Source organism: Myxococcus eversor (assembly GCF_010894455.1).
Taxonomy (GTDB): domain Bacteria; phylum Myxococcota; class Myxococcia; order Myxococcales; family Myxococcaceae; genus Myxococcus; species Myxococcus eversor.
On the sequence record NZ_JAAIXY010000016.1, the window covers coordinates 1 to 115,343 of the forward strand.

Annotated in this window: 86 protein-coding genes and 1 pseudogene (1 of these 87 running past the window's edge); 49 read left to right on the top strand and 38 right to left on the bottom strand. The window is 69.4% G+C overall.

The genetic code is table 11. The features are described 5' to 3' along the window. Both G4D83_RS47280 and G4D83_RS28770 read left to right on the top strand, forming a co-directional pair. A pseudogene (locus G4D83_RS47280) lies at window positions 1-263 on the top strand (phosphopantetheine-binding protein); the annotation flags it as partial. Window positions 264-347: 84 nt separating this feature from the next. Beyond that, entirely contained in the window at window positions 348-13,829 is a 13,482-nt protein-coding gene (locus tag G4D83_RS28770; protein WP_275902399.1) for an amino acid adenylation domain-containing protein, read from the top strand. Window positions 13,830-13,856: 27 nt separating this feature from the next. Here G4D83_RS28770 and G4D83_RS28775 read toward each other — a convergent pair whose 3' ends face one another. The 3 genes from G4D83_RS28775 to G4D83_RS28785 are packed head-to-tail and all read right to left on the bottom strand — an operon-like array spanning window position 13,857 to window position 18,020. Then, window positions 13,857-14,639, bottom strand: coding sequence for an outer membrane lipoprotein-sorting protein (locus tag G4D83_RS28775; protein WP_240356711.1), 783 nt, complete (start codon window positions 14,637-14,639; stop codon window positions 13,857-13,859). Then, on the bottom strand, window positions 14,636-15,949 hold the full coding sequence (locus G4D83_RS28780) for an ABC transporter permease (protein ID WP_163868073.1): 1,314 nt from the start codon (window positions 15,947-15,949) through the stop codon (window positions 14,636-14,638). Before G4D83_RS28780 ends, G4D83_RS28775 begins: the two co-directional genes overlap by 4 nt. Before the next feature lie 4 nt (window positions 15,950-15,953). Then, on the bottom strand, window positions 15,954-18,020 hold the full coding sequence (locus G4D83_RS28785; protein WP_163868074.1) for an FtsX-like permease family protein: 2,067 nt from the start codon (window positions 18,018-18,020) through the stop codon (window positions 15,954-15,956). 184 nt (window positions 18,021-18,204) lie between these two features. Here G4D83_RS28785 and G4D83_RS28790 point away from each other — a divergent pair, with 184 nt between their 5' ends. Beyond that, window positions 18,205-19,692, top strand: a complete 1,488-nt coding sequence (locus tag G4D83_RS28790; RefSeq protein WP_163868075.1) for a class I SAM-dependent methyltransferase — start codon at window positions 18,205-18,207, stop codon at window positions 19,690-19,692. Between the two features lie 19 nt (window positions 19,693-19,711). Here the strand turns inward: G4D83_RS28790 and G4D83_RS28795 are convergent, their stop codons facing one another. The 3 genes from G4D83_RS28795 to G4D83_RS28805 are packed head-to-tail and all read right to left on the bottom strand — an operon-like array spanning window position 19,712 to window position 23,173. Beyond that, the gene (locus G4D83_RS28795) at window positions 19,712-21,184 is read right to left on the bottom strand and encodes a methyltransferase family protein (protein WP_205522733.1); all 1,473 of its coding nucleotides are present in this window, start codon (window positions 21,182-21,184) and stop codon (window positions 19,712-19,714) included. Window positions 21,185-21,194: 10 nt separating this feature from the next. Further along, entirely contained in the window at window positions 21,195-22,223 is a 1,029-nt protein-coding gene (locus tag G4D83_RS28800) for an ABC transporter permease (RefSeq protein WP_163868268.1), read from the bottom strand. Beyond that, entirely contained in the window at window positions 22,223-23,173 is a 951-nt protein-coding gene (locus tag G4D83_RS28805; protein ID WP_163868077.1) for an ABC transporter ATP-binding protein, read from the bottom strand. The genes G4D83_RS28800 and G4D83_RS28805 overlap by 1 nt, the downstream gene beginning before the upstream one ends. Window positions 23,174-23,273: 100 nt before the next feature. Here G4D83_RS28805 and G4D83_RS28810 point away from each other — a divergent pair, with 100 nt between their 5' ends. The 12 genes from G4D83_RS28810 (at window position 23,274) to G4D83_RS28865 (ending at window position 37,708) form a co-directional block, all read left to right on the top strand. Further along, entirely contained in the window at window positions 23,274-24,095 is an 822-nt protein-coding gene (locus G4D83_RS28810) for a lysophospholipid acyltransferase family protein (protein WP_275902397.1), read from the top strand. After that, window positions 24,092-25,036, top strand: a complete 945-nt coding sequence (locus G4D83_RS28815; protein WP_163868079.1) for an SDR family oxidoreductase — start codon at window positions 24,092-24,094, stop codon at window positions 25,034-25,036. Before G4D83_RS28810 ends, G4D83_RS28815 begins: the two co-directional genes overlap by 4 nt. A 75-nt stretch (window positions 25,037-25,111) precedes the next feature. Continuing rightward, window positions 25,112-25,558, top strand: coding sequence for a very short patch repair endonuclease (locus tag G4D83_RS28820; RefSeq protein ID WP_163868080.1), 447 nt, complete (start codon window positions 25,112-25,114; stop codon window positions 25,556-25,558). Between the two features lie 81 nt (window positions 25,559-25,639). Further along, a complete protein-coding gene (locus G4D83_RS28825) occupies window positions 25,640-26,863 on the top strand; it encodes a DNA cytosine methyltransferase (RefSeq protein WP_163868081.1) in 1,224 nt (407 codons plus the stop codon). 180 nt (window positions 26,864-27,043) lie between these two features. Beyond that, a complete protein-coding gene (locus G4D83_RS28830) occupies window positions 27,044-27,934 on the top strand; it encodes a GIY-YIG nuclease family protein (protein WP_163868082.1) in 891 nt (296 codons plus the stop codon). Between the two features lie 212 nt (window positions 27,935-28,146). Then, complete coding sequence (locus G4D83_RS28835) at window positions 28,147-29,406, top strand: endonuclease domain-containing protein (protein WP_205522734.1); 1,260 nt, start codon at window positions 28,147-28,149, stop codon at window positions 29,404-29,406. Next, entirely contained in the window at window positions 29,393-30,397 is a 1,005-nt protein-coding gene (locus G4D83_RS28840; protein ID WP_163868083.1) for a hypothetical protein, read from the top strand. The genes G4D83_RS28835 and G4D83_RS28840 overlap by 14 nt, the downstream gene beginning before the upstream one ends. 21 nt (window positions 30,398-30,418) lie before the next feature. Beyond that, the gene (locus G4D83_RS28845) at window positions 30,419-34,207 is read left to right on the top strand and encodes a helicase HerA-like domain-containing protein (RefSeq protein ID WP_205522735.1); all 3,789 of its coding nucleotides are present in this window, start codon (window positions 30,419-30,421) and stop codon (window positions 34,205-34,207) included. Window positions 34,208-34,252: 45 nt separating this feature from the next. Next, complete coding sequence (locus G4D83_RS28850) at window positions 34,253-35,698, top strand: anthranilate synthase component I family protein (protein WP_163868084.1); 1,446 nt, start codon at window positions 34,253-34,255, stop codon at window positions 35,696-35,698. After that, window positions 35,695-36,264, top strand: a complete 570-nt coding sequence (locus tag G4D83_RS28855) for an anthranilate synthase component II (RefSeq protein ID WP_163868085.1) — start codon at window positions 35,695-35,697, stop codon at window positions 36,262-36,264. Before G4D83_RS28850 ends, G4D83_RS28855 begins: the two co-directional genes overlap by 4 nt. A gap of 21 nt (window positions 36,265-36,285) precedes the next feature. Beyond that, a complete protein-coding gene (locus G4D83_RS28860; protein WP_163868086.1) occupies window positions 36,286-37,110 on the top strand; it encodes an aminotransferase class IV in 825 nt (274 codons plus the stop codon). Window positions 37,111-37,126: 16 nt separating this feature from the next. Beyond that, on the top strand, window positions 37,127-37,708 hold the full coding sequence (locus G4D83_RS28865; protein ID WP_163868087.1) for an RBBP9/YdeN family alpha/beta hydrolase: 582 nt from the start codon (window positions 37,127-37,129) through the stop codon (window positions 37,706-37,708). A gap of 4 nt (window positions 37,709-37,712) precedes the next feature. On the opposite strand, the gene G4D83_RS28870 is transcribed toward G4D83_RS28865, so the two are convergent. Beyond that, window positions 37,713-38,516 (bottom strand): pseudouridine synthase, encoded by an 804-nt coding sequence (locus G4D83_RS28870; protein ID WP_163868088.1) that lies wholly within the window; start codon window positions 38,514-38,516, stop codon window positions 37,713-37,715. Between the two features lie 126 nt (window positions 38,517-38,642). Between G4D83_RS28870 and G4D83_RS28875 the strand changes: the two genes are divergently transcribed. Then, window positions 38,643-39,917: a threonine/serine exporter family protein gene (locus G4D83_RS28875; protein ID WP_163868089.1), complete on the top strand. Its 1,275-nt coding sequence runs from the start codon at window positions 38,643-38,645 to the stop codon at window positions 39,915-39,917. A 12-nt stretch (window positions 39,918-39,929) separates the two neighbouring features. On the opposite strand, the gene G4D83_RS28880 is transcribed toward G4D83_RS28875, so the two are convergent. Next, window positions 39,930-40,346, bottom strand: a complete 417-nt coding sequence (locus G4D83_RS28880) for a DoxX family protein (RefSeq protein WP_163868090.1) — start codon at window positions 40,344-40,346, stop codon at window positions 39,930-39,932. Window positions 40,347-40,466: 120 nt separating this feature from the next. On the opposite strand from G4D83_RS28880, the gene G4D83_RS28885 reads away from it, so the two are divergent. After that, window positions 40,467-41,645: an AI-2E family transporter gene (locus G4D83_RS28885; protein ID WP_163868091.1), complete on the top strand. Its 1,179-nt coding sequence runs from the start codon at window positions 40,467-40,469 to the stop codon at window positions 41,643-41,645. Window positions 41,646-41,725: 80 nt separating this feature from the next. Here G4D83_RS28885 and G4D83_RS28890 read toward each other — a convergent pair whose 3' ends face one another. The 3 genes from G4D83_RS28890 to G4D83_RS28900 all read right to left on the bottom strand — a co-directional run bounded on the left by G4D83_RS28890 (window position 41,726) and on the right by G4D83_RS28900 (window position 46,444). After that, the gene (locus G4D83_RS28890; RefSeq protein WP_163868092.1) at window positions 41,726-43,945 is read right to left on the bottom strand and encodes an Ig-like domain-containing protein; all 2,220 of its coding nucleotides are present in this window, start codon (window positions 43,943-43,945) and stop codon (window positions 41,726-41,728) included. 186 nt (window positions 43,946-44,131) lie between these two features. Then, the gene (locus G4D83_RS28895; RefSeq protein ID WP_163868271.1) at window positions 44,132-45,781 is read right to left on the bottom strand and encodes a lamin tail domain-containing protein; all 1,650 of its coding nucleotides are present in this window, start codon (window positions 45,779-45,781) and stop codon (window positions 44,132-44,134) included. Between the two features lie 192 nt (window positions 45,782-45,973). Then, a complete protein-coding gene (locus G4D83_RS28900; protein ID WP_163868093.1) occupies window positions 45,974-46,444 on the bottom strand; it encodes a YqaA family protein in 471 nt (156 codons plus the stop codon). 247 nt (window positions 46,445-46,691) lie between these two features. Here G4D83_RS28900 and G4D83_RS28905 point away from each other — a divergent pair, with 247 nt between their 5' ends. Then, entirely contained in the window at window positions 46,692-47,843 is a 1,152-nt protein-coding gene (locus tag G4D83_RS28905; RefSeq protein WP_163868094.1) for an oxygen-binding di-iron domain-containing protein, read from the top strand. Window positions 47,844-47,882: 39 nt separating this feature from the next. Next, complete coding sequence (locus tag G4D83_RS28910) at window positions 47,883-48,944, top strand: serine/threonine-protein kinase (RefSeq protein WP_163868095.1); 1,062 nt, start codon at window positions 47,883-47,885, stop codon at window positions 48,942-48,944. On the opposite strand, the gene G4D83_RS28915 is transcribed toward G4D83_RS28910, so the two are convergent. The 3 genes from G4D83_RS28915 to G4D83_RS28925 all read right to left on the bottom strand — a co-directional run bounded on the left by G4D83_RS28915 (window position 48,928) and on the right by G4D83_RS28925 (window position 51,965). Then, a complete protein-coding gene (locus tag G4D83_RS28915) occupies window positions 48,928-49,602 on the bottom strand; it encodes a hypothetical protein (RefSeq protein ID WP_163868096.1) in 675 nt (224 codons plus the stop codon). The genes G4D83_RS28910 and G4D83_RS28915 overlap by 17 nt on opposite strands. Window position 49,603: 1 nt before the next feature. Then, complete coding sequence (locus G4D83_RS28920; protein ID WP_163868097.1) at window positions 49,604-50,311, bottom strand: DUF2339 domain-containing protein; 708 nt, start codon at window positions 50,309-50,311, stop codon at window positions 49,604-49,606. Between the two features lie 289 nt (window positions 50,312-50,600). Further along, window positions 50,601-51,965, bottom strand: coding sequence for an MFS transporter (locus G4D83_RS28925; RefSeq protein ID WP_163868098.1), 1,365 nt, complete (start codon window positions 51,963-51,965; stop codon window positions 50,601-50,603). Window positions 51,966-52,035: 70 nt separating this feature from the next. Between G4D83_RS28925 and G4D83_RS28930 the strand changes: the two genes are divergently transcribed. The 3 genes from G4D83_RS28930 to G4D83_RS28940 all read left to right on the top strand — a co-directional run bounded on the left by G4D83_RS28930 (window position 52,036) and on the right by G4D83_RS28940 (window position 54,426). Beyond that, window positions 52,036-52,980 carry a LysR family transcriptional regulator gene (locus tag G4D83_RS28930; protein ID WP_163868099.1) on the top strand — a complete coding sequence of 315 codons (945 nt, stop codon included), beginning with the start codon at window positions 52,036-52,038 and terminating at the stop codon, window positions 52,978-52,980. 53 nt (window positions 52,981-53,033) lie between these two features. Beyond that, window positions 53,034-53,822, top strand: a complete 789-nt coding sequence (locus G4D83_RS28935; RefSeq protein WP_163868100.1) for an endonuclease/exonuclease/phosphatase family protein — start codon at window positions 53,034-53,036, stop codon at window positions 53,820-53,822. Window positions 53,823-53,922: 100 nt separating this feature from the next. After that, complete coding sequence (locus tag G4D83_RS28940; RefSeq protein WP_163868101.1) at window positions 53,923-54,426, top strand: TfoX/Sxy family protein; 504 nt, start codon at window positions 53,923-53,925, stop codon at window positions 54,424-54,426. Here the strand turns inward: G4D83_RS28940 and G4D83_RS28945 are convergent. Continuing rightward, window positions 54,413-56,056, bottom strand: coding sequence for an AMP-binding protein (locus tag G4D83_RS28945; protein WP_163868102.1), 1,644 nt, complete (start codon window positions 56,054-56,056; stop codon window positions 54,413-54,415). The two genes, G4D83_RS28940 and G4D83_RS28945, sit on opposite strands and share 14 nt — an antisense overlap. A gap of 196 nt (window positions 56,057-56,252) precedes the next feature. Here G4D83_RS28945 and epsC point away from each other — a divergent pair, with 196 nt between their 5' ends. Both epsC and cysK read left to right on the top strand, forming a co-directional pair. Continuing rightward, window positions 56,253-57,098, top strand: a complete 846-nt coding sequence (gene epsC, locus G4D83_RS28950; protein WP_163868103.1) for a serine O-acetyltransferase EpsC — start codon at window positions 56,253-56,255, stop codon at window positions 57,096-57,098. Between the two features lie 46 nt (window positions 57,099-57,144). After that, complete coding sequence (gene cysK, locus G4D83_RS28955; RefSeq protein ID WP_163868104.1) at window positions 57,145-58,068, top strand: cysteine synthase A; 924 nt, start codon at window positions 57,145-57,147, stop codon at window positions 58,066-58,068. Window positions 58,069-58,074: 6 nt separating this feature from the next. On the opposite strand, the gene G4D83_RS28960 is transcribed toward cysK, so the two are convergent. Continuing rightward, the gene (locus tag G4D83_RS28960; RefSeq protein ID WP_163868105.1) at window positions 58,075-59,211 is read right to left on the bottom strand and encodes an aminotransferase class V-fold PLP-dependent enzyme; all 1,137 of its coding nucleotides are present in this window, start codon (window positions 59,209-59,211) and stop codon (window positions 58,075-58,077) included. Window positions 59,212-59,362: 151 nt separating this feature from the next. On the opposite strand from G4D83_RS28960, the gene G4D83_RS28965 reads away from it, so the two are divergent. The 3 genes from G4D83_RS28965 to G4D83_RS28975 all read left to right on the top strand — a co-directional run bounded on the left by G4D83_RS28965 (window position 59,363) and on the right by G4D83_RS28975 (window position 63,365). Continuing rightward, entirely contained in the window at window positions 59,363-60,856 is a 1,494-nt protein-coding gene (locus G4D83_RS28965) for a c-type cytochrome (RefSeq protein ID WP_163868106.1), read from the top strand. 344 nt (window positions 60,857-61,200) lie between these two features. Next, window positions 61,201-62,487: a LamB/YcsF family protein gene (locus G4D83_RS28970; RefSeq protein ID WP_163868107.1), complete on the top strand. Its 1,287-nt coding sequence runs from the start codon at window positions 61,201-61,203 to the stop codon at window positions 62,485-62,487. After that, on the top strand, window positions 62,484-63,365 hold the full coding sequence (locus G4D83_RS28975) for a 5-oxoprolinase subunit C family protein (RefSeq protein ID WP_240356713.1): 882 nt from the start codon (window positions 62,484-62,486) through the stop codon (window positions 63,363-63,365). The genes G4D83_RS28970 and G4D83_RS28975 overlap by 4 nt, the downstream gene beginning before the upstream one ends. A 140-nt stretch (window positions 63,366-63,505) precedes the next feature. Here the strand turns inward: G4D83_RS28975 and G4D83_RS28980 are convergent, their stop codons facing one another. Then, window positions 63,506-64,792, bottom strand: a complete 1,287-nt coding sequence (locus tag G4D83_RS28980) for a sensor histidine kinase (RefSeq protein ID WP_163868108.1) — start codon at window positions 64,790-64,792, stop codon at window positions 63,506-63,508. A 453-nt stretch (window positions 64,793-65,245) separates the two neighbouring features. Here G4D83_RS28980 and G4D83_RS28985 point away from each other — a divergent pair, with 453 nt between their 5' ends. The 4 genes from G4D83_RS28985 to G4D83_RS29000 are packed head-to-tail and all read left to right on the top strand — an operon-like array spanning window position 65,246 to window position 70,023. Next, the gene (locus G4D83_RS28985; RefSeq protein WP_240356714.1) at window positions 65,246-65,797 is read left to right on the top strand and encodes an RNA polymerase sigma factor; all 552 of its coding nucleotides are present in this window, start codon (window positions 65,246-65,248) and stop codon (window positions 65,795-65,797) included. Continuing rightward, window positions 65,794-66,528 carry a hypothetical protein gene (locus G4D83_RS28990; protein WP_240356717.1) on the top strand — a complete coding sequence of 245 codons (735 nt, stop codon included), beginning with the start codon at window positions 65,794-65,796 and terminating at the stop codon, window positions 66,526-66,528. The genes G4D83_RS28985 and G4D83_RS28990 overlap by 4 nt, the downstream gene beginning before the upstream one ends. Window positions 66,529-66,581: 53 nt before the next feature. After that, on the top strand, window positions 66,582-67,115 hold the full coding sequence (locus G4D83_RS28995) for a hypothetical protein (protein ID WP_240356719.1): 534 nt from the start codon (window positions 66,582-66,584) through the stop codon (window positions 67,113-67,115). Between the two features lies 1 nt (window position 67,116). After that, window positions 67,117-70,023 (top strand): CHAT domain-containing tetratricopeptide repeat protein, encoded by a 2,907-nt coding sequence (locus G4D83_RS29000; protein ID WP_163868111.1) that lies wholly within the window; start codon window positions 67,117-67,119, stop codon window positions 70,021-70,023. Between the two features lie 5 nt (window positions 70,024-70,028). Here the strand turns inward: G4D83_RS29000 and G4D83_RS29005 are convergent, their stop codons facing one another. The 3 genes from G4D83_RS29005 to G4D83_RS29015 all read right to left on the bottom strand — a co-directional run bounded on the left by G4D83_RS29005 (window position 70,029) and on the right by G4D83_RS29015 (window position 73,341). Further along, window positions 70,029-71,108 carry a hypothetical protein gene (locus G4D83_RS29005; protein WP_163868112.1) on the bottom strand — a complete coding sequence of 360 codons (1,080 nt, stop codon included), beginning with the start codon at window positions 71,106-71,108 and terminating at the stop codon, window positions 70,029-70,031. Between the two features lie 92 nt (window positions 71,109-71,200). Then, entirely contained in the window at window positions 71,201-71,935 is a 735-nt protein-coding gene (locus G4D83_RS29010) for an amino acid ABC transporter ATP-binding protein (protein ID WP_163868113.1), read from the bottom strand. Between the two features lie 8 nt (window positions 71,936-71,943). Continuing rightward, window positions 71,944-73,341 (bottom strand): ABC transporter permease subunit, encoded by a 1,398-nt coding sequence (locus tag G4D83_RS29015; protein WP_163868114.1) that lies wholly within the window; start codon window positions 73,339-73,341, stop codon window positions 71,944-71,946. A 190-nt stretch (window positions 73,342-73,531) separates the two neighbouring features. Here G4D83_RS29015 and G4D83_RS29020 point away from each other — a divergent pair, with 190 nt between their 5' ends. Further along, entirely contained in the window at window positions 73,532-74,890 is a 1,359-nt protein-coding gene (locus tag G4D83_RS29020) for a hypothetical protein (protein WP_163868115.1), read from the top strand. Window positions 74,891-74,929: 39 nt separating this feature from the next. On the opposite strand, the gene G4D83_RS29025 is transcribed toward G4D83_RS29020, so the two are convergent. Continuing rightward, window positions 74,930-76,534, bottom strand: coding sequence for a sigma 54-interacting transcriptional regulator (locus tag G4D83_RS29025; RefSeq protein ID WP_163868116.1), 1,605 nt, complete (start codon window positions 76,532-76,534; stop codon window positions 74,930-74,932). A gap of 214 nt (window positions 76,535-76,748) precedes the next feature. On the opposite strand from G4D83_RS29025, the gene G4D83_RS29030 reads away from it, so the two are divergent. From G4D83_RS29030 to G4D83_RS29060, 7 genes are all read left to right on the top strand, one after another. Beyond that, entirely contained in the window at window positions 76,749-77,303 is a 555-nt protein-coding gene (locus G4D83_RS29030; protein ID WP_141641619.1) for a peroxiredoxin, read from the top strand. 6 nt (window positions 77,304-77,309) lie between these two features. Continuing rightward, window positions 77,310-77,834 carry a carboxymuconolactone decarboxylase family protein gene (locus tag G4D83_RS29035; RefSeq protein ID WP_141641620.1) on the top strand — a complete coding sequence of 175 codons (525 nt, stop codon included), beginning with the start codon at window positions 77,310-77,312 and terminating at the stop codon, window positions 77,832-77,834. 132 nt (window positions 77,835-77,966) lie between these two features. After that, entirely contained in the window at window positions 77,967-78,443 is a 477-nt protein-coding gene (dps, locus tag G4D83_RS29040; RefSeq protein ID WP_163868117.1) for a DNA starvation/stationary phase protection protein Dps, read from the top strand. A gap of 177 nt (window positions 78,444-78,620) precedes the next feature. Next, window positions 78,621-79,427, top strand: a complete 807-nt coding sequence (locus G4D83_RS29045; RefSeq protein WP_163868118.1) for a hypothetical protein — start codon at window positions 78,621-78,623, stop codon at window positions 79,425-79,427. Window positions 79,428-79,473: 46 nt separating this feature from the next. Beyond that, a complete protein-coding gene (locus tag G4D83_RS29050; protein WP_163868119.1) occupies window positions 79,474-80,739 on the top strand; it encodes a pyridoxal phosphate-dependent aminotransferase in 1,266 nt (421 codons plus the stop codon). 85 nt (window positions 80,740-80,824) lie between these two features. Next, window positions 80,825-82,102 (top strand): MFS transporter, encoded by a 1,278-nt coding sequence (locus G4D83_RS29055; RefSeq protein ID WP_163868120.1) that lies wholly within the window; start codon window positions 80,825-80,827, stop codon window positions 82,100-82,102. Window positions 82,103-82,190: 88 nt separating this feature from the next. Next, window positions 82,191-82,967, top strand: a complete 777-nt coding sequence (locus tag G4D83_RS29060) for a hypothetical protein (protein ID WP_163868121.1) — start codon at window positions 82,191-82,193, stop codon at window positions 82,965-82,967. Between the two features lie 7 nt (window positions 82,968-82,974). Here the strand turns inward: G4D83_RS29060 and G4D83_RS29065 are convergent, their stop codons facing one another. The 6 genes from G4D83_RS29065 to G4D83_RS29090 all read right to left on the bottom strand — a co-directional run bounded on the left by G4D83_RS29065 (window position 82,975) and on the right by G4D83_RS29090 (window position 89,881). After that, on the bottom strand, window positions 82,975-85,248 hold the full coding sequence (locus tag G4D83_RS29065) for a hypothetical protein (RefSeq protein WP_163868122.1): 2,274 nt from the start codon (window positions 85,246-85,248) through the stop codon (window positions 82,975-82,977). 161 nt (window positions 85,249-85,409) lie between these two features. Further along, entirely contained in the window at window positions 85,410-85,802 is a 393-nt protein-coding gene (locus G4D83_RS29070) for a hypothetical protein (protein WP_163868123.1), read from the bottom strand. Window positions 85,803-85,819: 17 nt separating this feature from the next. After that, complete coding sequence (locus G4D83_RS29075) at window positions 85,820-86,968, bottom strand: zinc-dependent alcohol dehydrogenase (protein ID WP_163868124.1); 1,149 nt, start codon at window positions 86,966-86,968, stop codon at window positions 85,820-85,822. 112 nt (window positions 86,969-87,080) lie between these two features. Further along, window positions 87,081-87,752, bottom strand: coding sequence for a DNA-3-methyladenine glycosylase family protein (locus G4D83_RS29080; RefSeq protein WP_163868125.1), 672 nt, complete (start codon window positions 87,750-87,752; stop codon window positions 87,081-87,083). 66 nt (window positions 87,753-87,818) lie between these two features. Next, complete coding sequence (locus G4D83_RS29085) at window positions 87,819-88,307, bottom strand: hemerythrin domain-containing protein (RefSeq protein WP_163868126.1); 489 nt, start codon at window positions 88,305-88,307, stop codon at window positions 87,819-87,821. Window positions 88,308-88,369: 62 nt separating this feature from the next. Beyond that, window positions 88,370-89,881 (bottom strand): FAD-dependent oxidoreductase, encoded by a 1,512-nt coding sequence (locus G4D83_RS29090; protein ID WP_163868127.1) that lies wholly within the window; start codon window positions 89,879-89,881, stop codon window positions 88,370-88,372. A gap of 457 nt (window positions 89,882-90,338) precedes the next feature. Here G4D83_RS29090 and G4D83_RS29095 point away from each other — a divergent pair, with 457 nt between their 5' ends. The 3 genes from G4D83_RS29095 to G4D83_RS29105 are packed head-to-tail and all read left to right on the top strand — an operon-like array spanning window position 90,339 to window position 93,862. Beyond that, window positions 90,339-92,453 carry a PAS domain-containing sensor histidine kinase gene (locus tag G4D83_RS29095; RefSeq protein WP_163868128.1) on the top strand — a complete coding sequence of 705 codons (2,115 nt, stop codon included), beginning with the start codon at window positions 90,339-90,341 and terminating at the stop codon, window positions 92,451-92,453. Beyond that, window positions 92,450-92,860 carry a response regulator gene (locus G4D83_RS29100; RefSeq protein WP_163868129.1) on the top strand — a complete coding sequence of 137 codons (411 nt, stop codon included), beginning with the start codon at window positions 92,450-92,452 and terminating at the stop codon, window positions 92,858-92,860. Before G4D83_RS29095 ends, G4D83_RS29100 begins: the two co-directional genes overlap by 4 nt. A 9-nt stretch (window positions 92,861-92,869) precedes the next feature. Next, window positions 92,870-93,862, top strand: a complete 993-nt coding sequence (locus G4D83_RS29105) for a GvpL/GvpF family gas vesicle protein (RefSeq protein WP_240356721.1) — start codon at window positions 92,870-92,872, stop codon at window positions 93,860-93,862. Here G4D83_RS29105 and G4D83_RS29110 read toward each other — a convergent pair. Genes G4D83_RS29110 through G4D83_RS29130 form a run of 5 tightly spaced genes read right to left on the bottom strand, consistent with a single transcriptional unit; the run spans window position 93,845 to window position 99,917 of the window. Further along, window positions 93,845-94,930: a hypothetical protein gene (locus tag G4D83_RS29110; RefSeq protein ID WP_163868130.1), complete on the bottom strand. Its 1,086-nt coding sequence runs from the start codon at window positions 94,928-94,930 to the stop codon at window positions 93,845-93,847. The genes G4D83_RS29105 and G4D83_RS29110 overlap by 18 nt on opposite strands. Continuing rightward, window positions 94,927-96,801: a motility-associated ABC transporter substrate-binding family protein gene (locus tag G4D83_RS29115; protein WP_163868131.1), complete on the bottom strand. Its 1,875-nt coding sequence runs from the start codon at window positions 96,799-96,801 to the stop codon at window positions 94,927-94,929. Before G4D83_RS29115 ends, G4D83_RS29110 begins: the two co-directional genes overlap by 4 nt. After that, window positions 96,798-97,520, bottom strand: coding sequence for an ABC transporter permease (locus tag G4D83_RS29120; RefSeq protein WP_163868132.1), 723 nt, complete (start codon window positions 97,518-97,520; stop codon window positions 96,798-96,800). Before G4D83_RS29120 ends, G4D83_RS29115 begins: the two co-directional genes overlap by 4 nt. Further along, complete coding sequence (locus G4D83_RS29125) at window positions 97,517-98,446, bottom strand: ABC transporter ATP-binding protein (RefSeq protein ID WP_163868133.1); 930 nt, start codon at window positions 98,444-98,446, stop codon at window positions 97,517-97,519. The genes G4D83_RS29120 and G4D83_RS29125 overlap by 4 nt, the downstream gene beginning before the upstream one ends. A 52-nt stretch (window positions 98,447-98,498) precedes the next feature. Then, entirely contained in the window at window positions 98,499-99,917 is a 1,419-nt protein-coding gene (locus G4D83_RS29130; RefSeq protein WP_163868134.1) for a TIGR01777 family oxidoreductase, read from the bottom strand. A gap of 30 nt (window positions 99,918-99,947) precedes the next feature. Between G4D83_RS29130 and G4D83_RS29135 the strand changes: the two genes are divergently transcribed. From G4D83_RS29135 to G4D83_RS29145, 3 genes are all read left to right on the top strand, one after another. Then, complete coding sequence (locus tag G4D83_RS29135) at window positions 99,948-100,919, top strand: L-threonylcarbamoyladenylate synthase (RefSeq protein WP_163868135.1); 972 nt, start codon at window positions 99,948-99,950, stop codon at window positions 100,917-100,919. A gap of 157 nt (window positions 100,920-101,076) precedes the next feature. Then, a complete protein-coding gene (locus G4D83_RS29140; RefSeq protein WP_240356723.1) occupies window positions 101,077-101,658 on the top strand; it encodes a hypothetical protein in 582 nt (193 codons plus the stop codon). 235 nt (window positions 101,659-101,893) lie between these two features. Continuing rightward, window positions 101,894-102,919, top strand: a complete 1,026-nt coding sequence (locus G4D83_RS29145) for a hypothetical protein (protein WP_217911051.1) — start codon at window positions 101,894-101,896, stop codon at window positions 102,917-102,919. Here G4D83_RS29145 and hemH read toward each other — a convergent pair. The 6 genes from hemH to G4D83_RS29175 form a co-directional block, all read right to left on the bottom strand. After that, complete coding sequence (hemH, locus tag G4D83_RS29150; protein WP_163868137.1) at window positions 102,855-103,961, bottom strand: ferrochelatase; 1,107 nt, start codon at window positions 103,959-103,961, stop codon at window positions 102,855-102,857. The two genes, G4D83_RS29145 and hemH, sit on opposite strands and share 65 nt — an antisense overlap. Next, the gene (apaG, locus tag G4D83_RS29155; RefSeq protein ID WP_163868138.1) at window positions 103,961-104,347 is read right to left on the bottom strand and encodes a Co2+/Mg2+ efflux protein ApaG; all 387 of its coding nucleotides are present in this window, start codon (window positions 104,345-104,347) and stop codon (window positions 103,961-103,963) included. The genes hemH and apaG overlap by 1 nt, the downstream gene beginning before the upstream one ends. A 66-nt stretch (window positions 104,348-104,413) precedes the next feature. After that, window positions 104,414-105,364 (bottom strand): TerC family protein, encoded by a 951-nt coding sequence (locus tag G4D83_RS29160; RefSeq protein ID WP_163868139.1) that lies wholly within the window; start codon window positions 105,362-105,364, stop codon window positions 104,414-104,416. Window positions 105,365-105,476: 112 nt separating this feature from the next. After that, window positions 105,477-107,615, bottom strand: a complete 2,139-nt coding sequence (gene glgX, locus G4D83_RS29165) for a glycogen debranching protein GlgX (protein WP_163868140.1) — start codon at window positions 107,613-107,615, stop codon at window positions 105,477-105,479. Beyond that, window positions 107,612-110,713: a malto-oligosyltrehalose synthase gene (treY, locus tag G4D83_RS29170; RefSeq protein WP_163868141.1), complete on the bottom strand. Its 3,102-nt coding sequence runs from the start codon at window positions 110,711-110,713 to the stop codon at window positions 107,612-107,614. The genes glgX and treY overlap by 4 nt, the downstream gene beginning before the upstream one ends. 191 nt (window positions 110,714-110,904) lie before the next feature. Beyond that, the gene (locus G4D83_RS29175) at window positions 110,905-111,222 is read right to left on the bottom strand and encodes an SWIB/MDM2 domain-containing protein (RefSeq protein ID WP_163868142.1); all 318 of its coding nucleotides are present in this window, start codon (window positions 111,220-111,222) and stop codon (window positions 110,905-110,907) included. A gap of 322 nt (window positions 111,223-111,544) precedes the next feature. Between G4D83_RS29175 and G4D83_RS29180 the strand changes: the two genes are divergently transcribed. The 4 genes from G4D83_RS29180 to G4D83_RS29195 all read left to right on the top strand — a co-directional run. Further along, entirely contained in the window at window positions 111,545-112,525 is a 981-nt protein-coding gene (locus G4D83_RS29180) for an NAD-dependent epimerase/dehydratase family protein (RefSeq protein ID WP_163868143.1), read from the top strand. A gap of 86 nt (window positions 112,526-112,611) precedes the next feature. Next, window positions 112,612-113,277 (top strand): HAD family hydrolase, encoded by a 666-nt coding sequence (locus G4D83_RS29185; protein ID WP_163868144.1) that lies wholly within the window; start codon window positions 112,612-112,614, stop codon window positions 113,275-113,277. A gap of 13 nt (window positions 113,278-113,290) precedes the next feature. Then, entirely contained in the window at window positions 113,291-114,901 is a 1,611-nt protein-coding gene (larAH, locus tag G4D83_RS29190; RefSeq protein ID WP_163868145.1) for an NPN-dependent hydroxyacid isomerase, LarAH14/15/16 family, read from the top strand. Window positions 114,902-114,909: 8 nt separating this feature from the next. Then, a protein-coding gene (locus tag G4D83_RS29195) for an AMP-binding protein (RefSeq protein ID WP_163868146.1) crosses the window boundary here: on the top strand, window positions 114,910-115,343 show its beginning. 3,979 nt of this gene lie beyond the right edge of the window; 434 of the gene's 4,413 nt are visible here — the first part of the coding sequence; the start codon lies at window positions 114,910-114,912; the stop codon falls past the right edge of the window.

Sequence of the window (115,343 nt, forward strand, 5' to 3'; positions counted from 1 at the left end):
ACCGCAAGGCCCTCGCCTCCCTTCCCCTCCCAGACTCCCTCCCTCTCTCCGACTCCTTCTCTCCTCCTCGCGGCCCCACTGAAGAGCTCCTCTCCCTCCTCTTCTCCCAGGTCCTCGGCCTCGACTCTGTCTCTCGCGACTCCGACTTCTTCTCCCTCGGCGGCCACTCCCTCTCCGCCACCCGCCTCGTCTCCCGCATCCGTCAGTCCTTCGGCGTCGACCTTCCCCTCGCTTCCTTCTTCTCCTCGCCCTCCATCGCAGCCCTCGCGGCGATCCTCGCTCGTGGCGCGGATGCCCAGAGCACCCCGCTTCCGGCTCCGACGCCGAAGCCTGGAGATGCCCCGCTGCTGCCGACGTTCGCGCAGGAGCGCTTCTGGTTCCTCCACCAACTGCTCCCCGACTTGCGCGCCTATGTCGTCCCCGAGGCCGTCGAGCTTCGTGGCCCGCTGGACGTGGATGCATTGGAAGCCGCGCTGCGATTGCTCCTGGAGCGACATGCCGCCTTGCGGACGCTCTTCGGCACCGACGAGGGCCGCCCGGCCCCGCGCATCGAGCCCCTCCCCGCGCGCGCGCTCGAAGTGGAGGACGTGGAAGCGACTGGGGACGGAGACACCACCATTCCCTGGGAGCGGCTGACCGCGGAGTGCATCCGGCCGTTCTCCCTGACGCACGGACCGCTGTACCGCTTCCGCCTCTTCCGGATGGGCGCCGAGCACCACGTGCTGCTCTTCGTGCTGCACCACATCCTCGTCGACGGCGTGTCCCTCGACGGCCTCCGGCATGAGCTGGCCGTGGCGTACGAGGCGCTCCGTCAGAAGCAGGTCCCCGCCCTTCCCGCCGTCACCCTCACCCAGGCGGACATCGCCCTCTGGCAGCGCACGCCCGCCGTGCGCGCCCGCGAAGAGGCGCACCTCGAATACTGGAAGCAGCAGCTCGCGGGCGCACCGTCTCGACTCGCGCTCCCCACGGACCGGCCCCGCCCGGCCGTCCTCGGCGACAGCGGCGCCCTCAGTCGTCACCTCCGGCTGAACGCCTCGCTGCACCGCGCCCTGAACACCGTGTGCCGCCAGCATCACGTCACGCCGTTCATGGTGCTGTATTCCGCCTTCGCGGCCCTGCTCCAGCGCTACTCCGGACAGGACGAACTGTGCGTGGGCACTCCTGTCTCCGACCGCTCCCAGGCGGCCACCGAAGGCGTCGTCGGCCTGCTGCTCAACACCGTCGTGCTCCGCACCCACGTGGACCCGCGCGCCTCGTTCGCGAGCCTGCTGGCCCACGTGCGCACCGTCTCGCTGGAGGCGTTCTCCCACCAGCAGGTTCCCTTCGAGCGCGTCGTCGAGTCCCTCCCCGTGGAGCGCAGCCTCAGCCACGCTCCGCTGTTCCAGGTGCTGTTCGACATGAGCCGCATGGAGCACCCGCTCCCGGCGGCCTTCCCCACGCTCCAGTCCCGGGCCCTTCCCGTCGACAGCGGGACCAGCCAGTTCGACTTGAGCCTCTCCGTCGCGGAGGAGCGCGACGGGCTCGAGGTGTACTTCCGATACCGGACCGAGCTGTTCGACGCGGCCACCCTGGAGCGGATGCTGGGCCACTTCGAGCGACTGCTGGAGCACGCGCTGGAGACGCCCGAGCAGCCCATCGGCGCGCTGCCGCTGCTCGAGCGCGCGGAGTTCCAGCAGGTGGTGCGCGACTTCAATGCGACGCGGCGGCCCTTCGATGAGAAGGCCACCCTCGCCACGCTGCTGCGAGCCGCCTTCGAGCGCACACCCGACGCCATCGCGCTGGTGAGCCCCGAGGGCTCCTTCACCTTCGCGCAGCTCGAGTCCCGCGCCTCCCAGCTCGCTTCCCACCTCGCCGCCCTCGGCGCTCGGCCAGAGACAGTGGTGGGCTTGTGCCTGGAGCGCTCCGCCGAATCCGTCGTCGCCCTGCTCGCCATCCACCTGAGCGGCGCGGCCTGCCTCCCGTTGGAGCCCTCGCACCCCATCGCGCGTCGCGCCTCGCTGCTGCGCCAGTCCGGCGCGCGGTGGCTCATCTCGCGCGAGGCTTTCCTCGAGGGCGCCTCACTCGACATTCCCCTCGTGCGGCCCGAGGACGCCGCGAAGCCTGGTGCCGTGCTCGCGCTCCCCACGCCCGCGCGTCCGGAGCACCTCGCCTATGTCCTCTACACCTCGGGCTCCACCGGTGAGCCCAAGGGCGCGGAGCTGACGCAGCGCAATCTGGTCCACTGCTTCGCCAGCTTCGATGCTTTCTATGAGACGGCTCCGGGCCACGCCTGGGGCGCGTCCAGCAGCCTGTCCTTCGACATGCATCTGGAGGAGCTGCTCTTCAGCCTCACGCGTGGCGCTCGCGTGGTGATGCGCGCCGTCGGCCCCCTGAACCTGGGCCGCGACATCCTCCAGCACGGCATCACCCACGTCGTCATCACGCCCTCGTCGCTCGCCACCGCCTTCGAGGAGCCCGGCGCGCCAGAGGCCCTCCGTAGGCTCAAGGTCGTCGTCACCGGCGGTGAGGCCCTGCCCGACTCCCTCGTGCGGCAGCTCGCCTTCACGCAGACCCGCATCGTCAACGCGTATGGCCCCACCGAGACGAGCGTCTGCGTCGCGGTGGACGTGTGCGTGCCCCAGCGCCCCGTCAGCCTGGGACGGCCGTTGGACCGCAGCCAGCTCTACGTGCTCGATGACGCGCTCCAGCCCCTGCCCGTGGGCGTGCCGGGTGAGCTGTTCATCGGCGGCGAGGGACTGGGCCGTGGCTACCGCGCGCGTCCGGACCTCACCGCCGAGCGCTTCATTCCCGATGTCTTCAGCGAGACTCCCGGCGCGCGCCTCTATCGCACCGGTGACAGGGCGCGCTGGATGGCGGACGGCACCCTGTCCTTCCTCGGCCGCACGGACTTCCAGCTCAAGATTCGCGGCGTCCGAGTGGAGCTGGAGGAAGTCGAGGCCGCCCTGCTGCGCCTTCCCGGCATCCGGCAGGCCGCCGTCATCGCCCGACAGACAGTCCGGGACATGGAGCTGGTCGCGTACCTGGTGACGGAGGTCGCGTCCCCTGATTTCCGCGCCCTGCGTCAGGCGCTGTCCAAGCTGTTGCCGGAGGCCATGGTCCCCTCGCGCATGCGAGCATTGGACTCGCTGCCCACCAACACCAGCGGAAAGGTGGACCGCAAGGCCCTGGCCGCGCTCCCCGTCGAGCCCGACGCCGACGAGGCCGAGCACCAGCAACCCCCGCAGGGCCCCGCGGAGGAGCTGCTCGCGCTCCTCTTCAGCCAGGTCCTCGGCGTGGAGAAGGTGCACCGGAACGCGGACTTCTTCTCGCTGGGCGGCCACTCCCTCAGCGCCACCCGGCTGGTGTCGCGCATCCGCCAGTCCTTCGGTGTGGAGCTGCCCCTCGCCACGCTCTTCTCCACCCCGACTGTCGCCTCGCTCGCCAGCATCCTCTCGGCGCATCCGATGGACCGCGCGCTGCCGCTTCCCGCGCCGACGCCCCGTCCCGCTGGCGAGCCCCCGCTCCCGTCGTTCGCGCAGGAGCGGCTCTGGTTCCTGCACGAGCTCCAGCCTTCGCTGCGCGCCTACCACATCCCGGAGGCGATGGAGCTGAAGGGCCCCCTCGATGTCGCCGCCCTCGAGTCGTCACTCCGGCTGTTGCTGGAGCGCCATGCCTCCCTGCGGTCGGTCTTCGTCCCCGAGGATGGGCGACCCGTGTTGCAGGTCCGTCCGCTTCCGCCGCGGGTGCTTCAGCGGGAGGACCTCGCTTCGACCAGCGCGGACATCAATGCGACCCTGTCGGCCCGAGTCCGGGAGGAGGCCAGCCGTGCCTTCCCGCTCGCGGAGGGCCCGCTCTATCGCTTCCGGCTCTTCCGACTGGCGCCCGAGCGCCATGTGCTGCTGCTGGTGCTTCACCACCTCCTCGTCGACGGCGTGTCGGTCGACATCCTCCTGCGCGAGCTGGCCGTGGCCTATACCGCCCTGAGCCAGCACCAGGAGCCCGCCCTTCCCTCGGTGACGCTCACGCAGGCGGATGTGGCCGCATGGCAGCGAACGCCCGCCGTGCGCGCGCGTGAGGACGCGCACCTCGACTACTGGAAGCAACGGCTCGCGGGAGCGCCTTCTACCCTGGCCCTGCCGCTCGACAAGCCACGCCCGGCCGTGCGCGGAGACGAGGGCGCGTTCTGCCCGCCGCACAGGCTGAGTCCGGCGCTGGCGCAAGCCCTGGCCACGCTGTGCCGTCAGTATCAGGTGACGCCGTTCATGGCGCTGTATGCCGCCTTCGCCGCGCTGCTCCAGCGCTACTCCGGGCAGGACGAGCTGTGCGTCGGGGTTCCTGTCTCCGGCCGCGCGCATCCCGCGCTGGAGGACACCGTCGGCCTCTTCATCAACACCGTCGTCTTCCGCACCCGCGTGAGCGCCAGCACGTCCTTCGCCGACCTGCTGTCCCACGTCCGCGCGACGGCCCTGGAGGCGTTCACCCACCAGCAGGTTCCGTTCGACCGCGTCATCGAAGCGCTCCACCTGGAGCGCAACCTCCACCAGACGCCGCTGTTCCAGGTCCTGTTCGACCTGAACCGGATGAGCCGCTCCTGGGATGGACAGTTCCCTGGAATCTCCACCTGGCCGCGCTTCGTCGACAACGGCACCAGCCAGTTCGACCTGAGCCTCTCCGTCATCGAAGACGCGGAGGGGTTCGAGCTGTATCTCCAGTACGACACCTCGCTGTTCACGGAGGCGAGCGGGACGCGGATGCTGTCCCACTACGTGCGCCTGTTGGAGCAGACGTTGGAGGCGCCGACCCGCTCCGTGGGCGCGCTGTCCCTGCTGAGTCCCGAGGAACGCCAGCAGATGGTGCACGGCTTCCACTCGGCACAGCAGCCCTTCGATGAAGAGGCCACCGTCGCCTCGCTCCTCCTCGCCTCCGCCGCGAGGACTCCTGACGCCGTCGCGCTGGTGACACCCGAGGGCTCACTCACCTTCTCCCAGCTCCTCGCTCGGGCGTCACAGCTCGCCTCGCATCTCGCGGCCCTCGGTGCTCGGCCAGAGACGGTGGTGGGTCTGTGCCTGGAGCGCTCCGCGGACTCCGTCGTCGCCCTGCTCGCCATCCATTTGAGCGGCGCGGCCTGCCTCCCGCTGGAGTCTTCGCATCCCGCCGCCCGTCGCGCCTCGCTGCTGAGACAGTCCGGTGCGCGGCTGCTCATCTCCCGTGAGTCCTTCTTCGAAGGTGCCTCGCTCGACATTCCCCTCGTGCGCCCCGAGGACGCCGCGAAGCCCGGCGCCGTGCTCGCGCTCCCCACGCCCGCGCGTCCGGGCCACCTCGCGTACGTCATCTACACCTCGGGCTCCACCGGTGAGCCCAAGGGCGCGGAGCTGACTCAGCGCAACCTCGTCCATGGCTTCGCCGCGTTCGATGCGCTCTACGACACCGCGCCCGGCGCGACGTGGGCCGCGTCCAGCAGCGTCTCCTTCGACATCCACATGGAGGAACTGCTCTTCAGTCTCTCGCGTGGCGCTCGCGTGGTGCTCCGGCCAGTCGGCCCCCTCAACCTGGGCCGTGACATCCTCCAGCACGGCATCACCCACGTCTCCACCACGCCGTCCTCGCTCGCCACCGCCATCGAGGAGCCCGGTGCACTCGAGGCCCTGCGTCACCTGCGCGTGTTGATTTCGGGTGGAGAGGTCCTTCCCGAGTCACTCATCCAAGCGCTGGCCGTCACGCAGACCCGGCTCATCAATACCTACGGGCCCGTCGAAACGACCATCTGCGTCACCGGCACGGTGTATTCGCCCGAGCTGCCTGTCACCCTCGGCAAGCCCCTGGCTCGCACCCGCCTCTACGTCCTCGACGACTCCCTCCAGCCTCTCCCCGTCGGCGTCCCTGGCGAGCTCTTCATCGCGGGCCCCAGCCTCGGCCGTGGCTACCGCTCGCGCCCGGACCTCACCGCCGAGCGCTTCATTCCCGATGGCTTCAGCGACTCGCCCGGCGCTCGCATGTACCGCACCGGCGACAGGGCACGCTGGCTCCACGACGGCTCCCTCTCCTTCCTCGGCCGCTCCGACTTCCAGCTCAAGATTCGCGGCGTCCGCGTCGAGCTCGAGGAAGTCGAGGCCGCTCTCCTCCGCCTCCCTGGCGTCCGCCACGCCGCCGCCATTCCCCACCCCTCCTCTCGCGACTCCCTCCTCGCCTTCCTCGTCCTCGACTCTCCCTTCCATGACTTGCGCTCCCTGCGCTCGTCCCTCTCCTCTTCTCTCCCAGACGCCATGGTGCCTTCGCTCCTGCGCGTCCTCGACTCCCTCCCCCTCTCCTCCTCCGGCAAGGTCGACCGCAAGGCCCTCGCCTCCCTTCCCCTCCCAGACTCCCTCCCTCTCTCCGACTCCTTCTCTCCTCCTCGCGGCCCCACTGAAGAGCTCCTCTCCCTCCTCTTCTCCCAGGTCCTCGGCCTCGACTCCGTCTCTCGCGACTCCGACTTCTTCTCCCTCGGCGGCCACTCCCTCTCCGCCACCCGCCTCGTCTCCCGCATCCGTCAGTCCTTCGGCGTCGACCTTCCCCTCGCTTCCTTCTTCTCCTCTCCCTCCATCGCAGCCCTCGCGGCGATCCTCGAATCCCACGCGCTCGCTCGCGTCCCGCGGCTCCCAGCTCCAGCTCCCAGGTCTCCCGACGCTCCGCTGCTGCCGACGTTCGCGCAGGAGCGCCTCTGGTTCCTCCATGAGCTGCTCCCTGGCCTGCGCGCGTATCTCATCCCCGAGGCTGTCGAGCTTCGCGGCCCGCTGGACACAGGCGCCCTGGAGTCCGCGCTGCGACTGATGCTGGAGCGACACAGCTCCCTTCGCGCGCACTTCGCTCCTGATGGTGACCGGCCCACGCTTCGGCTGGGGCCCGTACCGGCCCAGGTGCTCCAGGTCGAAGACGCGCCCTCTTCGCTGGACGGTGCGTCGCTTCGCGACTGGGCCCGATTCCAGGAAGAGTCCAGCCGCGCCTTCTCCCTCTCCGAGGGGCCGCTGTACCGCTTCCGCCTGTTCCGACTGGGCGCCGAGCACCATGTGCTGCTGCTCGTGCTGCACCACGTCCTCGTCGACGGCCTGTCCCTCGACATCCTCCTGCGCGAGCTGGCCGTGGCCTACTCCGCGCTCCGCCAGCAGCAGGTCCCTGTCCTTCCTCCCGTCGCGCTCACCCAGGCGGATGTCGCGACGTGGCAGCGGCTGCCCTCGGTTCGCGCCCATGAAGAGGCGCACCTCGACTACTGGAAACGCCAGCTCGCGGGAGCCCCGTCGCTGCTCGCCCTGCCGCTCGACAAGCCACGCCGCTCCGTCGTCGGAGATGCCGGAGCCGTCAGTCGCATCCAGCGCCTGTCTCCCGCGCTGACTCGGGCTTTGGGCACCCTGTGCCGTGAGCAACAGGTGACGCCCTTCATGGCGCTGTATGCCGTCTTCGCCACCCTGCTGCACCGCTACTCCGGACAGGAGGAGCTGGTCGTGGGCAGTCCCACCGCGGGACGCGTCCACCCGGCCACCGAGGACGTCGTCGGCCTGTTCCTCAACACCGTCGTCCTGCGCAGCCACTTCACCTCGGGCCTGACCTTCTCGACCCTCCTGGCGCAGGTCCGCACCACGTCACTGGAGGCCTTCTCGCATCAGGCCGCGCCGTTCGAGCGGGTCGTCCAGGCGCTCCACGTGGAGCGCGGTACGGGCCACCTTCCACTGGTGCAGGTGATGTTCGACATGGGGCGGGCGGTGACGGAGCCGCTCGCCAGCGCCTTCCAGGGAATGACTGCTCGGGAGCTGCACGTCGACAACCACACCAGTCAGCTCGACCTGACACTCCATGCCACGGAGGTCGCCGACGGCTTCGAGTTCGCCTTCACGTACAGCACTGACTTGTTCGAGCCCGCCACCGCGGAGCGGATGCTCACCCATTACCTCCAGCTCCTCGAAGGCGCGCTCCAGGCTCCGAGCGCCGAAATCTCGCACCTGCCCCTGCTGACAGACGACGAGCGAGTCTCGGCCCTGCGCGGCGGTCGCCCGGCGCCCACGGCTCCTCCCGAGACGTGCGTGCACGAGGACTTCGCGGCCCAGGCCCTGCGCGTCCCGGAGCGCATCGCCCTGTCCTTCGATGGCGGACAGTGGACCTACGGCGAACTCGCGGCCTGGACTCACAAGGCCGCACGGCGGCTCGCGGCCCAGGGCGTGGCACGGGAGACGCTGGTCGCCGTCATCGGGCCTCGGGATGAGGCCCTCGTTCGCGCCATCCTCGCCGTCCACACCGCGGGCGGCGCGCATCTCCAGCTCGATGCACGACTGCCTCCCGCGCGCGTGGCCCAGCTCCTCGCGGAGAGCCAGCCGCCGTTCCTCCTCGCCTCGGGGACGCTGGACAGCGGACTCACCGAGGCACTCTCCCTGGTCCCCGAGTCCCTGCGTCCACGGGTGTTGACGCTCGACGGGCTGGAGACGCAGAGCGCGGAGCCCCTCTCGCGGCGGGCTTCACCGGAGGCGCTCGCGTACGTGCTCTTCACGTCGGGCTCCACGGGTGTGCCCAAGGGCGTGATGGTCCACCACCGGGGCCTGCGCAATCACATCCTCGGCATGGTCGAGGGGCTGGGCATCCACGAAGGCGATGTCATCGCCCAGACGGCGTCCCTGAGCTTCGACATCTCCGTGTGGCAGATGCTCGGTGCGTTGACGCTCGGCGCCACCACGCACCTCATCACCGATGATTCCGCGCGGGAGCCGCAGCGACTCGCCTCGGAGATTGCGTCGTCTGGAGCCACCGTGGTGGAGCTGGTCCCCTCGGTGCTGCATGCGCTGCTGGAGGACACCGCCGCCAGCGCGCCCGCGCTTCCACGACTGCGGTGCATGGTCACCATCGGCGAGGCCCTGCCGCCTTCCGTATGCCGCGCCTGGTTCGAGCGCTACCCGAACATCCCGCTGGTCAACGCCTACGGCCCCGCCGAGTGCTCCGACACCGCGACGCTCCAGCACCTGGTGACGCCGCCGCTCGGGACCAGCACGCCCATCGGCCTGCCCAAGCGGGGAATGGAGGTCCATGTGCTGGACGACTCCATGAACCCCGTGCCTCCGGGTGTCGTGGGTGAGCTCTACATCGGTGGCGTCGGCGTGGGCCGTGGCTACCGGCACCGCCCCGAGTTGACCGCGGAGCGCTTCGTGCCGCATCCCTTCTCGGACGTGCCGGGCGCGCGCCTGTATCGCACCGGAGACCTGGGACGCCGCCTGTCCGACGGACGCCTGGAGTTCCTCGCCCGCGCCGACTTCCAGGTGAAGGTGCGCGGCATGCGCATCGAGCTGGGGGAAGTGGAGGCCGCGCTGGCCTCGCTGCCGTCCGTGCGTGCCTGCGCCGTCACCGCGTGGGAGCGCCGTCCCGGAGACAAGGAGCTGGTGGCCTGGGTGGTGCTCACCGGCGCCGAGTCGCCCGCGCTGCTGCGCGAGGCCCTGAGCCAACGGCTGCCGCCCTACATGGTGCCCGCGCGAATCATGCCGCTGACCGCGCTCCCCCTCAGTGCCAACGGGAAGGTGGACCGCAAGGCGCTGGCCCTGCGGCCCCTGCCCCAGTCCGAGGAGGCCGAGGGAGAGCTGCCCCAGGGCGCCACGGAAGAGCACCTGGCGCGGCTCTTCCAACAGGTCCTGGGCGTCGAGCAGGTGTGGCGTGACTCCGACTTCTTCGCCCTCGGCGGTCACTCGCTGAGCGCGACTCGCGTGGTGACTCGCATCCGGCAGGAGCTGGGCGTGCAGTTGCCATTGAGCACGCTGTTCACCCAGCCCACCGTGGCCGGGCTCGCGCGCGCCATCGCCGGGGCTCCGCGCATCCAGGAGTCGCCGACAACGCCGACCGTCACTCCGACAGGCCCGCTGCCGGCGGCGCCCGTGCAGGAGCGCCTGTGGTACGCGCTGCAGTTGCCGGACGCACCTCCCTATGTGCTCAGCCTCGCCATGGTGCTGGACGGCCCGCTGGAGCCTTCCCACCTGGAGGCCGCGCTCGCCGCCGCGCTGGAGCGAAACCACACGCTGCGCACCGTCTTCTTCCAGGAACGCGAAGCCGTGCTGGTCCGCGTGAATCCGACGCTCGCCTCCGTGCTCTCGCGGGTGGACCTGTCACACCTGCCTCCCACCGAGGCGTTCGAGGCGGCGCGCGCGGCGGTGTCACGGCAGGACCACCTGCCCTTCGATGTGGCCCGCGGTCCGCTGTACCGCTTCGAGCTGCTCCGCCTGGATGCGACGGGCACTCGCCATGTCCTCGTGCTCGCCGTGAGTCACCTCGTCTCCGACGGCCTGGGACTCCACGCGTTCATGGACGAGGTGGCCACCGCCTACCAGGCGGCGCGGGCGCGGGTGACGCCCCTGCTTCCGCCGGCCCCGCTCCAGTACACCGACGTGGCGCGGTGGCAGCGGAGCGAAGACGCCCTGCAGCGGGAGACGGAGTCGCTCGCGTCGTGGAAGCAGGCGCTGGCGAATGCGCCTCCCGTGTTGGACCTGCCCGTGGACTTCCCGCGTCGGGCGCCCGCGCTCAACGCCAACATGCGCCCTGTCCGCGTGGCGTTCTCTCCCGGGCAGGGAGACGCGCTCCGCGAGCTGTCCCGTCGCGAGCGGGTGTCCCCCTTCACGTCGGTGCTGGCGCTCGTCCAGTCCTGGCTGCATCGGCTCAGCGGCCAGGGCTCCGTCGTGGTGGCCTCGCCCTTCTCCGGACGCACCCTGCCCCAGACGGAGCGGATGGTCGGCTACTTCGCCAACGTCCTCCCCCTGTGTACGGACCTGACGGGCAACCCGTCCTTCCGACAATTGCTCCGACGCGCCCAGGCGGTGGTGGCCCACGCCACGGCCCATCAGGACGTCGCCTTCAAGCGAATCTCGGATGCCGTGGTGCCGGAGGGTCCGCGCACCTCTCAAGCCCTGGCGCAGACGCTGGTGATGCTGGATTCGGCGGGCACGCTCCGCATGGACGGCCTCGCGGTGGAGGAGCTGGACGCCCCCGGCGTCATCCCCGCGTATGACGTGGTGGTCAGCCTCGTCGAGGAGACGCATGGCGGGTTGGAGGGACTGCTCGCCGTCGACGGAGCCCTCTTCACGGCGGAGTCCGGCGAGCGCATGGCCCGCTCGTTCGAGCAGTGGGTGGACTCGGCGCTGCGGGTTCCTGACGCGCCGCTGTCCCGCCTGTCGCTGCTGTCGGACCTGCAGCGCGCGGAGGTGCTCGCGTCGCTGGATGGAGGGCCGCAGGAGATTCCCACCGGGGCCTGCATCCACACCGTCTTCGAGGCCCAGGTGCCGCGCTCGCCCACGGCCGCCGCCGTGGCGCATGGCGCGACGACGTGGAGCTACGCCGAACTGAATGCCCGCGCCAACCTGCTCGCCCGCGAGCTGGTGGAAAAGGGCCTGCTTCCCGAGGAGCGCGTGGGCGTGATGATGGAGCCCTCCGCGCAAGCCATGGCGGTGCTGCTGGGCATCATGAAGGCGGGCGGCGCCTACGTCCCGCTCGACGCGGGCTGGCCTGACGCACGCAAGCAGGCCGTGGTGGAGCGGGCGGGAATCCGCCGACTGTGGTTGGACGAGGACGCACGGACCGCGAACGAGTGGCTCGTTCCCCACGTCGCGGTGCCACGCCAGCCGGAGACTGTTCCGGAGGACCTGGCGCCCGGACCGCGCCGGGTCGCGGACTCCCAGGTGGCGTACATCGTCTTCACCTCCGGCTCCACGGGCGAGCCCAAGGGAGTGATGGTGGAGCACCGCTCGGTGGTGAACCACAATCTGGCCATCGTGAAGCGCTTCGGGCTGAGGGCCGGAGACCGGATGCTCCAGTTCGCGCCGCTCACCTTCGACGCCGCCGCCGAGGACCTCTATCCGCCGCTGGCGGTGGGGGCCACCGTTGTCCTGCGCAACGGGCTGGTCCCCGCGCACGCGATGACTCCGTACCTGGAGGAGACGGACATCACCCTCATCAGCCTGCCTCCCACGTACATCGAGGAGTGGATTCGGCAGATGGAGTCCTCGGGCCAGCGGCTTCCGCGCCGCCTGCGCCTGCTCGCCCCGGGAGGCGATGTCCTCAAGCGGGAGACCTATGACGCCTGGGTGCGCGTGGGCGGTGCTCACGCGCCGTGGGTCAACGTCTACGGCCCCACCGAGTGCACCATCACCTCCGCCACCTGCGACATCCCCGGCGTCGAGGGTCTGGGCACCGAGGCCACCTTCCCCATCGGCCGGCCCATCCCCCGCGTGCGCATCTACCTGTTGGATGACCACCTGGCGCCCGTCATCCCGGGCCAGCCCGGTGGTGTCTACATCGGCGGGGCGGCGCTCTCGCGCGGCTACCTGGGCGCGCCGCATGCGACGGCGGAGCGCTTCATTCCGGACCCGTTCTCCGAGGAGCCCGGCGCGCGCATGTACCGGACGGGAGACCTGGCGCGGATGCTGCCGGATGGGCGCCTGCGCTTCCTCGGCCGCGCGGACCACCAGGTGAAGATTCGCGGCTTCCGCATCGAGCTGTCGGAAATCGAGACCTGCCTGCGACGACACGCGGGAGTGGAGGAGGCCGTCGTCATCGCGCGGACCACGGCCGCGGGCGTGCAGTCTCTCTGCGCCTATCTCCAGGCGCCCGGCTCCGTCCAGGCGGACGCCCTGCGCGCGCACGTGGCGGCGCTGCTCCCCGCGTACATGGTGCCCGCGGACTTCGTGGTGATGGAGCAGTTGCCCATCAACGCCAACGGCAAGGTGGACCGTCAGGCCCTCCCGTCTCCGGAGTCGCGCCCGGCCCCCGTCGTGGAGACCTCGGCGTCGGCGCGCACGGAGACCCCGTTCCGCACCACGCTGGAGATGGTGCTCCACCGGCTGTGGCGGGAGGTGCTGGAGAAGCCGGGTGTCAGCGTCGAAGACGACTTCTTCACCATCGGCGGCGACTCCATCCTCGCCATGCGATTGCTGGCGCGGCTGGAGGACGAGCTCGGCATTCCCCTGCCGCTGGCCGTCCTCTTCCAGAACGCCGTCCTCCAGGACTCGGCGGAGGCCATCCAGGAGTACTTCCGCGAAGGGCACTCGCGCTCCAACGTCCTCCGCCTGGCCAGCCGCGACGTCCCCGAGGACGCGACGCCGCTGTTCCTCTTCCACGCGGGCGACGGCGAGGTCTACCACTACCGCGAGCTGGTCCCCGTCCTGGAGCCGCACTTCCTCTGCTACGGCATCCAGGCACCGGAGACGCTGACGCCGGACCAGCCCCTCGGCTCCTTCGACGAGCGCGTGGCGGCCTACGCCCGAGACATCCGCGCCATGCAGCCTCACGGCCCCTACCGGCTGATGGGCTTCTCCTACGGTGGCTATCCGGCCATGGGCGTGGCCGCGCTCCTGGAGGCACAGGGCGAGCAGGTGGAGCTGCTGGCGGTGGTGGACACCCTCACCTCCGAGGTCATCCAGGCGGAGATGCCCGCGCAGCGGCTGGAGTCCGTGCTGGCCATGGCGGACGTGCTGGGCGTGTACGACGCCACCCTGGCGGGCGCGCTGGAGGGCATGTCGCTCGAGGCGAAGTGGGAGCACGTGGCCGAGCGCGCCCGCGCCTCGGGGATGGCCTCACCCCACTTCCGGGGCATGGACGTCGCTCGCGCCTGGAAGGTGTTGGGAGAGGTGCTGACGCCGCAGGCCGCGCAGTGGCAGGTCAAGGCGCCGCGCCACGTGCGCCCCCTCATCATCCGGGGCGCCATGACGCTGGCCGAGTTCCATGACGAGACGTTCGGCTGGGACGCCCACCTGCCCCGGGAGCAGTTGGATTTGGTGACGCTGCCGGGACAGCACTCCGACCTGCTGCGCGAGCCCGGAGTGCGGGAGCTGGCGCGGCTGCTCATCCAGAAGAAGGGATGAGCAGCGAAGGGAGGACGGGCATGCGCCTCAGCGCACCCGTCCCTCCAGCCACGTCTTCGTGAACATGTTCGGGTTCAGCGCCTTCAGCGTCACGTCGTCGTAGCGCACCGTGAACTGCGAGCCCGACGCCTCTTCAATCTCCAGCACTTCCTTGTAGGGAAAGACGACCTTGCCAGCCAGCGGGTCCTTCATGGGCTGGTAGCTGCGGATGACGTCGGTGCGGAGGACTCGGCCGGAGGGCGCATAGCCGATGCGCTTGACGATGTTGAACGCCGGGTCCACCCAGATGCGCAACTGCACATAGGAGACCTGGGCGCCGTCCTTCGAGGTGAGGTGGAGCTTGCGGAAGGAGGTTCCGCTGACGACCTCCTCGCCCTCGTCCTTCACGTCGTAGCTCTCCGCCAGGCGCGAGCGGTCGAAGTCCTCTTCGCAGGAGACGGTGTTGACGATGTTGCCGCGCTGGGTCGTCCGCTGCCACTGGCCCGTCGACGCCTCGTACTCCCAGAGGTTGCGCCCCATGCGCAGATAGCCGCCACCGGCGAGGTGCCGCGGCTTGGTGATGTAGATGAGCAAATCCCTCGACGAGTCGCGCCGGTAGACCTCCAGCTCCATCAGGTTCTCGGTGCCGTCCTTGCGCAGCTCGCGCAGCCGCACCGTGCCCTTGTAGTCGCTCTGGAAGGCCATGCGCTCGTCGATGAGGCGCAGCACCTCCTCGCCAGAGGGCTTCGCCACCTTGTCGGCGCTGGCCAGGGTGGGAGACAGCAACAGGGTGAGCAGCGTGAGGAAGCGGCGGGCAGGCACCAGGTTCACAGCGACTCCATGGCGGAGCGAGGGGACAACCAGGCGGCGCGCAGCGAGGGGACCACCACCGCGAGCGCGGCACAACACGTGACGAGCACCACGGCGACCACCGCCGAACCCACGCTCGGCTCCAGCGGCAGGTGGGTGCTGAAGAACAAGTCGATGAGCGGCTCCGGCAGGGGGACGCGGCCATGCAGCAACGTGCCCAACCCCAGCGCGACGACGGCGCCCGTCACCGCGCCCACGAAGCCCAGGAGCAGCCCCTCCAACATGAAGAGCACCGCCACCCGGGGGCGCTGCATGCCCATGGCGCGCAGCGTCCCAATCTCCCGGGTCCGCTCCCGCACGGCGACACTCTGCGCCATGAAGATGCCCACCAGGACGACGCCCAACACCACCAGGCCCAGCAGCACCGTCAGCGCCCCCAGGCCGTCGGTGACGAAGCTGAGGAACGCGGACTCGTCCTGCCACGTGGAGACGTCCAGTCGCTGGCCGCGCCAGCCTTCGCGCAACATGGGAGACAGCTTGTCGCCGTAGGCCTCGTGCAGGGCCGGGAGCACCTCGAAGCCCGCGGTGCGCAGGGCCACTCGCCAGGAGTCACCCAGCGCATCCACGTCCACCATCCCCGCGCTTCCCGAGGCACAGGAGAGCTGGAGCACCCCCGCGGCGCCGGGGCGGTAGCCCTCCAGTTCGCGCAGGGTGTCGTTGGAGACGAGGATGCCCGAGGAGCCGCCGAGCAGACCCGCCCGCTCCATGATGGCCACCACCTCCACGTCCAGCGCGTTGCGGCGCAGCGTGCCCACCGACTCCGCGAAGAGCGTGGCCACGTCGCCCATTCCCACCTGGAGCCGCTCGGCCATCGTCGTGGAGAGCACCACCGTCCGGGGCCGCGACAGGGCCGCGAGGCTCCCTTCCTTCATGCGCAGCGTGCCGAGCGCGCCCTGCTCCGCGGCGACGTCCAACGACACGAGATAGGACGAGAAGCGGCGCTGGGAGAAGCCCACGGTGGCGCGGCCCCGTCCCCGCTCGCGCAGGTGACAGTCCGCCGGGACGAGCGGCCCCACCACCTCGCGCACCGGGCCCGCGCTGCCCATCACCGGAGAGATGCTGTCGGGATGGACCTTGAAGTAGCCGCCGACGTTGAGCTCGCCACTCAGGAACGTGGTGATGGCCTCGCGGTGCGCGGAGGCGACTCCCGCCGTCAGGGCCATCGACAACACCAGCACACCACTGGCCGCCGCCACCACGGAGAACAACAGCAGCATGCGCTCGCGGTGGGCGAAGAGGTTGCGCAATGCCATCTGGAACAGGACGGGCATGGCGTCAGTCCTCCCTCTTCAGCATCGCCACGGCGGGAGAGACGGAGCTGCCTCGCCACGCGGGCACCAGCGCCGCGGCCACCACCACGAAGACGACCCCGAGGCCCACGGCCAGCACGTTGCCGGTGGACAGGTGCGGCCTGAGCACCGTGCCTCCCATGTAGAACTGGAGCGACTCGTCGTGGATGCCGACTCCATCTCCCACCAGGAGCTTCAAGAGCAGCGCCCCCAGCCCCAGCCCCAGGCCCGCGCCGGTGATTCCCAGCACCAGCCCCTCCACCAACAACGTCTGGAAGACCTCCCGTCGCTGCATTCCCACCGCGCGCATCGTCCCCACCTCACCCACCCGCTCCCGAGCCAGCAGCAGCAGCGTGCTCGCGGACACGAGCACGACGAAGAACGACATCAGCACGGCGATGGCCACGAGGACGACCTGGGCGATGCCCACCACGCCCGCGAGCATCCCTCCCGCCACGGACCAGTCCACCGTGGCGATGGGAAGCCCCGCCTCGGCGGCCAGCGCGTCGATGCTCGCCGCGACGAGCTCCGGCTTCGCGTCGGGAGAGAGGACGAGCGCGGCCTGGAGCACGCTGCCTCCCCGCTGCTCCGCCCGCGTGAAGGTCTCCGGCCACGCGGGGCCTCGCGGCTCGGCCGGCGCCTGGGGGACGACGACGGCCTCCGCGTTCGCGGCGGGCTCCTCCACGAGGATGGCGGGCTGGAGCGCCATGTCCACGGGCTGGAGGGGCTTGGCCAGGCCGAGCGCCTCCACGTCCCGGCGGACCTCGTCCACCTCCGCCTGGGTGCGCCGGCCAGACAGATAGCGCGCGGTGACCAGGTCCACCATCCCGAGCGTGTTGACGCGGCTGGAGTCACCGCCGAGCCCGGCGAAGCGGAAGGTGCCCCAGACCTTCACGGGCACACCAATGCGACCCAGCGAGCCGAAGGCGCTCATCATCACCAGCGTGTCCCCGGGGCGCACGCGGTACAGCGGCAGCAAGGGCGCAAGCTCTCCCTGGAACCAGGCGAAGCGCGTGTCGAAGTTGGCGTCATCCAGCGTGAGGAACTCGCGCAGCAGCGGCTCCACGTCACCGGAGTGGCCCAGCAGCTTCGCGAGCACCTCCACCAGCTTGCTGGAGCGCTCCGCGTCGAGACGGGCCAGGAGGTCCGGCAGCTCGACGAGACAGCGCGCCGCCCGCGTGCGCAGCGACTCGTCCGCGGCGAAGGTGGCCCCTCGCTGCCGCTCCACCTGGAGTTCGTCGAGCAGCGCCGCCACGGGCAGCTTGAAGTTCTGCTCGTAGAGTCCCTGCCCGAGCAGCAGCCCGCGCTGTCCTGGCGGCGGCAGGCTGCCACTGACGAGCTCGAAGCGGGGAAAGGCGCGGGGGAACTGCTCCAGGTCCGAGGCCAGGAACTCCACGTCGATGGACTCGCCCTCGCCCACCTGCCGGGCGACGCGATTCTCCAGGTACTCCAGCGCCTGCAGGGGCTCGGCGCGGAAGCGCGTCCAGAACTCCGGGGTGCCCACTTCGTCGAGCGCGCGCCGGTCCTCGCGGGCCTCGTCCTCCTTCAGGAACGCGAAGGCCTCCGTGCGCCGGCCGTCATCCTTCACGACGTCCCGGAGGGTACGCTCCAGGTCCGTGGCCAGCCGCTCCAGCCGTGCGTCACGCGATGCGGACGGAGGCTCGCGAGCGACCGAGCGGGCCGCGGCCAGCTTCTCGTCGAGGTAGTTGCCGCGAAACACCCAGCCCCAGCCCACCTCCAGCGGCACGACTTCCTGAACGCCCTCCACCGTCTTCAGCCTTGTTTCAATCGCGGGGAAATCCGGCAGGGGTTGGAGCTCCGACGCGCCGCCGTGGTCCAACACCACCGTGGGGACGCCCTCGGACTTGGAGTGATAGAGCTGCAGGTGCCCGGTGCCACTCTCGATGAGGCTGCGTCGCGTGCCATCCGAGACGCCCTCCAGGAAGGCGACACCCAGGGTGAGAAGCAGCGCGCTCCCAGCGGCCAGCACCCCCACAATCCAGCTTCGAGGCCGGCTCCGGACGCTCTGGAGCGCCAACGACGCGAATGTCATCAAGGGCTCCTCGCACTGCGTTGACGGCGGCGAACACACCCTGGACTGGCGGGCGCGCTCGACATTCATCCGGGGAGTCAGGACGATAGAGAAGCAGCCTGGGACGAGCAAGCCACCTGCCTCGCGGTTGCGAGTCCCGAGCCTCGCGGATGAAGCTACCCCCCCACCCCATTGGAGAGCCTGAATGACGGCGTCATCGAGCCCCTCACTCGCGCAGTCACTGCATGTCTGGGCCCGCAATGCCTCCAATGAATCAGCCTTGCTGAGGACCACGCTGCGCGTCGGGCTCTTCGACGCACTGCCCCTTGAAGGCACCGCGGCGCCCGCCTCCCTCGACGCGCTGGCCCGGAAGCTGGGCACCTCCGCGCGGGGCACCCGCTCGCTGCTGGAGTTGCTGGTGTGCCTGGGCTTCGCGCGCATGGATGACGCGAACGGCTTCTCGCTCGCCACCTCCACCTCGGCGTTCCTCGCCGATGCCGGCTTTCGCGCACGGCTCCAGGCCGAGCTGCCGTGGTGGGAGCCCATGGGTCTGCTCGACGAGGCCGTCAAACGGGGCGAGCCCGTGGAGCATGCGGGCGCTCGCTGGGACGTGCTCCAGCACTACCGGGAGCTGTTCCTGGACTCTCAGCCCCTCTCGGCCACGCCTGGGGCGGAGGACTTCTTCGACCGCTTCGCCCGGGGCGCGGCGCGCACGCAGTTGCTCGTCACGGCGGGGCGGCTGGGCGTGCTGGAGCTGCTCGCCACCGCACCCCGTTCGCTGACGGAGCTGGGCGCGGCCACGTACCTGAGCACCACGGGCCTGCGCGTGCTGGTGGAGGTGCTGGCGAAGCTCGGGCTCGTGCGGGAGGAAAACGGAGCCTGGAAGCCGTCGGAAGAGGCCCGGCCCATCCTGGAGGGCAAGGCGCTGGCGTACCTGGTCCGCGCGCTCTCCGTGTCCGCGCGGTACTGGGAGGCGCTGGGGCGGCTGGAGGAGACGGTGCGCACGGAGCGCTTCATCCTGGACCTGAAGGACCCGGAGACGAGCCGGCTCTTCTACGCGGACAACTCGCAGCAGATCACCGCGGTGTTCGCCTCGCACTTCCAGCTCAGCCGCAAGGCCGCCGAGACGCTGGCCCAGGTCCGGGAGATGGACGGCGCGCAGGTGCTGGATATCGGCACGGGCTCGGGCGTGTGGGGCGCGGCCTTCGCGCGGGTGACGCCGACGTCGCGCGTCACCTACTTCGACCAGGCGGTGGTGCTGGAGCAGGTGCGCTCCAACCTGGAGCGCCTCAAGGTCGCGGACCGGGCGCGCTTCTGGCCGGGCGACTTGTTCACCCACGACTTCGGCACCCAGGCCTTCGACGTCATCATCCTGCCCCAGGTGCTCAACGTGCTGCGGCCGGAGACGCTGCCGGACCTGTTCGCCCGGGTGTCCCGCGCGCTGAAGCCGGACGGAGTGCTGCTCATCGCCGAGTACGTGTTGAACGAGCGCCGGGATGGGCCCCTGGAGCACCTCTACTTCGGGCTGCGGCGCTTCATGACCAACGAAGGCGACCTGCTGTCCGCCTCCGAGTACGCCAGCCTCCTGAAGGACGTGGGGCTGACGAGCACCGTCTGCATCCCCCTGCCCACCCAGGAGATGATTCTCGCCTCGCGCGACGGCGTGACGCTGCCCAAAAGCCTCGCGGCTTGAGCGCGCGAGGCTTCTGGGCTCAAGCGGCCGGCGCGGCGGCGTCGGCCCAGGCGACGTCTCCCCGGTGGGCGACGACGACCTGCTGGATGGGCATCTCGAAGCCGCGCGCGGACGTCAGGCCCACCGGCGTCAGGAGCGCGCGGAACTCCGGCATCGACAGCACGTCGCCCTCGTTCGACACGTACCGCCGCAGCGCGAAGTAGAGCGCGTCCAGCGGACCGTCGCGGCGGTCCGTCAGCAGATAGCCGGAGATGAGCAGCAGCCCCCGGGGCCGCAGCGCGCGCGCCAGCTTCGCGAAGAAGCCGGGCAGCGCCTCCGGTGGCAGCGCGGGGATGATTTGCGGCAACAGGATGACGTCGTACTCGGCCTCGCCGTAATCCACCGAGAGGCAGTCGCCCTCCCACAGCCGCGAGCGCCCCTCCAGCTTCAGCTTCGTCAGGTGCGGGCGCACCGAGCTCAACACATGTGGCGAGTCCAGATAGGTGACATGAGTGGTCGGGTCCGCCAGGCCGAAGGCCGCGCCCCACACGCCCGAGCCCGTGCCCACGTCCAATACCTTCGCCCCCGAGAGCGAGCGCAGCGAGGCCGCCAGCTCCGCCGCCTTGCGACTCAATCGCAGATGCGAGGCGAAGATGCCGGAGATGCGCGAGGCGTTCTCCTGGTAGATGCGGCGCGCCGTCTCCGGGTCCCTCAGGTCCAGACGGAACGTGTGCTCGCGCACCGCCTCGTCCAGGTGCCCGAAGGCCTCCCAGTAGGCCATGGTGGCCGGCAGTGCCCGCTGGAAGTACGGCAGGCTGGTGGCGTCGAGCATCCGCGCCGCCGCCTCGGTGAAGGACCAGCTCCCCGCGTCCTCCCGAGCGATTCCCATCCTCGCGAGCACGCCGAGCAACACGCCCAGCCCCTCCGGCTTCGCGTCCACCGCGTTCGCCAGCGCCTCCGTCGACGTGGCTCCCGCCACCAGCCGCTCCAGCACGCCGAGCTCGGCGGCTGTCACCAGCGCCTGGGTGCGCGCGAGGTTGCGAGCGTAGCGGTCGAAGAAGTCCTCCGCCTCCGCGTTGGGGCACGGCGGCTGGGGCGCGAGGAAGAGCGAGCGATACCACCCGAGCACCTCCCGCCCCTCCACCGGCGCTCCGGTGCGCACGGCCCGAGGCAGCAGCGCCACCGCGTGCCACCACGCGCGGACCTCGCGCAGGCGCGCGGTGAAGGCGTCATCCGACAGGAACGCCGCGGTGGCCTCCGCGAGCAGATAGCCGCGCCCCGTCTCCAGCGTCACGAAGCCGAGGGCGACGAGCGGCTCGATGACGGAGCGGACGCCCCGGACGTTGGAGCCCAGCCGCTGGGCCAGGGCGTCGAGCGACACGGGCTGGGCACCCGGGCCCGACGGAAGCTGCCCCAGCAGGCCGAGCGAGAACGCGGCCTGGAGCGCCGCGGACTCGTTGCTCGCGTCGCGCGCCAGGAAGTTGAGTTGTTGGACGAAGTTGGACTCGGACACGGGCACTCCTTCAAACCCAGCGGAACCAGCGGAGGGTCGCCACCATGGGGAGAATGGTCCAGACAGCGAGCACCGCCAGGGGTGCTCCCAGCGTCAGCACCGACGTGCCCTCCAGCATGATGGAGCGCAGTGAGTCATTGAGCGCCGTCAGCGGCAGCACGCGGATGAAGGGCTGCATCCAGCCAGGGAAGTTCTCCGACGCGAAGAAGACGCCGGACAGGAACATCATCGGCATGGAGACGAGGTTGACGAGGCCGCCCACGGACTCCTCGCTGCGCGCCCGGATGGACACGAGCAGCGCCAGGGAGGCGAAGCACATCGCCCCCAGCAGGCCCACCCCGAGCAGGGCGAGGTAGTTGCCGAACATGGGGACGTCGAACAGCCAGCGGGCGAAGGCGCAGAAGAAGGCGACCTCCAGCGCGGCGAAGACGGTGCGCGCCAGGAGGAAGGCGAGGAAGAAGTGCGCGCGGGACATGGGCGTCCCTGCCAGGCGCTTGAGCAGCTTTCCGCCGCGCATCGCCACCAGCGGGAGGGCCAGGGCCCACAGGCTGGAGGACATCAACGACATGCCCAGCAACCCGGGGATGAGGAAGTCGATGTAGCGGTTGCCCGGCTCCGACACGGGCGTGGCCTTCACCGCCTCCAGTCGGGGCGCGTCCGGTGTGGCGGCCAGGGCCTGCGAGACGAGCAGCCGCGCGGTGCGCCCCTCGGGCTGGCTCGGGTCCACCAGCGCCTCGGGGCTCGGGCTTCCGGGCAGCAGCACCAGGGACACCCGCCCTCGCGCCAACTGGCGCCGCGCCTCGGTGAGCTCCAGGGCGCGCGCCTCCAATTCCGGCACGCCTTGCAGCCGGGCCAGCAGCGCGGGGGCTTCCGGACCGTCCGCGACGGCGACGCGCACGGGCTCCAGCGCGCTGTTGCGGAAGGCCAGTCCCAGCACCAGCGTGGTGGCGACGGGGAAGACGAACGTCCAGAAGAGCACCTCGGGCTGGCGCCACAACACGCGCAGCCGCATGAGCATCAACTGTCCCAGCGAGCCCATCACGCCGCCTTCTCCTCTGCGCCCTCGCGCAGCGAGCGTCCCGTCAAGCCGATGAAGACATCATCCAGCGTGGGCCGGCGCGTGGACAGGTGACGCAGCCGGCCACCCGCCGCCTCCACCTCGCGCAGCACCGAGGGCAGGGCCACGTGCAGCTCCTTCACCCGCAGGGTGACGCGGTCCGCGTGGCGCTGCGCGGACACCACCGCGGGCAGCGGGCGCAGCCGCTCCAAATCCAACGCGGGCTCCGCCTCCAACTCGATGACCTGCTCGACGCCCAGCGAGGCGACGATGTCCTGGGGCGTCCCCCGGCTCATCACCCGCCCCCGGTCGATGATGACCAGCCGGTCGCAGAGCACCTCGGCCTCGTCCATGTAGTGCGTGGTCAGCACCACCGTGCGCCCGCGCGACTTGAGCTCCGCCACCACGTCCCAGAGGGCCCGGCGCGACTGGGGGTCCAACCCCGTTGTCGGCTCGTCGAGGAACAACAGGTCAGGGTCTCCGGCCAGCCCCAGCGCCAGGGCCAATCGCTGTCGCTGCCCACCCGACAGCTTGCCCACCCGTGCCTGCCGCTTCTCGCCGAGCTGCACCATTCCAATCAGCTCCTCGATGGGCAGCGAGCGAGGATAGAAGGACGCGAACATGCGGACCGTCTCCTCGACGGTGAGCTGGTCGACGAGGCGCGTCTCCTGGAGCGTCAGGCCGATGCGCTGACGCAGCTTCGTGGCGTCCTTCTTCCAGTCCAGGCCGAGCAGCCGCACATGGCCGGCGGTGGGCTCCTGGAGGCCCTCGAGAATCTCGACGGTGGTCGTCTTGCCGGCGCCGTTGGGGCCGAGCAGGCCCATGCACTCGCCGCGTCGGATTTCCAGGTCGATGCCGTCCACGGCCACGACGTCGCCGAAGCGCTTGACCAGGCCCTTCACCTCGATGGCGAGTTCGTCTGGGGGAGTCATGAGGGGGATGGGGTCAGTATGGCCCAAGGAGGGGCTGGCACCCAATGCACACGCGGTGGAAAGCGGCGGGCCGCGGCGGGGAATGCTAGGTTGCCGCGCCGTGGCCCTCAGCGACGGATTGGATGCGCGGGTTGACCGGCTGGAGCTGCCGTTCAACGAGTATGGCGTGGACCCGTACGGAATCTCCCGGAAGCACGTGAAGGACGCGCTGCGCCTCTTCGCGCTCATCTACCGGTACTACTTCCGGGTGCGCTGCCATGGCATCCACCACATTCCCCAGCGAGGCCGGGGGATGCTGGTGGGCAACCACTCGGGCGGCGTGGCGGTGGACGGCGCCATGGTGCTGACGTCCACCATGCTGGAGATGGACCCGCCCCGGCTGGCGCAGGGCATGGTGGAGCGCTTCCTCCACAAGTTCCCGGTGTCCTCGCTGTGGGCCAGTCGCACGGGGCAGTTCACGGGGTTGCCGGAGCATGCGCGGCGGCTGTTGGAGGACGACCGGCTGCTGATGATCTTCCCGGAGGGGGCGCGGGGGACGGCGAAGTTGTATCCGGACCGGTACTCGCTGGTGGACTTCGGGACGGGGTTCATCCGGCTGGCGTTGCAGACGCGCTCGCCCATCATCCCGTTCGCGTTCCTGGGGGGAGGCTCGGCGATTCCCACGGTGTTCAATGCCTATGCGCTGGGCAAGTTGCTGGGGGTGCCGTACGTGCCCCTGACGCCGTACCTGTTGCCGGTGCCGCTGCCGGTGCAGTTGGAAATCCATTACGGCGAGCCGCTCGTCTTCCAGGGTACGGGGGATGAAGACGACCACGTCATCGAGGGTCATGTGGCGAAGGTGAAGGAGCGCATCGCGGGGCTCATCGAGCTTGGCCGGGCGGGGCGACAGCACCGCGGGCTGGCGAGGAAGCTGTTGCCATGAGGGTGCTCATCCCAGGGATTGCGGGCGGCATCGCGCGGAAGCTGGCGTTGCGGCTGAAGACGGCGGGGCACGACGTGGCGGGGGTGGACATCCGCCCGTGGGAGAACGCGCGCGAGGCGGGCATCGAGGTGTTCCGGGGCGACGTGCGCAAGCGCGTGGCGGAGGACGTGTTCCGGCGCTGGAAGCCGGAGGCGGTGGTGCACATGGCCACGGTGACGGCCTTCACGGTGCCGGGCGCGGAGCGGGGCCGCATCAACCTGGACGGCACCAAGGCGGTGTTCGACCACTGCGCGACGCATGGCGTGAAGCAGGTGCTCTTCGTGGGGCGGCACACGTTCTACGGGGCGGCGCCGGACTCGCCGCTGTACCACTCCGAGGACGAGCCACCGCGCGCGCTGGAGGCGATTCCGGAGCTGGCGGACCTGGTGGCCGCGGACCTGTATGCGGCGATGGCGCTGTGGCGGCTGCCGGAGATGACCACGGCGGTGTTGCGGCTGCCGTACACGCTGGGGGCGCCGGGCACGGGGACGTTGGCGTCGTTCCTGAAGGGCCGGCGGGTGCCGCTGGTGCTTGGATATGACCCGCTGTTCCACGTGTTGCAGGAAGAGGACGTGGTGACGGCGTTGCAGTTGGCGTTGGAGAAGAAGGTGCGAGGCATCTTCAACGTGGCGGGGCCGTCGCCGATTCCGTTGTCCGTCATCGTGCGGGAGACGGGGCGGATGGGGATTCCGCTGCCGTCACAGGTGCTGTCGCTCCTGCTGGGGCGAGCGGGGTTCCCGCGCCTGTCGGTGGGAGCGCTGGACCACCTGCGCTATCCCATCGTCGTGGACAACCGGCGCTTCCTGGAGGCCACGGGCTTCGAGTTCCAGCACAGCGTCGCGGACATGCTGCGCATCTACCGTGAGGCAGCGCCGGTGCCGACATCGGCGGGGTGGCTCTAAGCGGGGGCGTAAACCAGGCCACACTGCGGTTCCCCCAGGGCGACCAGTCCTTCACTTTCATGGTTCGGTCCGTGCATGGACACGCTGACGCCCAAGGAACGCAGCGAGCGGATGGCGCGGGTACGCCACAAGGACACGAAGCCGGAAGTGCGCATCCGGCGAATCATCTCGGAGATGGGTTATCGGTACAGGCTGCAGTACAAGAAAGTCCCAGGGCGGCCCGACCTCGCGTTCCCCGGCCAACGCAAGGCCATCTTCGTCCATGGATGCTTCTGGCATCGGCATCCCGACCCGACCTGTCCCCTGGCTCGAATGCCGAAGTCCCGTCTCGACTTCTGGATGCCCAAGTTGGAAGGGAACCGAGCAAGGGACCTGCGCAAACTTGATGAACTCCAGAAGATGGGGTGGGCTGCGCTCGTCATCTGGGAGTGCCAGCTTGGGAATGAAGAAGCACTCAGAGCGAACATCCGTGACTTCCTCGGAGCACCTCCTCAACCTGGCGACAAGCCGAGCGCGGACTGAGTCCTCGACAACCGCGATGCGCCTGTCGAGCACAACTCTCTTGAACTTTCGCGTCACTCTCGTCATGGAGCATCGTTCGTCATGAACTCCATCGAGCTGTTCACCGGGGCAGGTGGATTGGCCCTGGGCACACACCACGCGGGATTCCGCCACCGTGGCCTTGTCGAATGGGATGAGGACGCCTGCGACACCCTGCGCCAGAACGCGAAGGCCAACTCCGTTCCGGGCATCCAGGATTGGAGAATCCACCACACCGACATCCGGCTCCTCTCGTTCGACATGTTCGGGAACGGGGATGTGGACCTCGTGGCGGGTGGAGCTCCCTGCCAGCCCTTCAGCTTGGGCGGCAAGCACCGTGCGCAGGACGACGCTCGCAATATGTTCCCCGAGTTTGTTCGTGCGGTGCGCGAGCTCCAGCCACGCGCCTTCATCCTGGAGAATGTGAAGGGGCTCCTCCGAGCGAGCTTTCAGAACTATTTCGAGTACATCAAGCTGCACCTCACCTATCCGACCGTCACGAAGAAGCGGACCGAGGACTGGCCTGTGCATCAGGCTCGGCTCGAGGACGTCCACACGCGAGGACGGTTTCAAGGTGTCAAATACAACGTCGTTGCCCAGCTCCTTAACTCCGCCAACTACGGAGTTCCTCAGCAGCGGGAACGCGTTTTCATCGTGGGATTCCGCGCGGACACGGGCCTGGAGTGGCACTTTCCCGAGCCGACCCATAGCGAAGACGCGCTCATCTGGGACAAGCACGTCACCGGCGAGTACTGGAAGCGCCATGGCGTGCGTCCGCCGTCTCCGGGGAAGCCGTTCGCGCTCAGCGGTGTGCGCATGCGCGACCTGGAGAACGGCCCCCCCATCTCAACGAAACCCTGGATGACCATCCGCGACGCCATCGCGGGCATGCCCGAGCCACGCGTGGACCGAGATGCGAAGGGGTTCGGGAACCACAAGCTCATGCCGGGCGCCAAGGTCTACCCAGGTCACACGGGAAGCCCGCTCGACATGCCGTCCAAGACCCTCAAGGCGGGCGTCCACGGAGTGCCCGGCGGCGAGAACATGATCGCCTTCGAGGATGGCTCCGTGCGCTACCTCACCGTTCGGGAAGCGGCGCGGATCCAGACGTTCCCGGACTCCTGGCGGTTCGAAGGCGCTTGGTCCGAGGTCATGCGCCAGCTCGGGAACGCGGTTCCCGTGGGACTGGCGGGGGTGGTGGCGCGAAGTGTCGCGTCCAAGCTCCAGTCCTCGGAAAGCAGGGCACCGCAACCGACGGATGAACGCCCCTCTGTGCCAGCGCACTAGAAAACGTCGAGGCACAGGTTTGGTCGCGCCTGGCACATCGGCGTGCGTATCGAGAAGCGATTGGCGATTGGGCGGTTCTGCCGCCCGTCATCAACGTGGACGCGGTTCGCACGAGTCCCGCCAAAGCGATGAATCCGCGGAATCAAAGAATTTCAAAACCTGGAGTGCTAGAATTGCCGCGTGTCCTCATCAAAGCCCACGTTCTTCGCCACGGACTTCAAGCTCAGCATCACCAAGGCACTCGCCGATCAGCTCGCTGAAAAGCTGGACATCCGCGAAGGCCCCTTACGAAAAGCGCCGCTTACCCAGGAGAATATCAACAGTCTCGAGTCACGCCCTGGCGTGTACCTGTTGTTCCACAATGGTGAACGAGTCTACGTTGGGAAAGCACAGAAATCGCTCCCAAGCCGGCTTCTGAATCATCGAAAGAAGCTAAGTGGCCGAAAGAATATCTCCCTCGAAGAGATCAGCTTCATCTGCCTCTACGTAGACGAGGATCTCGACGCCGCTGCCCCTGAGCGACTCCTGATCAAGAAGTATCGAAAAACAGGCGAGTCAGCGGCCAACGGGGTTCCCTGGAACACGAACGGTTTTGGGAACAAGGATCCAGGAAAGAATCGCGATACGAGCGAAGTCGCTGCAAACCATTTCGACGCGCAATATCCAATCAATCTGGCCTTCAGAGTACAAGGGTTCGAGCCAGGGGACACGACTCTCGCCGAGTATCTCTCTCAGCTGAAATCCAATCTCCCCTACAATCTTCGCTTCGAGAAGAAGGGCGACGCCAAACAGGCATACAAGGCGCGCATACACGTCACTCAAGCCATGCCAACCGCCCAAGAGGCGATTGACCTCGCGATCCAGGCGTTGCCTGAACAGTGGCAAGTGACGGCCCTTCCCGGCTATCTCATTCTCTACCCCAACCCCAAACAAATACCCTACCCGAGCGCTATTTATCGTTGGGTGCGAACGAGAGAGGGAGTCGACGCCCAAAGCCAGGAGATGAAACTTGCTCCTGTCGCAGAGATCGACGAGCGCGAAACCGACCCGAACGACGAAGATCTCGACTGACAAGCGCCTGCGCACGCCGAGCGACTCACGGATGAATGCTTGGTCCACATAGGTGAGCTTTGATGGCCGCCCACAGCGGAGTCGCTTCTGACCCCATCTGGGTTGTGCGCCATTGAATGGAGGTCTTCCGAGGCTGGCTTGCCAGCACATCGCCAGGAGGCGCAGGCTTCCATCCCAGCACGACGGGTCAACGTCACCAGACCCGTGGGGGAATGGGCTTGCTGTCACCGGCGGACACAGCGCTCCTGGACTCGCTGGACCGGCATGCCCGGCGGCGTGCGGAGGGCATCCCCACGCTGAGTGTCCTGGTCGGCCCTCAGGAACGCGCCCTCCTCCTCTGGGATGAATGGCTTCACCGCAGTGGTTTGAAGGCCGCGTCCTCGGGCAGCGAAGACCTTCGCACCACCGTCTCCGCCTGGGCCTGCGCTATCGCCTCCGAGCGCAATCTCTCTCGTGACGCGGAGAGCTATGTCGTCCTCTCCCAGCGCGCCTTCTCCCCTCGCGAGCTGCACTTCGAAGGCAAGACGCCCCACGAGCGCCACGTCCTCTTCGAGCGACTGGAGCCGCCCCACTCCGAGCCCGCCACCTGGGCCTTATGCCGACAGCTCCTCGTAGCGCCTTCTCCTGTAACGCTTGGTGAGCTTCCCGCCGAGGTTCGCGAGGCCATCACTCGCGACCCACTCCGCCTCCTCCACGCTCTTCTTTGCCTCATCCCCGAGGGCCGTGCTCCTGCCCTCCAGCTCCGCGTCTCCCCTTCCGACCCACGCAGCCTGCGCACGGCGACCGCCCTCTGCACCGCGGCCCCCACGCTTCACATCGCCTGCATGCTGCCCCCAGAGTCCCTCGGCGAGCCACGCAGCCGTAAGGAGTCTCATGCCCTCGCCATGCTGCGCGAGGGCCTGCTCGAACTCCCCGACCCCAGCAGCGTCTCCGCTCCGCACGTCACGGCCCTCGCCCCTTCCGCTCCGTTGACGCGCCTCCCAGAGAAGGCTTCCTCCGCGTCGCCGCCCGCGCAGGACGCCAAAGCCGAGCCCCTCCTCGAACGCTTCCGCGAGAGCGCGCAAGCCGTCCACGCAGCGCGACAGAAGGACGAAGCCCGCGCCCGCAGCAAGGCCGAGCGCTTCCTCTACAACAAGATTCTCCAGGTCCACCCAGCCACCCGGGGCCTCTTCGCCCTCAATGCCACCGTGGACCTCGGTGACGGCAGCCGTCCCCTCGAAGTGGACTTCCTGTGCCGCGAGCTGCGGCTCGCCGTGGAGATCGACGGCTACCACCACTTCCTCGACCCCGAGCGCTTCCGCCGCGACAGACGCAAGGACCTTGCCCTCCAGCGCGCCGGGTACTGGGTCGCTCGCTTCCTTGAAGAGGACGTCGTGCCTCGGTACGAAGACATCCTCAAGACGATTGAAACCCTGATGGACGCCCGGCGGCGAGAAGCCGCTTCGCAGAGGACAACGCATGGACAGCGCTGACAACCGGTTGGCGGGACTCGCACTCACCTGGCTCGCCCCCCGTCCCCACCGCGCCGGCACCCGGGCGGAGCTCGACAAGGCCCTGCGCCCCTTCGTGGAACACCGCTTCAGCCGCGCCGAGTGGAAGGCCCACCTCGACTCCGTGCTGGAGCTCCTGCTGCAAGAACAGCTCGTTTCCAAGAAGAACAAGTCGGGCCTGGAGCTGACCGCATCCGGCCTCACCCGCGTCCTCCAGTTCCTGCGCCTCGAACAGCTCCCCAAGGGGTTGACCTGGAAGAAGCTCAAGGCCACCTACCTGCTCGCCAACAGCCTGGAGCTCACTCCGTCCAAGGCCGTGCTGACCCGACTCGCCGACGCGGACGGCGTTCGCGCGGCGGTGCTCGGCCGCCAGTACCCCACCGTGAGCGCGGGAGACCCTTCCCTCTCCCAACTCCGCGACCGGCTCCTCTGGCGTCAGCTCGGCGTGGAGACCGAGCGCCCCTTCTCCCTCGCCGCCGTGCAGTCGCACCTCCTCGGCAAGCTGCTCGGCACCGAGGTGAAGGACCCTCGCAAGGCCGTGGAGCAGCTCACGGCCCGCGTCGCCGGAGCCACGCGCGCCGACGCGGAGGCCGTGCGCCTGACGCTCCTGCGCAAGTGGTTCCTCCCCGAGCAACCCGCCGTCCCCACGGTGGTGTCCACCGCGCCGACGACCGGCGACGCGGAGCCGCCGCCCCCTCGCAAGGAGGACTTCGCCGACCGCGTCCTCTCCGTGGCCCGAGCCCTGCCCACCGGCCGCTTCGGTCGCGACAAGGTGTTCATCTCCCACGTGTGGAAGGCCCTCCAGCCCGAGTGGCCCCACCGCGAGGCCTTCGACGCCGCGCTGCTGGAGGCCAACCGCACCCAGCGCCTGTCGCTGACCCGCGCCGACCTCGTCTCCGCCATGAACCCCACGGACGTCGCCGAGTCCGAGGTGCGCTCCTACGGCGCCAGCTTCCACTTCGTCGTCGTCTGATTCGCCCTTCCAGGAGCGCGCATGTCCAGCGACCCTCGACTCAAGGTCTTCCTCTCCGACAGCGGAGAGGTCTTCAGCGGCGTCCAACAGGGCCAGTACCTCTGGCAGCCCGACCCGTTCGACGTGGAGACGCTCAACGCCCCCGCGCGTCGCGCCTTCAAGCGCCTGCTGGACCGCGCGACGACCACGCCCCCTCCCGACACGGGCAAGCTCCTGCTCCTGCTCGGCGAGTCCGGCAGCGGCAAGACGCACCTGGTGCGAGCCTTCCGCAACCACGCGCACGGACAGAAGCGCGGCTTCACCGGCTACATGCCGATGACCGTGGATGCCGCGCATTACGACAAGTACATCCTCTCCAGCCTCATCGACTCGCTGGACCATCCCTACGACGTGGCCCAGGGCGACGACAGCGGCCTGATGCACCTGTCCAACACCCTGATGAGCCAGTGCACCAGCCTCTTCGCGCCGCTCATCGAGCACGAACAGAAGATTCTCGAGGACGATGAACTGCACGGCACCGTGCGTGCCGTCGCGGACGAACTGCTCGCGGACGCGCGCTTCCGGAACGTGGAGGTGGACCTGCTGCGCGCGCTCATCTACTTCCAGCGCAGGGACCCTCGCATCAACCGCCGCATCTTCAACTGGCTGCGCTGCGAGGAGATTTCGACCGAGGACCGGAAGGTCATCGGCGAGCTCATTCCGCGCACGTCGGATGACGGCCCCGCGCGGATGGTGGAGCACCTGGGCCGACTCATGGGCGCGCTGGGCCATGCGCTGGTGCTCTGCGTGGACCAGGTCGAGGACATCAGCGACTTCGACCAACGCCCGCAGATGGAGAACTCGTTCCGCCGGGCGATGAACACGCTGGCCGCCATCGCGGGCAAGGTGCCTCGGGCCGTGGTCGTCGTCTGCTGCCTCTCCGATTACTGGGAGAAGATGCGGCCCCTGCTGACGCGCGCCATGGTCGACCGCATCGAGAACGACCCGGAGCCCGTGACGCTGGAGCGGACCGTCACCGCGAGCACCGCGCGCGACATCGCGGCACGCCGGCTCCGCTCCCTCTACGAGCAACGCGGCGTGGCCTTCGCCCCCCATACACCGACCCATCCCATTCCTCCCGAGGGCTTCGAGGCACTCGGCGGACAGCGCGCTCGTGATGTCTTGAACGAGTGCCGCCGGTACCGCGAGCGCGCCATCGACCTGCAGCAGCTTCCTGAGGCCTTCCCGCTTCCCACTCCCAACAAGGGCGCGAGTGGTCACGACGTGAAGCCTCCTCCTGGCTCCGGGCCCATCGACATGGACCAGGTGTGGACGGACTTCCGGGCCGCATACAAAGAGAAGCTGCCCGAGGACCCTTCCGATGTGACCGCCCTGCTCGCGTGGGCCATCGAGATGGGCAGCGAGGAGCTGAACGGCTCGCCCCGCTTCCTGGTGAAGACTCGCAACGGCGACGACCTGCTCGACGTCGGCGTCCACCCATCGGGCAACAAGCTCATCCTCGCGCTGTGTGAGCGCAGTTCGAGGGGCGGGGGTCTGGGTCGACAGATGGCGGAGGCCCTCAAGGCCGCGGCCGGCAAGACGCCCGTCCTGGTCCGGACCTCCGAGTTCCCATCCACCACGGGAACGGTGGTGGAAGAGCAACTGGGACATCTCTTCCGTCAGGGTGGGCGTCGTGTGGTCCTGGGAGACAGCGACCTGCGAGACCTGTCGGCCCTGCGAGACTTCCGCGCCCAGCACGTGGGACAGGCGGCCCTCGCGGAGTGGAGCCGCACCGCGCGGCCCGTCACGCGACTCAAGTCGATGGGCGACATCCTCGGGCTGGAGCGACTCGGGCTTCCGCCTCCGCCCACGGGGCCCACACGTCCCAAGACGGATGGCGAGCCCACGAGCCGCGCCCCGAAGAGCGCCGACGTCATAGCCCCGCCCGCTCCATCGCGCGCCAGGACGGAGAACGGCTTCATTCCCAGGCAGGCCGGGTTCTTCGATGGCTCGGTGACCTCGCCTTTCGGGGAACCGCTTCGCGACGCAGCGAGCGAAGTCCACGCGCAGCCCGCGCGTTCGGGAGGCCCCCGTGCGCCTACTGAGGCACGCCCCCCGGACAAGGCCTCATCGAGCCCATCCAGTGCGCCCACCACACCGCGTCCCCCGGACAAGGTTTCATCGGGTTCAGCCAGTAGCTCCACCGCACCGCGCCCCCAGAGCCAGCCGCCCGTCTTCTTGGATGACGCCGAGAGCGCCACACAGAACATGAAGGCGGTGGGTGAGCTGTTGACCGGGCACGAGAGCCGGCCCGTCGGGCAGCCTTCCGGCCCTCCTGTTCCCGGAGGGCTCACGCGGAAACCTCGCCCCACTCCCGCATCAGGCACTCCGGTGGCTCGGGTCACTCCTCCGTCGGGCACTCAGGTAGTTCGGAGCACTCCCCCATCCGGCACTTCGGTGCCTCGCGTCCCTCCCTCATCTGGCACGCTGGTTTCTCCCGGCGCTTCCGCATCTGCCCCCCGGGCTCCTCGCGAGGTGCTCACGGGCCCGCTGGGGATAGGCGCCTCGGAGGGACTCCTCACGCAACCCATCTCCATCGACCCTTCCGAGCTGACGCGGCACAGTGCCTTCCTGGGTGGCTCGGGCAGCGGCAAGACGACGCTCGCGCTCAACATCCTGGAGCAGCTCCTGCTGCGCGGCATCCCCGTCATCCTCATCGACAGAAAGGGCGACCTCGCCACCTACGCCCGCCCCGAGTCCTGGGACGAGCCACTGGAAGACGCCGTGCTCAAGGAGCGGCGCCGGCTGCTGCGCGAACGCGTGGACGTGGCGCTCTATACGCCGGGGCGCTCGGACGGCAGACCCCTGGCCATTCCCATCGTTCCTCATGGCATGGAGACCTTGCCCTCCGAAGAGCGGGAGCAGGGCGTCCAGCAAGCGGCGGATGCCATCGCCGGGATGCTCGACTACAAGACGAGCCCCAATGACAAGGCCGCGAAGGCCCTGCTCGCCCAGGCGCTCCGCCTGCTGTTGAGCCAGTCCTTCGGCAAGGAAGTCACCCTGGAGCTCATCCAGCAGTTCGTCACCTCGCAGGACCCCGCGCTCCTGGAGGCCACGGATGGGATTCCCCAGAAGACCTTCGCGAAGCTCGCTCAGGACCTCAGCGTGCTGCGCATCAACCTGCGCTCACTGCTGACCTCGGGCGGCGAGCGGCTCGACCTGGACGAACTGCTCGGACGCGGCGTGCACGGCATCCCCGGGCGCACGCGACTGAGCATCATCAGCACGAAGTTCCTCGGCGACAATCCGCGCGTCCTCTTCTGGGTGTCCCAGCTCCTGCTGGAGACCCACCGCTGGGCCAGTCAGCACCCCTCGCCCCAGCTTCAGGCCGTGCTCCTCTTCGACGAGGCGGACCTGTACCTGCCCGCGACGAGCAAGCCCGCGACCAAGGAGCCCATGGAGAGCCTGCTCAAGCGCGCGCGCTCGGCGGGCGTCGGCATCATGCTCGCCACGCAGAGCCCTGGAGACCTCGATTACAAGTGTCGGGAGAACGTGCGCACCTGGTGCGTGGGTCGAGTGAAGGAAGACATCGCCATCCGGAAGGTCAGGCCCATGTTCGCCGAGGCCCGCGTGGACGCGGACGCGAAGCTCCCCGGGCAGAAGCCAGGACAGTTCCATGTGCTGCGCGAAGGCAAGGTGCAGCAACTCAAGGCCGACCGCTCCGTCATGCGCACCGACCAACTCTCCGAGGACGAGATTCTCCGGTTCGCTCGCCAGACACGCGAGCAGCAGACCACTCCAGGGCCGGCCAGGCCCACGGGGACGGACTGAAGTCCCGCGAAGGACCCTCGACTTCCTGCTAGGAAGCGCCCCGGAATGAGTACCCGGCCGCTTCCACCTCCGCTGGACCGAGCGCGCTTCGATGCGCTCGTGGCCCAGGGCTTCAATCAAGTCCCCGTCGTCCGACGGTTGGAGCCGGGCGCCCTGCGTCCTGTGGACCTGCTGCGCGCCCTCCCCCTCGGACATCGGTTCCTCCTGGAGAGCACCCGTGTCAGCGAGGAGGGGCGCTACTCCTTCCTGGGCTCGCAGCCGTTCCTCCGATTCTCCGCCAAGGGCGACCAGGCCTTCATCGACGACGAGCCCCAAGCAGGCCCACCGCTGGACACACTCCGCGCGCTGTTCAAGCGGTGGCGAGGCGTGCGGCTGCCGGGCCTGCCCCTCTTCCTCGGCGGCGCGGTGGGCTTCTTCGCCTACGAGGCCAATCACTACTTCGAGAAGCTCCCCCTCCATCCGAACGATGACCTGAAGGTGCCGGACATCGCCCTGTCCTTCGTGGACACCTTCCTCGCGGTGGACCACCTCGAAGGACACCTGCTCGCCATCGCCACGGGCTCGGACTGGGAGGACTGCGCACGGCGACTGGACGCACTCGAAGCCCACGTGCATCGAGCCGTCCCTACGGCGCCCCCGTCACCACCGAGCACCTCCACCGTGGAGCCTCGCTCCAACTTCACGCAGCAGGGCTACCTGGACGCGGTGGAGCGCGTGCGCGAATACATCCGCGCTGGAGACACGTATCAGGTCAACCTCTCACAGCGCCTGGAGGTCGACTTCCCCGGCGAGCCGCTCGCGCTCTACGAGACGCTCTCCGCCGCGAACCCCGTCCACTTCGCCAGCTACCTCGAAGGCGACGGCTTCCACGTCGTGAGCGCTTCACCGGAGCGGCTGGTCCGCGTGGAGCAGGGCCGCGCCATCACCCGTCCTATCGCCGGCACCCGTCGCAGAGGCACGCCCGAGGAGGACGCCCGCTTCGTCCACGAACTGCGCACCAGCGAGAAGGAGCTCGCCGAACACGCGATGCTCGTGGACCTGGAGCGCAATGACTTGGGACGCGTCTGCGCGTACGGCTCCGTCGAAGTCACGAAGCTGATGGAAATCGTCGAGTACGCCCACGTCCTCCACATCGAGTCAGAGGTGACAGGGCAGCTCGCTCCGGGCATCGAGCCGCTCGACGTGGTGGGCGCGCTGTTTCCCGGTGGGACGATTACCGGCGTGCCGAAGATTCGCACCATGCAGCTCATCACCGAGCTGGAGCCTCACGCGCGAGGCCTCTACACCGGTTCGCTCGGCTACGTGTCCTTCACCGGCGACCTGGACCTGAACATCGTCATCCGCACGCTGCTCGTGAAGGACGGTCGAGCCTACGCACAGGTGGGTGGCGGCATCGTCCACGACTCGCAGCCGCGCCAGGAATACAAGGAGACGCTCAACAAGGCGCGCTCACAGCTCCTCGCCCTCTCCGCGAGTGGAGGCGCGCGATGATTCTCCTCATCGACAACTTCGACTCGTTCACCTTCAACCTCGTCCAGGCGCTCGGGGCCCAGGGTGCGCGCTTGAAGGTGGTGCGCAACGACGCCCTCACCCTGGCCGACGTCGAGGCACTCCATCCCGAGCGCATCGTCATCTCCCCCGGCCCGGGTACGCCCGAGGACGCGGGCATCTCCCTGGACGTCATCCGCGCCTTCGGTGGACGCGTGCCCCTGCTCGGCGTGTGTCTGGGACACCAGTGTCTCGGGCAGGTGTTCGGCGCGAAGGTGGTGCGCGCCCCCGTGCCCGTCCACGGCAAGACGGCGGAAGTCGAGCACGCGGAGCAGGGCGTCTTTCACGGACTGCCCCGGCCCTTCACCGCGGCGCGCTACCACTCGCTCGTGGTGGAGCGTGAGGGCCTGCCGGACTGCCTGGAGGTGACGGCCTGGCACGAAGGGCTCATCATGGGCATGCGTCACCGGGAGCTGCCCGGACTGGAAGGCGTGCAGTTCCATCCCGAGTCCTTCCTCACCACGCACGGTCCCCGGTTGCTCGCCAACTTCCTGGCGGCTCGGCGCTGAAGCACGACGGAGCCCTCACGCATGTTCTCCACGGTGGCGGTGAATGGTGAGGTGCGGCGCTGGGAAGACCTCCCCCTGCACGACTTCGCCCAGGGCTTCTTCTTCGGCGCCGGCTTCTTCACCACCTTCCGCGTCGACGACGGAGCTCCCCTCTTCCTCGCGCGGCACCTGCGACGCCTCACCGAAAGCCTCGCCGCATTCCCGGAGGCCGTCCGCGCGCCACCGTCCGAGCTGCTCCACGTCGACGCCGTACGAGCGTCCCTTCGTCGCTGCCTTGAATCCGACTCCGCGCTCGGCTCGCGCTTCACGGGCATCGGCAAGCTCACCGCGAGCGATGGTCGGCTCCTGCTCACCTTCAGGCCTCCCGCGCCGGACGCGGAGCGACTCCAACGCGAAGGACGCGCCGTGGACACCGTGGAGGCCAATGCCTACCGACACGGGGAGCCGCTGCCGAATCACAAGGGCCTGTCGTACTTCCGCCAGTTCTCGCTCATGCAGCGCCTCCCGCTGCTGGCCAATGACGCGGGGCACGCGTGCGAGCTGCCCACGGCGAACCTCTTCATGCTCCTGGACGGCGCGCTCGTCACGCCGCCACTGGATGCGCCGTGCCTTCCGGGCATCATCCGCGCGGTGCTCCTGGACGCGGGCCACATCGACGACATGCCCGTGCGCGAAGACGTCATTCCACTGACGCGGCTGTCGGACGCGCGGGCCTGCGTCTTCACCAACTCCGCGGTGCTGGCCACGGGCGTGACGAAGCTGCTCGGCCGGGCCTTGCCCGACAGCCTGTCACTGGCGGCGCGAATCCGGGAACACGTCCTGGCCATGGCGTCGCGCGAGGGTTGAGGCAGACTGGGCGGCCATGAGCCGTTCCCTCGTCGTCGTTCACCGCTGGGCAGGACGTCCGGACACCGACTTCTATCCCTGGCTCGAGGAGCAGCTGCGTCAGCCTCCGGCGCCCTTCGACTCCATCCTCACGCTGGACATGCCCGAGCCGGGCACCCCCACCATCGAAGGCTGGGGCTCCGCGCTCACACAGGCCCTGGGGCCGGTGCCTCCACCGTCCACGGTGCTCCTGGGCCACAGCGTGGGCTGTCAGACCATCCTCCGCTACCTCGCCGCGATGCCCGAGGGACACCGCGTGGAGGGCGCCGTGCTCGTCGCGGGCTGGTTCGAGGTGGACAAGACCTGGGGCTCGCTGCAGCCATGGCTCGACACGCCCATCGACTTCGCACGCGTCCGCGCCGCGCTGGGCCACTGCGTGGTGGTGCTCTCGGATGGAGACCCGTTCACCTCCGACTGGCGCCGCAATCGCCAGCTCTGGGAGGAGCGGCTCGGCGCTGAAGTCATCGTCGTCCCGGGCGGACGACACTTCAACAACCCGCGCGAGCCCGCCGTGCTGGAGGCGTTGCTGTCGCGCTTCGGCACCCGCCCGACACCGTAGACAATCAGGGCTCCGCGGGACGAAAGCCCAGTCCCTCGGAGACCTCTTCGTCCCGCAGCGCGCGCCACGTGCTCTCGGCCACATCCAGTACCACGGTGCCCACGGCCTCGCGGTGCAGCGTGAGCACCGGATGTCCCACGGCGGCCAGCATCCGCTTCACCTGGTGGTGCCGCCCTTCCGTCAGCGTCAGCTCCACCACGTCGGGCTCGCGCAGCCGAGCCTCCGCCGGACGCGTGAGTCCATCCTCCAGCTCCACGCCCTCTCGCAGCTTCTGTAGCGCCACAGGGCCCGGCCGCCCCGATACGCGCGCCACATAACGCTTGGACAGGTGCGTCTCCGGGGCCGTGCCGTGTCGCACGAATCGCTCGTCGTTCGTGAAGAACAACAACCCCGTGGTGTCCCGGTCCAACCGCCCCACCGCGAACCACTCGAAGCCGAGCAGCGACTCGGACAGCACCGCGCGCAGGCGCTCGAACACCGTGCCCACGCCCTCCGGGTCCGAGCCGTGCACCACCGGCCCCGCCGGCTTGTGGAACATCAACACCCGCGTCGACGCCGCGAGTGAGCACTCCCGCCCGTCCACGCGCACCACCCCACCGAGGCGCACCGGCGCGAAGGGCTCCAGCTCCACGCGTCCCTCCACCTCCACCCGCCCCGCGCGAATGGCCGCCTCCGCATCCACTCGAGGCAGCACCCCGGCTCGCCCCAGGGCGCGCGCCAGCCAGTCCGAGCGTCCGTCCTCGGCGGCCTCCGCGTCCCTGCGCCGCGCCGCCTCCAGCCAGCGGGGCGTCTTGCTCTTTCGCGCCATCCTCTCGTCAGCTCCCTTCCTCACCCCGACATCCCACGTCCACCTTGGAGAACCAACGAGCACGTGTCTTCCGAGGGAGAAGCGGCGGACAGGCGGACGTCACGGCGCCGCCATTTGACTCCACCCGTGCGCCTCTGCCATTGCGCCGCCGTGGCCGTCCCTCCTGAAATCGCCGCTTCGCTCCAACACTTCCCGCCGCCCTCGGGGCCGTCCGTCGCCTTCACGCTGCGACTGGCCGAAGCGCTGCACCGCTACGGCACCCCCGCGCACCGGCTGGAAGGGCTGATGCAGCGCGTGTCGGAGCGCCTGGGCCTGGAGGGCCGCTTCTTCTCCACGCCGACGTCCCTCTTCGCGTCCTTCGGTCCACCAGAAGCGCTGCGCACCAGCCTCATCCGCGTGGAGCCCGGCGACATGGACCTGGAGCGGCTCACGCTGCTGGACGTGCTCGCCGACGACGTCATCCAGGCGCGCCTCACGCCCGCCGAGGGTGCCCTGCGCGTGGAGGCCATCCTCGCGCGTCCACAGCGCTTCGGCCCCGTGCTCCAGGTCCTCTGCTGGGCCTTGGCCGGCGGAGCGGGCGCTCGGCTCTTCGGCGGAGGGCTGAAGGAGATGGCGGTGGCGACGGTGAGCAGTCTGCTCATCGGCCTGCTGAGCGTGGCGACGCAGCGACAGCCGTCCACCGCGCGCGTGCTGGAGCCGGTGGGCGCCGTGCTCTCCTCGGCGCTCGCCGTCCTCGCCGCGAGCCTCATCGGCCCGATGTCCGTCCAGGTCGCCACGCTGGCGGGGCTCATCGTCCTCTTGCCCGGCCTGACGCTGACGGTGGCCCTCAACGAGCTGGCCACGCGCCACCTCATCTCCGGCACCTCGCGACTCACGGGCGCGGCGGTGGTGTTCCTCCAGCTCGGCTTCGGCGTCGCGCTGGGCAGCCGACTCGCGGAGCTGCTGCCGCCGCCCGTCGCGCCGACCGTCGCCGCCGCGCTGCCCGCGTGGACGCAGGCGGCGGCCCTGGCCGTGGCGGGCGTGGCCATTGGCGTGCTGTTCCGCGCGCGCCCTCGCGACTGGGGTTGGATTGCCGCCGCGGGCACCTTCGCCTTCACCGGCGCGCGACTCGGCTCGGAGCTGCTGGGGCCTCAGCTCGGCGCGTTCGTGGGCGCGCTGCTGCTCGGCATCGGCGGCAACGCGCTGGCGCGGCTGCGCAACAAGCCCTCCGTCACAATTGTGGTGCCGGGACTGATGCTGCTCGTGCCCGGCAGCGTGGGCTTCCGCAGCCTGTCCTCGCTGCTGGAGCGGGACGTGGTGGCGGGAGTCGACACGGCCTTCAACATGCTGATGGTCGCCGTGGCGCTGGTGGCCGGCCTCTTGTCCGCCAACGCCCTTGTCCCGCCGCGCAAGGTGCTCTGAAACGCGCGCGCCTCAGCCCAGGCGCGTGAAGTAGATGGCCGCGAGCGACAGCAGGAAGTACGGCACCAGCCCGCCCGCGCCCGCGTAGTCCTTGGCCATGCGCTGCCCGAAGAACAGGGACACCAGCGACACGGCGGACACGAGCGCGCCCCAGAAGGCCAGCATCGCGCTGCCCGTGGCGATGAGCGCCACCAGTCCGGCGGCACTGAGGGCGCCCGCGGCCAGCTCCATCAAGGTGATGACGCCGAGCATCAACGGGACGACACCCCGCAGGGGACTCTTGGCGAAGTGGCCGGTGAGCCAGCCCAGGTTGCCCTTCCAGTCGATGACCTTGTCGAGCCCGGACTGGAGGAACAGGATGGCGAGGAAGGCGGAGCACAGCGCCTGAAGCAGCCACGTGGTGAACTGAGTCGATTCGAAAGCCGGCATGGCGCGGCACTCTAGCCGCCTGGGGCCCGGGCCCAAGTCTTCTCCTCTGGAGACCTGCCAGGCAGCCGTGGGGGTCGCTCCCCCCTTCCCTCCCGGGGAATGAGCCCTAACTTCACGGGTATGGCATCCGAGCAGACCGCCCGGCGCGTCTTCACCGGCCTCATCCTGCTGTCCATCGTGCTGCTGGCGCTGGTCATCCAGCCCTTCGCCAAGGGCATCTTCCTGGCCGCGGTCCTGGCGGGGGCGTTCTACGGCGTGCACTCCCGGCTGACGCGCAAGCTGCGGGGACGCAAGAACATCTCCGCCGGCCTCATCTGCACCATGGTCGTCCTCGCGTTGCTGCTCCCCCTGGGAGGGCTCACGGCCTTCGTGGTCGCCGAGGTGTCCTCCGGTGCGCAGTTCGTCACCAAGACGGTGCAGCAGGAGGGCGTCGAAGGCCTGGTGCAGAAGCTGCCGGGGCCGGTGCGCAGGGGCGTGCAGAGCCTGATGGAGCGGCTGCCCATGGAGGAGGCGCACCTGGACGAGAAGCTCCAGGAGCAGGTGAGCAACCAGGGCGGCACGGCGGCGCGCGCGGTGACGGGCGCGGTGGCTGCCACGGGCTCCATCGCCTTCCAGACGGTGATGATGCTCATCGCCCTCTTCTTCTTCCTCACGGACGGGCGGGAGCTGGTGCAGTGGATTGAGAGCGTGTCTCCGCTGCGACGCGGCGAGACGCTGGAAATCATGCGCGAGTTCCGCGGCGTGTCCGGCGCGGTGCTGCTGTCGTCGCTGGCCACCGCGGGCGTGCAGGCCTTCGCGGCGCTCATCGGCTTCTTGATTGTCCAGGTACCCGCGCCGTTGTTCTTCGCGGGCGTCGCCTTCTTCATGGCGCTCATCCCCGCGGTGGGCGCCGCGATTGTGGTGCTGGCGGCCTCGGCGCTCATGTTCTTCAGCGGACACCCCTGGGCCGCGCTCTTCCTGGCCATCTGGGGCACGGTGGTGGTGGGGCTGGTGGACAACATCGTCAAGCCGCTCTTGGCCAAGCGCGGCATGCACCAGCACGGCGCCATCGTCTTCTTCTCGCTGCTCGGCGGCCTCGCGGCGTTCGGCACGGTGGGCCTGCTGCTCGGCCCGCTCATCGTCGCCTTCTTCCTGGCCCTCGTCCGCATCCACGAGCGCGACTACGGCCGGAGCCACCCCGGCCCCGACAGCCCGAGCACGCCCGGCCCCCAGGATGAGCGAGGGCCGGACGGCTCATTGGCCGCCGGGACTTCGAGCTCGGAAGGCGCTCTCACGTCCTCGACGAGGGAGAGTCACTGAGCCTGCGGCAGCCTCGCTCACGCAGGGAGCGGGACTCGGCGGGAGACCGGGGCGTCAAGGTCGCCTGACACCCCGGAGACTCAGGGCACGGTGACGTTCACCGCCGTGCTGGTTCCCAGGTTGCCCGCCGCGTCGTAGGCACGCGCGGTGAGGGTGTGTGCACCGGAACCCGCCGCGGAGGCATCCCAGGTCACCGCGTAGGGCGCGACGGCATCCAGTCCGACAAGCGTGGCGCCGTCGTAGAACTCGACGCGGTTGACGCCCACCACGTCGGCGGCGGTCGCGGAGAGGTTCACGCTTCCTTCGACCTGAGCCCCCTTCGCCGGAGTGAGCATCCAGACGCCGGGAGCCGTGGTGTCCGCCTGGCCCACTTCGAAGACGAGGTCGTCGTTGTCATTGAGGGAACCGCCCGCGCACGTCGAGGCCCCCGTGGAGTACGAGCGGTAGACAGCCCTCACCGCCTGCACCGGGCTGGCCCCGAGCGTATACGTCGTCGAGAAGACCTGGACTCCGCTGCCCGACGTGGTGAACGTCGCCATCAGCGTCCAGACCGCCGGGCTCACCCCGTTCGACGTGTAGAGGTAGAGCGTGTAGTTGCTGGAGGCCCACACCGGAACGTCCAGGCGCACCTGCGAGCCGGGCATGAAGACGCCCCCCGCGAGACTCGTCACCCGGAGGGCCTCGATGGACCCCTGCGCTCGGTAGTTGCCCTCCTCTCCATCCATGCACGAAGGGCTGATGCTGAGCGAATTGGGGGAGTTGCGTTCGGGCCCAGCGCTCAACGTCCCGCGCCCTTCGAGCAACACACCCGAATCGCAGAGCGCGCTCGCACCCGTGCACTTCGGCACCTTGAGCACGGAGTCGTAGCGCGCATAGCGCCGCCCCGTGTTCGCGACCACCACATTGATGGGAGCGCTCGGAGGCGAGACATTTCCAGACGTGTCACGCGCGGTTGCCGTGAGCTGGTACGGACCGTTGTCCCACTCGAATGTCCGCCACGTCCCCCACCACGGCTGCGTCGTGGTGTTCCCCAGGTATCCGGTGAGGAACGAGCCGTTCACCAGGAAGGACACGCTCTGCATGCCGACATCGTCCGTCGCATTCGCTTCCAGGTGGGCAGAGCCGGAGAGCACCGAGCCCTCGGCCGGCGCGACCTGGGTGATGACGGGAAGGACTGTATCCAGCGCGTACTGCACGGCGACCGGTGCACTCACTCCCACGTTGCCCGCCGAGTCATAGGCACGCGTCGTCAGGACATGCGTCCCGGGACTGATTCCCGTCGGGTTCCACGTCACGTAGTAGGGAGAGGAGGCATCCGTCGCGATGAGCGCGGAGTCGACATAGAACTCGACCCGCGTCACGCCCACGTCATCCGCCGCCGAGGCGAAGAGGGTGATGCTGGTGGCGACCCGGGCCCCATCCGACAGGCCGGTGATGGCCGTGGAGGGCGGCGTGGTATCCGGAGCCACCGTGAAGGTGACCGGCACGCTCGAGGCGAGGTTGCTTGCGGTGTCGACAGCCTTGGCCGTCACGGTGTGGCTCCCCAGGGACGGATTCGCCCAGGAGAAGGAGTACGGAGACGTGGTGTCGGCCCCGAGCAACGTCGCGCCGTCGTAGAACTCCACCCGGGCCACGCCGACGTTGTCCGTCGCGCTCGCGTTCAGCGTCACGGGGGTCGGGAGCGAGGCCCCCGCGGCGGGCGAGGTCAGGGAGACCGTCGGCGCGGTGGTGTCCGAGCCGCTCACGGCGAACACCAGGTCGTCATGGTCGTCGGTGGTTCCGACTCCGCAGGGCACCGCGGTCCCTCCCAACCGGAAGCGGCCACGAATGGCCTGCATCGAGGCGCCCGACGGCAGGACGTACGAAGCGGTCAGGGTCTGCGAGCCAGCGAAGTACAGGCTGTACGTGCCAATCCGGACCCAGGTGGGGTCACTCGCATTGGCGGCGTAGAAGAGGTCGAGCACGTCATACCGATAGTTCGTCGATGAGGCATAGACCCGCGCTTCGACTCGTACGGTCTTCCCCGGCGCGAACGCGGTGCCATTGGTCGTCGCGACCTTGAGGCCATCCAAGGATTCGCTGACGTGGAACGCGCCCGAGTTGCCATCCGCACAGGAGCCGCTCACGGTATTGGGTGCATACAGCTCGGGGCCGACCGTGCCCCGCCCCTCCAGGAGGTAGCTGGAATCGCAATCACTCCCCAGGACCGCGCAACGCGGCACCCGCAAGGTCGCGTCGTAGGACGCGTACTGGAGGGTCTGGCGTGACTGCTCCAGGTCCAGGTCACTCCCGACTTCCACCGCCTCGTCCCCTCCGCAGGCGGTCATGAGCATGAGGGAAAACGCACAAGCTGATCGCTTCAATGGCATGTATCTCTCCGTCCCCATCTCCATACGGACGGACACTGGCAATCTGGCGATTCCGGTCGTGCGGAGGGCCCCGCGTCCCCTCCCTTCGCAAGAGAGGACGCGGGAACCAGGACCTCGTTAGAACGCCGCGCCGCTCGCGCGTCGGCCCGGAGAGGCCGACAGGCTGGACAGGCTGGAGTGCAGCACGAAGGTGGCGCTCGAGCCCAGGTCCGGGCTGCGGTTCGCGGAGACTCCGTCGGTGCCGGACACGGCCGCCGACAGCGTCGCCGTGGACACCACCGTGCCGGACGCGTTCTTCACCGTCACGGTGTCACCGCTGTTCGACAGGCCCAGCGTGCCCGTGGACGCGGCCACGGCGCCCGGCGTGCCCGACGGGATTCCCGCCGCGCCACCGAACACCACCACCACGCCGCCCGCCGCCACCGAGGCGCCGCTGGGGAACGTGTGCCGCACGCCCGTGGCGTCGGACACCGTCCACCCGGACAGGCTCAGCGAGGCCGTGCCCGTGTTGACCAGCTCCACGAACTCGCCGTTCACGTCGGAGCCGGCCTCGTTCACCATCACCTCGTTGATGATGAGGTTGCCGGTGCCTCCGCCACCTCCGGACGCAATCGAGAAGGTCTCGTTGCTGGTGTCGGTGATGCTGGAGTTGGACGTGTCCGTCACGCGCACCCGCGCGGTGGTGCTCGTGGTGGCCGGCAGCGTCCACGACAGGCGCCCCGCCGAGGCGGAGGTGCTCGACGACAGCGTCGTCCAGGTGCTGCCATTCAGCGTGTACTCCACCCGCACGTTCGTCACGTTCGACGACGTCCACGTAATCGCCTGCGCGCTGCTCGGGGTCCAGCTCTCACCGCCGTTGGGCGACGTCACCGTCACGCTGGACGACACCGAGTCACTGGGGATGAGGAAGTCCTTGATGATGCCCATGTGCTGCATGCCGGACGCGCCGCTGTCGCCGGAGACCGCGGGGGACAGGTCACCGATGGGCGAGTACACCCGCGTGTCCACGACGAGGCCGTTGGCGAACGAGCTGCTCCCGATGACCACCGACGTCTGGTACTGCCGCAAGTCGCTGTCCACCAGCACGTGGTCATAGGGGCTGTTGCGGCCCGCGTTGGTGTTGGTGTTGCCGTTGCGGTCCGCCGGGTACGGACTGGCGGTGGAGACCACCGACGAGAAGGTGCTGAAGCACGCCTCGGAGCGGCTGCTGGTGTTGAAGTCGCCGCCGATGACCAGGTAGTCCCCCGCGGGGATGTTGGCCTGGATGCGGCTGACCAGGCTCGCCGCCTCCGTGTTGCGCGTGCTGGCGTTCGACGTCAAGAGGTGCACGCTCACCGCCCACAGGTCCTTGGGCCCCGGGATGTCGATGCGCGCCCAGGCGAAGTCGCGGTTGGTGACCTGCGGGTCATCCCACTCGCCCGAGGCGATGATGGGGTAGCGGCTGATGATGCCGTTGGGAATCTGCGCGCCGGCCTCGCGGTAGTACGAGAAGCCCGAGCCGAACGCCGTGTTCACGAAGCTCCGGATGTCCGCGGCGGAGTCCGTCAGGTAGTTGAACTCCTGAATCAGCACGACGTCCGCGTCCGTGCCCTGGAAGATGCGGATGCCGTGGCCCGGGTCATAGTCCTGCCCGTTGCCGCTGGAGAGGTTGGCCGCCATGACGCGCAGCCGCACGCTGGCCAACGGGTCCTGACGCTCGGCGAGCGGGGCCTCTTCGGTGACGGGCTCCTCGCCACCGCAGGCGGTGAGTCCGAGGAAGAGCGACATGAGCCAGAAGCGCCACGACGACAGCACACGCGTGGATACGGCGAGGTTGTTTCGCACGAAGTCCGGTCCTGCTCCGGTAGAGGAGCTGTTGAGTAGTCGGGCAATCAGTGCCCAAGACCACAGCCTCAACTTACCCGGATGTCGTGCTGACACGGCGCGTGAAACACGATTGAAACATGACGCACCATCGCCCTACAGGGATGCGGCGGTGGAGATGGCGACGAATGCGTAACGCAGGCCCTTGCCCAGGGTGACGAACACGATGAAGGGCAAGGGCTTCACGCCCACCACGCCACCGGCGATGACGAACGCGTCACCGATGATGGGCAGCCACGACATCACCAGCGCGGGCGCGCCCCAGGTGCGCAGCCGCGCCTCCACCTTCTGCAGGCGGGGCCCCTCCTTCTCTCGCCGCCGGGCGTACCAACGTCCCAAGGGTCCGCCTCCGCCGCGCGCCACCCACAGGCCCAGCACGTAGAGCGACAGCGCGCCCAACACGTTGCCCACCGTCGCCACGCCCGTGGCCAGCATCGGCGGGGTGCCGCCATAGATGAGCGCGGCGAGCAGCGCCTCGGAGGGCACGGGCACCACGGAGCCCGCCAGCATCGCGACGAGGAAGAGACCTGGGAGCCCCCAGGTGGAGAGCATGGCTGCGTCGGGCATGGTGGGTGGGTGCGAGCGGCCCCGGCAGTGTGCCACGCGCGTGGCGCCCGCGAGGAGATTCCTCGAAACCGCCTGCTCCCACCCCGCGTGCGAGCCTGTGCACCGCACGAAATGCGTGGCGCTCCTCGCGGGCGCAGGCCTTGCGCGCGTGACGAGGGCCTTCGCCCGTGCTCGGGGCGGCGAGGGCGGCGGCGCACCCCTTGCTATGGGCGGGAACCATCACCTCCCCCCGAAGGAACTCCGCGTCATGAGCAGCAGCGACCTTCCCGCGCCGAGCCTGAGCAACGACCTCCGCATCGTCCCCGTGGAGATTGCTCCCGAGACGTTCTGGGTGGGCAAGCGCGAGCCCGGGAACATCTTCTACGCCAACCCCTACCTCCGGCGGTTCCGGGGCACGGACGCGAAGACGCAGCGGGCCGCGGAGTTCAACCTCCTCATCGACCCTGGCTCCAGCAGCGACTTCTCCACCATCCACACCAAGGTGACGTCGCTCATCGGCGGCATGGAGCGGCTGTCGGCCCTCTTCATCAACCACCAGGACCCGGACGTGGGCTCGTCGGCGAGCATCATCTCCGCGCGCTACGCGCCCCGGGCGGGCCTGCTCTGCTCGGAGGACACGTGGCGGCTCATCGTCCACCAGAACCTGCCGCGCAACCGCTTCATCCCCACGGAGAAGTTCGCTCAAGGGCTGAGCGTGCCCACCGGCCACAAGCTGTTGCCGGTGCCCTCGCCCTTCTGTCACTTCCGGGGCGCGGTGATGCTCTATGACCCGCAGACGCGCGTGCTCTTCACGGGCGACTTGTTCGGCGGCCTCACCGACGCCAACGCCAAGGGCCTGTGGGCGGACGAGTCCGACTGGGCGGGCATCCGCGCGTTCCATCAAATCTACATGCCGGTGAACGCCGCCCTGGCGCGCGTCGTCGCCACCATCCGCAAGCTCGCGCCGGCGGTGGAAATCATCGCGCCGCAGCACGGCCGCGTCATCCGAGGCCCGCTGGTGCAGCAGTTCCTGGAGCGAATGGAGAAGCTCCAGGTGGGCCTGGACATCATGGACGAGGCGCAGGACCGCACCCACCTCCAGGCCTGGAACTCGGTGGTGGACCGCGTGCTGGCGCTGGCGCGGGGCTACCTGGGCGACTCGGTGGACGTGAAGCTCGGAGCCAGCGAGGACCTGGCGGACACGTCGACGTTCGAGGGGAATCGACTGGTGGTGCACAAGCTGGGCAAGTGGACCGTCGAGCACGTGGTGGACGTGCTGTGCAAGGGCGAGCCGCCTGAAATCGCCGGGCCCATCATGGTGGAGGCCACCAGCGCCGCCGCCGAATACAACCTGCCCACGCCGCACCTGGACATCGAAGGCGCGGGAGCGCCGTCGCACATCTCGCTGTTGGACCCCTGAGCGGGCGGCTCGGGGCCAACGGACGACGAGGGAGAAGCGGTGGGCTCGACGGAAGAAGACTCCGGAGGCGTGCTGTACCTCGGAGGGCTGTCGCTGGAACCGGCGGTGACGGGGGCGCGGACACCGCCTCCCGCGCCCGTGGCGACTCCGCCTCCCGTGTCGCTGGCGGAGACGCTGCGCGCACTGACGCCCGTGTCGCCGCACGGGACGTTGCTGCAAGGCATTCCCACCCCCTCGCCCGCGCCGGCGGCATTGGTGCGCGGACTGCTGCCGGGACAGCTCGTGGCCGAGCGCTACCGGGTGGAGCGCTGGCTCGGCGCCGGAGGCAGCTCCACGGTGTACGAGGCGGTGGACCTGCATCGAGGCCAGCGCGTGGCGCTCAAGGTGCTGGCGACACCGCACGCGGAGCCGTCCACGGTGGCGCGCTTCCGTCAGGAGGTGGAGCACGCGCGGGCGCTGGAGCACGTGAACATCCTGCGCGTCTTCGACGTGGGCCTGGATGGAGACCGGCACTTCCTCACGGTGGAGCTGCTGGACGGCGTGGACCTGCGCCACCGGATGCTGGAGCGAAGGCCCACGCTCGCGCAGACGCTGCGCTGGCTCACCCACGCGGCCGTCGCGCTGGAGCACGCGCATGGGCGGGGTGTGCTGCACCGGGACGTGAAGCCCGCCAACCTCTTCATCACTCGCGCGGGGGTGCTGAAGCTGATGGACTTCGGGCTCGCCAAGAGCGCCCACGTGGCGGGGACGACGACGCAGGGGACGGTGCTTGGCACTCCGGAGTACATGGCGCCCGAGCAGGTGATGGGCAGCCCTCCGCTGTCGCCCGCCACGGACCTGTACGCGCTGGGCGTGGTGGCCTACGAGCTGTGCACCGGACAGCTCCCCTTCCGACACACGGACCCGGTGCCGCTGATGTTCCTGCACGTGCAGCAGGCGCCGGTGCCGCCCACCACGCTGCGCCCGAACCTGCCTGGCCCCTACGAGCGCGTGGTGCTGAAGCTGTTGGAGAAGCGGCCCGAGGACCGGTACGCCAGCGCGGGCGAACTGCGCTCCGCGCTGGCGAAGCTGTGGCCCTGGGCGCTCAAGGAATCGGCTTGAGCGCGGAGGTATTGAGTCTCAGTCCGAGCTGGGGCCAGCGGGACGTGTGCGGGGAGAGGTCCGGCTGCTGGCACAGCGTGAGGATGCGTCCTCCACCCGGGTGGAAGAAGTAGAGCGAGCGCGCGACCTTGAACTCGCTGGGGAGCGCGGCGTCCCGCTCGGGCCAGACGCGGCGGGTCGCCCACCAGGACTCCACCACGGGCCGCTCGCGCAGGTGGTAGTGGACCTCCACCACCACGGAGCGCACCTCTCCCGAGCCCCACTCCAACATGACTGTCGCGCCTGGGATGCGCCGCTCGTCGAGCAGGTGGAGGGGGCGCGTCCCCGCGTAGGCGATGGCATCCACCTTGGCGCCTCGCAGTGACGAGAGGAAGTCGAGCTCCAGGCGCGTCGTCCCTGGCTGCACCTGGAAGCGGAAGGCCATGCGGCCCGTGCTCACGTGCTGGCCGCCGAAGTACGTGCCCACGTTGGCCTCGCGCACGAGGACGGGCTCTCCCGTGCGGAACTGGTCCACGTCCGAGGGCGCGGCCAGTTGGGGCCCGGCTGCTGGAAGCTCCACGCGCTTCCAGCCCGGCGTCGCATCCTCATGAGACCAGCAGGGCGCGGGGGCCGCCTGCATCAGCCACAGCGTGCCCACCCAGGAGAGCAGGGGACTCATGTCACGCGCTCCGGACGTTGGCCGGAGTCGACCGCGCGGAGAGCCAGGCCGTGCCGAGCATCAACAAGCCCGCGGCGGCGAGCCCCGCCACGCGCAGGGTGCCATCGAGATTCGCGGTGTCGTAGAGCAGCGTCTTGCCCACGGAGATGGCGACGAAGCAGAAGCCCGCGTCGCGGATGACGGGAGTGCCCCGCTTGCGGCCCAGGAACACCATCACCACGCCGATGACGAGCCAGCCCAGCGTGAGCACCAGTCGACGCGCGATGTGGTCCTCCGCGACGCCCAGGGTGAGGAAGTGGAAGTAGAAGGCCCAGGTCGCGGCGATGGTGGCGGCGGTGAAGCCGAACCAGACGAGCACATCGCGGACGCGCTCCAGCGTCGTGTCACTTTTCGGCTGCGAGCGCGGGAGCATGACGACGGAGGTGATGAGCGTCAGCGCGAGCCCCACGAGGAGCAGCGGATGTTTCGTCGCCGCGTACCACAGGCCGCCCGTCGCGGAGGTGGCGAGCACGGCGATGGGGAAGACGAGCAGTCCTCCGCGAGGAACCGACAGGAAGGCCAGGGCCAGCGTCACGCAGGCCGCGAGGATGAGCAGCGCCTCCGCGGGGACGTGGAGGTCTCTCCAGAGGAACACCGCCGCCAGGGCCAGCAGCGCACCGCCCAGACCCCCCAGCACCTTCACGTCCCACTTCGCCATCATCTCCGTCATCGCGAGTCCTCCAACGCCAACCCACGGCGTGCATGGAAGCTCCCGATTGCATCCGTCCTGCCAAGCGCTGACGCACGGCATCACGCGCGTTTACGCGGCGGGGCGAAGTCACGGTGTGCAGCGCACGGCACACCGTGGGGACAACGCTGCACACGACAGTGAACAGCGCCCTGCGCGGGCCGGCGAGGTGTTGTGTCCCGTGGCGTGCGTGAGTTCAGGCTTCGCTGGTCAGCTTGCCGGGCTCGGCCAGCATCAGCGTCACGCTGCCCGCCAGCGTGTCCGCGACGGTTCAGGGCTCGCTGGTCATCTTGCCCGGCGCGGCCATGGCCAGCATCAGCGCCACCGTCCCCGCCAGTGCGCCAGCAATCGCGAACTGGAGCGCGAAGTGGCCTCGAGCGAGCGCCAACGCGGCCACCGTCAGCGAGCCACCCAGCAGTCGCGTCGCATAGAGGCTGCTGGTGACGATGCCCCGGTGATGCCAGGGCGCGCGTGACTGCGGGCCAATGAGCGACGTGCTCGCCGCCGGCCCCAGCCCCATGCCCAGCACCGCGAGCGAGACGAGCGCCGCGGGCGTACCCCAGTCATTCGCCGCGGTGAGCGCCAGCAGCCCCGCCCCCGTCGCGGCCACCGCGAAGCCCACGCCCGCGCTCAGCCTCATGCCTCCGCGCACCAGCAGCTTCACGCCAAACGTCGACCCCACCGACCACCCCAGCAACATCGGCAGCAGCGTCAGGCCCGCGACGATGGGTGTCTGTCCTCCCTGCTCCGTCATCCACAGCGGCACCCACGCCGCCATGCTGTACAGCAGCGCGCCACCCGCGATGCCGCCCGCCACGCCACTGAGCACGGTGCGGTCCTTCACCAGCTCCATCGGAAGCAGCGGCGCCTCGGACCTGCGCTGCTGGAACACCAGCCCCGCGCCCAACACCACCGCGCCCAACAGGCACAGCCAGCGCAACTCCGCGTGGCCCGGCTCCAGCGAGAACAACAGCAGCGCCGCCGATGAGCCCGCGAGCACCGGACCCCAGCGGTCCAGCTTCACGTCCGTGCGGCGCGGCGGGTCCCGATAGGAGAGGTACAGCAACAGCGCGGCGAACAGGCCCACGGGCACGTTGACCAGGAACACCCACCGCCACGAGGCGTGCATCACCAGCCAACCACCGATGAGCGGCCCCACCGCATTGCCCGCGCCCCAGGCCCCGGTGAAGAGCCCCTGGACGGCGGCGCGCTCGCGCAACGTGTAGAGGTCCGCGCTGATGGTGAGCGTGGTGGGCTGGAGCGCGCCCGCGCCCAGGCCCTGCAACACGCGGAAGGCAATGAGCCCCTCCACCGAATGGGCGAGCCCGCACAGCGCGGAGCCGACGAGGAACAACCCCATGCCGGCGAAGAAGACGGGCTTGCGGCCCAGTCGGTCCGCCAGCTTGCCGGAGATGAGCACGCCCACGGTGGAGGCGAAGAGGAACGCGGAGAAGACCCACGAGTAGAGGTGCTGTCCGCCCAGCTCACGGGTGATGGTGGGCATGGCGCTGGTCACCACCGTGCCCTCGAAGGCACTGACCACCAGGGCCAGCAACACCGCGCCAGTGGCCAGCCGCCGCGCCGCACCTGGCCGAGCGGAAGACACCGGCTCCACCGTCAAGCCGCTTCCATCCATTGCACACGTCTAACCGGGGGCTCCCCATGCGGAAATCGCAACTTCCGCATAGACTTCATGCGGATTCCGCATGACCCACGAACAACTCCAGGCATTCCTCCGAGTGGCCCAGGAGGGCCGTCTCTCCCAAGCGGCCCGACGCCTGGGACTGTCCCAGTCCGGCCTGTCCCGGCAGCTCCAGTCGCTGGAGGCCGAGCTGGGCACTCGCCTGCTCGTCCGCACGCCAGGGGGCGCGGTGCTGACGGACGCAGGGGAGCGGTTCCTGCCCCACGCCCAGCGCGCGCTGGACGCCCTGGCGGCGGGCACCTCCGAGCTGGAGCGGTTGTCGGGCACGCCTCGTGGACCGGTGTCGCTCGGCACGCTGCACACGGTGGGGGCGTACCTGTTGCCGGACATCATCCCCGCGTTCGCTCGGAAATATCCGGAGGTGCGGCCCCGACTCAGCGAGGACATGGCGGCGACGCTGGAGGAAGGCGTGGCCCGAGGCGCGCTGGACCTGGCCATCCTGTCACTGCCCGTGCGACGCGCGGACCTGGTGGCGCAGAAGCTGTGGGAGGAGGTGCTGATGCTCGCGGTGCCTCGCGGGCATCGGCTCACGAAGAGCAGTCGACCGGTGTCGCTCGGGGACGTGGTGGAGGAGACGTGGGTGGTCATCCCCAGCATGAGCGGCACGCGCGCCTTGGAAGCGGAGTGCGAGGCGCGCGGAGTGACACCGAAGGTCGCGATGGAGACGGACAACGCGGAGGCGATGCGGCGCATGGTGGAGCGCGGGTTGGGCATCGCGCTGGTGCCGGAGCTGATGGCTCGGGACCATGCCTCGCGTGGGTTCGACGTGGTACCGCTGGTGAAGAGTGGCCTGAAGCGACAGGTCGCGTTGGTGCACCGGGGCGAGGGCTATCTCACGTCCGCGGCGCGCGAGCTGAAGTCCTTCATCGTGGAGAGCGTGCGCGCGATGCCGGAGCCCTGGGGAGCGGGCAAGCGCGGAGGAGCCCCTTCGGGACAACGGGTGCGGTAGCCTGTGCGTGGATGGGGCCGGTGTCGGGTGCCCCCGAGCGAGAGGGAGGCCGCATGTCGCTGAAGGTGATGACATTCAACGTATTGCAGGGAGGCGAGGAGCGGTTCGACGACATCGTCACCTTCCTCGCGAGGGCCTCGCCGGATGTGCTGGTGCTCCAGGAGTGTCTGGGCTGGGACGACGGCGGGCGACTGCGCCGGGTGGCGGAGGCGCTGGACGTGCCGCAGGACGACGCGCACCTGGTGCTGGGCCAGTCCCGCTCGCGTGCGAGTGGACGCTGCTACCACGTCGCGGTGGTGAGCCGCCCTCCCCTGCGTTCGCTGCGCATCCACAATGACCGGCACTTCCTGGGCCACTGCATCGTTGAGTGCGAGCTGGAGGCGAACGGGCCGGTGACATTGTTCGGCACGCACTTCGACGCGCACCACGAGAAACTCCGGTACGTGGAGGCGCGCTATCTGCGTTCGCTCATCGACCCGGCGAAGTTCCGCGAGGGGCAATATCTGTTGGCCGGGGACCTCAACTCGCTGTCGCGCAGGGACCCGTACCCGGTGGACCTGGAGGACAGGCTGCGGCGGGCGGGGACGGACAAGTACGGACATCCGCCGCGCTTCGACGTCATCGACGACGTGGAGGACTTCGGCTGGGTGGACACGCTGCCGACGCGGGCCGCTTCCACGCGGTGGGTGACGGCGCGGCGCAACCGGGGTGGAGTCACCATCGACTACCGCACGGACTACGTCTTCGCGTCGCCGCGCATGGTGGAGCGACTGGTGTCGGCGGAGGTCATCGACGTGGGCGACACGTCGGACCACAACCCGCTGGTGGCCACGTTCCGCTGAAGCGCGCCTGTCCACTCGAGATTCTGATTGCGCCGCCAAGGCGAGCGGCGATGTCATCACGTCAGCATTCCATCGGGACGCGATGGGAAGGAGACGCAGCGTGGCGCGGACGGACAGCTTCGTGGAGTACGTGGTGGAGTTGCTGGAGAAGCTCGGGCCGGTACAGGCGCGGCGGATGTTCGGAGGGTGGGGCCTGTACTTCGGAGGGCGAATGTTCGGCCTCGTCGGCGATGGCCAGCTCTATTTGAAGACGGACGACGTCACCCGACCGGACTTCCAGGCCGCGGGTTGCCGCCCCTTCATCTATGAGGGCGGAGGCCGCCGCATCGAGATGAGCTACTGGACGGCGCCCACCGACGCGAGCGATGACGCCTATGAGCTGCTGCCCTGGGCCCGCCGCGCCGTCGACGCGGCGGCGAGGGCCGCGCTGAAGAAGGCGCCGAAGAGGAAGCCCACCGAGAGGAAGGCCCCGCTCCCGGCGGCGAGCAAGGCCCCGGCGAAAGCGAAGCCGAAGGCCACCGCGAAGAAGTCCTCGGCTCCCCGGAAGCAGCCGGCCGCCAAGAAGAAGGCCGCGCGCAAGAGCCCCCGCGTCAAGCGGTCTTGATGGACGAGGCCGCCTCCAGGCCCAGCTCCGCGACGGAGACCTCACGCATCCGGAACTTCTGCACCTTGCCCGTCACCGTCATCGGGAACGCGTCCACCAGCTTCCAGTGGCGCGGAACCTTGAACGACGCGATGCGGCCCGTGCAGTGCTTCGTCAGCTCCTCGGGCGTGAGCGTCACGCCCGGCTTCGGCTTCACCCAGGCCATCACCTCCTCGCCGTACTTCACGCTCGGCACGCCGATGACCTGCGCTTCACTCACGCCCGGGTGCGTGTGCAGGAACTCCTCCACCTCGCGCGGGGAGATGTTCTCCCCTCCCCGAATGATGAGGTCCTTGATGCGACCGACAATCCGCACGTAACCGTCCGCGTCCATCGTCGCCAGGTCGCCGGTGTGCATCCACCCCGCCGCGTCCACCGCCTTCGCCGTGGCCTCCTCGTTCGCCCAGTACCCCAGCATGACGCTGTACCCGCGCGTGCACAGCTCTCCCGCCGCCCCACGAGGCACCACCGCCCCCGTCTCCGCGTTGATGACCTTCACCTCCAGGTGCGGATGTACGCGCCCCACCGTGGACACCCGCTTGTCGAACGGGTCGTCCAGCGAGCTCTGCGTGGACACCGGCGACGTCTCCGTCATCCCGTAGCAGATGGTCACCTCGCGCATGTTCATCCGCGACTGCACCTGCTTCATCACCTCCACCGGACACGGCGAGCCCGCCATGACGCCCGTGCGCAGCGTCGTCAGGTCGAACTCACCGAAGCGCGGATGCTCCAACTCCGCGATGAACATCGTGGGCACGCCGTACAGCGACGTGCATTTCTCCGCCTGCACCGTCTGGAGCACCGCGAGCGGGTCGAATGCCTCGCCCGGAATCACCATCGTGGCGCCATGCGACGTGCAGGCCAGGTTCCCAATCACCATGCCGAAGCAGTGATAGAACGGCACCGGGATGCACACCCTGTCCTGGGGGCCGTACTTCAACGCCTCGCCGATGAAGTACCCGTTGTTCAGCACGTTGTGGTGCGACAGCGTGGCGCCCTTCGGGAAGCCCGTCGTCCCGGACGTGTACTGGATGTTGATGGGGTCATCGAACTGGAGCGACGCCTCGCGGTCCTCCAGCGTGTGCTCGCTCACGTGCTTCGCGTTGGAGAGCAACAACTGCCAGTCGTCATCCAGCACCAGCGCCACGCGAAGCTGGGCACAGCGCGGACGGACCTCCTCCAACATCGGCCGGTAATCCGTCTGCCGGAAGCCGCGCGACAGCAGCAGCACGCTCGTCCCCGACTGGTTCAGCGAGTACTCCAGCTCCGCCGTGCGGTAGGCCGGGTTGAGATTCACGAGAATGGCGCCGATGCGCGCCGTCGCGTACTGCGTCACCACCCACTCGAAGCGATTGGGAGACCAGAGGCCCACGCGGTCCCCCTTCTCCACGCCCAAGGCCAACAAGCCCTTCGCCACCTGCGTGGTGATGTCCCACAGCTCCCGGTACGTGGCCCGGTACCCCTGGGAGACGACGACGAGCGCCTCCCGGTCCCCATGGCGCTCCACCGTCCCGCGCAGGTTCTGCCCAATCGTCTCCCCCAGGAGCGGGGTGGCGCTGGTGCCATGGACATACGAGGGAGTCTGGCTCATCCGCCCATCGTCACGCCGTCAGCAGGGTCGGGCAAGCGCCCCCGCCAGCACGGGCGCCCACGGCCCCCTCCCCCTGGCCGGGCTGCCTCCAGGCACCCCGTGCTGTCCACTTGTCCCACACCGGCCCGAACTTCGGCGCCAAACGGGGATTCAGGTGGTGCGGCCCCACCACGCACCGCATTAAATGGAGGAGCTCATGGATGACTCCAACGCCAGGCTGGTCGCCGCGCTGCTGGAAGCCCGACAGCGCCACTGCTTCCCCCCGGACGTGCGGCGGGCGGCCCCCGAGTTCGTCGCACAGGTCCTCGGACTGCTGTTCCCCCACTTCGCCGAGCGCCTGGAGTGTACCGCCGCCGCCGTCCGCCGGGATGTCACCACCGTGGAGGCCAGCCTCCACCGCGTGCGCGAGACGCTCGCCCCCCTCTACCCGGACATCAACCCGAGCATCCCCTCGCGCTTCATGGAGCGGCTGCCGGACCTGTACGACTGGCTCCGCCAGGACTCGCAGGCCATCTTCGACGCGGACCCCGCAGCGCGCTCGGTGGACGAGGTCATCCTCACGTACCCGGGCTTCCAGGCCATCGCCATCTTCCGCGTGGCCAACGCGCTGCACAGGCTCGGCTTCCCACTGCTGCCGCGCCTGCTCACCGAGCACGCCCACCAGCGCACCGGCATCGACATCCACCCCGGCGCCACCATCGGCCGCCGCTTCGTCATCGACCACGGGACGGGCGTCGTCATCGGCGAGACGACCATCATCGGGAACAATGTGACGGTCTACCAGGGCGTCACCCTGGGCGCCCTCATGGTGGAGAAGGCCCTGGCCGACAAGAAGCGCCACCCCACGATTGAAGACGACGTCGTGGTGTACGCCAACGCCACCATCCTCGGAGGGGAGACGGTGGTGGGACACGGCAGCATCATCGCCGGCAACGCGTGGCTCACGCAGAGCATCCCTCCAGGCTCGGTCGTCACCCGCCGCAGCGAGATTCGCCCCCGTGGAGCCGACGGCGTCATGGACGCCATCGAGTTCCACATCTGATGCGTTCCGCAGCACCCCACCCGCGCAGCCCCCGACGAGGCCCGACATGAAGGCGAACAACATCCTGGAGACCATCGGCAACACGCCGCACGTGCGCATCAACCGGTTGTTTCCGTCGCGTGTCACCGTCCACATGAAGCTGGAGCGCGCCAACCCGGGCGGCAGCATCAAGGACCGCATCGGCCTCGCCATGATTGAGGACGCGGAGAAGAAGGGCATCCTCAAGAAGAACAGCATCATCATCGAGCCCACCAGCGGCAACACCGGCATCGGCCTGGCCATGGTCGCCGCGGTGAAGGGCTACAAGCTGGTGCTCGTCATGCCGGAGTCGATGAGCATCGAGCGCCGTCGCCTCATGGCCGCCTATGGCGCCACGTTCGAGCTGACGCCGCGCGCCCTGGGCATGAAGGGCGCCATCGCCCGCGCCAACGAGCTGGTCTCCCAGGTCCCCGACGCGTGGATGCCGCAGCAGTTCGAGAACGAGTCGAACATCGAGGTGCACAAGCGCACCACCGCGCAGGAAATCCTCAACGACTTCCCGGACGGGCTCGACTACCTGATTACGGGCGTGGGCACCGGCGGCCACATCACCGGCTGCGCCGAGGTGCTCAAGGCGAAATGGCCCAAGCTGAAGGTCTTCGCGGTGGAGCCGGCCAAGTCGCCCGTCATCAGCGGCGGTCAGCCCGGCCCCCACCCCATCCAGGGCATCGGCGCGGGCTTCATCCCGAAGAACCTGCACACGGACATCCTGGACGGCACGGTGCAGGTGGCAGAGGAAGACGCCTTCGAGTTCACCCGCCGCTCCGCGCGTGAGGAAGGCATCTTCGTGGGCATCTCCTCCGGCGCCGCGCTGTCCGCGGTGAACCAGAAGCTGGGCGAGATGCCGGACAACAGCCGCGTGCTGTGCTTCTGCTACGACACCGGCGAGCGCTACCTGTCCATCGACACGCTCTTCCCCTCGCAGACCTGAGCCGCGTCAGCCGCCGTAGCCCCGGACCAGCTCCACCAGCCGGTCCATCTCCTCCGGCAGGTTGTAGAAGTGGGGGGACAGGCGGATGCGCCCCCGGCGCACCGAGTGGGCGACGTGGTGCTCGGACAGGTAGGCCCCGAGCGCCCGCGCCTGCGCCCCGGGCGGAAGGAACGTGAGGATGCCCGCGCGGTGCTCCGGCGCGGGCCCCACCTCGCAGCCCAGCGCGAGCAGCCCCTTCTCCAGATGCGCGAGCAACTCGCGGATGCGCGCCTCGATGTTCTCCACGCCCACCTCCTGGAGCAGCTCCAGCGCGGCGCCCAACGCATAGAGGCCCGGGTAGGCGGCGCTGCCTTCCTCGAACTTGCTCGCGTCGGGGCGCAGCTCGAAGTGGGTGCGGTTGAAGTTCCACGCGTCGGTGGTGCTCCGCCAGCCCACCAGCACGGGGCGCAGTCGCGGCAGCACCTCCTTGGCCACGTACAACACGCCGATGCCGGAGATGCCGAGCATCCACTTGTGGCTGTCCGCGCTCAGGAAGTGGATGCGACACTTCTTCACGTCCACCGGGACACAGCCGACGCTCTGGATGCCGTCCACGCAGAAGAGGACGCCCGCGCGCTCGCACAGCGCGCCCACCGCCTCCAGGTCCGTGCGATGACCCGTGGCGAACTGCACGGAGGACACCGCCACCAGTCGCGTGCGCGGCGTGAGGGCCTGGGCCACCGCCTCCGGGGTGACGCCACCGGACGGCGCCTCGATTTCCCGCACCACCACGCCCCGGTCCTTGAGGTGCAGCCACGGATAGACGTTGGAGGGGTACTCCAGCGACGTGGCCACGGCCACCTCGTCCCCCGGCTTCCAGTCCAGACCCTCCGCCACCAGGCCCAGGCCGTGGCTGGTGTTGCGCACGAAGGCAATCTCCCCGGGCTCGGCGTGGAGGATGCGGGCCGCCAGCGCGCGGATGCGCTCGCAGTGCGCCTCCCAGCCGCGCTCGTGGCGGATGCCGTGGTAGACGAGGTCGTCCATCCACTCGCGCACGGCCTCGGCGGCGCGCAGGCTGGTGGGCGCCACTCCGGCGTGGTTGAAGTAGAGCTGCTCCTGGAGCACGGGGAACAGGGCGCGGTAGGACTCGAGGGGACGCGTCATGCGGCCGAGTCTAGCCAGCCGCCTTCCTGGACGGCGGACGACCTGCTCGGCGCCGTGGGCCCCGCGTTCACCCGCCATCAGGCGCCCCCTCCCTGAAACATGGCGGGATGAGATATGCATCGGGCCCCCATCGGAAGTGTGAGGGCTGCGCATGCATCGCGAGGTCCGAGGTACCGTGAAGGGCACGTTGCTGCTGAGCCTTCTGTTGGCGGGCTGCGCTGGCACCGTCAAGGCGCCCTACCCGCCCATCCGCGCGGACACCTCGCCGGCGGCACTGGCGCGTGGAGCGGCCATCTTCCATGCGAGCTGTGAGGCGTGTCACCGAGGCGGCGACACCGACACGGCCTCTGGCGCGCCGCTGCACGAGCTGCCGTCGTACATGGGGAGCTTCCACTCGTCGAACCTGACCTCCCACCCCACGGCGGGCATTGGCGCGGCGAAGGACGAGGAGCTGGCGCGCGCCATCCGTTACGCGGTGAGTCGGGACGGACGGCTCATGGTGATGCCCAGCTACGGCATGGGGGACAAGGACCTCGCGGCGGTGCTGGGCTTCCTGCGCTCGGGAGACCCGCTCTTCAAGCCGGACGCGACTCCGGCGCCACGCTCGGAGTTCAGCTTCATTGGAGGGCTGGGCTTCCGCGTCATCATGGGCAACGAACCGGTGCAGCGCCCTCCCCTCGGCATCCCCGTGCCGCCCAAGGCCCCCACGGTGGAGTACGGCCGCTACATGGCGCATGACGTCTACGACTGCGCCTCCTGTCACACGCCCGGCTTCAGTCCGAACAAGACGGAGGGCGACGACATCTTCGAGGGAGGCATGGCCTTCAAGGACCCCGAGGGCCGGGAGCTCCACTCCAGCAACATCACGTTCCACGCCACGGGGCTCGCGTACTGGACGCAGGAGGACTTCAGCCGCGCGGTGCGAGATGGGATTGCGCCGGATGGCTCGCCGATTCGCTCGCCCATGCCTCGCTTTCGCGGGATGGATGAGGAGGAGGCCAAGGCCCTCTATGAATACCTGCGCTCGGTGCCGCCCCTGAAGAACGACGTGGACGGTGCACGTCCCCGGCTCACCGCCACGACGCCGCGCCCGGATTGGGTGGCGACCCCGGCCACGGCGCCTGGCGAAGTGGCCGCCGAGGCAGCGACGACGAACGAGCCCGCGTCCGCCGACGCGACGGGCCCCGGCGTCGCGACTCCGACCGAGACCCCATCATCGCCCACGAGCGTCGCCACTGGCGCCGGCACGACGCAGGGGGCTGTGCCCTCTTCGGGCTCCACGCAGACTTCAGCGTCGCCCGCTCCACGCGGCAGCGAGTCCACGTCGGTGGCGACGAACGCGGCGACCCCCAAGGCCCCACGCAAGCCCCGGCTCGTGGCTGCCCGCATCGATGCCCCGAAGGTCTTCACGCAACTGGGTTGCGCGGGCTGCCATGCTCCGGGCGCTCGCTACCATGACCGGCTCGCTCGCGCGCCTGGCCGCTCCGAAGCGGAGCTGGTGCGCTGGGTGCGCAACCCGGAGAAGTTCCTTCCCGGCACGCCCATGCCCACCTACGCGGAGCTGCTCGACGAGGCCACCGCGCTGGCGCTGGTCAGATGGGTGAAGGCTGGAGGCCCGGCCACCCTCGCGCCCGTGTCTCACTGACCCGCCGCGCCCCAGGGTCCGCTCAAACTCCAAGCGGGCATGTCCCGTCTCGCGCGGAGCAGACGCGCACTGACAGCCCCGGTGCTCACGCGCCCAGCGCGCGTGCTCGAAGTCACATCCCCTGAAATTCGGGGGAAATGACCGGAGAAAGCGGCGTCCCACGTATCTGGGTGGAGGTTCCTCGGGGTGTCATTCGACACGCCGGGGCGCGTACCACCCCGGTGCCAACCGGCCCCTGCCCCGGGGTGGTGCGTGTCATCTCTCGAGCCTTTCGCCCTGTCAGCCGTCGCGGCCACGGTGGGGAGAAGGCTGCGTCCGGGACGCGGCTCGCATAGCGTGGACGCATGACGGAGTGCCTCCTCAACATCGACCTGGGTGAGCTGCCCGACGAGGATGCTCGGCTCTATGCGCTCGCCCAGGTGGCCAACATCGCGTGCGGCGCGCACGCCGGTGACGACGCCTCCATGCGCCGCGCGCTGGAGCTGTGCGCGCGCCATGGCACCCGCGTCGGCGCGCATCCGTCCTACGAGGACCGCGAGAACTTCGGACGGCGTGCGCTCGACGTGCCCCCCGAAGTCCTGCGCGGGCAGGTGGCGGGCCAGTGCGCGCGCCTCGCCAGGCTGGCCCAGGAGCAACGCATCCCGGTCGTCTACGCCAAGCTCCACGGCGCGCTGTATCACGCGGCCAATGTGTCACCCGTGCTGGCGCGCGCGGTGGTGGAGGGAATCATCGAGGCGCTGGGCTCGGATATCACCCTCATCGCCCCCGCCCAGGGATGTCTGCACGACGCCGCGAGGAACGCCGGCCTGTCCCATGCGCGCGAGGGCTTCGCGGACCGGGGCACGCTGCCGGATGGCTCGCTGATTCCCCGAGGACAACCGGGCGCGGTGCTCACGGATGCAGCCCGGGTGCGCGAGAACACCGTGCGACTGGCGACCCAGGGCACCGTCGACACGGTCTGCGTGCATGGCGACACGCCCGGCGCGGTGGAGCTGGCCCGCGAGGTGCGCTCCACCCTGGACGCGCTGTCGCTCCACGTCGAGCCGCTGGGAGACGGCGCGCTGCGGCTGACGCTGCCCGACAGCCTGGAGCGAAGGGCCGCGCGCGAGGTGCTGCGCGCCCTGCCTCGCGTGGTGGACGCCGTCGTCACCGAGGAACACGCCTGCGTGTACTTCGACCCGGATGCGCCTCCCGACGAACCGCGGCTGGCGCTGGCGCGACTGCTGCGCGAGACGGTGGCCCCGCCGGAGCAGACCCTCATCACGTTGCGCATGCGCTACGACGGGCCCGACTTGGAGAAGGTCGCCGCGCGCGCGGGCCTGTCCGTGGACGAGGTGGCGCGCCTGCATGCGGCGCGCGAGTACACGGTGCGCTGCGTGGGCTTCCTGCCGGGCTTCGCGTACCTGGGCGAGCTGGACTCGCGCATCGTCGTCCCGCGACTTCCCACCCCGCGCATGCGCGTGCCGGCGCTCGCGGTGGGAATCGCGGGCGGGCGCACGGGGGTGTATCCCTTCGCGTCGCCCGGCGGCTGGAACCTGATTGGCACGGCGCTGGACTTCACGGCCTTCCACCCGGACCGGGGCGCGGTGTTGCAACTCGGTGACCGGGTGCGCTTCGAGCGGGTGGGATGATGGCGGGCTGGCTGGAAATCGCGGGGATGGGAGGGCCCGCCACGGTGCAGGACGGCGGGCGGCCGGGGCAGATGCACCATGGCGTCCCGCCCGGCGGCGCGCTGGTGCCGGAGCTGCTCGCTCGCGCCAACCGCGCCGTGGGCAACTCTTGGGGAGCGGCGGCGCTGGAGTGTCTGGGGCATCTGGAGCTGCGCGCGCGCGGCAGGGCCCTGCGCATCTCGGTGGATGGGCGTGACGCGCGAGTGCTGGACGATGGAGAGAGCTTCCGGGTGCTCGCGCCGGAGCGCGCCAGCGTCTGCTACGTCGCGGTGGACGGCGGCCTGGACGTGCCGGAGGTGCTGGGTGGACGCGGCACGCTGCTGGTGGCGCGGCTGGGCGGACATGAAGGGCGCGTGCTGAAGCCCGGAGACTCGCTCCCCGTGGGTGAGGCTCGCGGCCCGCCGGAGTCGGTGGACACGGACGCGGTCTGGGATGACGCGGCGCCCATCCGGCTGGTGCTCGGGCCCGACACGGAGAGCTTCGACGCGCTGATGGCGGCCTCGCTGCTGGGCAGCACCTTCACCGTGTCGAGCGCGAGTGACCGCGTGGGGATGCGCCTGCAAGGCCCCGCGCTGGCGCACGGTGACGAAGGCGCGAGCACCTCCCGTCCCATGGTTCGCGGCGCCATCCAGGTGACGCTGTCGGGTGAGCCCATCATCCTCGGGCCGGACCACCCCACCACGGGCGGCTATCCGCTCATCGCCACCGTCATCCGCTCGGACTGGGGACGGCTCGGCGCGCGGCGCCCCGGAGCCACCGTTGAGTTCCACGCCGTCGGCCAGGACGAGGCTCGCGACGCGTGGCGGGAGCACCTGCGGCGATTCCGCGGCGGAGCCTGAGCAGGAGGCCTGCTGGGCCACGGCTACGCGCGCGAAGCCTCACGGGCCCTGCGCTTGAGCACGCCATCCAGTCGCTCGGGGTGAGCAGGCTGTCCGCGCTCACCCAGCCCGGCAACCTCGCGGCCATCCGGCTCGCGGAGTCAGTCGGCTTCCATCGCGTCGCCGGTGGCCGCTACGAGCGAATCCAACCCTGACGCGCGCTCCTCCATCGGGAGCGTGAAGGTGAACGTCGTCCCCAACCCGACCTGGCTCCGCACGCGCACCGCGCCGCCGTGCGCCTCGATGATGCCTCGGGCGATGGAGAGCCCCAGCCCCACGCCGCTCCCGGGTATCCGCGTCGTCGGCCGCTGAACGCGGTCGAACAGGACGGGGAGGACCTCCGGCGCGATTCCCGCGCCCGTGTCCGCCACGCTCAGCTCGACACGGTCATCATGGACCTCCGCCATGACGGTGATGAGTCCACCGGCGGGAGTGAAGCGGACGGCGTTTCCCACCAGGTTCGAGAACACCTGGTGGATGCGGTCTGGATCACACCGCACGTCGACATCCCGCTCGGGCAGCCGCAGCTCCAGGCCAATGCCGCGCTCCCGCGCCAGCGGCCCCAGCTCCGACGCCTGCTCCATGAGCCGCGAGAGCGCCAGCGGCACGCGGCTCACCCGGAAGCCACCGGCCTCGATGGCCGCGAAGTCGAGCAGGTCATGGATGAGCCGCTCCATCCGCAGCGCCGAGCGGTTGAGGGTGTCCAGGTGGTGCCGCGCGCGCCCGTTGAGCGGCGCCAGCAGGGGCGCCAGCAGCGACGTCGTCATGGCGATGACGCCCAGCGGATTGCGCAAGTCGTGGGACACCATCGCCAGCAGCTCGCCGCGCAGGCGCGTCTCCGCCTCGGCCGCCCGCCGCGCCGAGCGCTCCGCCTCGTACAGTCGCCCGTTCTCCACCGCGACGGCCGCGGAGTCCGCGAGCGCCTGGAGCAGGGAGACCTCCCGCAGCCCCGGCACCCGGCGCTCCGCCCAGTACGCGCCGATGGCGCCCACCGGGTCCGCGCGACGCACCGGCACCATGACCAGGCTCTTCACGAACGTGGCGCGGTAGACGTCATGCGGGATTCGCTCATCCGCGTAGATGTCCTCGATGACCGCGGGCTCCCGGTTCAGGATGGCCCAACCAGAGATGCACGAATGGATGGGAAACCGACACCCCTTCCACAGCGGGGCGATGGCCTCCTCATCCGCGTAGTGAACCAGGTCACCTTCGCGCAGCACGAACGTGACGCCATCCGCGCCGCTGAGCTGGCGGGCGGCGCGGCGCACCAGCGCCATCACGTCCTCCAGCGTCCGGAGGTGCGCCAGCTCCCGCACCACATCCAACAGGACCACCGTGTCGTCGAATGTCAGCGCCTCGAGTGGGAGGCGTTCCTGAAACCTTCGCAAGGGACGGCCTCCTTGTGAGAAGGACTCAGCCAACACATCTGGAAAGCAGGACGTTCATTCGCTCGTCGTGTCCGCCTGGAGAGCGTCCAGGCGGCCTGCCTCCTGTCGACTCCCTCCAGATATATGAACCCGCGCCACGCATGGCCACGCAACACCGCCCACGAGGCCCGGACATGGCGGCCTTTGCCCAAGCGTCGACATCCGCCACCCCCTCGGGTTTCCACGTGAATGGAAAATAGCAACGGCTCACCCCCGCGGGGAGGGCTGCGACGGTGTGGGAGGAGCGCCCCTCTCCCCATCGCCACGGACGGGTGAGGGAGAAAAAGAGCGAGGTCCGTTCAGGAGTCAAGGACGCGGTGGGGACGTGTGGAGGGCTGCTTGTGGAATGGCACTCACACTTGCCGTGGAAGGGACCTTTCGATGACCATGAGTGCTTCCTGGAGGACCTTCCACGTGGAGTCGCAACCAAGGCCGACCCAGGCCGCGGGTCCTCTGCTGAATCACGAGCTGGAGAAGCTCCGCCGGGACCTGACGCGAGCCGTCGAGCGCGTGTGTCCTCCGCGTCTGGCGGATCGCCGCGATGACCTGGTGCAGACGGCGATGATGCGCGTCATGGAGCTGCAACGCCGCGAGCCAGACCGCTCCCGCCTGTCGCCCGCATATCTGTATCGCGTGGCGTACACGGCGCTGGTGGACGAGCTGCGCAACGTGGAGCGCCGTCGGGAAGTCTCCATGGAGGAAGTGGAGTCTCAGCCCCAACAGCCGCTGGCGTCGGGCGACCCGGAGAAGTCCGCGAGCGCGTCGCAGATTGCCCGGGCGGTGCGCGACTGCCTGCGCCAGCTCGCGCAGGACCGCAGGCTCGCGGTGACGCTGTACCTCCAGGGCCACACCGTGCCGGAGGCCGGCGAGCTGCTGGGTTGGGATGGCAAGCGGGCCGAGAACCTCATCTACCGCGGGTTGAGCGCGCTGCGCCTGTGCCTCTCGACGAAGGGATTCGAGCCGTGAGCGAGCAGCGACGCGACGACGAGACGAAGCCCGACGAGACCACCGTCGAGCGCCTGCGCGCGGTGGTGCGCGACGAGGAGCCGATGCCCGGCGGCGAGCCGGTGGACTCCGACCTGGTGTGGCGCGCGGTGAGCGGTGAGCTGTCCGTGGAGGAGCGCCGGGCCGTCGTCGCTCGCGTGGCGGATGACGCCGCCTGGGCCGCGGCGTGGCGCCTCGCGAAGGAGCTCTCCTCCGCCGCCGCCCAGGCCGAGCCCACCGCGACACTCGCGGCCGGGGGCCCGAGGGCCCGCAGGGACTCGAGTGACGCGCGGGAGCGACGCCGCTTCCGCTTCGCGTGGAGCCGGCCCGTCTGGGGCGCGGTGGCCACGGCGGCGCTGGTCCTGGTGGTGGTCGGAATCTCGGTGCGGGAGGGCCCGGAGCAGCACCAACTGCGAGGGGGTGACACGGGGGCGCTCACCTCGCTCGTGCCGGAGGCCGCGCCGCTGAAGCGCGACGACTGTGTGCTGCGCTGGAGTGGCGGCCCCGAGGGGACCCGATGGTCGGTGCGGGTGTCCACGGAGGACTTGAGCCTGGTCCACCGCGCGGACTCGCTGGAGCAGCGCGAGTACCGCGTGCCCGCCTCGGTGCTCGCGCCGCTGAAGCCCGGAACGAAGCTGCTGTGGCAGGTGGAAGCGCGGTTGCCGGACGGACAGGTGCTTCGCGGCGCCACGTTCGTCAACCGGTTGGAGTAGTCGAAGACCTTGGTGCGAAACACGAGGGGGCAGTCATGAGGACGAGGCCAGGAATGAAGACTCAATCGTGGATGCGAAGTGGATTGCTGGCGCTCGTCACGCTGGTGGGGGGTGTGTCGGTGCCGGCATTCGGACAAGCGCCTCCCGTGCTGACGCACGTGGCGAAGACACCGCCAAGCCATGGAGAGGCCGGAGACCAGGTGGTCGCCTCGGTGGTGGAGACCGGGGTGCGGACGGGCGGCAGCCAGGTCGTCACACTCCAGCTCCTCGACAGTGCTGGCGGCATCGTCGCGCAGACGTCGGGCGTGGTGGACGGGGACTCTCCCCTGCGCGTGAGCCACCGGGCCACGTCGGCGGCCCCGCTGTTCGCGCGCGTCATCGCCGCCACGACGGGAACCACCCTGTCGGCGGCGGTGGTGACCGTGGAGCGGTGGTCTCCTCTCGCTCCGAACCCCTGGTCGGAGCCCGTCATCTGCTACTTCGAGATGATGAAGCCGAACGACAATCCCCGGCCCCCGCCCCCTCCGCCCGGGCCGATTACGCTCAAGTGCGAACCCGTCGCCCCTCCGCCGACTCCCATCCGCTGAAGTGACGACCCGGAAGCACTTCTCCTGTCTCGACAAGCTGGGCCTCGCCATCCTCGCGGTGACATGGGTCCTGGCGGAGGTGTGTCCAAGCCCCGCGCTCGCGAGCGAGGCGGCCCGTCCCCAGGCCCCCACGCTCGTGGAGTGCCGGGAGCGCTTCCTGGCGCATCCCGAGGCTCGGGAGAGCGCGATGTGTTTCTACCAGTGCGCGCAGGCGCCCCCCGCGCGCGACACCGTCCAGCGTGAGCTGACGGCCCTGGTGGAGCGACATCCGGACCATGGCTGGCTGGCCCTGGTGCTCGGACACGTGGAGCACCTGACGGACCGGAAGGCCGCGGAGGCGCCGTACCAGCGCGCCGCGATGACGTTCCGTCGGCTCCAGGACGCGGAGGGCGAGGTGCTGGCGGGAATGAATCTGCGCGTCATCCTCCTGGCACAAGGGCGCACCCAGGAGGCCGCGGAGTGGACACGCCGCGTGGTGGAAGTGGCCAGCGCCTCCGGCCGGCCGGAGCTGCATGCGCGCGCGCTCATCGTCGAGGCCAGCCAGCTCTACGAGGTGGAGCAGGACCTGGGCCGGGCCTTCCGAGTGCTCAAGCGCGCCGAGGCACTCGTCTTCCCGGACGGTGGCGAAGGGCTGAAGAAGCAGTACCTGGGCGTCATGAGCACGGTGAGCGAGAGGCTCGGCCGGTTGGAGGAGGCAGCGGACGTCAACCTCCGCCTGGCGGAGCTGGCACGAAGCACTCGCGACCTCTTCCTGGAGGGACACGCGCGCTACATGCTCGCGAGCCTCGCGACGCGGCGGCTCGAGCGCGACCCCACGCCGGGAGGACGGGAGCATGCGCTGGCCCTCGCCCGGCAGGCACTGGCCGCCGCGGAGAACACGGGGAACCAGACGCAGGTGACGCGCGCGCTGCGCATCACCGTGGCGATGCTGGGGAACACTCCCGAGGAGCGGCGCGAGGCCGACGAGCTGCTCCAGCGCTGCATGTCCCTCGCGGAGCTGCTGGATTCGAACGAGCGGCGACTCGCATGCCTCTCGACACGGGCCGTGCGGCGCGTGGACGTGGACCCGGCCGGGGCCCTCCAGGACGCGGACGCGGCGCTCCGCCTGGCCGTCGAGGGAAAGGACCCGCTGTATCTCGCCTGGGCCCTGCGCGGACGCGGCACGGTGGCGTACCGGACGCAGCCCCTCCCCGAGGCCCTGCGCCATGCCGAGCGCGCCCTGGACGCGGCGGAGGCCTTGCGCGAAACCCAGAGCGACGCCCCCAGTCAGGCGGAGCTGCTCGCGACCTGGGTCGGCGACTATCACCGCCTCGCGGGTTGGACGTTGGAAGCCGGCGGCGCGACGGGCCAGGGCGCCACGCTTCCCATGCGGGAGGCGCTGACCCGGGCCTTCGCGGTGAGCGAGCGTCTGCGAGCGCGGACGCTGCTCGACGCGCTGGTCGCCTCGCGAGCGCTGGCGTCCTCCGAGGACACCCCCGAGCGCCGCGCGGAGCGTGGCGAGGTGCAGCGGCGGTTGGTGGCGGTGCAGCGACGGCTGCTCGACGCCTCCCTCGAGGAAGGCGGGCGCGAGACGGCCTTGAAGGAGCTCCAGGAGTTGGAGCGGCACGAGCGGGACTTGCGGCCCGCGCCCCGCCACGGCGCGCCGGAGTTCGCCTCGCTGGAGGCCGTGGAGCAGGGGCTGGGCGAGGACGAGGCGCTGCTGGCCTTCCTCGTCGGCGACGACGTGGACGTCTCCGGCACGTCGGCGGGAGGCGCTTGGGTGCTCGCGGTGACGCGAAGTGGGACGCAGATCCATCGCCTCCCCGAGCGCACGCGGCTGGTGGCGGCGGCCACGCTGTTCTCCGGGCTCGTCGAGCGCCGCGACGACTCCGAGCTCGGCGCGGCGGCGGCCCTCCATGCGCAGTTGCTGGGCCCGGCCCTGGCGGGGCTGCCTCCGACGGTTCGCCGCTTGTTGCTGGTGCCAGATGGACCGCTCCATGACCTGCCCTTCGCCGCACTGCGCGAGCGACCAGACGGTCCGCCATTGGTGGCTCGCTACGAGCTGGCGCTGGTGCCTTCCGCCAGCCTGTGGCGCCATTGGAGACAGGCCCCCGCGCGTGCACCGGGAGGCGAGGCCCTGGTGCTGGCGGACCCCGACCGCGCCCTCCGCCAGCCCCTGGCCCGAGCGGCGGCGAGAGAGCGGACCGGCGTCTTCACCGAGGCCGCGCGACTCGGAGCGCTTCCCGAGGCACGGCGCGAGGGACACGAGGTGGAGGACGTGCTGCGTGGCACCCACACTCCGGCGCGGCTGCACGTGGGCACCGACGCCTCCGAGCACGCGCTCAAGAGCACGGACCTGTCGAGCGTGAGGGTGCTCCACCTGGCGGCCCACGCCGTCGTCGATGCCGAGGCCCCCGAGCGCTCGGCGCTCGTACTCGCCCCGGGTTCCGAAGAAGAGGACGGCATCCTCCAGCCGAGGGAAATCGCGGAGCTTCACCTGAAGGGCGCGCTGGTGGTGCTCTCCGCCTGTCGGAGCGCGTCCGGGACCGTGCTGCCAGGAGAGGGCGTCCTGAGCCTCGCACGGGCCTTCTTCGAGGCCGGCGCCCACGCGGTGGTGGCCAGCCTGTGGCCGCTGCGCGACGACGAAGCAGCGGCGCTGGTGGAGCGGTTCTATCGGCATCTGGCCACGGGGGCGGGCACGTCGGCGGCGCTGCGCGCGGCTCAGCTCGAGGCCATGGAGGACGGCCTGCCTCCAGCGGCCTGGGCGGGACTGGTGGTGCTGGGGGATGCCTCGCTCGTGGCCACCACGCCCCTGGAGCGCGGTGGAATGACGACGGGAGCGCTCGCCCTGACGACGACGGCGTTCCTCGTCCTCATCGGCCTCGTGCGCGGGGCCCGCCGTCGGGTTCGCGGCAAGCCCCCCTCCTGACGGGCTCAGCAGTCGAACGGCGTCCCGTTGCCGCCCGCGTCGAAGGACGTCCAGATGTACGAAGGGTCGAGTCCCTCGTACGTCTGGTCATTGCAATACAGGTTCTTCGACTGGAAGTTGATGAAGCAGCCTCCCGCCACGGAGGAGAGCCAGTTGGTGCGCGTCTTCCAGTCGCTGCACGTGGACACGTAGTGCTGGTGGACACCGTTGTTGTTGAGCGTGGTGGCGCGGCTGTGGGCCTTGAAGTCGTTGTTCACATTCACATAGGGGAAATACCAGACGTGTCCCTGGGGAATGGTCTTCTTGAAGAGGATGCCCCAGTCGCAATAGCTCTTCAGGCAGTTGCGCTTCTGGATGTCCCAGAAGATGCCGCCGGTGATGGCGCGCACGTAGGCGCCATACCCAATCATGTCCGTCGAAATCCACTCGGTGACCTCGTCGATGTCCCGGTGCCAGTCCTCGCAGCGTCCGTGGTTGTCGTGCATGTTGCCCTGGCCATTGGCCTTCAATCCGCCGCACGTGCCCAGGGAGCGAGGCGCACCCGCGCCGATGGCCGGCTCGGAGACGGACGGCGAGGTGCTGCCCTGCTTCCAGTTGCCAGCGACGACGACCGCGTCGCTGTGGGCCTGGAGCGTGCGCGGCACCACCGTGCCCGTGGGAGACAGCGCGAGGTAGAGCGCGGCGGGGCTCGCGGCGGCGGACATCTGCGTCATCACCCGGTCGATGGACGTGGTCGACGTCTCGGGACCACCCACGGCGACGGCGATGGACTCGTCGTCCACCCTGATGAACTCGACGGTGACGTCATCGGGAGCCCGGAGCGTGGTCAGCACCGGCGCGGTGACGGAATCCCCCGCGGGGCTCTGCACGACACTGAGCGCCAGCGGCGCCAGCCCATCATCCGGATACTGCGGCTCGGGGTCCGTGGTGACTGACGCCGCGCTGGCGGTGTCCAGTTCGGCCGGCGCCACCTCGACGCGCGCGGTGGAGGCATCACAGCCGACGGACAGCGACCACAGCAGGCACAAGGGAGACAGACGCGCGCCCCAGGACACGGGACGACGCGACACGAAGTGAAGGGACATCGAGGCTCCACCACGGGCGCCTGGTCGCCGTCATGGCGGGCCAGTCAATCGCGCCGATGTCCCCACCCAACGTCCCCCGCCCGGAAATCCCCTCACCGCTGGAGCAAACGCGCGAGGAACTCGCGGGTGCGCGGATGCTGGGGCTCGCGCAATACTTGTTGAGGCGTGCCCTCTTCCACCACCCTCCCCGCGTCCATGAACACCACGCGGTGCGCCACGTCCGCCGCGAAGCCCATCTCGTGTGTCACCACGCACATCGTCATGCCCTCACGCGCCAGCTCACGCATGACCTCCAGCACCTCGCCCACCAGCTCCGGGTCCAACGCGCTGGTCGGCTCGTCGAAGAGCATCAACTCCGGCTTCATCGCCAGGGCCCGCGCAATCGCCACCCGCTGCTGCTGCCCTCCAGAGAGCTGGCTGGGGTACGCGTCCGCGCGCGTCTCCAGATGCACCATGGTCAACATGCGCCGCCCCAGGGCCTCCGCCTCCGCTTCCGACAGCCCCAGCACCTTGCGCGGCGCCAGCGTCACGTTGGCCAGCGCGCTCAGGTGGGGGAACAGGTGGAAGCGCTGGAACACCATGCCCACACGGCGGTGCAGCGCCTGAAGCGCCTTGGGCTCCGCGCTCACGGGAATGCCTCCGACGACGACTTCACCCTCGGACGGCACCTCCAGGCCACACAGGCACCGCAGGAGCGTGGACTTGCCACAGCCGGACGGGCCCACGAAGACCACCACTTCTCCAGGCTGCACCGAGAGGTCCACCCCCTTGAGGACCTCCAGTGCACCGAAGCGCTTGTGCAGATTGCGAACCTCGACGAGCGCCATGGCGTTCCTCACCCCTGACGGTGGAGGCGCTTCTCCAGCGCCGAGGCCAGCCGCGTCAGCGGCAGCGTGGCCAACAAGTAGAACAACGCGACGAGCGGCCACACGGCCAGCGGCGCGGCGAGCTGGCTCGCCAGCTCCTGTCCCGCCCGCGTCAGCTCCGCCATGCCGATGATGGACACCAGCGAGGAGTCCTTCAGCAGGGCGATTCCCTCGTTCGTCAGCGGCGGCAGCACGTTGCGCACCGCCTGCGGGAGGATGACGTAGCGCATGACCTGCGCGCGCCCCATCCCCAGCGCCCGCGCGGCCTCCTCCTGCCCCGCGTCCACGGAGGCGATGCCCGCCCTGAAGATTTCCGCCACATACGCCGCGCTGTTGAGCGTCAGCGCCAGCACCGCCGCCAGCATCGGCGCCAGGTCCACGCCCAGAAGCTGCGGCAGCGCGTAGTAGATGAAGATGATTTGCACCAGCAACGGCGTTCCACGAAGCCCCTCGACGTACGCGGCGCACAGCCACGAAAGCGGCCGGAAGCGAACGCGCCGCCCCAGGGCCACGGCCAGCCCCAGCGGCATCCCGGAGAGCAGCGCCAGCACGGTGAGCCCCAGCGTCAGCCCCAGTCCCCGGGCCAGCCGCCAGGTCACCTTGCCCCAGGGCACGGCCGGCGGGGTCGCCTGGGCCTTCTGGGCCGCCTCGCCAAAGTAGCGCTCCTCCAGCGCGGCGAACTTCCCGCTGTCGCGCAGGCGCTGGAGCGCGGCGTTGACGGCCTCGCGCAGCGCGGGGTCATCCGGGCGCATCGCGATGCCGTAGTGCTCCTCCGTCAGCAACCCGCCCGCGGCGCGCAGCCCCTGGAAGCCATGGGTCAGGAAGTAGCGCAGCGTCGGCCCGTCGCCCACCACGCCCGCCAGGTTGCCGTTGCGCAAATCCTGGAGGGCCAGGTCGATGCTCGGGTACTGCCGCACCTCGATGTCCGGGAACTTCTCCAGCACCAGCGACGCGCTGGTGTTGAGTTGAATGCCCGCCGTCTTCCCGCGCAGGCTCTCGAGGCCCGTGACCGCGGTGTCCGCCTCCCGCGCCACCACGAGCTGTCCCGCCGTGTAGTACGGCGTGGAGAAGCCCAGGCGCTGCTGTCGCTCGGGAGTCAGCGTCACGGCCGAAATCACCAGGTCGAACTTCCCCGCCATCAACGCGGGGAACACCCCGTCGAAGGACGTGTTCGTCCATGAGACTTTCGCGCCCAGCTCTTCGGCGACGAGCGCCCCCAGCTCGATGTCGAAGCCGACCAGCTCGCCGTCCTTCACCGACTCGAACGGCGGGTAGGTGGCATCCGTCCCGATGCGCAGCGTCCGGCCCTTCCAGTCCCCTCCAGAGCCCGGCGCATCACCCCTGCCACAGCCGAGCAGTACCGCCAACCCCCACGCGAGGCACAGCAAGGCGAGCCCGGGAGTGTGGGGCTGGCGACACGAAAGGCGGCGGCGCGGCATGGAACGAACACCCCCCATGCCCAACTATCCTTGAGGCATCAAGGGTTTCCACCGGGAGCGGACAACCCATGACAGCCACGCAACTTCCGCCCTCCCTGGGCCGATAAACTTCCACACCATGAAGACCCCGATCTCCGGCCCCCGCGTCCAGCCCCGTCCGCTCGAGACCCCCGCCACCCCGGCTCCCGTCCGCAACGAGGTGAAGCCCCAGGCGCCCGTGACTCGCGGCGACGCTCGCGACGTGTCCCTGTTCGACACGGGCGGCGTGCGCAAGCCGGTGGTGGCGCTGACCACCCCCGTCGCCCCCCAGGGGACGAAGGTCGCCCCGGGCACCTACCCCAGCGTCGCGGACGTGAAGGCCATCGCCTCCATCCAGGACCCGGTGGCGCGCAACTACGCGATTACGCAGGGCTACTCTGACTTGTCCAACGGACTGGGTCAGATGCTCGGCAAGGACAACGCCAACTGGTCCACCTTCGCGACGTGGGCGTCCAAGCAGGCGGGCGTGAGCATCCGCAACGAGGACATGCCCAAGTTCCTGACCGATGCGCTCAAGGGCGCCAGCGACATGGCCGGGCCGCTGAAGAAGGTGGACGACGTGCTGCGCAAGCTGGGCCTGCCCGCGCTGCCCCTGGCGGACATCGCCGCGGCCGGCAGCGAGGCACTCAACAACGTCAGCAAGTCGATTGCGGACGGCAACCAGTTCGTCTTCAACGAGGTGGGCCAGGAGTTCGCCCGCTTCATCGAGACCTTCCAGGGCGACACGTCCTACGACGCCGCCAAGACGGCGAAGTACCTGGACGGCTTCGGCAAGGACAAGCCGCTCCTGAAGGAGGCCTTCGGCGACTACACCAAGGCCATGTTCGAGAAGGACCCGAACAAGAAGGCGGAGCTGATGCTGCTGGCCAATGACCGGATTGGCCTGCACGAGCAGACGCAGCTCCAGAAGCACGTGGAGAAGGCGCTCAACGCGCCGGTGAAGGACACCTTCCGGAACATCCTCAAGCAGAGCATCGAGGGCGGCATCAACGCGCTGCCCTTCCCCGCCAAGCTCGCGGGCAAGGCCGCCCTGAGGACGGGCCTCGTGGACGCGGCGCTCAACCCCCTGGTCGACGCGACGGCCTCCGTGTTCCGCCGGGTCGCCACCGAGCACATGATGAAGCTCGCGGTGCCGGGCGGCGCGCTGAAGCTGGGCAACGATTTGCCCCCGCCTCCGGGCATGGAGACCACGCTCTTCCCGCCGCACCTGCGCTCCATCGAGAACCCGGAGCTGCGCGCCCTCCTGGGCAAGCTGGACTCCAGCTCCGACAGCCTCAAGGGCACCGCGGCCAAGGACTGGAGCAAGCTGGACCAGCGGATGAACTACATCATCGACCTGTTCCGCACCCGCCAGCAGGACCCGCACCTGTTCGACGCGCCGTTCGGCAAGACGGGCACCACCTACCCGCTGCCCGCCACCCAGCAGCGCGCGGGCTGAAGTCCCTCGGGGCGCCCCGTCAGCACGGGCGCCCCGACGTCACACCTCGTCCACCACGAACTGCTCCAGCCGGGCGATGCCCAGCTTCTTCATCCGGCTCTGGAGCGTGGAGGGCTTGAGGCCCAGGAGCGCCGCCGCACCGCCCGGGCCGTAGACGCGGCCCCGCGTGAGCGACAGCACCCGCAGGATGTGCTCGCGCTGCACCGCCGCCAGCGTCAGCACCGAGCCGGGCTTCATCGTCGCGTCCAGCACGCTCGGCACCGCCGACTCCACCTGTGCCACCGCCGAAGCGCTTCCGCCGTGCGCCACCACGTCGAACGAGGACGGCCCCAGCTCCGTGCCCTTCGTCAGGATGGTGGCGCGCTCCAGCGCGTTGGCCAGCTCACGCAGGTTGCCCGGCCAGTCATACGACTCCAGCTTCGCCAGGCCCGCTGGTGACACGCGCATGCCGCGCCGCCCGGTGCGCCGCGCCTGCTCCTCAAGAAGGAATGTACACAACTGCGCCAGGTCCTCGCGCCGCTCGCGCAGGGGCGGCAGCCGCAGCGGGAAGACACTCAGCCGGTAGTAGAGGTCCTCGCGGAAGCGCTTCTCGGCAATCGCGCGGTGCAGATCCACATGCGTGGCCGCGAGGATGCGCACGTCCGAGCGCACCGTCTTGTCGCTGCCCACCGGCTCGAACGCCTTCTCCTGGAGCGCGCGCAAGAGCTTCGCCTGCAGCTCGACGGGCAGCTCGCCCACCTCGTCCAGGAGCAGCGTGCCCCCGCTCGCCATCTGGAAGCGGCCCGCGCGGTCCTTCGTCGCGCCGGTGAAGGCGCCCTTCACGTGGCCGAACAGCTCGCTCTCCAAGAGGCCCGCTGGAATCGCCGCGCAGTTGAGCGTGACGAAGGGCTGGTCCGCGCGCGAGCTCCACTTGTGGATGGCCCGCGCCAGCCGCTCCTTGCCCGTGCCCGTCTCGCCGGTAATCAGCACCGGCGTATCCGTCTCCGCCACCTGCCGCGCACGCCGCGCGAGGTCCCTCATGACAGGGCTCAGCGACGCCTCCAGGATGCCCTCGGACTCTCCGCCGAGCTGCGCCTCCAGGAGCTTCGCGTGCGCGTGCTCCTGATGGTGGAGTCGCTCGAAGGTCGCCCGCTGCTCGGCCGCCTGGAGCGCCGTCGCGAGCATCTGCCCGTAGACCTCCACCAGGTCCACCACCGGCTGCGGATACGTCTCGCACTCGGCGCGGTCCAACGTGAGCACGCCATAGGTGCGCTCGCCCGCGCACAGCGGCACCACCATGCACGCGTGTCCCGGCGGCAAGTCGAGCACGCCGTCGAACGGGTCTCCGTCCCCGTGCGAGTGGTCCTCCTCCGTGAAGGCCCGCGCCCGCCGCGTCTCCAGCGCCACGCGCAGCGAGGGGAAGTCCGACAGCGTCAACGCGTGGTGGCGCACCTTCGCGTTCGCCAGCGGACCGCGCGCCGCCACCGACACCAGCTTGCCGTCCCTCAACAGGAACAGCGTCGCCAGGTCGAAGCGCACCACACGCGTCAACCAGTCCAGTCCCCGACGAAGCAGCTCATCCACCGAATCCTCGGTGGTTGCCAGCTCGACCAGGTCCCGAGCATCCTTCGCGCCCTCGGTTGGCGCTGACAGTTCATCCGACATGAGGCATGAATAATAGCGCTCCACCGAAATTGCAGTGGCGTCCATCACCGACATTTCGTTATTCACCGTCCCAGCAACACCGGCCAGCGGGGGTCAGAAGTCAAACCCCTGGAATCATTGAAGACGATTGACTGGCACGAGGTCTGCTGTAGTCGTTAGCAGAAGACACCTTCCCGAGGGTCCCCCCCGGACCCCACAACCCAAGGAGCAGTACATGCTGACCGTTGGCGACAAGATTCCGAGCTTCAAGGTCAAGGCCACCGTGAGCCTGGAGAAGGGCAAGGAGTTCCAGGAGATCACGAACGAGACCTACAAGGGCAAGTGGCTGGTGCTGTTTGCCTGGCCCAAGGACTTCACGTTCATCTGCCCCACGGAGATCGCGGAGTTCGGCAAGAAGAACAAGGACTTCAATGACCGTGACGCGCAGGTGCTGGGCCTGAGCACGGACAGCGAGTTCGTGCACCACGCGTGGCGCACGCACCACCCGGACCTCAAGGGCCTGCCCTTCCCGATGCTGGCGGACCTGAAGCACGAGCTGTGCAACGCGCTGGGCATCCTCCACAAGGAGGAGGGCGTGGCGCTGCGCGCGACGTTCATCGCGGACCCCGAGGGCATCATCCGCCACGTGACGGTCAACGACCTGTCGGTCGGCCGCAACGTCTCCGAGACGGTCCGCACCCTGGACGCGCTCCAGACGGACGAGCTGTGCCCGTGCAACTGGAGCAAGGGTGAGGAGACCCTGACCCAGAAGCTGGCGAAGGCGGGGTAACGCGTCATGGCCTCGCTCGAAGTCGTCCGCTCCGAACTCGCGGACGCCCACAAGGACACCCGCCTCAACCTCCAGGCAGTCCTGGAAGGTGGCAGCCTCACCCCCGAGCAGCGCTGGGGCGTGGCTGTCGCATCGGCCTACGCCGTTCGGAATGACCGGCTGAAGGAAGCGATGCTCAACGAGGCGCGGAAGGCACTCGCGAACCCCGAGCCCATCATCGAGGACGCGCGTGCAGCGGCGTCGCTGATGGCGATGAACAACGTGTACTACCGCTTCCGGCACATGATCGGGAAAGAGTCGTACTCGACCAAGCGCGCCGGACTGCGGATGAACAGGCTCGCGCAGGTGCTGACCAACAAGGTGGACTTCGAGCTGGTCTGCCTCGCGGTCAGCGCCATCAACGGCTGCGAGATGTGCATGCAGTCCCACGAGAAGGTCGTCCTCGAGGGCGGCCTCTCCGAGGACCAGGTGCACGACGCGGTGCGAGTCGCGGCGGTCATCCACGCCGCGGCGGTGGGCCTGGAGTCTTAAGCCTCGCACCCGCGAGTCATTCGTTGTGCTTCACCCGCGCCCTCCGGTGGAAACACCGGGGGGCGCTCCGTTTGCGGGCGACGCGCATCTGAATGAGCGTCCGACACGAACGAGAACGAAAGGAAGACTCTCATGTACAAGAGCCCCAGTCCCCTCCCCGAGAAGACCCGCGCAACCATCGTCGAATCGCTCAACGCCCGACTGGCGGATGGGTTGGATTTGCACTCGCAAATCAAGGTGGCCCACTGGAACATCAAGGGCCCTCAGTTCGCGGCGCTGCACCCGCTGTTCGAGACCTTCGCCGTCAGCCTCGCCAATCACAACGACTCCATCGCCGAGCGCGCGGTGACGTTGGGAGGCAAGGCGTTCGGCACCAGCCGTCACGTGGGCAAGGCCAGCCGTCTGCCTGAGTACCCGCAGGAGACGACGCGCGACATGGAGCACGTGAAGCTGCTCGCCGAGCGCATCGAAGTCTATCTGGAAGGCCTGCGCGACAGCCGCAAGCTCTTCGTCGAAGTGGATGACGCGGACTCCGAGGACCTGGCCACGGGCATCATCGTGGAGTTCGAGAAGCACGTCTGGTTCCTGCGCGCGTCGCTCGAAAGCTGAGGCCCATGACACCCGGGGCGAAGGCGCCGTGAGTGTGCACGGCGCTATACGCTCTCAGCGGGCCCGAGGGAGCCCGTGGCGCCTGTTTTCGCGGTGTTGGCGAGGGGCACGAGGGTTGCTCTACCAGGGCGAACCCCGCCGCGACGAAGCGGCCCGGGCACCCTTGGAGACGTCCCCGTGCGAACCCTCATTGGCCTCTCTGTCGCCCTCCTGCTCACCGCGTGTGGTGGCGGTGCGCCTCCGGAAGAAGTGATTGAAGCCGCCAAGGCGCGTGTGGAGCGCGTCGTCGCCGCGGGGCACATGACACGGGGCGCGCTGGAGGTGCTCGGCTTCATGCCCGTGTACACGTGCGGAGAGCCGCGCCGCGCGTTCCTGAATGTCGCGGTGCCGGACGTGAGCACGCGGCTGGCGTGCGCCACCGCCACCCTGGAGCGGTTCGACGCCGTGACGGACGGCGTGGTGCTCTCGTTCAACGGGCCGGACTGCGAGGTTCACGGCCTGCGCCTCGAGGGCCGCGCCTTCTTCAAGTACAGCGGCGGTGAGGACCGGATGGAGGTGTCCGTGGACCTGCGCCAGTTGCGCGTGGACGGCGCGGTGTTGCCCGCCGAGGTCGGCTACGGCACCTGCGGCGACCAGACGAGCGTCTGGGCGAAGGCGGCCGGCGACGTCCCGGGACATCCGGGCCACACGGTGCGCGTGGACGCGCGGGTGGACAAGCGCGCGGGGATGCCGCTGTTGGGCGGCTCCTCGCTGGTGCTCGACGGTGAAGGCGAGCTCACGGGCCCGGAGGGCGTGGACAAAATCACGCTCCAGACGCTCCAGTACGAGGTGGGCGAGTACCTCCCCAAGGAGGGCACGGCCATCCTGGAGACGGCGGACGGGCGCTACGTGAAGGCGGAGTTCCAGCCCGGTCTGTGGCGGCTGGGCAAGGTGGAGGTGACGGTGGATGACCACTCGTCGGTGACGGTGCCCATCTTGCGGTAGCGAGGGCTTGCGCGCGCGTCGTCGCTTTCCGCTAGGGTTCCCGGCCGTGAGCGACGACGTCACGATTCCCGCATTCCGCACCGTGCCTCGCACGGGCGTCATCTACGTCACCGCCGAGGCCACGCGCCGAGGCTACCGTTCCAGCGACCCTGACTGGTGCAACCTGGGCCAGGGGCAGCCGGAGACGGGAGACCTGCCCGGCGCTCCACCGCGCCTGAACACGGTGAACATCGACGTGGCGGACATGGAGTACGCCCCGGTGGCGGGCCTGTGGGACGTGCGAGAGGCCATCGCCAGCCTCTACAACCGCCTCTACCGCCGGGGCCTCCCCAGCCAGTACAGCGCGGAGAACGTGTGCCTGTCCGGCGGCGGGCGCGCGGCCCTCACCCGCGCGGCGGCGAGCCTGGGCTCCATCAACCTGGGCCACTTCCTGCCGGACTACACGGCCTACGAGGAGCTGCTGGACGTCTTCAAGGCGTTCACCGCCATCCCCATCCTCCTGGAGGGCGAGCGCGGCTACGCCTTCACCCACGAGGACCTGCGCCGCGAGGTACAGGGTCGCGGCCTGTCCGCGCTGCTCTTCTCCAACCCGTGCAACCCCACCGGCAAGCTGGTGCAGGGGGACGAGCTGGCGCGGTGGGTGGGCGTGGCCCGCGAGCAGGAGTGCGTGCTGCTCATCGACGAGTTCTATTCGCACTACATCTGGACGGGCCGCCCCGGGCACCTGCCGGTGGAGAGCGCCGCGCGCTACGTGGAGGACGTGAACAAGGACCCCATCGTCCTCTTCGACGGCTTCACCAAGAACTGGCGCTACCCGGGCTGGCGCATGACGTGGACGGTGGGGCCCCGGCAGGTGATTGAGGCCGTCTCCAGCGCGGGCAGCTTCCTGGACGGTGGCGGCAGCCGGCCGCTGCAGCGCGCCGCAATCCCCCTCCTGCAGGAGGAGCCCGTCATCGCGGAGACGCTGGCCATCCACACGGCCTTCCGAGAGAAGCGCGACAGGTTCCACTCGCGCCTGGAGCGGTTGGGCATCCGCACGGACCGCGCGCCGGACGGGACGTTCTACGTCTGGGGCAACGTGTCCGGCCTGCCCGCGCCGCTCAACGATGGCATGGGCTTCTTCCGCGCCGCGCTGGAGCAGAAGATCATCACCGTGCCGGGCGAGTTCTTCGACGTGAATCCGGGCAAGCGCCGCGCGCGGCCGTCACGCTTCCGCGGCTACGTGCGCCTGTCCTTCGGTCCGTCCATGGAGGTGCTGGAGAAGGCACTGACGCGGCTGGAGGCCATGGTGTTGCAGCACAGCCGCACCTGACGCGAGAGCCAACACCTTCCGGAGCCAGCGCATCCCTGGCGGCTCCGGAGGGCAATGACATCCACCTGATGCTGGGCCACCCCGAATGAGACTTCCCGCCTCCCGGCTCGCGCTGCTCGGCGTCCTCTACTTCGTGCAGGGCCTGCCCTTCGGGTTCCAGGCCACCGCGCTGCCCGTGTATCTGCGGGAGCAGGGGATATCGCTCACCGCGCTGGGCTTCGCGGGGGTGCTCGCGCTGCCGTGGGGACTCAAGGCGCTCTGGGCGCCGCTGGTGGACCGGTATCACTCCGCGCGGCTCGGACGTCGCAGGTCCTGGATTCTGCCCATGCAGGCGGGCCTGACGCTCACCTGCGCGGCGGCGGGCCTGCTCGTGTCGGACGGGGGTTCGCTGAAGGTCCTCCTCGGGCTCATCCTGGTGATGAACCTCTTCGCCGCCACGCAGGACATCGCGGTGGATGGGCTCGCGGTGGACATGCTCAAGCCGGAGGAGCTGGGTCTGGGCAACTCCGTGCAGGTGGTGGGCTACAAGCTGGGGATGCTCACCGGCGGCGGGCTCCTGGTGTGGGCCAGCAAGTCCATCGGCTGGTCGGGGCTCTTCTGGGGCATGGCCGCGCTGTGCGCCGGCGCGCTCCTGGTGACGCTGCTCGCCCGCGAGCCACCTCCCCGTGAGGACTCGAGCGGGAGCGACGGTGTGTCGGCCCCGGAGGCGCGGCTGAGCTGGCGGCAACTGCGGGAGCACATCGCCGCGGTGGTGATGAAGCCAGGGACGGGATGGGTGCTGCTCTTCATCGGCACGTACAAGTTCGGCGAGACGATGGCGGACGTGCTCTACAAGCCCTTCCTCGTCGACTCGGGCATTCCCGCCTGGCAGATAGGCCAGTGGGTGGGGACCTGGGGGAACGTGGCCTCCATCCTCGGCTCCGTCGGTGGAGGGCTGCTCGCCACGCGGCTGCCCATCGTCGGTGCCTTGACGCTCACGGCGTCGCTGCGCGTGCTGCCGCTCATGGGCCGCTGGTGGCTGGCGACTCACGGAGTCAGCGACGCGGGCGTCATCGGTGTGACGCTCGCGGAGGAGCTGGTGGGCGGCGCCCTCACGACGGTGATGTTCGCGTTCATGATGTCGCGCGTGGACCGGCGCATCGGCGCCACGCACTACACGCTGCTGGCGAGCCTGGAGGTCTGGGGCAAGGCGCCCGCCGCGCCGCTCGCGGGGTGGCTCGCGGACCCCATCCACGGGCTTGGGCTTGGCTACGCACCTGTGTTCCTGCTCGGCGCCGCGCTGTCCGTGGCCTTCCTCGCGTTGCTGATACCCATCCGTCACCAACAGTCGCGTCAGGGTTCAGCGACGACGGCATTTCCCTGAGCCGTTGTCGTCACCTGAAATCAAACAGGAATGTCAGACGCGGGTGTTAAGTGCTTACCCGCAGTTCCCCCTTTGTGGAGGTACATTCTTGTCTTCATTCCTGAAGTCGTTCCTGGGCGGCGTCGTGCTGCTGACCGCGCCCCAGGCCTTCGCAGACAGCACCACCACGATTCCCGCCTTCAACGCGGCGATTGCCACGGCCCGGACGTCGAACAGCCCCGGTGGCACCACGGTGCGCCGCGCGGAGATGAAGACCGCGGTCGACGTGTTCCTCTACGATGACGGCCAGGTGGATGCCGCCGAGCGAGCCTTCCTGGGCGCCCGCATCAACGACCTGGTGTTCAACATCGGCGTCACCGCCACCGCGCAGAAGTACATGATTGACGTCCACGAGCTGAACGACGGCGCCACCACCCACGCGCCGCTGTGGCTCGACCCCATGACCCAGACGCCCGAGGTGCTGTTCGGGGCGACGGGAGCGCTCGCGGCGTCCTCCTCCATCATGGAGGGCAACATCCCCAGCGGGCAGGGCGTGGCCAATCAGCGGACGCTGAACTACAAGGCCGCCGCCGCCTTCGGGTTGCAGGGCGCGGGGAAGTTCACCCCCATCACCGTGCAGGAGCTGCTCGCGAAGCTCTCCGCGCACGTCATCAGCGGCACGCCGAACGCGGATGAAGTGGATGGCGCGCTGGGGCTCATCACGCAAGTCTCGCGCAACAGCAACCGGCTCTATACCGCGAGCTGGTCCTGCCAGACCTACTGCGGCGGGAGCGGCCCGAGCGACCAGGGTGGCTACTTCATCGCGGCGGTGAGCACGGACCGCCAGTTCGTGCGCATGGTGCGCGTGACGACCTGGTCGGATTAGTCGTCATTCAGCGCCGTACTCGCAGCTCGAGGCCCGCGGGAGGGAAGGTTCCTCCCGCGTGGGTCCACTCGAGTCGCACCTGACGGCGGTCCTCGGGCGGAAGCTCGAGGACCGCCAGCACCCTGCCCTCTCCTCGTTGGTTGACGCGGACGTCCACACGCTCGCCGTCGACCTTCATCGCCAGGCTCAGGACTCCGGCCTGGGGGAAGAAGCGCTCGGAGGGGTGGCGTCGCGGTGAGGTGAGCAGCAGCTCCACTTCGCGCGGCTCGGAGGCTTCGTTCTCCAGGGTGTAGGTCAGCTGGTAGGTGACGCCTCGGGCGCCGTCGTGGGTGCGCTCGCCGTGAGAGGACGTGGCGCGCAAGGAGGCCGAGGTCCCCGAGGTCGGCGTCAACGTCGGCGCGTCGGGGCCTGCGCCCGCGTTCCTGCGCGGCATGGACATGACGAGGTCGCCCGTGAGCGTTCCGGGTGACAGGCGCAGCGTGCGCTCACCGACGAAGACGCTGCCGGCTTCGAGCACGCCTTGGAGTGGGGGGAAGGACGTCGGTCCCGTGTCCTCGTCTCCCGCGGTGGCCAGTGGGTGCTCGCTCCGGGTGATGGCCGCGAGTTCGTCGGGCGTGAGGGGCTGGGGACTGGAGATGGTGGCCAGGCGGAACCTCGCGCCCGCATCCACCTGTCCCTTCGCGTCCAGGGCCGTGAAGTCCAGGAGGGCGGTGAGCGTGACACCCTTCGGGTGACGTGCATCGAGGACGACCACCGTGGCGCCGGGCTGCACGGTGAGGCGGCCCTCGAATGCGCCTCGGGTTCCCAAGCGCACGTCGTCGAGCTGGGACAGGTCGAGGTCTTCACGGATGAGCGGCTGGGACTGGCGCTCGGATTCGGAGCGGTCATCGAGGACGGCGTCGAGGAGACCCGAGGCGAGCACGGCTTGTGGACCTCGGAAGAACAGGCCCTGGGGGTGTGGTGTCTTGCCCTGTCCGGACTCCGCGTCGCTCAGGTTCGTGAAGTCCTCATCGAGGGGCTTCTGGTTCAACGGGTTGAAGGGCTCGCCACGTGAGTTCAGTGGGAACTGGGGCGTGAGGTACTTGGAGAAGAGGCCGCCTTTGACCTGGAGCTGGATGGGACGACCCGTCGTATTCCGGAGCACGACGGAACAGTGGCCCGTGCTCACGGAATCGGGCGGGGACGCGTCCACGCGCTGGACGGCGCGAAGGAAAAGGCGAGCCTGGCCGGAGAAGGTGTAGCCACCTTCACTCTTTCCGGGCACGAGCCGTCCCATGGTGGAGCCGAGGACTCCCCAGGTTCGAATCGTCTCCGGGCTCGCATGGACGAGCAGTGGGGCGCCCGTGAAGGAGCCCTCGATGGGCGTGAGGGCGGAGATGGGCAGCACCTCCGAGTCGAGGTCGCCCACGTTCAGCGGCGGGCGAGTGTGCGTTCGGACTTCCACGCGGGGAGCCGGAGCTTCGAGTTCGATGGACGGCGGCTCCGCGACGGTCGCTTCTTTGGGAGGCTCCGCATTGTTCGCATCGGAGCGCAGAGGAGGAACCAGCGAGAGTACCCGGGCGGGACGACCCTTCGCGCGTGCATCGGGCGATGGACTCGCGGTCGACGTCTCTGATGGAGCAGCCTCCTCCACCATCTTGATTTGAGGCTGCTCGCCCTCTCGGGACTCCGCTTGTGGCTTTGCCTCGACGGGACTCTCGGGTGACTTCGTCTGTCCTTTACCCGCTGGCTTTGCCTGAGCCTTCGCGGCCTGCTTCGCCTCTGCCTTCGCGGCCTGTTCTGTCGCGGATTGCTTCGCCTCAGACTTGGCGGCCTGCTCCGTCGCGGCCTGCGTCGCTTCAGCGTTCGCGGCCTGCGTCACCTCAGCGTTCGCGGCCTGCTTCGCCTCAGCCTTCGACACGTGCTCAGTCACGGCCTGCTTCGACTGCGCCTTCGAGACCTGCTCCGCCGCAGATTGCTTCGCCTGCGCCTTCACGGACTGCTCAGTCTCGGCCTGTTTCGACTGCGCCTTCGCGCCCTGCGCGTTCGCGGCCTGCTTCGCCTGCGCCTTCACGCCCTGCGCATTCGCGGCCTGCTTTGCCTGGGCCTTGGCCCCCTGCGCATTCGCGGCCTGCTTCGCCTGTGCCTTCGGAGCCGCTGCGGGCTCCGGCTTGCGTGCGGGCTTCTTCGCGGACTCCGCGCCTTGCCCGGCCGAGGGCTTTCCCCCCGCGGACGACGCACGGGGCGTCGGGGCGGCGGGTTTCGAGGACGAGCGTCGGGGTGGCGGCTTCGCGGGCGGCATGGTGGAGATCCTCACAGAGAACGCGGCCGGAGTCGCCTCGACTCGAACTTCCGTCCGCCAGGAACTCCTCCCGGCGCCCCGGAAGGCCGGCGAAAACCCCTCGCCAGCGGGTCTCCCCCACCCCGGCGCCCTCCTCCTCCAGGGCCCCGAGCCGCCTCACCTCACGCGCGCGCCCACTTGCGCCACGCCACGCCCGTGAGCGCGAGCACCCCAGCGGTGGGCAACAGCCACGGCGCCGCCCTCACGAGCCGGTGCTCCCAGACGTCCACCCGGTCCGCCAGGAGCAACATCATCCAGTGGCGCGCCTTGTGGTCCGGGTACCCGTAGGCCACCTTGCGCAGCAACCCGCTCAGCCCGCGCGGTGGCTGCGCGGTGCCGAACACCGGCGGGAAGCCGGCCCGGCCCTTGTGCTTGAACACGCGCACATCCGAGTGCTGCGGACGGATGGGCACACGCGCCCCCGCCATCGGTTGAGGCGCCCTCTCCATCGGCACGCCCGGGCGGCTGGAGGGCTCCAGGTCCACCGCTGCGCCAGGAATCGGTCTATCCGGCATGGTTCGGCTCCTTGTCGTCACGCATGACCAGGGGTGAGGACGCACTTGACGCAGCCGTCCTGCTTCTGGGCGAACAGGTGGTACGCCTTGGGTGCATCCTCCAGCGAGAAGCGGTGGGTGATGATGCCCTTCGCGTCGATGCGACCCTCGCGGATGTGCTCGAGCAGATGCGTCATGTACCGGCGCACGTTGCACTGGTTCATCCGCAGCGTCAGTCCCTTGTTCATCGCCGTTCCAATCGGCATCAGGTTCCACGGAGGGCCATACACCCCGACGATGGAGACATTGCCGCCCTTGCGCACGGTATCGATGCACCAGGTGAGCACCGTGGCCGCGCCGGCTTCGAGCTTCAGCCCCAGGCCCAGCACGCGCTGGCCCACCGAGCCCTCCGCCTCCATGCCCACCGCGTCGATGCACACGTCCGGGCCGCGACCGTCGAACAGGTCCTTCAGGTAGAGGACGATGTCCTCCACCTCCCGGAAGTTCACCGTCTCCACCTTCGCGTACCGCTCCGCGAAGTCGAGCCGGTACTGCACGCAGTCCACCGCGATGACCCGGCCCGCGCCCATCAGCCACGCGGACCTCATGGCGAACAACCCCACCGGGCCGGCGCCGAACACCACCACCGTCTCGCCGCCCTTGATTTCGCCCATCTCCGCGCCCATGTAGCCCGTGGGCAGGATGTCTCCGAGGAAGAGCGCCTCCTCGTCCTCCATGCCGTCGGGAATCTTCAGCGGCCCCACGTCCGCGAAGGGCACGCGCACGTACTCCGCCTGGCCACCGTCGTAGCCGCCCGTGGTGTGCGAATAGCCATACACCCCACACGCCACGTCGCTCGACGGGTTGCTGTTCTCACAGGACGCCGTGAGTCCGCGCTGACAGTAGAAACACGTGCCACAGGAGATGTTGAAGGGCACCACCACGCGGTCGCCCTTGTGCAGTTGGGTGACTTCGCTGCCCAGCTCCTCCACCACGCCGGTGAACTCGTGACCAAACGTGTGGCCCACGCGCGTATCCGGCACCAGCCCGTGCAACAGATGCAGGTCCGAGCCACAGATGGCCGTCCGGGTCACCTTGAGGATGACGTCCTGCGGGTGCTCCAAGCGAGGGTCTGGCTTGTTCTCCACTCGGACCTTGAAGGGTCCCTGGTACGTCAATGCGCGCATGAAAGGGCCTCTTTCCCGTTCCCATACGGGTGAGGACGCCGACGCTTCGCGGCAAGACGCACCGGAAGCAGGCCCTTGCCCGCTCTCTCTCCGGGAAGGAGCGCGCCACCGCTCAGTCGGCCACGGGCTCCACCGGGAGCTCCGTCGCCCGCCACAGATACCAGCTCACCACCGTGCGCCAGGGCCGCCACCGCTCGCCGTATTCCAGGAGCGCCTTGGGGCGCGGCATCTCCGGCAGCCCATACGCGAGCATGAAGCCCTTGCGCACGCCGAAGTCGTCCACCGGCAACACGTCCGGGCGACCGAGCCGGGAGATGAGCAGCATCTCCACCGTCCACTGGCCAATGCCTCGCACCTGCGTGAAATGCTCGATGAGCGTCGCATCGTCCATGCGCCGCACCTTGGACAAAGGAGGCACGGTGCCGTCCAGCGACTTGCGCGCCAGGTCCTGGAGCGCGGCCAGCTTGTTGGCGGACAGGCCCGCCTCGCGCAGCACCGGCTCCGTAACGGAGAGCAGCGCCTGGGGCGTGAAGTGCCGTCCCTTCCCCACGCGCTCACTGACGCGCGCGAAGATGGCGGCGGCGGCCTTGCCGTGGAGCTGCTGGTAGACGATGGACTCCGCCAGCGCGGCGAAGGGGCTGTGCAGAGGACTCAGCTGGAGGCGGAACGGGCCCACGCGCTTCATCAGCGCGCCCAGCTTCGGGTCCGCGCGCGCCAGGGCACGGCGGACCTCGGGAGTGAAGGCTTCGGGCAGGCGCGGGGCGGTAGGAGCGGAACGCGGCATGGGAGGGGGGACATGCTGCCGCGCCCACCGCCCCGCGCAACCCGTTTCTTGTCGCGAAGGGGCCGCTCAGAGCGGCGCGGCCTCGTCCGTCTCGGAGGGCACCTGGCGCCGGGGCTCGCCTTCCATCAGCTCGTCGAACTCCTCTTCCATCTGGAGCCCCAGGTCCTCGAGCTGCTCCTTGGAGACGAGCTTGCGGACCTTCTTGAAGAGGTCTCCCTCCTCCTCCTCCACGTGGTGCTCAATCTGCTCCTGGAGCACCTTCATCTTCGCGTCGAAATCCTCGTCGTGTGGCTCCATCTCCATCAGGTCGGCGATGATGCGCTTGGCGGACAGGTGCTCCTCCAGGGCCTCGCGCAGCAGGTCCTCGGTGTCGTTGGCCTTCGCCGCCGGATAGAAGTACTGCTCCTCGATGGTGGTGTGCGCGCCGAGCCGGTCGGCGATCATCTCGAACAACTCCCGGCGCTTCGCATCGGCATGGTCCGGGAGCTTGCCGTACTGCGTGAAGAGCTTCTTCACCTCGGCGTGCTGCTGCTTCAGGAGTTCCAATGCGTTCATGGGTGTATCTCCGTGTCCGACGGGGTTCCTGCGTCCAAGAATGAAGTCGAGGCGGGGGCGGTTCAGCGGGGCAGCTTGCGCGACGGCAGGTCCTTCACCGCGGGCCCGTTGAGCACCTTGCCGGTGGGGCTGAAGCGCCCGCCGTGACAAGGGCAGTCCCACGAGCGCTCCGCGCCATTCCAGTGCACGTGACAACCCAGGTGCGTGCACACCGGCGACACCGCGTGCGACGTGCCATCCGCCTCGCGGTAGACGGCCACCTTCTGCCCATCCACTTCCAGAATCTTCGCCTCGCCGGGCGCCACCTCGGACAGGTGCTTGCCCTCGGGTTTCGCCAGCCGGTCCGCGACGAAGCGGAAGGCCGTCTCCGCGTTCTCCTGGATGAAGTCCTTCCCACCCGCCAGCGGTTTGACTCGCGTGGCGTCGAACAGCGCGGCGCAGGGGTTCTGCCGTCCGAGGATGAGGTCGCTGATGAGCATCCCCGCCAGCGTGCCGAACGTCATGCCCGTCCCGGAGAAGCCCGTGGCCACGTAGACATGGCGACTGGCGGCGTTGCGGCCGATGTACGGCAGCCCGTCCGCCGGCTCGATGACCTGACCGGACCAGCGGTAGGTGAGCCGTGTCACCGGGAAGTGCTTTCGAGCGTAGTCCTCCAGCGCCGCGTAGCATTGCCCGGTGTCATCCTCCGTGCCGACCCTGTGGTCCTCGCCACCGACGATGACATACGGGCGGCCGTCGACGGACTGGGTGCGGATGTAGTGATAGGGCTCCTGGGAGTCGTAGTACTGCGCCGGCTCCAGCGGGCCGTCGAGCGGCCCCGCCACCGCGTAGCTCCGATACGCGGCCAGCTTCGTCTGCAGCAGCACCCGGTTGAGCGGCGAGTGGGTGGCCTCCACCACGTCCGTCGCGGTGACGGTGCCCCGGTTCGTGACGACGCGACAGGGCGCGCCATCGTGGACCTCCATCACCCGCGTGGTCTCGAAGACGAAGCAGCCCTCGCCGATGAGCCGGTCCACCAGCCCGAGCAGGTACTTGCGCGGATGGAACAGGGCCTGGTCCTCCACACGCAGCGCGCCCTTCACCGGGAAGGGCAGCGGCACCGCCTGGGTCAGGGAGACATTGAGGCCCGCATCACGCGCGGCGGAGAACTCCTGCTCCAGCGACGTCCACTGATGCGCGGTCTCCGCGTAGCGGAATGCGGGGACGCGCTGGAAGTCGCAGTCCAGGCCGAGCTCGTCGACGAGCGTGGCCACCTGCTCCAGCGCGGCGCGACTGGAGGACGCCGCCAGCCGGGCGCCCTTCTCTCCGAAGTCGCGGCGCAGCGTGGCGTAGGGCGTGTCGAGCAGCTCCGTGAGGTGCGCGGTGGTCTGCCCCGTCTGTCCCGACAGGATGCGGTTCATCTCCAGCACCGCGACCCGCTTGCCCGCGCGCTTCAGCAACCATGCGGCGGTCAGCCCGGTGATGCCTCCGCCGATGACGACGACGTCCACCATCAGGTCTCCCGCCAGCGCGGGGAAGTCGCGCGGCGGAGTCGTCAAGGTCCAGAGGGACCGGTGCGTCCGCGTTTCATCCATGTCCTCAACCTAGGAATGCGCCTGAGGTGCGATAACCCGCTACGCTGAAGCACGGCGCCTGCCCGCCTGCCCGGCTTGGGAGACCCTCGGGATGTGCACGAACGGACAGAGCCGGGGGCCGGGTGTTGGCAAGTCGCGCGGACGAGGAAGCGGTTCTGGGGTGGCCAGACTCGCCGCGCTAGAAAAGAGCTGGGTCGGCCCCCCGAACCCTGCCGAAAGACCAGGGAGCCACAAAGGATGCCCGTGGAAAGAATGGCTGGGAGCACCAGCCTCGTGGATGTCATGGACCGGGTCCTGGACCGCGGCCTCCGCTGGGACGACGGCGTCCACGCGGACCCACTCCCTCCCGCTGCTCCCGAGCACGCCGCCCGCGTCGTGGTGACCTTCCTGGAGGTTCGGACCGACGACGCTCCCCCTCCTGGCGACACACCTCGTCTCTCTCCTGGAGCCTGACGCATTGGCCTCTCCCGTTCCTGTCGCCCCGGACTCCGTCACCTCCGCCGATGCCCGCCTCGCCCTGGCCGAGCAGCTGCTCGCCTGCGACACCGCGAGAGCGTGCGCGGAGGCCGTCGTCGCGTGGCTGCCCCGTCACGCCCAGGCCGTCGCCTCGGCCTGTCTGGCGCGCGAGGAGCCTGGGGGGAGGATGGGCTGTCTTGCAGCGACGGGGCTGTCCGACGCGCAGCACGCCGCGCTGAAGGCCTGGTCCGATGACGACCTGTCCCACCCGCTGGCGGACGTGCTGGCCCAGGCCACGCCCCGCTTCTTCCCGAGCGCCCGCGCGCCCCTGCCTTCATCGGGGACGGGAGGCCTGCTCGCTGTGCCGCTGGGAAGGCTCGGCTCGCCGCCGGTGGGACTGCTCCTCGTCTGGGCCAGCGGCCCCACGCCGCCGCCCGAAGTCACCTGGGTGGCCGGCAGCGTGGGCCCCTTCCTCGCGCGGCAGGCCACGTCGGGGCCGCTGGGCACGAGCGGCAGCGCGCTGTTCCGCCGCATCATCGACGCGGTGACGGACCCGGTGCTGCTGACGGACCTGGAGGGCCGGCCCCGGCTGGCCAACGCGCGCGCGGAGGCCCTGCTGGTGGCCCACCCCGACGCGAGCCACGGCCGCAGGCGCGCCGTGCACCTCAACCAGCGCGTGGTCTCCGCCGCCGTGGCCAGCACCGCCAGCGGCGGCTCCCCTGGACTGAGCTGGCGCGAGATTCCGCTGGTGGACCCGGTGGAGGGACTGGACCTGCTCTTCGAACTGGTGAGCACGCGGGTGTACGAGCCGGACGGCCGCGAGGCCATGGTGAGCGTGCTGCGCAACGTGACGGACCTGGGCCGGGCGACCCAGGCGCTGGGAGAGAGCTACCGCCGCCTGCGCGCCACCGAGCGCGAGGCCCGCAGCGAGCGCCACCGGTTGGACCGGGTGCTGGACTCCGTGGCGGACCCCATCATCCTGTCGGACCCGTCCGGCGGCACGGTGATGATGAACGAGCCCGCGGAGAAGCTCTTCACCCTGCCCGTGGACGGAGGCCGCGCCGCGCAGCGCCGCGTGCGCACCAACCACGCGACGTTCGCCTCGTTCCTCGCCAACCTGCTGGATGGCGGCAGCAACCTGCGCTGGCGCGGACAGCTCAGCCTGATGGACCCGGCCAGCGGCGACACGCTCCCGGTGGAGGCGGTGGCCAGCAAGGTGCTCGGCGACAGCGGCGAGCTGACGGGCATCGTCACCCTCTTCCGCGACAGGGGCGAGGCGCTGGCGAAGGCGCGGCTCCTGGAGCGGCTCAAGGAGGTCTCCACGCTGCTGGAGGCGCGCGTGCAGGTGGCCACCGCGGAGCTGGCGGAGCAGAACGAGAAGCTGCGCCGGCAGGCCATCCAACTGGAGCAGGCGAGCGCGGCCAAGTCGCAGTTCCTGGCCAACATGTCCCACGAGTTCCGCACGCCGCTCAACGCCATCCTCGGCTACACCAACATGCTGTTGCAGGGCGTGTCGGGTGAGCTGACGCCGCCGCAGAAGCGCAACCTTTCGCGCATCGACTCCAACGGGCGGCACCTGTTGGAGGTCATCAACGAAATCCTGGACATCACCCGCATCGAAGCGGGGCGGATGCCGCTGCACCTGTCGGACTTCGCCATCCCGGAGCTGCTCCACGAGGTCATGGCGGAGATGGACCCCATCATCGCGCGCAGCAAGCTGACGGTGAGCACGCAGTTGGGCGCGAAGCTGCCGCCGGTGCACAGCGACCGACAGAAGGTGAAGCAGATTGTCCTCAACCTGCTGTCCAATGCCCTGAAGTTCACGCACGAGGGCGGCGTGAAGGTGCTGGCGGAGTACGTTGCATCCACCTCCATGCTCACCATCTCCGTGGAAGACTCCGGGATTGGCATCGACCCGGCGTATCAGGAGAAGATTTTCGAGGACTTCCAGCAGGTGGACAGCTCGCCCACCCGGGCCTATGGCGGCACCGGGTTGGGATTGTCCATCTGTCGCCGTCTGGCCGACATGCTGGGGGGACGCGTCTCCCTCCAGAGCACCCCGGGGCAGGGGTCGACCTTCACGCTGCACTTTCCACGACGCCCGAGGCGGACATGACGAATCCCTCCCCGAACCTCAAGCCGCTCGTGCTCGTCGTGGACGACTACGACGATGCGCGGGAGATGTACGCGGAGTACCTGGAGTTCTCCGGGTTCCGCGTGGCGCAGGCGAGGAACGGCCAGGAGGCCCTGGACCAGGCGTTCGCGCTCACGCCGGACATCATCCTGATGGACCTGTCGTTGCCCATCATCGACGGCTGGGAGGCGACGCGGCGGTTGAAGAACGATGACCGCACGCGCGCCATCCCCGTCGTCGCGCTCACCGGCCATGCGATGACGGGCCAGTCGGACGAGGCGAAGGGCGCGGGCTGCGACTCCTTCGTCACCAAGCCGTGCCTCCCCGACGAGCTGGTGGCGGAGGTCCGGCACATCCTCGCGCAGCGCGGAGTCGCCGTGTCCCACTGAGACGTGCCCATGCCACGCACCTCTCGGCCCTCCAGCAAGTCGAAGACTCCCAGCCGGCGCGGCACCCCGGCCCGCAAGAGCGCTCCCGCGAGCAAGCCCTCCCGACGCGCCACCGCGGCCAGCGAGGCCCGCGCCCCCGCTCCGCCGCCGCCCCGGCCAGGCCGCGCCAAGCGCAACACGGTGAAGAACGCCCCGAAGGCCAAGGCGCCCCGGGCGAAGGCCACGCACCTCACCCGGACACCGGAGGAGCTGGCGGGTCCGCACTATCTCCATGGCGTGGTGCGCGCGGAAGGTCCGCTGGACTTCGGTGCCATCGGCCTGGGAATGCCGCCAGCCCGCGTCCACGCGGTGCGCGAGGGCTCACTCGTCGCGCTGGTGTCGGCGGCCCCCGCGCGAGTGGTGGACCCCACGCGGGCCAATCTCCTGGCCCACCAGCGCGCCGCCGAGGTGGTGCTGCGAGAGCACACGCTCCTGCCCGTCGCCTTCGGGACGGTGCTCGGCTCGGAGGCCGAGGTGCGAGGCTTCCTGCGCGCGTCCCAGGACGTGCTCACCCAGGTCTTGAAGGCCCTGGAGGGCAAGGTGGAGATGGGCCTCAAGGTGCTCTACCACCGCGAGCACCTGGCCCGGCGCATGGAGATGGAGGACTCGAGCCTGCGCCGTCGTGAGAACGAGTCGGAGGCCGAGCACGAGCGGCGCCTGGGGCACGCGGTGGAGATGCGCGCCGCGCTGGACATGGCCGCGATGCAGGAGGGGCTGCGTCCGCTGGCCCGCGCGACTCGCACGGACGCGCCGGTGGGCGAGCGGATGCTGCTCAACGCCGCCTTCCTCGTCGCCCGGGACGAGCTGCCCGCGTTCGAGGCGCGGGTCCGGATGCTGGCCGCGCGCTCGGACCTCTACGCCTTCCGCTTCACCGGGCCCTGGGCGCCGTACAGCTTCGTCGACGTGCGACTGGGGCTGGACGGCGTCGGCCAGGCACCGCCCGCGTCACGGCCCGCCGGCTGAAGACACCGGCGTCGTCACGCGCGCGGCCTCCGCGGCCAGCGGGTCCACGCCCGCGTGGAGCCGGACCCAGCCCGGGGTGTGCTCGGTACGAGCGAAGAAGCCGTCCGTGCCCCGTGCCACCGTCAGCTCACCCACGGACTTGCCGCCGCGCCGGTACTCCACGCGGAAGGCCTCCTTGGGCTCGCCTCCCGCCGGCGCCTCGTCGCGGCCCAGCAGGTCCACCGGCATCAACCGCCACACGCGGTCATGCCAGTTGCGGGTGAACTCGTCCGGCTTGTCCGGCGCCTCCTCCGGCGACAGCGCGACGGGGTTGGGCGCCTTGCCCGTGGCCCTGAAGGCGCGCGACGTGCCGCCCGAGGAGATGACCACCGCGTCGAACTCGCCCAGGTCGAACGTGTGCAGCCTGCGGTCCACCAGCCGGCTGCTCGCGTTCTCCAAGTCGGGCAGCAGCGCGGGGCCCAGCAGGAACACCTGGCCGTCCGAGTCGCGCCGCAGGTAGGGCGTGCCCCAGCCTCCCGTCGTCGAGGCGAGCGTGAAGGTCTCCACCTTTCCGCCCAGCGTCAGCGTCAGCTTGCGCTGCGACGTGGTCAGCCCCACCTCCTCCAGCTTCTTCGTCTCCAACGCACCCAGCGCCCGCGTGGCCCGCAGCGGGGCGAAGCGAGGGAAGAGCTTCTCCGCCACCTCGTTGGCCCGAAGCTCGCGAGGAGGCGGAGGCGCGGGCGGCGCGGCCAGGAGCGACACACCCGCGTCCGGTGCCCCCTGCGCCTGGGCCACGGCACCACCATCCGCGCCCGGCACGAGGCCCGCGACGGGCTCGGCGGGAGGCAGCGGCTTCGAGGGCTTGTAGCCCAGGCGAACCCACAGCGTGTCCCGCGACTGCGCGTCGCGGTACAGCTCCACGTAGCGCGCCTCGTCCTCGTAGCGCACCTTGTCCAGCGCGCGCGCCGGCAGCTCCACCACCGTCACGTCGCCGGGGGCGCCCGCGGGGGCCCGCTGCCACACCAGGTAGGCGGCCACCAGCGCCACCACCGCGAGGGCGCCCTGGAGCGCCAGGTCCCGCGCCTTCATTGCTCACCTCCCGCCGCCGCCACCGGTGCGCGCGGAGCTCGACGGCCTCGTCGCCGTGTCGTCACGAAGCCCAGCGCCAGCACCAGCGCCGGAGCCACGAACACGGTGGCGTAGAACCACGCCACGTCCTGCTCCCGCGTGTGCTGGATGGGCACGTCCTCCTCCGAGGACACCGCGCCGGACACGGACTCTTCGCCCGTCAGCCACCGCAGCGTGTCCACCGCGAGGTAGGCGTTGCCCATGTTGGACAACACCACGTCGCTCACCACGTCCGCGTCCGCCATGACGACGGCGCGGGTCGGCTCCTTGCCGGCCGCCGCGGGCTGCTCCACCGCCACCACCAGCGGCCACGTGCGCCGCGTCTCTCCCGGGTCCGCCGTGAAGTTGCCGTTGGCGTCGGCGAACGTCGCGCCATGCGCGCGCACGGAGATGTCGTGCATGACGTTGTTGGGCAAGGGCTGCACCTGGTCCAGCGCGCCCGCGCCCAGGAAGGCCACCGGCGACTGGCCGCCCATCGCCGTCAGCGACGTGACGGACGGATGGGAGCTGAAGCTCGCCGTACCCAGGTTGCCCCTGTCACTCTGTTGCCGCGTGGTGCGGAAGTACACCTGGTCATTCGCCAGCGGCGTGCCCGCGTACTTCAGGCCCAGCGGCTCCAGCAGCTTCTCGAAGCGCGGGCCATCCGGCTCCAACGCCAGCCACAGCCTGCCCCCTCGGTCCAGGTACTCGCGCACCGCGGTGAGCTCCTCGGGCAGGAAGTCGCGCGTGGCGCCCAAAACAACGAGCGCCCCCGCGTCGGCGGGTACCGCGCTGCCCAGCCCCTCCGCGACACCCAGCGACCGGACGTCCACGTTCTGCGCGCGCAGCATCTCCTTGAACTGGGCGACGGGCGGCTTCGGCATCTCGCCCGGCACCGGCCGCGTCTCCGCGCGCTCGCCATGGCCCGCCGTGAAGTAGACGACGCGACGGGGCTTCGCCACCGTCAGGAGCCGCCGTTGGACCTCCTGGTCCAGACGCTGGAGCTGGCCCCGAGCGCGATCCAACTCCAGGCCCACCGTGAAGGGCTCCTTGCGCTCACCCCGGGCCACGACGACAGTGCCGTTGTTGTGGACGCCGAGCGCCTTCGCGCGGACGGGCTCCACCGCCTGGTCCAGCCGCTCCACGTTGAGCAGCTCCGGGCTCTCCACGGCCAGGTCCTGGAAGTACTGGCGCACCGCTTCGCCCACTTCGTTCGCGGGCGGGAAGAACATCGTCACCTGCAGCGGCTCGTTGAGGCCACGCACCACCTTGCGCGTGGAGTCGCCCGGCTTCGCGGTGCGGAAGTACGAGAGGTCCCACGTCGTGTTCGCCTGCGTGACGACGTACATGGTCGCGAAGGCGAAGATGAGCACGAAGGACAGCCCCAGGCCGGAGAACAGCGCGCTGCGAGCGCGTCCCGTCTCCAGCACCGGCGCCCGCGTCATCGCCTGCGCCGCCGTCTCCACCAGCGCCAGCGGGACGAGGCAGCATGTCAGGAGCGCGGGGAACAGCGCCGCCAGCATCACCGCCAGCTTGGGTGCCTTCTGCGACAGCGAGCCACCGAAGAGGCTCACGCCCAGGTCGGACTGGACGAAGTAGAGCGCCAGCGCGAGCAGGCCCACGCCATACAGGCCCAGCACCCAGCCATCCACCGTGCGCCGGTCCGCGCCGGTGCCTCGGGAGCGAGCGAAGCGCCAGACCACCGCGGCCACCGCCGCGAGGACGCCCACCATGGAGAGGACTCCACGGCCCGTGCCCAGGCCGAGGATGCGCTCGCCGACGAAGACGGACACCAGGCCCGCCACGAAGAGCAGCGTCGCCGCCAACCCATTGCCCACCGGACGGGTGCTCATCGCCACCTCCGCGCTTCGAGCACCCGGGTGGCGGCGAACAGCGCCACGTAGGTGACGACCAGGTAATAGACGACGTCACGCACGTGGATGAGCCCCGACTGGAACGGAGGGAAGTGCTGGTTCCACAGGGACATCGCGCTGAAGACATCCGCCAGCGGCTGCTCGGTGATTCGCGCCAGCAGCCAGCAGAGGATGAGCGCCACCAGCATCACCGCGGACGTAATCGCCGCGAGCAGTTGGTTGCGCGCCAGCGCCGAGCCGAACGTGCCGACCGCGAGCGACGCACTGCCCAGGAGCAGCAGGCCCAGGTAGCCCGCCGCCACGTGGCCGAAGGACACCTTGCCGTTCACCAGCACCAGCACCGGCATGTACAGCGTGCACAGCACGTACAGCGACAGGAAGGCGAGCCCCGCCAGGAACTTGCCCAGCACGATGTCGCGGTCTCTCAGCGGCGACGAGTACAGCAGGGGCAACGTGCCCGTCTGCCGCTCCTCGGCCAACAGGCGCATGGAGATGAACACCGAGGCGACGATGGTGAAGCCGCTCGAGTAATAGAAGAACTGCGACAGCACCTCGGCGGAGCGCTTGCTCGCGCCGCCCAGGGCGTACGCGTTGAAGAACAGGCCGTTCAACGCGAGGATGACCGCGATGACGACGTAGCCGCTGAGCGTGCGCAGGTAGGCGGACAGCTCGCGGCGGGCGATGAGCAGGGCCTTCACGCGCGCACCTCCTGCCCGTGCGTCAGTCGCAGGAAGATGGACTCCAACTGCCCCGCGCCCTGGTCCAACCGCAGCAACTCCAGCCCCGCGCCCACCACCGCCTGCGCCACGCGAGGACGCTCGTCCGGAGAAGCGCGCAGCGTCAGCGACAGCACGCCGTCCGCCGCCCGGTCCACATCCACCGCGCCAAACGGTTTGAGCACTTCGAGCGCGCGCGCCCGGTCTCCTCGCACCTCCAACTCGATGGAGCCGCCGCCGCCCATCTTCCGCCCCAACTCCTCCTCCGTCCCCTGTGCCACCAGCGTCCCCTTGTGGATGATGAGGAGCCGGTCACACGTCTGCGAGATTTCCGGAAGGATGTGACTGGAGACGAGCACCGTGTGCGTGCCCTTGAGCCCGCGGATGACGTCGCGCATCTCGACAATCTGCCGGGGGTCCAGGCCGCTGGTGGGCTCGTCCAGGATGAGCAGCGCCGGCTTGTGCACCAGCGCCTGCGCCACGCCCACGCGCTGGCGGTAGCCGTGGCTGAGCGTGGAGATGAGCTCGCCGTCCACCTCGCGCAGGCCCGTCTTCTCCTCCGCTTCACCCACGCGAGCGGTGGTGTCCCGAGCCGTCACGCCGCGAAGCCGCGCGACGTACGTCAGGTACTCCCCCACCGTCATCTCCTCGTAGAGCGGCGGCACGTCCGGGAGGTAGCCAATCCGTTGCCGGACCTCGTGGGCATTGCTCACCACGTCATGGCCGTCGATGACGACGCGGCCAGCGGTCGGCAAGAGCACGCACCCGAGGACCTTCAACGTCGTCGACTTGCCCGCGCCATTGAGGCCCAGGAAGCCGATGACTTCACCCTGGCCGATGGTGAAGGCCAGGTCCCGGATGGCCGCATGCTCACCGTAATACTTGGTCAGCCCTTCGACCTGAATCATAGGGGGCCATTCCATCAGTCCCCCCAGGGGGCATTGTCAAGCGCCGAACCACTCAGTCGTGACGGAACTCCGGCCCCGCCGTGGTGCGGCCGAGCGTGAAGCGCAGCGCCTCCTCCAGGTCCGGCAGGAGGAACGAGTAGCCGAGTCGCTCCGTGGCGGAGGGAAGCACCCGGGCACCCGCCAGCAGGGCCTCCTGCCCCATCTGCCCGAAGAGGGCGCGGATGGCCACGGCGGGCATCGGCAGGAAGGCGGGCCGCCGCACCACCCGGCCGAGCGTCTTCGCGAAGTCCGCCTGCCGCACCGCGCCCGGTGCCACGGCGTTGATGGGGCCGCGAGCCGCCTGGGTGAAGAGGCTGATGTGGAAGAGCCCGAGGATGTCCTCCATCGACACCCAGGACATCCACTGGCGTCCGGAGCCGATGGGCCCGCCTCCTCCCGCGAGGAACGCGGGCAGCATCTTCGCCAGCGCGCCCTCTCGCGCATCCAGCACCGGGCCGATGCGCAGGTGCACCACGCGGATGCCAGCGGCCTCCGCGGGCGCGGTGGCCGCCTCCCAGGCGCGACACACGTCCGCGAGGAAGCCGGTGCCCGGCGCGCTCTCCTCGGTGAGCGGCTCGTCGCCCCGGTCGCCGTAGATGCCGCTGCCCGCGGCGCACACCAGCACGCGGGGCTTCTTCTTCATGCGCGCCAGCGACTCCGACAGCGTCAGCGTGCCCTCGGTGCGGCTCTTGAGGATGGAGTCCTTGTACTCGGGGGACCAGCGCTTGCCGGCGACGTTGGCACCCGCCAGGTGCACCACCGCGTCCACGCCTTCGAGCGAGGCGGTGTCCACCTCGCCCTTGTCGGGTGACCACGCCACCTCGTTCTTGGACGCGTCCGCGCGGCCTCGCACCAGGCGCTTCACACGGTGGCCGCCGGTGGTGAGGAACGGCACGAGCGACGAGCCAATCGAGCCCGACGCACCGGTGACTGCCACGGTGAGCGGCCCGGCGTCCGCGAAGGCGGCATGACGCCGCAGGTCTTCACGTGTCACCCGGTGGCGATAGGCGAACATCCGCTCCAGCGTGCGCCGGGCGATGCCGCCACCGAAGAGGCTGCCCGCCAGGCCCATGGGCAGGACGTACTCCACCTCGTCCTCCAGCACGGAGGAGCTCGTCGCGGGCTCGGGCCACATCCTGTGGGTGTGGACCCACTTCGAGAACGGGCCGGAGACCTGCGTGTCCTGGAAGAGCGAGTCCTGCACATAGGCCGTGTGCTCGGCCACCCAGCGTCGGGGGATGGGCCCCACGCGCATCCGCATGACGATTCGGGCGCCGGGGTGGATGCCGTCACCGGAGCGCTCCAGCAACTCCATCCGCTCCCAGGGAGGCGTCAGCCGAGCGAGCGCCCCTTCCCGGGCATGCCAGGCAAACAACTCCGAGGCCGAGACCGGCATCCGACTGCGCGCATCGAAGACGTGCGACTTGCCCATGCTGCCTCCCGGCGCGACAGTGCGGCACGCATGCTAAATCCGGAGCTCGTCGAGCGCGCGGTGGAATTGCTGCGGCACGGCGGTGTCATCGCCCTGCCGACAGAAACGGTGTACGGCCTCGCGGCCAACGCCGAGGACGAGCTGGCGGTGCGTCGTGTCTTCGCCATCAAGGGCCGTCCCGCCACCCACCCGCTCATCGTCCACCTGCCCGGCGCCGAGCACCTGTCCTCCTGGGCCCGGGACATCCCCGACGCCGCGCACCGTCTCGCCGAGGCCTTCTGGCCCGGGCCCCTCACGCTCGTGCTGCCGCGCACACCCAGGGCCACCGACGCCGTGACAGGCGGCCAGGACACGGTGGCGCTGCGCGTGCCGGGACATCCGGTGGCGCTCGCCGTGCTGAAGGCCCTGGGCGGAGGCGTGGCCGCGCCGAGCGCCAACCGCTTCGGCCGCGTGAGCCCCACCACGGCGGAGCACGTGCGCGCGGACCTGGGTGACGACGTGGACCTGGTCCTGGACGGAGGACCGAGCACCGTGGGCGTCGAGTCCACCATCGTCGACCTGAGCACGGGCGCCCCCGCCATCCTCCGTCCCGGAGGCCTGTCCTCCGAGGACATCGAGCGCGTGCTGGGACATCCGGTGCCCGTGCGGACTTCAGCCAAGGTCCGCGTGTCGGGCTCGCTCGCCTCGCACTACGCGCCGCGCGCGGGCGTGGTGCTGACAGAGCCACGAGAGGCCGCCGCGCGAGTGCGCTCCCTTCGAGACCAGGGCCTGCGCGTGGGCGTCCTCGGACCCGCGAGCCTGGAGCTGCCACCGGACGTGCCTCGCTTCGACGTGCCGGAAGACCCCGCCGGAGCCGCGCGCGTGCTCTACGCGAGACTGCGCGAAGCCGACGAGCGGGGACATGATGTGCTCGTCGCCTGTCTCCCCGCCGCCAGCGGACTGGGCATCGCGGTGCGAGACAGACTCGCGCGCGCCGCCGCGCCTCGCGACCCGCACGCCTGAGCAACAGCGGCGGCCGGAGTATCGCGTCATTCACCACCACGCGACAACGACCGCCCGCCCCGCGCGATATGCGCTGAAACCACCCGCGTTGTCCCCACCGCACCGCGCGCACGGCACTCCCCTTGTCGCGCGGCCCACCCCAGCGGACGAGGCGACGATGATGGTGCGAAGGCAGTGGCTCGCGGCAATGACGAGCGTCGTGGCGGCGATGTGCTTCGCGGGGTGCGCCAGCCCTCGGAAAGTCCTGCTGGAGCGGACCAGCAGCCTCGTCGTCTACGACCTGCCCGCCATGGAGGTCATGAAGGCCGCGGAGAAGGTGATTGCGGACCGGGGCTACGACTTGCTGCCCAGCACCGACCCCTACTTCCTCCAGACGCCCTGGAAGGTGACGGGCAACTTCGACCTCGGCGCCCGCTGGTCCCGCCTCTACGTCGAGGGCCGCGTCCGCGCCGATGGGCGCTTCTCCGTGCGCGCGTATGAGATGGCCGCCACGACCTTCGCCCGAACCCAGTCCCTGCCCACCCTGCGCTACACGGGCCACGGCACCGTGGACGACACGCCCAACGCCACGCCAGCCGTCCTGGTGGGCACGGAGCCCGCCATGCAGACGCGCTCCGCGCGCCCCAACATCCGCAGGCTCCTGGAGCTGGAGTGGAGCATCCTCGAGCGAATCAACCCCGACTTCGCCGGGAGCGTGAAGGACCAGGTCGACCTCTACGTGGCGCACGCGCCCCAGTGACGCTCGGACCCGGCCGCTCCAACGCCCTGACGCAGCCGGCCACGCCCCACACCCGGGGAGTTGGAGCTGCAAGGAGTTGGTGGGGACAGCGCAACCCCGACTTCGTCGGACACGTCAAGCAAGCCTCGCGACGAAACACGCGCCTTATTCGACGGGCACGGCCGGGTGACGGACTTGAAATGCCCTCCTGGGCTCCGGTATCCCGGATGTCCTCCCAGAGGAGCGTCCCCGCGTGATGCGAAGCCTGTTCGGCATGGTCGTCGCCCTGTCTTTGATTGCCTGCACGGAAGAGCCCCGAGGGCAGCTCGAGCCCATTCCCCGGCCTCCGGGCATGAAGGAAGCGTCCAAGGAGGAGGGCGCCGCGCAGCCCGCCGCCGCGCCCGCCGTGGACCCGTCCAAGGTGGTGCTGCGCTGGAAGCCGCCCGCGGGCGCGTCCCTCACCTACCGCCTCACGCTGGACCGCACGGGCGCCGCGCCCGCCGCCGTCGAGGAGGTGGAGGAGAAGCCCGCCAAGGGCAAGAAGGGCAAGGAGAAGGACGCGCCCAAGCCCGAGCGCGCCGCGGCCGCCACCTCCTCCTTCCCCAGCGCGTTCACCTTCGTGCTGGAGCGCGGCGACTCCGGTGACTTCCGGCTGCGCGTCATCCCCGAGGGAAGCAGCGCCCCCGAGGACACCGGCACCGTGAGCGAGCGCGGCTTCGTGCTCGATGGCCTCCAGGGCATCACCCGCAACACGGCCTCGCTGGTGCTGGAGCTGCCCCTGGCGGCCGTGGGCCCCAACGACACCTGGGCGCTGGGCACGGAGTTGCTCACGCACGACGCCCTGGGGCCCACCGCGTTCACCGTCAGCAAGACGGAGCGCCGCAACCGCGTGAAGCTCACCGCGCTCACCCCCGGGGAAGGTGGCGAGCAGGTGGCCACGCTGGAGTACGACTTGCTGGACCAGCTCTCCGGCAAGGCGGCCCCGCGTCGCCCGCCGCCCGCCGTGCCCGCGCGCGCCAGCGACCCGGTGGACGACGACGACGCCCCGACGTCCGCCGCGTCGGACGCCAGCGCCGAGGTGCGCATCGTCGGCCGTGGCGAGTTCCTGGTGAAGGCCGGCAAGTGGCGCTCGTGGGAGGGCAGCATCACCTCCTCCACGCGAGGCATCTTCCCCGCCACCGCGCTCCAGGTGCCTCCTGGCACGGTGAAGCTGAAGCTCACCGCGCTGGAGTCAGCGCCCCCTCCGGCCGCGCCCCAGCCGACGGCGAGGCCCCAGCAGTAGGCGGCGCGCCGTCGGACTCGCGCACCAGCCGCACCACCGCGTCCACCCAGTCCGGGTGGGCGTTCAGCGAGGGGACGAGCGTCAACGACTCGCCCCCCGCCTCGACGAACTGCTCGCGGGCGCGCAGCCCCACTTCCTCCAGCGTCTCCAGGCAGTCGGCGACGAACGACGGGCACATCACCGCCAGCCGCTTCACGCCCTGCTTCGCCAGCTCGGGCAGCACAAAATCCGTATAGGGCTTCACCCACGGGGTGCGCCCCAGCCGGGACTGGAAGGACACGCTCCACCCGCTCGCGGACAGCCCCAGCCGCTCGGCCAGCCCGCGCGCCGTGGCGAAGCACTGGGCCCGGTAGCAGTGACGGTTGGCGTCCGTGAGCGAGTCACAGCAGCCCGCTGAAGCGAAGCAGTGCTGGCCGGACGTGTCCGTCTTGCGCACGTGCCGCTCCGGCACACCGTGGAAGCTGAACAGGACATGGTCCGCGCGCGCGCCGGCAATCACCGGCCGGGCCACCGCGGTGAAGGCATCCAGGAAGGACGGGTGCCCATGGAACGCCGGCACCGCGCGCACGTTGGGCACGTCCCAGCCCTCCGTCATCACCTCATACACCCGGGCCAGCGACGAGGCCGACGACGACGTGGCCTCCTGCGGGTACAGCGGCAGCACGGTGAAGTCCGTCACGCCGCGCGCGCGCATCTGGGCCACGGTGTCGGGAATGGAGGGGCGGCCGTAGCGCATGGCCAGCGCCACGTCGTACTCCCCCGAAAGCCTCTCGCGCACCGCCGTCTCCAGCTCCCGGCTGTACACCAGCAGGGGCGAGCCCTCCTTCATCCACACCTTGCGGTACGCCTCCGCGCTCTTCGCGGGACGCGTGGGCAGGATGAAGAGGTTGAGCAGCAGCCAGCGCCCCACCGGGTGGATGTCCACCACGCGGGCGTCACTCAGGAACTCGCGCAGGTAGCGCCGCACCGGCCCCGACTCGGGCGCATCCGGCGTGCCCAGGTTGATGAGGAGCAGCCCCCGCTTCGGTTCCGGGGTCGTCATCAGTGCAGGGCGTTGGGAAGGGTGAGCGCGAACTCCGCGATGCGCGCCTCGAAGTGCGAGCCGTCCGGCCGCTCCATCTCATAGCTGCCGCGCATGGTGCCGAACGGCGTGCGCAGCATCGCCCAGCTCGTGTACTCGAAGCGCTCGCCCGGGGCCACGCGGGGCTGGCGGCCCACCACGCCCTCCCCCTTCACCTCCTCCACCTTCCCGGAGGCGTCGGTGATGAGCCAGTGCCGCGACTTGAGCTGCGCGGGCGCCTCGCTCTCGTTGACGATTTCCACCGTGTACATGAAGGCGTACTGCCCCGACTCGGGCGAGCTTCGCTCCGGCCAGTAGGCCGGCTTCACGGTGATGCGGATGCCATCAGTGGTGGCGCTGGAAGACATGCCTCCACATTTGAAGGCAAGCCCCCCGGGTTGCAAGGAAAACCCCGGAGGGCCACCCGTCTGGGTTCAGGTTTTCGCGCTCTCCCGGTCATGACCGGGCTCCGGGCTCTTGGGCCAGATGAGCGACGCGACGATGGCGGCCAGCAGGATTCCGCCAATCACACCCAGCGACAGGACGATGGGGAGGTGGATGTTGAAGTACGTAATCAGCATCTTCACGCCCACGAAGCCCAGGATTCCGCTCAGCCCCAGCTTCAGGAAGTGGAACTTGTCCATCAGGCTGGCCACCACGAAGAACAGCGAGCGCAGGCCTAGAATCGCGCACACATTGGACGTGTAGATGATGAACGCGTCCTGGCTGATGCCCAGCACCGCGGGGATGGAGTCCAGGGCGAAGAGCAAATCAGTGGCCTCCACCACCAGCAGGACGATGAACAGCGGCGTCACCTTGCGGCGGCCATCCTCGGTGAGGAAGAAGCGGCTGCCCTCGCCCAGCCGGGCCACGGGGAGCACCCGGCGCGCCAGCTTGACGATGCCCTTCTGCTCCGGGTCCATCTCCTCGTCCTTGGAGACGAGCATCTTCACCGCGGTGAAGACGAGGAACGCGCCGAACAGGTAGATGAGCCAGTGGAAGCGCTGCACCAGGGCCGCGCCGGCGATGATGAGCACCGCGCGCATGACGAACGCGCCCAGGATGCCCCAGAACAGCACCCGGTGCTGGTGCTCGGCCGCCACCCGGAAGTAGCTGAACACCATCAGGAAGACGAACAGGTTGTCGACGGAGAGCGAGTACTCCACGACATACGCCGTCAGCCACTGGAGCGCCGGGGTGCTCCCGGAGAAGCGCCAGATGCCCGCGCAGAACGCGAGGCTGATGGAAATCCACACCAACGTCCAGATGCCCGCTTCCTTGGGCGTCACCGCGTGGTCCTTGCGGTGGAACAGACCAAGGTCCACGGCGAGCATCGCCAGGACGAAGAGGTTGAAGCCCACCCAAAGCGCGACTTGCGTATTCACGTGTGAATCCTGTTTCAGAAACAGCCGGCGCACCCTAGCGGCGGAGCGCCCGGGCGTCGACTCTTCCGTATAACCCGGGCCCCCCGGGGGATTCAGGGGCCCGGCCACTCCATCACTCCGTCGCGGGCCTGCGCAGCACCATCAACGAGCGCCCCGCCACCTGCACCTTGCCGCCCGCGGGCGTGTGTGTGTGCAGGGACTCCCCCGCCATGGCGGTGTCCACCACCTGCTCCCAGTCAGCGCCCCACTCCAGGGCTGGCAGCAGGAAGGAGATGGGCTCGTGGTGGGCATTCATCAGGACGAGCACGGTGTCGCCCACAATCCGGTTGCCCTCGTCATCCGGCGCGGCGATGGCGTCACCGCCCAGAAGGAAGGCGAGCGAGCGGACGTAGGGCTTCTCCCAGTCGTCCTTCTTCATCTCCTTCCCGTCCGGCCGGAACCACGCCAGGTCCTTCAGCTCGCTGTCCCACATGTGCGCGCCGCGGAAGAAGCGGCGCTTGCGCAGCACGGGCTGCTCGCGGCGCAGGCGGGTGAGGCGGCTGGTGAACTCCAGGAGGGCGCGCTGCGTGTCGTTCAGCTCCCAGTCCACCCACGACAGGGCGTTGTCCTGGCAGTAGGCGTTGTTGTTGCCCTTCTGGGTGCGGCCCATCTCGTCGCCGGCCACCAGCATGGGCACGCCCTGGGACAGGAAGAGCGTGGCCAGGAAGTTGCGCTTCTGCTGCTCGCGCAGGGCGTTGATTTTCGCGTCCGCCGTCTCGCCCTCCACCCCGCAGTTCCAGGAGTGGTTGTCGTTGGCGCCGTCGCGGTTCTCCTCGCCGTTGGCCTCGTTGTGCTTGTCGTTGTAGGTGACGAGGTCGTGCAGCGTGAAGCCGTCGTGCGCGGTGACGAAGTTGACGCTCGCGGTGGGCTTGCGGCCCGACAGCGCGTACAGGTCCGAGCTGCCGGTGAGCCGGTAGCCAATCTCCGCCGCCTGCCGGTCATCGCCCTTCCAGTAGCGGCGGATGGTGTCGCGGTACTTGCCGTTCCACTCGCTCCACAGCACCGGGAAGTTGCCCACCTGGTAGCCGAAGTCGCCCACGTCCCAGGGCTCGGAGATGAGCTTCACCTGACTGAGCACCGGGTCCTGGTGGAGAATCTGGAAGAAGGCCGCGCGCGTGTCGTAGCCGTGCCTGTCGCGCCCCAGCGTGGTGGCCAGGTCGAAGCGGAACCCGTCCACGTGCATCTCCTCCACCCAGTAGCGGAGCGAGTCGGCGACGAGCTTCAGCGCGTACGGGTGCGTGGCGTTCCACGAGTTGCCCGTCCCGGTGACATCCAGGTAGTAGCGCGGGTCCTTCTCCGTGAGGCGGTAATAGGCCTCGTTGTCCACGCCCTTGAAGGACAGCGTGGGCCCCAGATGGTTGCCCTCGCAGGTGTGGTTGTAGACGACGTCGAGGATGACCTCGATGCCGGCGCGGTGGAGCGCCTTCACCATCGCCTTGAACTCGTCCACCTGGCCGCCCCGCGAGCCCGCTGCGCTGTAGCGCGCGTCCGGCGCGAAGTAGCCCAGCGTGCTGTAGCCCCAGTAGTTCGTCAGCTTCCGCTCGGCGAGGAAGGGCTCGTCGACGATGTGGTGGATGGGCAGGAGCTCCACCGCGGTGACGCCCACCTTCTTCAGGTGCTCAATCACGGCCGGGTGGCCCAGGCCCGCGTAGGTGCCCCGGACCTCCTCTGGGACGCGCGGGTGCAGCTTGGTGAAGCCCTTGACGTGCAGCTCGTAGATGACCGTCTGGTGCCAGGGCACGCGGGGCAGCGTGTCGCCCTCCCAGTCGAAGGTGTCCTGGAGCACCACGGCCTTGGGCACCGCCGCGGCGTCGTCCCGCTTGTCCTGGACCAGGTCCTCGTCCTTGCCGCCGGACACGTGGCCGTAGATGGGGGCGCCGTAGTCCACGCCGCCGTGAATGGCGCGGGCATACGGGTCCACCAGCAGCTTGTGCGGGTTGAAGCGCAGGCCCTTCTTCGGCTCGAAGGCCCCATGGACCCGCAAGCCGTAGAGCGTCCCCGGCGTCAGGTCCGGCACATAGCCGTGCCACACCTGGTGCGTGTTCTCCAGCAGCGGGAAGCGGCGCGTCTCCTTCGACGGCTCGTCCGCGTCGTAGAGACAGACCTCCACCTTCTTCGCGTGCTCACTGAAGACCGCGAAGTTGACCCCATGCCCGTCATACGTGGCGCCCAGGGGAAACGGCTTCCCTGGAAGCACCTCGGCCCTCCTCATCCAGTGCTCCTCTCCAGCAGCACCACCGGGAATCCCGACAGGAGCGACGCGAGAGGCAGCACCACGCCACCCGACCCACGCTCGGGCCGCACCTGTCGCCCGGTGAAGACATCGCGGAACATCATGCCCGCATATGCCTCCGGAAGGTCGAGGAACGTGTTCTCATACGCACCGGCCAGCCCCTCGGGGGACTCCAGCGCGGACAGGACGTAGCGCGGCGCGCACACCAGGACGACCGAGTCCTCCTGCTCCCGCACGAAGGCCACCGCCGCCTGGGCCCGGGGCCCGGACAAATCCAGCGCCTTGTAGCCGCCGCTCCGGAACAACTCCGCGTGACGCTGCCGCAGCCGCAACACCCGTGACAACAGGAAGAGCTTCGCCTCGCCGTCGTCCAGGTGCGCCCCCAGCCGCGCGCACAGCCCCGCCCGGTCCTCCTTCGATTGTGCGTCCAGGGCGTCCAGCAACTTCGCGCGCGCGGCGAAGTCCACCGGTCGGCGGTTGTCCGGGTCCACCAGCGACAAATCCCACAGCTCGCAGCCCTGGTAGGTGTCCACCACGCCGGGCGAGGCCAGCTTCAAGAGCAACTGTCCCAGTGCGTTGTGCTGCCCGGCGCGCTCGATGCGCCGCTTGAAGTCGCGCACCTCCGCGAGGAACGTGGCGCCCTTGTCCACGTCGAAGCACGCGTCCACGAAGCGGGCCACCGCGTCGTCATAGGCGCTGTCCGGGTTGGTCCACGAGGTGCGGACCTTGGCCTCCTTGATGGCCTTGGCCATGTACTCGCGCACCCGGCGGTGGAAGTCCGCCATCGCCTCCGGGGACTGGGACTCGCCCATGGGCCAGGCGCCCACCACCGTCTGGAGGAAGAGGTAGACGTCATTGGCGCTGGGCGCGGGGCCGGAGGTCAGCGGCGTCACGAACTTCTCGGTGAGCCGCATCCACCGCTTCGCCAGCTTGCGCCAGTCCTCGGGCACCTCCGTCAGCACGTTGATGCGCGCGCGCACGTCCTCGCTGCGCTTGGTGTCGTGCGTGCTGGAGGTGAGCTGGCTCGCCGGCCAGTGCTCCGCGCGCTCCTGGTTGCGCAGGTGGAAGGTGTTGGCGCGCACCCCGAAGCGCTCCGGCTCCCCGCCCACCTCGTTGAGGCTGACCAGCCGGTTGTAGATGTAGAAGACGGTGTCCTCCAGGCCCTTGGCCATGACGGGGCCCGTCACCTGCTGGAGCTTCATCGCGAAGCGGAGCATGACCGCGCGCTCGCGCTCGTCGGACTGCTCCGGGTAGCGACCCAGGAGGATGTCGCGCAGGAAGTCGAAGATGGAGGCGTTGGTGGTGGCGTTGCGCTCCTTGGCGCGCTGAATCGTCCACTCCACGTACTGCACGTCGCGCGCGTCCAGCCCCGGACGCCAGCCGTCCACGTAGGTGCGGTACACGGGGAACAGCGCGACGAACTCCACCAGCGCGCGCCGCAGCGAGTTGAGCGTGAAGTCGCGGGTGCGGCGGCTCATCTCGGAGATGCGGTTGAGTTCGTGGGCCAGCACGTTGATTTCGCTGGCCATGGACACGCGCATGATGAGGAGCTTCTTCTGGTAGACGAGCTCCGCGAAGTCGCCCCGCTCCCCGGTGAGCCGCTCGTACGTCTCCGTCAGGTGCGTCTCCGCCGCCGGGTGCACGAAGAGGCCGCTCACCGCGTTGGCGAAGCGATAGCCGGTGGTGCCGTGCACCGCCCACGCCTCCGGAATCCGCTCGCGGCCGCCTTGAATCTTCTCCACCACCACGTACAGCGCCTTGCGCAGCGGGCTCGACGGGTTCTCCGTCACCTCCGCGCGCCAACGCTCGCGCAGCGCGGCCTCCACGCCCGGCCAGCGCGCGTCATCCCCGGCCTGCTCCTGGAGGAACAGCGCGTGCGCGCGCTCGACGAAGTAGCGCTCCTGCAAGTCGAGGAAGTACGCGGTGGGGTCGAACAGGCCGTCCGGATGGTCGATGCGCAGCCCGGTGACGCAGCCCTCGCGCAGCCAGCGGAAGATGAGCGCGTGCGCCTCCTGGAAGACCTCCGGGTCCTCCACGCGGATGGCCGCCAGCCCGTTGATGTCGAAGAAGCGCCGGTAGTTGATCTCCTCGCCCGCCACCCGCCAGTGCGCCAGCCGGAAGCTGCACGAGGACAGCACCGCGTCCAGCAAGTCGAACGAGCGCGGGTTGCCCGGCTCCCCGTTGAAGACGCGGACGTTGTCCTGGATGTACGCGAAGGCCTCCTCGCTGGCCGCCGCCACCGCGGCCAGGCGGCGCTTGATGACCTCCTTCTCGCGGTGCCGCTCCACGACGCGGGCGCGTTCGACCTCCGTGCGCAGCGGCAGGTGCTCAATCGCGGTGAGGATGGAGAGCAGCTCCACCATGGGCGCGGCCTCGGTGCCCAGCTTCGCCTCCAGCCGCTCCAGGCCGTGGCGCAAGATTCGGCCGTACTGACGGGGCGCCACCGGCAACAGGTGGTCGTAGTAGTGGAGGAAGAAGGCGCCCTCGCGGAAGGACAGCTTCAGCTCTCCGCGCTCCAGGACGACGCCGTACTGGTCTCCCAGAATCGGCAGCAGCACCTTGTCGCGCAGCTCGTCCTTCACCGGCGACCAGTCGATGTCGAAGTACTTGGCGTAGACGGACGAGGGGCCGTTCTCCAGCACGTCGAACCACAGGGGGTTGTCGCGCTCGATGCCCATGTGGTTGGGCACCACGTCCAGCACCTGCCCCAGGCCGTGCTCACGCAACGTCGCGCACAGCGCCGCGTGGTCCTCGGGCGAGCCCACCTCCGGATTGAGCTGGGTGTGGTCCACGCAGTCGTAGCCGTGGGTGCTGCCCGGCGTCGCCTTCAGGTAGGGCGAGGCATAGAAGTCGCTCACGCCCAGGCGGGCCAGGAAGGGCACCACTTCGCGCGCTTGCTGGAAGGTGAAGCCGCGGTGCATCTGCACCCGGTAGGTGGACAGCGGCGTGCGGGGACGCGCCCCCAGCTCCTGCTTCACGCGGGAGAACAGTCCCTCCGCCAGCGACTCCGCGCTCAGGGTGGCACCCGACGCCCCCGTGGGAGCGGCTCCCTCTTCTTCCAGTCCGTCGAGCAGCATGGGGACGAGAGGTAGGGCGCCAGGGCTTCCGACGCCAGCGCGGGGTGCGACTTCCGCCCTTTATCCAACGCTGCAAGGGCCCGGATTGACGCGCGCGCCGGACACTCGCGCGCGCGCCAAAAAGCAGAGGGCTCGCCGGTACTTCCGGAGAGCCCTCGGGATGCAACTGCCGGGTGGCCCCGGCGACGGTGTCAGCTCAGCTGCTTGTTCACCAGCGAGGTCATCTCGAACATGGTGACGTTCTTCTTGCCGCCGAAGATCGGCTTGAGCTTGTCGTCGGCGTTGATCTGCCGCTTGTTCTTCGCGTCCTGGAGGTTGTTCTTCTTGATGTAGGCCCAGAGCTTCTTGACGACCTCGGTGCGCGGCAGCGGCTTGGCGCCGACAATCTCAGCCAGGGCGGCGGAAGGAGTCATCTCCTTCATGAACGACGCGTTCGGCTTGCGCTTCGGGGCAGCGGCGGTCTTCTTGGCGGCGGGAGCCTTCTTCGCAGCAGCTTTCTTGGCGGCCATTCGTCTTGAGTCTCCTCCCCTCCGAAGGGGACGTTGTGCGGCCTCGCTTGTTTTTAAGCCAGTGCCGGTGGGCCGTAGGTAGCACGCCCAAGCCCGAAAAACAGCCCTCTCCTGCGTTTTTCCCTCTAGAAACGCCCTACGCAACGCGTTTCATGCCCGAGAAACCGGCTCCGCATCACGATTCCCGCTGGGACGCCCCCCTCTCGTGGCGCGTCCCGTCCCGAGAATCCGGCCTCGCGCGGTGTCCTCCCTCGGAGGATTGCGACAGGGCACGTGGGATTCCGCTTGCGGACGAGGTGTACTTTTTCGGATGAAACGCCCCATGCGAGCCCTCATCACCGGAGCCGGTGGCTTCCTTGGAATCTGGTTGGCCCGTGCCCTGGCGGCGCGCGGCGACACCGTGACGTGCCTCCTTCGCCCTCGGGGAGACGCCTCCGGACTGGCCGGCATCTCCTATACGCGCGTGGAGGGGGACGTGACGGACGCCGCCTCGCTGCGCCCCGCCGTGGAGGGTCAGGACGTCGTCTTCCACCTCGCCGGCGTTCGCCGCGGCGCGACACGCGAGGACTTCCTGCGCGTCAACGCGGAGGGCACCCGCCTGTTGTGCGACGCCATGGTGGCCGCGGGACACCGTCCGCGCCTGGTCCTGGTCGGCTCGCTGGCGGCCATGGGGCCGTCCTCCCCCACCCGCCCGCACGTCGAGGAGGACGCCTTCCAGCCGCACGAGTGGTACGGCGAGAGCAAGGCGGAGGCGGAGCGCATCGCCTTCTCCTATGGAGACCGGCTGCCGGTGACGGTGTCGCGTCCCCCGCGCATCCTCGGCCCCGGAGACCGGGAGAACCTCACCTTCTTCAAGCTGGTGAAGAAGGGCATCCGGCTGGAGCTGGTGGGCGGCCCCCGTCCCCTCACCATGGTGGACGTGGAGGACGTGGTGGACGCGCTGATTCTGCAGGCCGAGCACCCGAGCGCGGTGGGCCAGGCCTTCTTCTGCGCGGGCCCGGGTGGGCCCCTCTCCTTGGAGGCCGTGCAGGATTTGGGAGCGAAGGCGCTGGGGCTCCAGCCCCGCACGGTGCGCATGAGTCCCTGGGTGTTGAGCACCCTCGCCTCGGCGGCGGACGGCGTGTCGCGGGTGACGGGCAAGAAGCTCCCCCTGAATCGGAAGCTGGCCCGACAGCTGCTCGCGCCCGCCTGGACCTGCTCCAGCGCGAAGGCCGAGCGCCTCCTGGGGTATCACCCTCGGAGGGATTTGGAGGACTCCATCCGCCGCAGCGCCGAGTGGTACCGCGAGCAAGGCTGGCTCTAGCCATGCTAGCAGGGGTGGGGGAGCTTTCCCCCGTCCCAGTGTCGTTGACCTCACCCCCCCTGGAGTGTCAGGAAGCCCGCTGCCACATGCCCTCGAAAGCCGCCTTTTTCGATGTCGACGGGACGCTCGTGAAGACGAACGTCGTCCACGTCTACGCGTACTACGCGATGAACCGGGGCTCCGTGTCGGGCATCGCGGGACGGACCTTGAGCACCGCCCTCAGCGTGCCCCTCTTCGGGCTCATGGACTCGCTGGACCGCAAGACCTTCAACGAGTTCTTCTACCGTTATTACGCGGGGTTGACCGAGGACCGCCTCGTCACCATCGCGGAGGACATGTTCGAGGACGTGCTGCAGCCGGCGCTCTTCGAGCAGTCCCAGGACCTCATCGACCAGGCCCGCCGCAGCGGGTGCAAGGTCGTCCTGGTGACGGGGGCGCTGGACTTCACCATGCGTCCGCTCGCCCGGCACCTGGGCGCCGATGACCTGATCGCCAACAAGATGCAGTTCGTGGGCGGCAAGGCCACCGGCAAGGTGATTCCGCCCATCATCGAAGGCGCGAACAAGGCCAACTCCATCCGTGCCTATTGCGCCAAGGAGGGCCTGACGCTGGACAAGTGCCACGGCTACTCCGACAGCGCCTCCGACTACGCCATGCTCGCGGTGGTGGGCCGTCCCACCGCGGTGAACCCGGACCTGCGGCTGCGCTCCATCGCGCGCGCCTACAACTGGCCCATCCTCGATCTCAAGTAGCCCCCTGCCCGCCATGCGCCCGTTCAAGACGCTCCAGAAGCTGTACGACGAGGAAAGCCAGGTCGTCATCACCGAGAAGGGCAGCCCCCCGCGCGCCCTCTTCTACGGTGAAGGCTTCCTCCAGGAAGACCTGCCCGTGGGTACCCGGGTCATCTTCCCCCGCCCGCCCATGGCGGGAGTGCCCAACGTCAAGGCCGCCATCCGCTGGGCCATCAACAACCCGGATGGCATGGACCCGCTGCACGCGCTGCTCAAGCCCGGCATGCGGCTGACGTGCGTCATCGACGACATCAGCGTTCCGCTGCCGCCCATGGTGACGCCGGACGTGCGCCAGTCCATCCTGGAGGTGGTGCTGGAGCTGGCCGCCGACAGCGGCGTGGATGACGTGCACCTGGTCATCGCCAACGCGCTGCACCGTCGCATGACGGAAGGCGAGATGAAGCGGATGGTGGGCGAGAAGATCTACGACGCCTTCTATCCGGACCGCTACTACAACCACGACGCGGAGGACCCGGACGGCATCGTCGCGCTGGAGCGCACGTCCCACGGCGAGGAAGTCTCCGTCAACCGCCGCGTCGCGGAGAGCGACCTCATCATCTACGTGAACGTGAACTTCGTGCCCATGAATGGCGGGCACAAGTCCATGGGCACCGGCGTGTCCAACTACGCGTCGCTGCGCCACCACCACAACCCGAAGACCATCCGCGCTTCGGAAAGCTACATGGAGCCGAAGGCGAGCGCGCTGTACCGCAGCAACGAGCGCATCGGCCGCAACATCGACAAGCACCTGAAGGTCTTCCACATCGAGACCACGCTGAACAACCGCATGTTCGGCGCGCCCACGGACTTCCTCGCCAAGCGCGAGGAGGACTACACCGAGGGCGACCGGCTGAAGTTCCAGGCCATGCGCTACGCGTTGTCCAAGATGCCGCGCGCGGCGGCCCGCAAAATCCTCAACGCGATTCCGGCGCCCTACGACGTCACGGGCGTGTACGCCGGGGCCACCGAGCCCGCGCACGCCAAGACGCTGGAGACCAGTTGGAAGCAGTACGTGGTGCCGGTGGAGGGGCAGAGCGACATCGTCATCTTCCCGATTCCGTTCGTCTCGCCGTACAGCGTCAACTCCATCCTCAACCCGCTGCTGGTGCAGGTGATGGGGCTGGGCTACTTCTTCAACCTGAACCGCGGCGTGCCGCTGGTGAAGAAGGGCGGCGTGCTCATCCTGCTGCACCCGGCCTACGACGAGTTCGACCCGGAGCACCACCCCAGCTACATCGAGTTCTTCCACCGGCTGCTTCCCGAGACGCGTGACTCCATGAAGCTGGAGCACAAGTACGAGAAGGAGTTCGCGGAGAACCCTAGCTACGTGCACCTGTACCGGAAGAACAACGCCTACCACGGCGTGCACCCCTTCTACATGTGGTACTGGGGCGAGAACGGTCGCCAGCACGTGGGCAAGGTCATCGTCGCGGGCGCGGAGAACAACCACGTCCCCGCGCTGCTCGGCTGGGACCGCACCGACACGCTCACCGAGGCCATCGAGGAAGCGCGTGGCTTCATGGGCCGCTCGGCCACCATCAGCCTGTTGCGCATCGCCCCCACGGTGATGGTGGACGTGAAGTGAGGCCGGACATGTCACCGCAACCCGAGCTGAACGTCTCCCAGGTCTTCACCGGCAAGCGCCTGTTGTTCGCGGGCGCCACGGGCTTCGTGGGCAAGGTGACGCTGTCCATGCTGCTGCACCGCTACGGGCAGGAGCTGGAGCGCGTGTACGTGCTCGTCCGCAAGGGCAGCGCGGCCTCCGCCGAGCGTCGCTTCTTCGACAAGGTCGCCACCAGCGAGCCCTTCCAACCCCTGCGCGACACCTACGGGGAAGAGGGCGCGCTCGAGTTCCTGCGCAAGAAGTGCCACGTCCTCGACGGCGATATCACCGACCCGTGGGTGGGCCTGGAAGAGGCCCAGGTGGCGGAGCTGACGGGCAAGGTGCACGCCTTCGTCAACTGCGCGGGCCTGGTGTCCTTCAACCCCTCGTTGGAGGTCGGCCTCAACGTCAACACCCACGGCGT

Excerpts from the sequence above, each read along its gene's own strand:
- G4D83_RS29130 (WP_163868134.1), bottom strand. The coding sequence starts at position 99,917 with ATGGGCAAGTCGCACGTCTTCGATGCGCGCAGTCGGATGCCGGTCTCG.
- G4D83_RS28915 (WP_163868096.1), bottom strand. The coding sequence starts at position 49,602 with ATGAGTCCCCTGCTCTCCTGGGTGGGCACGCTGTGGCTGATGCAGGCG.
- G4D83_RS28820 (WP_163868080.1), top strand. The coding sequence starts at position 25,112 with ATGGACACGCTGACGCCCAAGGAACGCAGCGAGCGGATGGCGCGGGTA.
- G4D83_RS29180 (WP_163868143.1), top strand. The coding sequence starts at position 111,545 with ATGCGAGCCCTCATCACCGGAGCCGGTGGCTTCCTTGGAATCTGGTTG.
- G4D83_RS28780 (WP_163868073.1), bottom strand. The coding sequence starts at position 15,949 with ATGCCCGTCCTGTTCCAGATGGCATTGCGCAACCTCTTCGCCCACCGC.
- G4D83_RS29100 (WP_163868129.1), top strand. The coding sequence starts at position 92,450 with ATGACGAATCCCTCCCCGAACCTCAAGCCGCTCGTGCTCGTCGTGGAC.
- G4D83_RS29020 (WP_163868115.1), top strand. The coding sequence starts at position 73,532 with ATGAAGACCCCGATCTCCGGCCCCCGCGTCCAGCCCCGTCCGCTCGAG.
- G4D83_RS29025 (WP_163868116.1), bottom strand. The coding sequence starts at position 76,534 with ATGTCGGATGAACTGTCAGCGCCAACCGAGGGCGCGAAGGATGCTCGG.
- G4D83_RS28895 (WP_163868271.1), bottom strand. The coding sequence starts at position 45,781 with ATGTCGCTCTTCCTCGGACTCACCGCCTGCGGTGGCGAGGAGCCCGTC.
- G4D83_RS28870 (WP_163868088.1), bottom strand. The coding sequence starts at position 38,516 with ATGGCGCGAAAGAGCAAGACGCCCCGCTGGCTGGAGGCGGCGCGGCGC.
- G4D83_RS29135 (WP_163868135.1), top strand. The coding sequence starts at position 99,948 with ATGCTAAATCCGGAGCTCGTCGAGCGCGCGGTGGAATTGCTGCGGCAC.
- G4D83_RS29115 (WP_163868131.1), bottom strand. The coding sequence starts at position 96,801 with ATGAGCACCCGTCCGGTGGGCAATGGGTTGGCGGCGACGCTGCTCTTC.
- G4D83_RS29080 (WP_163868125.1), bottom strand. The coding sequence starts at position 87,752 with ATGCCGCGTTCCGCTCCTACCGCCCCGCGCCTGCCCGAAGCCTTCACT.
- G4D83_RS28845 (WP_205522735.1), top strand. The coding sequence starts at position 30,419 with ATGTCCAGCGACCCTCGACTCAAGGTCTTCCTCTCCGACAGCGGAGAG.
- G4D83_RS29030 (WP_141641619.1), top strand. The coding sequence starts at position 76,749 with ATGCTGACCGTTGGCGACAAGATTCCGAGCTTCAAGGTCAAGGCCACC.
- G4D83_RS29105 (WP_240356721.1), top strand. The coding sequence starts at position 92,870 with ATGCCACGCACCTCTCGGCCCTCCAGCAAGTCGAAGACTCCCAGCCGG.
- G4D83_RS28850 (WP_163868084.1), top strand. The coding sequence starts at position 34,253 with ATGAGTACCCGGCCGCTTCCACCTCCGCTGGACCGAGCGCGCTTCGAT.
- G4D83_RS29175 (WP_163868142.1), bottom strand. The coding sequence starts at position 111,222 with ATGGCCGCCAAGAAAGCTGCTGCGAAGAAGGCTCCCGCCGCCAAGAAG.
- G4D83_RS28930 (WP_163868099.1), top strand. The coding sequence starts at position 52,036 with ATGACCCACGAACAACTCCAGGCATTCCTCCGAGTGGCCCAGGAGGGC.
- apaG (WP_163868138.1), bottom strand. The coding sequence starts at position 104,347 with ATGTCTTCCAGCGCCACCACTGATGGCATCCGCATCACCGTGAAGCCG.
- G4D83_RS28860 (WP_163868086.1), top strand. The coding sequence starts at position 36,286 with ATGTTCTCCACGGTGGCGGTGAATGGTGAGGTGCGGCGCTGGGAAGAC.
- G4D83_RS29185 (WP_163868144.1), top strand. The coding sequence starts at position 112,612 with ATGCCCTCGAAAGCCGCCTTTTTCGATGTCGACGGGACGCTCGTGAAG.
- G4D83_RS29110 (WP_163868130.1), bottom strand. The coding sequence starts at position 94,930 with ATGAAGGCGCGGGACCTGGCGCTCCAGGGCGCCCTCGCGGTGGTGGCG.
- G4D83_RS28840 (WP_163868083.1), top strand. The coding sequence starts at position 29,393 with ATGGACAGCGCTGACAACCGGTTGGCGGGACTCGCACTCACCTGGCTC.
- epsC (WP_163868103.1), top strand. The coding sequence starts at position 56,253 with ATGGATGACTCCAACGCCAGGCTGGTCGCCGCGCTGCTGGAAGCCCGA.
- G4D83_RS29075 (WP_163868124.1), bottom strand. The coding sequence starts at position 86,968 with ATGCGCGCATTGACGTACCAGGGACCCTTCAAGGTCCGAGTGGAGAAC.
- G4D83_RS29005 (WP_163868112.1), bottom strand. The coding sequence starts at position 71,108 with ATGTCCCTTCACTTCGTGTCGCGTCGTCCCGTGTCCTGGGGCGCGCGT.
- G4D83_RS29065 (WP_163868122.1), bottom strand. The coding sequence starts at position 85,248 with ATGCCGCCCGCGAAGCCGCCACCCCGACGCTCGTCCTCGAAACCCGCC.
- G4D83_RS28945 (WP_163868102.1), bottom strand. The coding sequence starts at position 56,056 with ATGAGCCAGACTCCCTCGTATGTCCATGGCACCAGCGCCACCCCGCTC.
- G4D83_RS28900 (WP_163868093.1), bottom strand. The coding sequence starts at position 46,444 with ATGCCCGACGCAGCCATGCTCTCCACCTGGGGGCTCCCAGGTCTCTTC.
- G4D83_RS29010 (WP_163868113.1), bottom strand. The coding sequence starts at position 71,935 with ATGGCGCTCGTCGAGGTTCGCAATCTGCACAAGCGCTTCGGTGCACTG.
- G4D83_RS29125 (WP_163868133.1), bottom strand. The coding sequence starts at position 98,446 with ATGATTCAGGTCGAAGGGCTGACCAAGTATTACGGTGAGCATGCGGCC.
- G4D83_RS29055 (WP_163868120.1), top strand. The coding sequence starts at position 80,825 with ATGAGACTTCCCGCCTCCCGGCTCGCGCTGCTCGGCGTCCTCTACTTC.
- G4D83_RS28865 (WP_163868087.1), top strand. The coding sequence starts at position 37,127 with ATGAGCCGTTCCCTCGTCGTCGTTCACCGCTGGGCAGGACGTCCGGAC.
- G4D83_RS28790 (WP_163868075.1), top strand. The coding sequence starts at position 18,205 with ATGACGGCGTCATCGAGCCCCTCACTCGCGCAGTCACTGCATGTCTGG.
- G4D83_RS28965 (WP_163868106.1), top strand. The coding sequence starts at position 59,363 with ATGCATCGCGAGGTCCGAGGTACCGTGAAGGGCACGTTGCTGCTGAGC.
- G4D83_RS28855 (WP_163868085.1), top strand. The coding sequence starts at position 35,695 with ATGATTCTCCTCATCGACAACTTCGACTCGTTCACCTTCAACCTCGTC.
- G4D83_RS29070 (WP_163868123.1), bottom strand. The coding sequence starts at position 85,802 with ATGCCGGATAGACCGATTCCTGGCGCAGCGGTGGACCTGGAGCCCTCC.
- G4D83_RS29085 (WP_163868126.1), bottom strand. The coding sequence starts at position 88,307 with ATGAACGCATTGGAACTCCTGAAGCAGCAGCACGCCGAGGTGAAGAAG.
- G4D83_RS28835 (WP_205522734.1), top strand. The coding sequence starts at position 28,147 with ATGGGCTTGCTGTCACCGGCGGACACAGCGCTCCTGGACTCGCTGGAC.
- treY (WP_163868141.1), bottom strand. The coding sequence starts at position 110,713 with ATGCTGCTCGACGGACTGGAAGAAGAGGGAGCCGCTCCCACGGGGGCG.
- G4D83_RS28800 (WP_163868268.1), bottom strand. The coding sequence starts at position 22,223 with ATGGGCTCGCTGGGACAGTTGATGCTCATGCGGCTGCGCGTGTTGTGG.
- larAH (WP_163868145.1), top strand. The coding sequence starts at position 113,291 with ATGCGCCCGTTCAAGACGCTCCAGAAGCTGTACGACGAGGAAAGCCAG.
- G4D83_RS28785 (WP_163868074.1), bottom strand. The coding sequence starts at position 18,020 with ATGACATTCGCGTCGTTGGCGCTCCAGAGCGTCCGGAGCCGGCCTCGA.
- hemH (WP_163868137.1), bottom strand. The coding sequence starts at position 103,961 with ATGACGACCCCGGAACCGAAGCGGGGGCTGCTCCTCATCAACCTGGGC.
- G4D83_RS28960 (WP_163868105.1), bottom strand. The coding sequence starts at position 59,211 with ATGACGCGTCCCCTCGAGTCCTACCGCGCCCTGTTCCCCGTGCTCCAG.
- G4D83_RS29090 (WP_163868127.1), bottom strand. The coding sequence starts at position 89,881 with ATGGATGAAACGCGGACGCACCGGTCCCTCTGGACCTTGACGACTCCG.
- G4D83_RS28975 (WP_240356713.1), top strand. The coding sequence starts at position 62,484 with ATGATGGCGGGCTGGCTGGAAATCGCGGGGATGGGAGGGCCCGCCACG.
- G4D83_RS28825 (WP_163868081.1), top strand. The coding sequence starts at position 25,640 with ATGAACTCCATCGAGCTGTTCACCGGGGCAGGTGGATTGGCCCTGGGC.
- G4D83_RS29145 (WP_217911051.1), top strand. The coding sequence starts at position 101,894 with ATGCGAAGCCTGTTCGGCATGGTCGTCGCCCTGTCTTTGATTGCCTGC.
- cysK (WP_163868104.1), top strand. The coding sequence starts at position 57,145 with ATGAAGGCGAACAACATCCTGGAGACCATCGGCAACACGCCGCACGTG.
- G4D83_RS28880 (WP_163868090.1), bottom strand. The coding sequence starts at position 40,346 with ATGCCGGCTTTCGAATCGACTCAGTTCACCACGTGGCTGCTTCAGGCG.
- G4D83_RS28995 (WP_240356719.1), top strand. The coding sequence starts at position 66,582 with ATGAAGACTCAATCGTGGATGCGAAGTGGATTGCTGGCGCTCGTCACG.
- glgX (WP_163868140.1), bottom strand. The coding sequence starts at position 107,615 with ATGAGGAGGGCCGAGGTGCTTCCAGGGAAGCCGTTTCCCCTGGGCGCC.
- G4D83_RS29035 (WP_141641620.1), top strand. The coding sequence starts at position 77,310 with ATGGCCTCGCTCGAAGTCGTCCGCTCCGAACTCGCGGACGCCCACAAG.
- G4D83_RS28970 (WP_163868107.1), top strand. The coding sequence starts at position 61,201 with ATGACGGAGTGCCTCCTCAACATCGACCTGGGTGAGCTGCCCGACGAG.
- G4D83_RS28925 (WP_163868098.1), bottom strand. The coding sequence starts at position 51,965 with ATGGATGGAAGCGGCTTGACGGTGGAGCCGGTGTCTTCCGCTCGGCCA.
- dps (WP_163868117.1), top strand. The coding sequence starts at position 77,967 with ATGTACAAGAGCCCCAGTCCCCTCCCCGAGAAGACCCGCGCAACCATC.
- G4D83_RS28805 (WP_163868077.1), bottom strand. The coding sequence starts at position 23,173 with ATGACTCCCCCAGACGAACTCGCCATCGAGGTGAAGGGCCTGGTCAAG.
- G4D83_RS28815 (WP_163868079.1), top strand. The coding sequence starts at position 24,092 with ATGAGGGTGCTCATCCCAGGGATTGCGGGCGGCATCGCGCGGAAGCTG.
- G4D83_RS28920 (WP_163868097.1), bottom strand. The coding sequence starts at position 50,311 with ATGACGGAGATGATGGCGAAGTGGGACGTGAAGGTGCTGGGGGGTCTG.
- G4D83_RS28935 (WP_163868100.1), top strand. The coding sequence starts at position 53,034 with ATGTCGCTGAAGGTGATGACATTCAACGTATTGCAGGGAGGCGAGGAG.
- G4D83_RS28885 (WP_163868091.1), top strand. The coding sequence starts at position 40,467 with ATGGCATCCGAGCAGACCGCCCGGCGCGTCTTCACCGGCCTCATCCTG.
- G4D83_RS29140 (WP_240356723.1), top strand. The coding sequence starts at position 101,077 with ATGATGGTGCGAAGGCAGTGGCTCGCGGCAATGACGAGCGTCGTGGCG.
- G4D83_RS28905 (WP_163868094.1), top strand. The coding sequence starts at position 46,692 with ATGAGCAGCAGCGACCTTCCCGCGCCGAGCCTGAGCAACGACCTCCGC.